Source organism: Caulobacter sp. GW821-FHT10A10 (genome assembly GCF_059415745.1).
This window is the reverse complement of sequence record NZ_JBWKNV010000004.1, coordinates 112,685-228,027: the sequence shown is the minus strand read 5'-3', so window position 1 is coordinate 228,027 and position 115,343 is coordinate 112,685. Positions and strand designations below refer to the sequence as shown.

Sequence of the window (115,343 nt, the reverse complement as noted above, 5' to 3'; positions counted from 1 at the left end):
GTTCCTTCATCCCCAGGGATCCTGCGCCGAGGCGGCGGCCTTCTTCTCCGCGCCGCCGCCTCGGTTCTTTTCGGCCTCGCTCTGCTCGGGCGCCGCCGAATAGTGTGAGAACGACATGATGCACGGCTTCCGCGGCGCTGCGGCCCTGATGGCGCTCCTGCTTCTGGCCCCGGTGGCGGCCGGGGCGCAGACGGCGCCCGCGCCCTCGATCGGTCATGCGCCGACCCTGCTGACGGCGGCTGTCCCGACGCCGACGGGCGCGCGCCTGACCGTTTCTTCGCCGGCCTTCGCCGATGGCGGCGACCTGCCGATCGACAACACCCAGTACGGCGCCAACCGCTTTCCGGGGCTGGCCTGGTCGGCGGGGCCAGCCGGAACGCGGTCCTATGTCGTGGTCCTGCAGGGGCAGGGCGGCAAGGCCACCTCCATCCATCTGACCCTGTTCAACATCCCCGCCGGCACGACGAGCCTGGCTCCCGGCCTGACGGATCCGCCGTCGGGCGCGATCTACGGCGTCAACGTCCATGGCGCGAACCAGCCCTATGTCGGTCCCCACACCCACGGCGCGGCCAAGGTCGCCTATCCCTTCCAGGTGTTCGCCCTGGACCGGACGTTGCCCGCCGATCCGAGCCTGAGCTTCGAGGCGCTGACCGAGGCCATGCGAGGCCACGTGCTGGCCAGTGGAACCCTGACCGCGATGTCCGCCCGCCCGCCCGGCGCGGGCGACGAGGCCGCGCGGGCGCCCATAGGGATCGAGACTGGCCTCCTGGCCGGCGTCCCTGGCCGCGATCCGACGATCACCGTCTACAAGGGCGTGCCCTATGCCGCCGCGCCCGTGGGCCCCCTGCGCTTTCGTCCGCCGGCCGCGCCAGCGGCCTGGGAGGGCGTCCGCCAGGCCGACCGCTTCGGCGCGCTCTGTCCCCAGCCGCAAGGCGGCGGACCGCCGCCGGCCGGCCCGATGGACGAGGACTGTCTGACCGCCAATGTCTGGACCGCCGCATCGGCCGGCGAGAAGCGGCCGGTCCTCGTCTGGATCTATGGCGGCGGCTTCCTCACGGGCACGGGCGCCAGCCCCGAGTTCGACGGCGAGGGTCTGGCCCGCAAGGGCGTCGTCGTCGTCACCTTCAACTATCGCCTGGGCGCGCTCGGCTTCCTGGCTACGCCAGCGCTCAGCGCCGAGGCCGAGCATGGCGCCTCGGGCAACTACGGCCTGCTCGACGACATCGCCCTGCTCAAGTGGGTCCAGCGCAACATCGCGGCCTTTGGCGGCGATCCCGACCAGGTGACCATCGCCGGCCAGTCGGCGGGCGCCGGATCGGTCGGTTTCCTTTCGATGTCGCCCCTGGCCAAGGGACTCTTTAAGCGGGCCATCGCCCAGAGCCATTCGCGCTATCCCCGCGACCCGGACCTGCGCTTCCTGTCGGTGTCCTATCGCACCCGCCCCGCGGCCGAGCAGGCGGGGCAGGCCTACGCCCAGGCCCATGGCGCGACCACCGTGGAGGCCCTTCGCGCCATGCCCTGGCGCGACCTGATCGAGGGCAGCGACGCGGTCGAGGCCGGCGTCGAGACCGGCTCGACCGGAAAGCCGCCCCTGTTCCGGCCTGTGCTGGACGGCTGGGTGATCCCCTCCACCTACGAGGTCGCCCTGGCCAAGGGCGCGTTCAACGACGTGGTCGTGGTGACCGGCAACAATCGGGACGAGACCGGCGCCGTCCCGGTCACCGCCTTCGCGGCCCTGCGCGCGCGCTCGGGGCCGCCCAGGGCGGGGGCGCCGCAGGTCAGCGTCACCCTGGCGGCCTATGTCCAGGCCGCGCGCGCCAAGTACGGCGCCATGGCCGATGCGTTCCTGCGGCTCTACCCCGCGACCAACGACGACGAGGCGGCCCTGGCCAGCAACGCCGCCGCCTACGACAACAACCGGGTCTCCACCTACCTCTGGGCGGCCGAGCGCGCCAAGGGGACCTCGCGGCCGATCTTCACCTACTGGTGGACCCACGCGCCGCCCGGCGCCGGCCACGACCTGCGCGGCGCCTACCATGGCTCGGAGATCACCTACGCCTTCGGCAATCTCGACGCCAACGACCCTCCCTGGGCGGCCGAGGACCGGGCCATCGCCGAGCGGATGTCGTCCTACTGGGCCAACATCATCAAGACCGGTGATCCGAACGGGGAGGGGCTGCCGGCCTGGGCGCCGTTCGACGCCAAGGCTCGCTCGGTGATGATGCTGGGCGACCAATGGGGCGCGACGCCCGTCGCCGCCAGCGCCGCGAAACTCGAGTTCTGGCGCCGCTTCTACGCGACCCAGGCCGCGTGGTGAGCACGACCATGCGCCTGGCCGCACGGGCTCTTTCGGCGGCGATGCTCCTCGCTGCGAGCGGAGCCATTGCCGCGCCGCGGGACCAGATCCCCTATATCGACGCCCATTCGCACTTGCTGACGGTGATCTCGCCGGACGAGGAGATCGCCCTGTTCCGCGAGGCCGGCCTGGCGGGCGTGGTGATCATGTATCCCGACATCGAGGCGCTGGAGCGCGTCGCTGCGCGTAATCCCGGCTATGTGATCCCGTCGGCCAGCGTGGCTCGTACGGCCGAGGCCGCCGGCCTGCGTCTTGGCCCCAAGACGGCGACCGTCCTTGGGCGGTTGCAAGGGCAGGGGGCGATCTGCGGGTTCGGAGAACTGCCCACCCGCTTCGCGCCCAATCCCTATCCCAGCGACGCGGCCTCGCTCACCGCCCCCGAGCGTCGGGCGATCTACGTCCTGGCTGCGGCGCGCGGCGTGCCGGTGTCCGCCCATGTCAGCCTGGAGGCGCCCGAGACCATCGCCGCCGTCGAGGCCATGGCCGATGCCTATCCCGGCATGCCGCTGATCCTCGCCCACGCTGGATGGGGCGCCGACGCCGCGTTGATCGGACGGCTGATGGCGGCGCACCCCAATCTCTACGCCGACCTTTCGATCCGGCTCGATCCGGCGCGCGCCGACAATCCCAATCTGGCGCTCTCGATCCTGACGCCGGACGGCGCGCTCGAGCCCGCGTGGCGGGCCGTGATCGAGCGCTTTCCCGGCCGCTTTCTGTTCGCCATGGACATCACCGAAAGCCAGCGCCACGGGCGCATGTCCGAACTTCTGGCCGCCGCCCGCACGGCCTTCGCGCCGCTCGCCCCGGAGGTCGAAGCCGCCGTGGCCCACGACAACATCCAGCGCCTGATGCGCGGGTGTCCGGCGGGCCCGTCCACCCGTCCATGATCCGGAGATTCTCAATGCTGAAAGCGTTCTCGCTGGCCAGCCAGCTGGCCGTCGTCTCCCTGCTGGTCTCGACGGCGGGGCAGGCGCAGCCCGTCGAGCATCCGATCGGCCGCGCCGGCGCCCTGGTGAGCTATTCCGACGCCGACGTCACCCTGAGGGACAAGGAAGGCAAGGACCTCGTCGTGGCGATGACCCCGGGGTGGACGGTGGTCACCGCGCGCAAGGTCGCGCCGGACACGATCAAGGCCGGCGACTTCGTCGCCACCATCAATACCGACCTCGGACCCGACGCGGGCCGGGCGACGGAGCTGCGCCTGTTCGAGCCCGGCTACCGCCCTGAACTGGGCACGCACGCCATGCCGCAGCCGGCGACGTCGATCACCCACGGGACGGTGACCCTCGTCCGCAAGACCGACGCCGGGCTGGAGCTGGAGGTCGGTTATCCTGGCGGCGCCCGCCGCATCGAGGTTCCGGCGGCGATCGCGCCGATCGCCTACGAGGTCCACGACCGTCTGTTCGCCCAGCCCGGAATGCAGGCGACGGCCGTCACCCGACGAGACGCCGACGGCGTATGGCGCGCGGGCCGCATCATGCTCGAGCCGTAGGGGCGTTGGTGACGGTCAATTCCGGCGTTGACGATACTGTTTGTCAGGCATACGAATTGATCAACCAATGAACGCGCCAGGGAGCGAAGCGTGGAAGAGATCGAGGCGTTCGGCGCCTTGGGCGAACGCCTGGGCCTTCAGCTCCACTATGCCGACGTTCGCGCCATGGCGGCCCTGGCCGAGCGCCTGGCTCCGCTGGGCGTGACGCCGGCCCGGGCGACCGCCGTCGTCTACATCGCCCTGCACGAAGGCTGCGATCAGATCACCCTGGGCCGCGCGCTCGGGGTCAATCGGGCCAGCACCATGAAGGCGGTCGACGAGCTCGAGGCGCTGGGCGTGCTCGAACGCCGGCCCGGCCGCGACCGCCGCACCAACGCCCTGCACCTGACGCCGGCCGGCGCGGTCCTGCGCCACCAGGTCGAGGCCGTGACCCGCGAGCACGACATCGCCGCCTTCGCGCCGCTCGACCCGGCCGAGCGCGCCGAATTGAGCCGCCTGCTGGCCAAGCTCCGCCTCAACGACGACGTCGCCGATCAGGGCGACGCCGCGATCGCCGCCTCCAAGGAAGGATGACCATGAGCACGACGTTCGAACGCCGCGATCCGGTGACCGGCGCGGTCGCCAGCACCTCCGAGGCGATGACCGTGGCGCAGGCTCAGGCCGCCGCCGGCGCCGCCCAGGCCGCCTTCGCCGGCTGGAGCGCCCTGGGTCCCAACGCCCGCCGCGCCCTGCTGTCCAAGGCCGCCGACGCGCTGGAGGCCAAGGCCGGCGCCTTCGTCGAGGCGATGATGGGCGAGATCGGCGCCACCGAGGGCTGGGCGCGGTTCAACCTGATGCTGGCCGTCGGCATCGTCCGCGAGGCCGCCGCCCTGACCACCCAGGTCGCCGGCGAGGTGATCCCGTCCGACAAGCCCGGCTGCATCTCCATGGCCGTGCGCGAGCCGGCCGGGGTGGTGCTGGGCGTGGCCCCCTGGAACGCCCCGATCATCCTGGGCGTGCGGGCCATCGCCACGCCCCTGGCCTGCGGCAACACCGTGGTGCTCAAGGCCTCCGAGACCTGTCCGCGCACCCACAGCCTGATCATCGAGGCCTTCGCCGAGGCCGGTCTGCCTGCCGGCGTGGTCAATGTGGTGACCAACGCACCCGCCGACGCCGGCGAGATCGTCGGCGCCCTGATCGACCATCCGGCCGTGCGCCGCGTCAACTTCACCGGCTCGACCGCGGTCGGCAAGATCATCGCCAGGCGCTGCGCCGAGCACCTGAAGCCGGCCTTGCTGGAGCTGGGCGGCAAGGCCCCGCTGATCGTGCTCGACGACGCCGACCTGGACGAAGCGGTCAAGGCCGCCGCCTTCGGGGCCTTCATGAACCAGGGCCAGATCTGCATGTCGACCGAGCGGATCATCGTGGTCGACGCTGTCGCCGACACCTTCGTCGAGAAGTTCCAGGCCAAGGTCGCCACCCTGACGGCCGGCGATCCGCGCGCCGGCAAGACGCCCTTGGGCGCGGTCGTGGACCTGAAGACCGTCGCCCATGTCGAAGGCCTGGTGGCCGACGCGGTCGGCGCCGGCGCGGTGCGGGTCAACGGCGGCGGGGCCGACGGCGTGCTGATGCCGGCGACCGTGGTCGACAAGGTCACCCCCGACATGAAGCTGTTCCGCGAGGAGAGCTTCGGTCCGGTGGTCGGGATCATCCGCGCCCGCGACGAGGTCCACGCCATCGAACTGGCCAACGACACCGAATACGGCCTGTCGGCGGCGGTCTTCACCCGCGATACGGCCCGCGGCCTGCGCGTGGCCCGCCAGATCAAGTCCGGCATCTGCCACGTCAACGGCCCCACCGTGCACGACGAGGCCCAGATGCCGTTCGGCGGGGTCAAGGCCAGCGGCTACGGCCGGTTCGGCGGCAAGGCCGGGATCGAGGCCTTCACCGACCTGCGCTGGATCACCATCGAGACCCAGCCTGGCCATTTCCCAATCTGACGCGCCGCGCGTCGTCCCAAGTTTCAAGGATCAGTCATGACCGAGGTCAACGACACCGCCACCTTCACGGTCGAGAACCGCATCGCCTGGGTGAAGTTCAACCGCCCCGAAAAGCGCAACTGCATGAGCCCGACTCTGAATCGTCGGATGATGGAGGTGCTGGACGAACTGGAATATCGCGACGACGTCGGGGTGGTGGTGCTGACCGGCGAGGGCTCGGCCTGGTCGGCGGGCATGGACCTGAAGGAGTATTTCCGCGAGACCGAGGCCAAGGGTCTGGGCGCGGTGCGCCAGGCCCAGCGCGAGTCCTACGGCTGGTGGCGGCGCCTGCGCTGGTACAACAAGCCGACCATCGCCATGGTCAACGGCTGGTGCTTCGGCGGCGGCTACGGCCCGCTCTATTCCTGCGACCTGGCGATCGCCGCCGACGAGGCCCAGTTCGCCCTGTCGGAGATCAACTGGGGCATCCTGCCGGGCGGTGGAGCCACCAAGGTCGTCGTCGACCTGATCCCGATGCGCGACGCCATGTACCACGCCCTGACCGGCGAGCTGATCGACGGCCGGAAGGCCGCGCAGTGGCGGCTGGTCAACGAAAGCGTGCCGCTGGCCCAGCTGGAGGCGCGGGTTCGCGAGCTCGCGCAGGTGCTGCTCAAGAAGAACCCCGTGGCCCTGAAGGCGACCAAGGACGCCGTCCGCAGGGTCAAGGAAATGACCTACGACAACGCCGAGGACTATCTGGTCAGGGCTCAGGAGGCGGCCAACTCTTTCGACAACGACGGTCGCAAGGAGGGGATCAAGCAGTTCATCGACGACAAGACCTACAAACCCGGACTGGGCGCCTACGATCTGGCCAAGCAGAGCTGAGACGGGGCGGGGAGGAAACGGCGAAAAGGGGAGGGTTCCATGAGCGGCCCCATCGACCATGTCGGCCTGCAGGCCAGGCTCCAGCCCATGCGCCTGGCGGCCGTCGATCTGGCCAGCGAGCGGCGCTGGACCTACGCCCAGCTCGACGCCGACGTCGCCGCCTGCGCCCGGGTGCTGGTCGAGCGCGGCGTGGCGCTGGGCGAGCGGGTCGTCAGCCTGGCCCGCAACCGGGTCGCGCTGGCAGTCCTGCACCTGGCCTGCGCCCGGATCGGCGCGGTCTATGCGCCTCTGAACTGGCGCCTTAGCCCGGCCGAGATCCTGGCCCTGGTCGAGGACGCCGATCCCAGGCTGGTGGTCGGCGACCAGGAGCTCGACCGCGTCGGGCTGGAGGGGGTGTCCCCCGACCGCCTGGCCGCCGAGATCGCCACCGCCGAGCCGCTTGCAGCCTTGCCGTTCGATCGCGGCCGGCCGTCGCTGATCCTCTACACCTCGGGCACCTCCGGCCGTCCCAAGGGCGTCGTTTTGTCCGAGCGCAACCTCGACCACACTGCCGTCAATTTCGGCCGGCTGGGACAGGTGACGCACCAGAGCGCCTTCCTGATCGACGCGCCGATGTTCCACGTCCTGGGCCTGGTCACCACGGTGCGCCCGCCCTTGCTGCACGGCGGGACGATCCTGGTCTCGGATGGGTTCGAGCCGGCCCGCACCCTGGCGCGGCTGTCCGATCCGGACTTGAGCGTCAGCCACTATTTCTGCGTGCCGCAGATGGCCCAGGCCCTGCGCCATCACCCGGACCTGGCGCCCGAGCGCCTGGCCGGCCTGACCGCGATCTTCACCGGCGGGGCGCCGCACGCGGCCGCCGACATCCGCGCCTGGCTGGCGATCGGGGTGCCGGTGGTCGATGGCTTCGGCATGAGCGAGACCGGCACGGTGTTCGGCATGCCGGTCGATCCGGCGCTGATCGACGCCCGCGCCGGCTCGGTGGGCGTGGCCCTGCCGGGCGTGCGCAGCCGCATCGTCGACGCCGCTGGCCGCGACTGCCCGGACGACCAGCCCGGCGAGCTGCTGCTCAAGGGCGACAACGTCTTTTCCGGCTACTGGCGGCGCCCGGACGACACCGCCGCGGCCTTCACCGCCGACGGCTGGTTCCGCACCGGCGACATCGCCCGCGCCGACGCAGACGGCTTCCACTGGCTGGTCGATCGCAAGAAGGACATGTTCATCTCGGGCGGCGAGAACGTCTATCCGGCCGAGATCGAGGCGGCCCTGGCCGACCATCCGGGCGTCGCCGAATGCGCGGTGCTGGGCCTGCCCGATCCCCGCTGGGGCGAGGTCGGGCATCTGATTCTCGTGCCCAGGCCAGGCGCGGTCGTCAGCCATGCCGGCGTCGTCGCGCACCTGGAGGCGCGCCTGGCCCGCTACAAGCTGCCCAAGGCCACGACCATCGTCGACAGCCTGCCGCGCACGGGCTCGGGCAAGATCCAGAAGGCGATCCTCAAGGCCCTGATCCTGGAAAGGACCCCCGCATGAACCCTCCGCCCATCAGTCGACGCGGGCTGGGTCTCGGCGTCGCCGCGGCCGGCCTGGCGGGGACGACACAAGCTGTCGCGGCGAACCCGCCGCCGACCCTCGCGCACGTCTTCGACCTCGCCGTCGAGGTCGGCCCGGCCCAGGAACTGGGCGAGGTCGGCGGCGGCCGGCGGCGGGTGATCCCGATCACCGGCGGCAGCCTTACGGGTCCGTGCCTGTCGGGCGAGGTGCTGCCCGGCGGCGCCGACTGGCAGACGATCCGGCCTGACGGCGTCACCCTGCTGCAGGCCCGCTACACCGTGCGGATGAGCGACGGGGCGACGATCGGGATCATCAACACCGGCGTGCGCCGGGCTGACGCCGACGTCGTGCGCCGCCTGACGGCCGGCGAGGACGTCGATCCGGCGCTCTACTATTTCCGCGCCACGCCGATCTTCGAGGTCGGGCCGGGGCCGTATCTGTGGCTGACCGAAAGCGTCTTCGTCAGCGCCGGCGCGCGGCGGCCGCGCCGGGTGGAACTGGGCGTCTTCAAGGTCGCCTGACGGGCCTGGGAAACAACAAGCGCCCGCGAAGGGCCGGGAGGAAACGATGACCACGGGATCAGAGCCTGCGCGCCGGCCGGCCATGGAAAGCGGGGCGATCACCGTCCTGCTGTGCTTCCTCGTCGCCGTGCTCGAAGGCTTCGACATCCAGGCCATGGGCGTGGCCGCGCCGAAGCTGGGACCGGAGCTGCACCTGGCCAAGGCGGTGCTGGGCGAGGCCCTGGCGGCCAGCAACATCGGCCTGGTGCTGGGCGCGGTGCTCGGCGGCTGGCTGGCCGACCGCCTGGGGCGCAAGGCGGTGCTGATGGGGGCGGTGCTCGGCTTCGGCGGTTTCACCCTGCTGACCATGTTCGCCCACGACTTCTCGATGCTGTTCGCCGCGCGGCTGGGCGCGGGCCTGGGCTTCGGCGCGGCCCTGCCCAATCTGATGGCCCTTGCCGCCGAGGTGGCCCCGGCCGGCAAGCGCGGCTCGACCGGCACGATGATGTTTTGCGGCATGCCGCTGGGCGGCGGGCTGGTGGCCCTGGTCAGCTGGCTGAACCCCCACCTCGACTGGCGGCATCTGTTCCTGATCGGCGGCCTGGCGCCGCTGCTGCTGGCCCCTCTGATCCTGGTGCTGATGAAGGAGACCGCGCGGCCCGCGCCTTCGCTCTCCGGCGGCGCGGCCTGGACGTGGCTGGGCCTGATCCCGCTCTACGGCCTGTCCTATCTGGCCCTGACAGGGCTCGGCGGTCTTCCCGGCCTGGGATCGCTGCGCGGCCTGGCGCCGTGGCTCGCGACGCTGCCGACGGTGATCATCGCCTACATGGTCGTGAACCGCGCCGCCCTGTTCGGCGAGCGGCGGGCCTTGCCCTCGCTGCTGCTGTGGGCCGTGTTCTTTCCGACCCTGCTGATCCTCTACCTGGTGCTCAACTGGCTGCCGACCCTGGTCATCGCCAAGGGCTTCGCGCCCCAGGCCAGCCTGGCCTCGGCCTGCTTCAACTTCGCCAGCGTAATCGGCGCCCTGATCCTGGGACGGCTGGTCGACCGCTTCGGCCTGCGCTGGCCGATGATCGCCGGCTATGTCGGCCTGACCGCGAGCCTGATGCTGCTGGCCCGGGCCGACGGCCTGGCGGCGGTGCTGGTCCTCAGCGGGGCGGTCGGCTTCTTCGTGCTCGGCGCCAACTACGCCCTCTACGGCGCGGCGGCCTCCTACTATCCGGCGTCGGCGCGGGGCAGGGGATCGGGCGCAGCGGTCGCCTGGGGGCGCCTCGGGGCCGTCGTCGGACCCCTGGTCGGCGGGCAGTTGCTGCAGGCGGGCGACAGCGCCGGATCGGTCGTCGCGGCCATGACGCCGCAGGCCCTGACGGCGCTGGTCGGGATCGTGCTGCTGACGCTTCTCGAGCCGCCAAGGCATTAGAGGCGCTCCAGGCCCAGGGATGGGAGCGAGCGAGGGGCGCGGCGGATGGTCCGGTGAAAGCCTGTGCGGCGAGCCGCGATTTTCGGCATGTTTTGCGCACGAAAATCCGCTAAGCCCTTGAAATCACTCTCCATCGCCTCGGCTCACATGAGTTGATCCTGGCGAAGAATATGATTTAAAATCAAACGCTTATGACGAAATTCTCCGTTGCCCCGATGATGGATTGGAGCGACCGCCACTGTCGGTCGCTGCACCGCGTGCTGTCGTCGCAGGCGCTGCTCTATTCGGAGATGGTCACCACTGGCGCGGTGCTGCACGGCGATCGTGAGCGGCTGCTGGGCTATACGCCCGATCAGCATCCGGTGGCCCTGCAACTGGGCGGCTCCGAGCCCGCCGACCTGGCCGCCGCCGCGCGCATCGGCGAGGACTACGGCTACGACGAGATCAATCTCAATGTCGGCTGCCCCTCCGATCGCGTGCAGAGCGGCCGGTTCGGCGCCTGCCTGATGCGCGAGCCCGACCTGGTGGCCGAGTGCATGGCCGCCATGGCCGACGCGGTGAAGGTCCCGGTGACGGTCAAGTGCCGCATCGGCGTCGATGACCAGGATCCGGAAGAGGCGCTGTTCACCCTGGTGGACAAATGCGTCGCCGCCGGCGTCACCAGCTTCATCGTCCATGCCCGCAAGGCCTGGCTGCAGGGCCTGTCGCCCAAGGAAAACCGCGACGTCCCGCCGCTCGACTACCCGCTGGTCTATCGGCTCAAGCGCGAGCGCCCGGACCTGTTCATCGCCATCAACGGCGGCGTGCCCGATGTCGATGCGGCGCTGGAGCACCTGAAGCACGTCGACAGCGTCATGCTGGGCCGCGCGGCCTATCACGAGGCGGGCCTGCTGGGCGAAGTCGACCGCCGCGTCTATGGCCTGGACGTTCCCGACGTCTCGCCCTTCGAAGCCGTCGAGCGCTATCGCCCCTATATCGAGCGCAGCCTGGCCGAGGGCTGGCGCCTGGCCGGGATCACCCGCCACATGCTGGGCCTGTTCCACGGCCTGCCCGGCGCTCGCGCCTGGCGGCGGATCCTCACCGTCGAGGGCGTGGTCGAGGGCGCGGGGATCGCGGTCGTCGACAAGGCCCTGGAAGCCGTCCGCCGCGCGGTCGAGGAGCGCGAGGCGAGGGGGCTGGAGCCCGCCGCAGGCTGAGCCTTAGGAACTCTTGCCGTCTTTCAAGGGTTTGCCGCCCGAACAAGACTTCAAGGGACGTCCTGAAATGAAGATTCGATTTTTCGTGGCGGGTGTCGGCGCGGCGCTGCTGGCGGCCGCCGGTTCTCAGGCCCTGGCCCAGGACGGCGGAAACTTCGCCGTCGGCGGCAACATCGGCACGCCCGGCGTCGGGCTCGAGGCCCAGTATCGCCTGAACGACAGCTTCGTGGTCCGCGGCGGCGGCGACTGGCTCGACTTCGACCGCGACGAGACCTATGGCGACGTCGCCTACAGCGGCAAGGTCAAGTCCAAGACCGCCGGCCTGTTCCTCGACTGGCACCCGATGCAGGGCGGGTTCTTCGTCTCGGGCGGCAGCTATTTCGGCAAGCGCAAGCTGAACCTCTCCGGAACCCCGACCCGCAACACCGAGATCGGCGGCGTCACCTTCACGCCCGAGCAGATCGGCACCATCACCGGCGACGTCGAGCTTTCCGACGCCCAGCCGTTCCTGGGCCTGGGCTGGGACAACACCTTCAGCGACGAGGGCGGCTGGGGCTTCCGCGTGCTCGGCGGCGTGTCGTTCAGCGACAGTCCCAAGGTTGACCTGACGGCCTCGGGCGGCACGCTGTCCAACGACCCGACCTTCCAGCAGCGCCTGCGCGAGGAAGAGGCCGAGGTCCGCGACGACGCCAAGGACTTCAAGTACTTCCCGGTGGCCCAGATCGGGCTGACGTACCGGTTCTAAGCCACCAGCGCCGCCCGGATCGCGCCCGCCGCGGCCTGGGCGTCCGCCGGCGCCAGCAGCACCTGCAAGCCCCGCTGGCCGCCGTTGATGAACACCCGCTGCAGCACGAAGGCTTCGTCCTCGATGGCGGTGGGGACCTTCTTGCGCTGGCCGAAAGGGCTGACCCCGCCCACCTTGAAGCCGGTCAGGCGCTCGGCGTCGGCCGGCTTCATCATCGCCGCCGCCTTGCCGCCGAAGGCCGCCGCCAGTTTCTTCATGCTGACCTCGCGGTCGGACGGCACGATCACGCACACCGGCTTGCCGTCGACCTGGGCCATCAGGGTCTTGAGCACCTGGCCGGGCTCCACGCCCAGGGCCTCGGCCGCCTGCAGCCCCACGCGTTCGGCATTGGGGTCGTAGTCGTAGGTCGCCACCTCGAAGGCGACGCCGGCCTTGGAAAGCGCCAGGGTCGCGGGCGTGCTCTTGGACATCGGTCATCCCCCTTCAACTGTCGCGGTTGATGGCGCAAACCGCAAAACCCGTCTAGCAGTCGGCCTCTGTTTTCCGACGGACCGCCTGCCGATGACCCGCGCCGAGATCGAACCCTTCCACGCCATCGGCATCAGCCGCCTGGCGCACCAGCTGAAGGGGGAGGGGGCGTCGATCATCCACATGGAGTTCGGCCAGCCCTCGACCGGCGCGCCCGCGCCCGCCATCGCCCGCGCCCACCAGGTGCTCGACAGCGACGGCATGGGCTATTGGGAGAGCCCGGCGCTCAAGGCCCGCATCGCCCGCCACTATCAGGAGACCTACGGCGTCACGATTGAGGCCGAGCAGGTCATCCTGACCTGCGGCGCCTCGCCGGCCCTGGTGCTGGCCCTGTCCAGCGCCTTCTCGCCCGGCGACCGGGTAGCCCTGGCGCGGCCCGGCTACGTCGCCTATCGCAACAGCCTGAAAGCCCTGCACCTGACTCCGGTCGAGATCGCTTGCGGGCCGGAGAGCCGCTACCAGCTGACCGCCGCCGCCCTGGCCGCGCTGGAGCCTGCGCCGGCCGGCGTCATCATCGCCAGCCCCGCCAATCCCACCGGCACCATCATCCCGCCGGAGGAACTGAAGGCCATAGCGGAGGTCTGCCGCGAACGCGGGATCCGCATCGTCTCCGACGAGATCTATCACGGCCTCTCTTACGTCGGCCCCACGCACTCGATGCTGGAGTTCGAGCCGACGGCCCTGATCGTCAACAGCTTCTCCAAGTACTTCAGCATGGTCGGCTGGCGGCTGGGCTGGCTGGTCGCGCCGGCCGATCTGACGGCCCGGGCCCGAGCCTTCGTCGGCAACCTGTTCCTGACCGCGCCGTCGCTCAGCCAGCACGCGGGCCTGGCCGCCATGGACGCCCGCGACGAGCTGGAGGGCCACGTCGCCGTCTATCGCGCCAACCGCCAGCTGCTGCTCGACGCCCTGCCGGCGCTGGGTCTGACCGCCATCGCCCCGGCGGACGGCGCCTTCTACATCTGGGCCGACATCGGCCACCTGACCAACGACAGCCTGGCCTTCTGCGAGCGCCTGCTGCGCGAAACCGGCGTGGCCACGGCCCCCGGCCTCGATTTCGACCCGGTCGAGGGGCGACACTTCATCCGCTTCAGCTTCGCGGTCTCGACGCCGCTGGTGAAGGAGGCGCTGGAGCGCATCACGCCCTGGTTCGCGGCTCAAACAGCATATTCCAAATAATGCATTGACTATCCATTATGTGAGAATAAACCTGCGCTCGTTCCGGTGTTGAATGGGCGGGTAGTCTTCCGTCTGCGCGGCGTCTCGACCGCCCCGGTACGGGAGGGCGCACCGCCATGGATCCTTTCAATCGTCGCGATTTCCTGCGTACGGCCGCCGTGGCCGGGGCCATGGTCCCCGTCGCCGCCCAGGCCGCTCAGGCCGCCGCACCGGCCCCTGTCGCCCTGGACGCTGACGGCGTCCGCTGGCTCGACGGCGCGCCGCCCGCCGCCCACGAGGGCCAGACCTTCGGCCTGCCCTGGCCGCGGGGAGCCCAGAAGGCCAAGACGACCTTCACGATCGCCGGTTCCGACGGTCAGGCCGTGCCCGTCCAGACCTGGCCGCTGGCCTACTGGCCCGACGGTTCGCTGAAGTGGACCGGCCACGCCGTGCCGGCCGGCGCGGGCCTCGGCGCCGTCGCCCTCAAGGTCCAGCCCGGCAAGCCGGTCGCGCCCGCCTCGGGCGTTTCCGTGCGCGAGACCGCCGACGCGGTCGAGATCGTCAGCGGCGAGCAGTCCTGGCTGATCCCCCGCAAGGGTCCCAACGTCATCGCCCGCGCCACGGTGGCCGGCCGCGAGACCCTGCGCGACGTGCGCCTGGTGGCCCTGACCCAGGACAAGCCCGACTTCGACGACGGCCCCGTCGCCCAGACCCGCTTCGAGGGCGAGGTAACCGCCGTGACCGTCGAGCAGAAGGGTCCCGTCCGCGCCGTCGTGAAGCTGGAAGGCCAGCACCGCCAGGGCGACCGCGCCTGGCTGCCCTTCACCCTGCGCCTCTACGTTTATGCCGGCGCCCGCTCGCTGCGGATCATGCACAGCTTCATCTTCGACGGCGACGAGAACCGCGACTTCCTGCGCGGCCTCGGCCTTGTCGGCACGGCCCCGCTGACCGATCCGCTCTACGACCGCCACGTCCGCTTCTCGGGCGAGGGCGACGGGGTGTGGGGCGAGGGCGTGCGGCCGCTGACCGGCCTGCGCCGCGATCCCGGCAAGGCCTGGCGCGACGCCCAGGTGGCCGGCCAGAAGACCCCGGGGCTCGAGGGCATGGCCCCGACCGTCTCCAAGCGCCTGGACCTGATCCCGGCCTGGGGCGACTTCACGCTGAGCCAGCCCAATTCCGACGGCTTCAGCATCAAGAAGCGCACCAAGGCCGGTCACGGCTGGATCGACGCCGTCACCAGCGGCCGGGCCACGGGCCTGGGCTATATCGGCGGGGCCAGCGGCGGCGTCGCCTTCGCCCTGACCGACTTCTGGAAGCGCTGCCCCACGCGCCTGGACATCCGCGACGCCCACACCGACGCGGCGCAGTTCACCATCTGGCTGTGGTCGCCCGACGCCCCGGCCATGGACCTGCGCTTCTATCACGACGGCCTGGGCCAGACCGATCATGCCGCCGAGCGCGAAGGCCTGGAGATCACCTACGAGGACTACGAAAAGGGCTGGGGCCGCCCGCTGGGCATCGCCCGCACCAACGAGATCACCCTCTGGGCCCTGCCGACCACCCCCTCGCGGGATGAGTTCGCGGCCATGGCCGGCCGCCTGCGCGCCGCCCCGCGCCTGGTCGCCACGCCGGCCCGCCTGAAGGCGGCGCAGGTGTTCGGCGACTGGAGCCTGGTCGACCGCTCCACCCCGACCCGCCGGGTCATCGAGGACCAGAACGACGGCCTGCTCGACTTCTACATGAAGGACGTCGAACAGCGCCGCTGGTACGGCTTCTGGAACCACGGCGACGTCATGCACACCTATGACAGCGACCGTCACGTCTGGCGCTACGACATCGGCGGCTTCGCCTGGGCCAATTCCGAGCTGTCGCCGGACCTGTGGCTGTGGCTGTCGTTCGTGCGTTCGGGCCGCGCCGACGTCTTCCGCTTCGCCGAGGCCATGACCCGTCACACCGGCGAGGTCGATGTCTGCCACCTTGGCCCCTATCGCGGCTTCGGCACGCGCCACGGCGTCCAGCACTGGGCCGACAGCTCCAAGCAGCCGCGCGTCTCCAACGCCGCCTATCGCCGCTACTACTACTACCTGACCGCCGACGAGCGGGTCGGCGACCTGATGCACGACCTGATCGGCTCGGACGAGACTCTCAGCCGCGTCGATATCAGCCGCAAGCTGCCGAACGGCCCCGCCTCGCACCCGCCGGGCGTCGTCGACATGGGCTTCGGCACCAGCTGGAGCGCCTTCGCCGCCGCCTGGCTCACCGAGTGGGAGCGCACCGGCGACAAGCGCTGGCGTGACCGCCTGCTGGCCGGTATGGACAGCATCGCCGGCTTCAAGCAGCAATGGTTCGCTGGCGGCGCCGACTTCGACCTCAAGACCGGCCGCTTCCTGGGCGCGGGCGACAAGGTCAGCGTCTCGCACCTCAACGCGGTGTTCGGCGCCGTCGAGGTCCATTCCGAGCTGTTCCAGCTGATCGACGACCCGGCCTACAAGAACGCCTGGCTCGACTACTGCCAGTACTACAACGCCTCCGACGCCGAGTTCCGGGCCAAGACCGGCGCGCCGGCCAAGGGGCGCAACCTCAAGGAAGGCCATTCGCGCCTGACCGCCTACGCCGCCTTCCAGCGCAAGGATTCGGCACTGGCCGAACGCGCCTGGATGGAGTTCTTCAGCGGCGACGCGGGCCTGGGCATCGGCGCCGTGGCCACCGAGCGCCGCATCGAAGGCCCGGCCGTCATCGAGCCGATCGTCGAGATCCCCCGCGTCTCTACCAACGCCTCGTCCCAGTGGGGCTTGGCGGCCATCCAGAACCTCGCCCTGGTCGGCGACGCCCTGGAATCCGCCCGCGCCAAACTCCCCACCGCCCCCCGCCGCTCCAACGGCGGCGACGCCGGCAAGGACGCGTTCTGAACCTGCTCCTCCCCCGTGCAATCCCCGCGAACGCGCAGCCGCCTGATCCCTCTCCCCTTGCGGGATAGGGTGGCCTCCCGGAGGGAGGTCGGGTGAGGGGTCTCTTAGACCTCGAAGCTGCGTGCGTCGGTCAGGCCGGGTGATGCGTCTCAAGTTTGAGAGACCCCTCATCCGTCGGCCTTCGGCCGCCACCTTCTCCCGCAAGGGGAGAAGGATCGCGGACGGGGATAGAGCGCTGCCAATCCTCGTCACGCCCGGACCAAACCCCAACCAATCCAGCCCCTTGCAACTTTCTCAGCGCCCTGGATCAGACGCGCTCAAACCCGCTGCATAATCACTGGGTCTCGCCGCACCGAAGGGGCGCGCGGCCAGCGACCATGCGGCGGCGGGATGCGATCGAGCGGGACTGGGGCGGATTGGGAAGATCCGTCGCGTCCGGGGACCTGGCGCTGGCCAGGCCCGCCCGCCGTCGGCTTGGGCGAGGATTACAGAGCACACCCCCTCTCCTCGCCGCCGCCCGACAGGGAAACCTCGAAGGCGGTCCTGGTAAGGCGTTAAGAGCGCCGCCGCCCGGGAAGCCGGCAGCCAAACGACCGCGCGGAGCGCACGGGCTTCGTCGAAACGGTATCTGTCTACACACCTCCGGGCGTCGCCCGGGCGCTCCGCTCCCTTTCGATCAACTCAGCGGTTCACCGCGTGAGATCGAGAGGCCGTGCGTCCAGGAACCTCCCCCTGTGGGGGAGGTTCCTCGCAAGCCGCCGCCACCTTCTCCCGCAAGGGGAGAAGGATCACTCCGCCGCGATCGGCAGGGGCGGTTCGGTCTGAGTCCCGCCGCGCTGGGCGGCCAACGGCAGGCGGACCTGGGCCATCAGGCCGCCTTCGACGTTCTCCAGACGGATGTCGCCGCCATGAGCCCGGACGGTCGAGCGCGAGGTGGCCAAGCCAAGCCCGACGCCCTGCTTGGTCGAGGTGCGGGCCGCGACGCTGCGGTAGAACGGGGTGAAGACGCGCTTGAGCTCGTCCTCGCTCATGCCCGGACCCTTGTCGCGGATCTCGGCCACGGCCTCGTCGCCGTCGACATAGAGGCTGACCCGGGCGCTGTCGCCGTACTTGACGGCGTTGTCCACGAGGTTGGTGAACACCCGCTGCAGGCCCAGCACGTCGATCTCGACCTGCGGGGTCTGGCCCGGCTCCAGGGCCACGTCGCCGCCGGTGACCTCGGCGTCGTCGACCACGCATTCGAGCAGCGAGCGCAGGTCCACGTGCTGGCGGGCGCCGGCCTCGGCGTTCTCGCGCATGAAGGCCAGCACCGAATTGATCATGGCCTCCATCTGGTCGATGTCCTGGCCGATCTCGCGGCGCAGGGACGGCGAGGCCCGCTCGAGGCGGAAGCGCATGCGGGTCAGGGGCGTGCGCAGATCGTGCGAGATCGCCCCGATCATCGCCGTGCGGTCGTTGATGAACCGGGTCAGGCGGGCCTGCATCTGGTTGAAGGCGCGGGCGGCGCGGCCCACCTCGGCCGGACCGTCGGCCGCCATGACCGGCGAGGACGGGTCGCGGCCCAGGGCCTCGGCGGCGTCGGCGAAGCCGGCCAGCGGCGCGACCAGGCGACGGGCGAAGACGTAGCCGATCGGGCCGACGATGGCGAACGAGACCAGGAACCACAGCAGCACGCGGCGCTGCCAGCTGTTGGGGAAGCCCTCGGGCTTGGGTTGCAAGGTCACCCAGCGACCGTCGGAGACGCGCATGGCGGCCACGAAGTCGCCCTCGATATAGGGCGCGGGGGCCAGGCCGAAGAGGCCGCGGGCCACGGGCGCGGCCAGCGGGCGGCCTTGCGGCTGCGGCTTGGCCGCGGGCTTGGCCGGCGCGGCCGAGGCCAGGCGCGGCGCGGCGCCGATAGCCTCGCTGGCCGGCTTGGCGCGGGCGGTCAGGGCGGGGGCGACGGCGACCGTGTGGCTGGTCACCGGCGCGTCGTCGTCGCTGATGTCTGGCGGTGGCAGGGCCTCGATCGGATCGACCGCCTGCGGGGCGCCGATCGTGAAGCTCGACGAGCGGAACGGGGCGGTGAACAGCGGGTCGGTGGCGAAGCGCGGTTGCAGGCGCTGGCCGACGCGCGGCGGGGCGCCGCCGCCGATGATCCCGCCGGGCGGAACGCCGCCGGCGCTGGTCCCGGGAAAGCGCTGCTGGCCGTAGCGCGAAGGCGTCCCGCCGGGGCGGTAGTCGGAACGGGCGCCGCCGTTGCTGCCAGCCAGGGCCGCGCGGGCGGCGCGCCACATGGCGGGATTGTTCTGGGCGGCGCTGACCGGGAAGCCGACCGAGCCGGGGCCGACCGACGGCTGGGCCATCATGCCGCCGCCGGGGCCGGCCATGCGGCCGCCGGGAGCCGGACCCTGGGCGTAGGCGCTGGAGCCCAGCACGGCGGTGAAGGGCAGGGCGGCGGCGTCGGCCCGGCGGCTGGCCGCGCCCGCGCCGGCGAAGGGCGGCGGCGCGTAGAACAGCAGGCGCACGTCGTCGGGATCGGCGTTCAGCAGGCGGGCGAGATCGGCGCTCGACTTTTCGGACGCCACCCAGCCGGGGCTCGACAGTGACGGCGGCTCCTTCTCGACCGTGCGCACCAGCGGACGGGTCTCGCTGGCGTCGATCGGTCCCCCCTTCAGGCCGGCGGCGATGTCGGCGAGGCTGTGCTGGGCCGGCGGCTTGGGCGGCAGAAGCAGGGTCAGGGCCAGGGTCGCCAGCTGCGCCACGACCAGGCTGGCCAGCAGCAGGGCGACGATCTGCAGGGCGATCGGGGCGCTGGGACGGCGCAAGGAGGCGGCCAGCGACTTCATTCGACCACCACCTTGGCGTCCAGCACGTAGCCGACGCCGCGATAGGTCTTGATCAGTTCCTGGTCGCACTGGGCCTCGATCTTGCGGCGCAGGCGGCTGATGTGCAGGTCCACGCCCCGGCCGACGGTCTCGGCGGCCTCGCCGCGGATCACGGTCAGCAGGTCCTCGCGCGACACCACCGAGCGGGCGTTGTCGAGCAGCAGCGACAGGATGGCCAGCTCGCCCCGCGTCAGCAGCAGCAGCGTGCCGCCGGGCGCGGTCAGCTGGCGGGCGGCGAGGTCCAGGCGGAAGCCGGCGAAGGCGTAGGTGTTGCGCTTGGGGTTCTTCCCCTGGGGACCGGCGGCGCTGCGACGGCGCAGCAGGGCCTTGACCCGGGCCAGCAGCTCGCGTGGCGGGATCGGCTTGACCACGTAGTCGTCGGCGCCCAGCTCCAGGCCCAGGATCCGGTCGACCGGCTCGCCCATGGCGCTGAGCATCAGGATGGCGGGGCCATCGCCTCGCGCCAGCTGGCGGCACAGCGACAGGCCGTCCTCGCCAGGCAGGTTGACGTCGAGCACCACCACGTCGACGGCGCGGGCGTCCAGCACCTCGCGCGCCGCGCCGACCGTCGAGGCCTGGCGCACCGCGTAGCCCTGGGCGCCGAGGTAGCCGGCCATCTCGCGGCGGAGGACGTCGTCGTCTTCCACCAGGAGGACGGTCGCGGTCTCGGTGATCGAGGCGTCGGGGGTCATCGCGTCTGGACTATGACACACCAAAAGGCTCCGAGTCATAGGGGGAGGGCCTGCAAGCGGGCCTCTATGCGCGTCACGACGTCGCGCGGGGGTGGTATTTGCGACCGAGGCGGGAAACCCGATCATCGTTCCGCTCCGCAGTTGAGCGTCAGGATGTCGAGAATCCGTCGTTCGCCGCCGATTCGGCCAAGTTGCACGACGACGTCGACCATGGTCGACACGTAGTCGATGGTCTCGCGCCGCGAGAGCGCCAGGCCCGCCTGCATCGTCATGAGGGCGATCTGCTCCAGGGCGCCGCGCGGCGTGCTGGCGTGCACCGTGCTCAGCGACCCTGGGTGGCCGGTGTTGATCGCCCGCAAGAACGTGGCCGCCTCGCGGCCGCGCATTTCGCCCAGGATGATCCGATCGGGACGCAGCCGCAGGGCGGCCTGCAGCAGGTCGTCGACATCGACCCTGGCCTCGCCCTCGTCGCCCTTCACGGCCACCAGGCCAAGGGCGTTGGGCTGGGAGAGGGCCAGTTCCGGCGCGTCCTCGACCAGCACGATGCGGTCGTCGGCCGGGGCGGTGCGCAGCAGGGCGTTGAGAAAGGTGGTCTTGCCCGACGATGTGCCGCCGGAGATCAGGATCGTCTTCCTCGCCGCGACGGCGTCTTGCAGGAAGCCGATCGGATCCTGCCGCGCGGCCTCGTCCAGAGCCTGGGGCGAGGGAGGGGCGACGGGCGGCGGCAGCGGGCCCTTGCGGAAGGCCTCGAGGGTCAGGTCGGCCAGGCGATGGCGGCGGATGGCCAGGGCCCAGCCGGCGCGGGTGGCCGGCGGTCCGACCATCTGCAGGCGCTCGCCGCCGGGCAGGGTGGCGGCCAGCAGCGGGCTCTGGCGATTGACGCCCTGGAAGGTCCAGCGCGCCACCTGGGTGGCCAGCCGCTCCAGCAGGCGGTCGTCGATGGCGGGGACGAGCACGCGCTGCATGCTCCGCGCGCCGGCGGTCTCGATCCACACCTCGCCTGGCCGGTTGACCAGGATCTCCGAGACGTCGGCGCGCTCCAGCCAAGGCGCGAACGGCGCCAGGTAGGTGCGCAGATAGACGTCCTGCGGGGGAAAGGCCGCCGGGGCGTTCACCGGCCGAACTCCAGGTCGCGGGCGACGAACACCTGCACCGGCGTACCTTGAGCCACGCGGATGGTCGGCGAGATCTTGCCGTCGGTCTGCAAGGCCTGGCTGGCGGCGCTGGAGGCGTCGCCGCTGGAGCCGATCACCACGGTGCTCGACGAGCCGTTCCCCAGCGACGAGGCCGCGCCCGAGACCACCGACAGCAGGATCGCCGCGCCGAACCGCTGGGCGAAGTGGCGATCCACCTTGCCGCCGACCCCGGCCTGGCCGCTCTCGTCGGTGACGGGCGAGGCCAGTTGCACCGAGACGCCGTCGGGGCGGATCAGGCGGGTCCAGACCACGAAGGCGCGGCTCTGGCCGGTCGCGACGCCGCTCTTGTATTGGCCGATCAGCCGGCTGCCGCGCGGGATCAGCACCCGCGAGCCGTCGAAGCCGCGCACGTCGCGGCTGACGATGGCGCGGGCGTAGCCGGGCAGGTCGGAGTTCAGCGCCGTCTCCAGCACCGCCGGGATGATCGCGCCCTGCACGACCGTCCCAGCCGGGTCGGAAAGACTGGACGCGCGGGCGCTGGGCGGGGCGTCGGCGCCGGCCCGCAGCGCGAACTGCTCGTCGGCGCTGAGCTGGCCCTGCGGCGCGGCCGAGGTCGCCGGACCGCCCGAGACGCGCGGCGCCGAGGCCTCGATATTGGTGTTGTCGATCACCATCGGCCCGGCCCGCGACTGGTTCGGATCCACCCCGACGAGCGGCGGCGGTCCGGGCGCGACTTGAGGCGCTGCGGCGGGCGGCGGCGCGGCGGCCAGGACCACCGGCGCGGGCGGGGCCGGCGTTGCGGGGACGGTGGCCACCGGCGCGGCTTCCAGCTTGGCGGCCGGCGGCGCGGTGCGCTTGGCGTTCAGGGTCAGCATGGTGATCCCGCCCAGCGCCACGGCCGCGACCACGCCCGCCGCCAGGCCTAGGCCGTCGGCGGCGGAAGGCGGCCGGGCGACGTCCGGCGCGGCGGTCGTCGAGGCCAGCCGCAGGTCGTCGGCCGAAAGCCGGCGGCGCGGGTCGTGTCCGGAGCGGTCGGCTTCAGCGAACATCGGACTTGCCCTTGCTGGAGGAGAACAGCGCCAGGCGCGAGCGCTTGGCGGGCGGCTCGGGGCGCGGCTGCGGCGAGGCGGCGTCGAGCGCCGGGGTCTGGTAGGAATCGTTGTGCAGCACGGCCACGGCGTTGCCCCGCCGCAGCACGAAGGCCGGCGCCACCTGGCTGGCCACCAGCCAGTCGCCCTGCGAGGTGAAGCTGACCAGGCTCTCGGACTTGTCGGCGGCCACGGCGTAGACGGCCGGCGTGGTCGTGCCTTCGGACCAACGGAAATAGGTCGCCTTGCCGTTGTCGAACACGCGCATCGGCACGGTGTCGGCCGCGCCGGTGAAGGTGTAGGCGAGGTTGCGCTGTTCGGGCGGCGGAACCTCCGGCTCGGCGGGCGCGGTCGGAACGGGCGCGGCGCCGGCCAGTTCGGCGACGGGCTCGTGCGGATAGCGGAAGCGCAGGTCGTAGACGACCTGGCCCTTGGCGCAGGCCGCCGTCGGCCTGGCGACCAGCTCGAAGCTGTAGCGCCGCCTGTCGGTCGAGACGGTCATGTTGCTGTGGCTGGTCTTGTAGGCCGGCTTCACGAACAGCATGTCGGCGCGCTTGTTGGGCGCGACCAGCCATTGGGCGGCGTCGCCCAGGCCGACGTTCTCGATCCGCTCGCCGGGGGCGAACTCGATCATCGTCTGGAAGCCGAAGCAGCCGTCGACCCGCACCACGACGGCGTCGTCGTAGTCGACCATCCGGATGCGGCCGTCCGAGGCTTTAGCGGCCAGGGGAAGGGCGAGGGCGGCGAGCGCCGGCAGGAGCAGGGCGTGTCTCATGATCCAGGGTTCGCGGTCAGGGGGGAGGCGGCGGGCTGGGGGCGATGACGCTGGCCCAGGCCTTCGGTGCGGGGACGGGCGGCGGCGCGACGCGGGGACGGCGCGGCCGAGTACGCGGCGGTCGGTTGTGGGACGATTTCCACGCGGCGATCGGCGGGAGCGTCGCGTCGTGTCGCCGGCTGAGCGGAGACGGCGGCGACCACGGCGGCCGTGCGGGCGTCGACCGGCGAGCGTCCGTCGACGCCGACGGTCCCGGCGGCGGCGTGCATGGTCCGCGCCGGTTCGACGGGCGCTGGCGCGGCGTCGCTCGCAACACCGAACGGCCGCCAGCCGCGGGTGATGTTCCAGGCCGCCCAGGCCAGCGCCAGCAGCAGCATCACGTAGATGACCGAGCCCAGGAACAGGGTCAGGATCGGGCGGGTCTCGGCCACGGCGGCGGCCGGGTCGTCGCCGATGGCCGCGATCACCGGTCCCAGCGCCGCCAGCACGCCGGCGCCACCCAGGGTCAGCAGCATCGGGGTGAAGGCCAGGGCGCTGGCGGTCTTGATCCAGCCTTCGAACAGGCCGCGGGTGCGGGGAAAAAGCGCCAGCACGACGAACACGGGGCCGACCGCCAGCAGCACGGCCAGCACGATGCGGGCGACGATCAGCAGGCCCGCCGTGCTGATCAACAGCATCAGGGCGCTGGCCCAGGTCAGCTTGACGGCCGTCTGCACCTGCGGGTCGTTGGCCGGCCCGGCCTGGCCGAGGTCCTTGGCCAGATCCGCCACCTGCTCGAACACCACGTCCAGCCGTGCGGCGAAGGCCCGGGCCGCGCCGTGCGGCGCGCCCAGCAGGGCCGAGGCGATCTGGTCGGGTCCGCCGGTCAGCAGGCCGTAGACCACGGCCTGATAGGCTGGCCAGGCCGTGGCGAAGGTCAGGACGAGGCCCAGCACCACCATGCGCGGCGTCAGGCTCGACAGGCCCAGCCGGGTGCGGCCGGTGATCAGGCCGTAGGCGACGAAGGCGACATAGATGGTCAGCAGCCCGGTCAGGGTCGCGCCAAACACGCCGCCCATGCCGAACAGTCGGCCGTAGCCGGCGCTGACCGCCAGGTTCAGCTGGCAGTCCAGCGCCGCCATGCCATCGGCCAAGCCGCCGTCGGCGCTCAGCAGGGCGGGGCAGGCGCTCACGAGACCGCGCTCCGCAGCGGGATGACGTCCTCGCTGGCGGCGGCGATGACGGCCACGGGCGTCGGGCCGGGATAGGGCGTCCCGGTCAGTTCCTGCCACCAGAAGGCCGGGTGATCGCCCAGCCGGCGACGCAGTTCGTCCAGACGGCGCACCGTGGTCTCGCGGCCCGACAGCACCGTGACGATCTCGGGCATGTCCGACAGGTCCAGCCGCGCCACCACGCTGTGGGCGCCGTGCTTGACCAGGAAGCAGCGGGCATGGGCGGGCAGGGCGCGCACCAGGTCCAGCTCGTGCTCGGTCAGGCCGAAGCCGTCGGCGTAGTCTTCCGCCTGGGCCCGAGGATTGGGCATGAAGATCTGGGTGGCGGCCTGCTCGATGATCGCCGTCGAGACCTGGCTTTTCAGCGCGTCGCGGGCGCTCTGGGTGCCAAAGCCCAGGATGGCGTTGCGCTTGCGCAGGGTCTTCATCCAGTCGCGGATGCGGGCGGCGAACACCGGATCGTCCAGGGCCTTCCAGCCCTCGTCGATCAGGATCATGGTCGGCTCGCCGTCCAGCCGCTCCTCGACGCGATGGAACAGGTACATCATCGCCGGCGTGCGCAGGACGGGAGAGTCCAGCAGCTGGGTCATGTCGAAGCCCAGCACCTTGGCGTCGAGGTCCAGGCGGTCGGTCTCGTTGTCGAACAGCCAGGCGTGCGGACCATCGCCGCACCAGGGCGCCAGCCGCGCGGCCAGATCGCCCGGCGCGGGACGGCGACGGCCGCCCAGCAGTTCGCGGAAATAGCGCAGGCGGCGGAAGGCCGGATCCTGGTCGTAGTTGGCGTCGACCGCCCCGGCGACCAGCACCGCCTCGTCCGGCGTCAGGGCCTCGCCCGGACCGCAGGCCAGGCGGGCGATCCAGTCGCGCAGGAAGGCGCGGTTGACCGGGCTGTCGGGCAGTTGCAGCGGGTTGAAGCCGGTCGGCTCGCCCGGCCGCAGCACCGAATAGCCGCCGCCGATGGCCCGCACGAAGATCTCGGCCCCACGGTCCTTGTCGAAGATCACGGTGCGCGGGCGGGCCTTCTGGGCCTGGGCGGCCAGGAAGTTCATCACCACCGTCTTGCCCGAGCCGGACGGGCCGATGATCGTGAAGTTGCCCAGGTCGGCGGCGTGGAAGTTGAAGAAATAGGGCGTGGCCGAGGTGGTCTCGAGCACGGTGATCGCCTGGCCCCAGTGCACGCCCTTGGCGCGGCCGGTCGGGAAGCTGTGCAGCGAGGCCAGGCTGGCGAAGGCGCCGGTCGAGATCAGGGCCCGGCGCGCGCCATAGGCCTCGTTGCCGGGGAACTGCGCCCAGAAGGCCGGCTCCAGGCCGATGTCCTCGCGCACGGCGACGGCGCCCAGATCGGCCAGGGTCGACAGGCAGGCGGCCGCCGCGCCGTCCAGGCTGGCCAGGTCCGGCGCGCGGACCAGCAGGCTCATCTGGTGCTCGCCCAGCACCGAGCGGCCGGACGACAGGTCGTCCTTGGCCTCGACCAGGCCTTGGCGCAGGCTCGCGCCATCGTCATCGGCCGCGCGGAAGCGGCGCAGGGCGGTGTCGACCCGCTCCAGCCCGATCTGTCGATCGACGAAGGCGAAGCTCTCCGACAGGGTCATCTCGAAGGGCAGGCGCAGCAGGGCGTCCAGCATCCCCGGCGCGGCCGAGGGCGGATAGTCTTTCAGCGACAGGATCGCCGCGTAGTCCTTGCCCTGGCCGAGGTCCGACCGTTCCAGGGCGTCGAGGCCGAAGCTGACCCGGCGATAGGGCAGGTGCTGGCCGACGTCTCCGGCCGGCCACAGCATCGGCCGCAGCTCGCCGTTGAACAGGGCCGACAGGAACTCCAGCGGCTCGGCGCAGCGGCCGGCGGGGGTCTCGTAGCTGGCCAGTACGCGGGGGCCATAGGCCTGCAGGGCGGCGCTCAGGGCCTCGCGGGCGGCGTCCAGCTCGCGCAGGTCGCGGGCCTCCTGCGCCTGGCGGGCGGTCTCGCCCATGCCGGCGTTCAGCAGGCGGGCGGCGCGGTCCACCAGGCCCGCCTTGCCGCGCGCCGGGCGGTGCAGGATGGTCAGGAACAGGTCGTTGACGAACAGGCTGCGGCCGGCCATCCGCGCCTGCCAGCGCTGGTCGATCATCCGGCAGACCGGGTCGGAGAAGCTGGCCGTCAGCCCCGCCTGCACGCGCCGGCGCAGGATGTGGTGGCGAACCACGAAGCGCGAGCCGCCGATCGCCCGCAGCGCTGCCTCGCGCAGGGCCTGGCGGTGGTTCAGCTCCTCGGTGTCGGCGGTCTCGAAGGCGAAGCCTTCCAGGTGCAGCACCTGCATCAGCGAGCCGTCGCGCAGGCGCACCGTGCGTTCGTCGATCAGGCCCTCGTAGGGTAGGCGGTCGCCGGCGCGCTGCTCGCCTTGCGTCCAGGCGGCGAAACCGGTCCAGCGGGGCTTTTCGCGGGTCATGGCCATGCTCTCAGGGGGCGTAGCTGTTGCAGCGCCAGCGGCGCCAGTTTCCGACACGGGGGCACCTGCTCACCCGGGTCAGCCACAGGTCGAAGATCCGCGGCTCCTTCAGGCAGGCGAAGTAGCCGATCGCGTGCACCACGACCGCGACGATCAGCGCCCAGAACGAGCGGGTCACCAGGAAGGCTTCCGTCGTCACGATCCCGTTGATCACGAAGAAGCTGTAGGTGACGCCGGCGAACATCTGCGGCTGGGTCAGGGCGCGGAAGATCGGGGTGCGGACGAGGTCGGCCATGACCGGTCAGCCCGCCGCGGCGCGGATGCCCGCGACGATGGTGCCGGCCCCGAACAGGATGAAGCAGCCCAGCACCACCGTGGCGCCGAACCGCCAGTTCATCCGGCCGGTCAGCATCAGGAAGCCGACCATGGCCACGGCGATCACCGCCACGGCCGTGGCGACGTTGCCCAGCAGCGTGCCCTGCACCCAGGCCACGGCGTTGGCGATCGGCTGGGCGCCCTGCGGGCTGGCGAAGGCCGGGGCCGAGATGGCCAGGGAGGCTGCCAGTACGGGAGTGAACAGGCGAGCGGTCATGGGGCGTCTCCAGAGAAGGGGGAAGCGGCCTGACTGGCTTTGGCCAGTCGGTCGAGATTGGTCGCCACGTAGGCGCGGGTTTCCTTGAAGGGCGGCACGCCGCCGTACTGCGCCACGCGACCGCCGCCGGCGTTGTAGGCGGCCAGGGCCAGGTCCACGGCGCCGTCGAAGCGGTCGAGCTGGGCGCGCAGGTGGGCCGCGCCGCCCATGATGTTCTGCGCCGCATCGGTCGGGTCGACGCCCAGCGCGCGGGCGGTGGCGGGCATCAGCTGCATCACGCCGATCGCGCCGGCCGGCGACACGGCCTTGGCGTCGTAGCCCGACTCCGAGCGAGCGACGGCGTCGATCAGGGCGGGGCTGAGGTCATAGCGCGCGGCCGCAGCCAGCACGGCGTCGCGATAGGGCGCGGGGATGTTAGCCGTTTCGGCGCGTGGGGCAGGGGCGGTTTCGACGGCCTGGGGCCAGCCGCCGCCGACCTGGCGCACCGCGCCGTCGTCTTCGATCTGCAACACCTGCGCGTGGGCCGCGCCGGTCGCCGCCAGCGCCAAGCCGCAGGCGGCCGCCAGCTTTCGCGATTGCTGCTGAAAAGTACGGAATCTTTGCGGTTCCCAACCCATGCAGCCAGTATTGGGAGGTCAAGTCGTCCGCAATTTGTCGTTATGTATTGGTTTTGTATCGCCTTTCGGGGTGCTGATACGCCCGAAATACCCATCCGGCATATTTCCAGCGAATTACACTGTTTCAAAAGCAGGACGCCGAAGCGCCGGCCCGAGCAACGCGGGCGGCAGCTCCGGACGCACGCACGGAGGAACAGCGACATCATGCACGACGACCACCCCATCGAAGAGCACGATCTGGGCCTGCAGCATGACCTGGTGATCATGAACGCTCGCATCGTCGAGCGTCGCCGCATGCTGGCCTGGCTCGCCACGGGCGGCACGGCCGCCCTGGTCGCCGCCTGCGGCGGGGGCGGCGGCTCCAGCTCGGGCGGTTCGACCTCGTCTTCCTCGTCGAGCAGCAGCTCCAGCTCGTCCAGTTCCTCGAGCTCCAGTTCCAGCAGCAGCTCGTCGAGTTCGTCCTCGGTCAGCAGCTGTATCGCCGACCCGACCGAGACCAACGGACCCTATCCCAGCGACGGCTCCAACAGCGTCAACGGCACGGTGTCGAACATCCTGGCCGTCAGCGGCGTGGTGCGCAGCGACATCCGGTCCAGCTTCGGCAGCTCGACGACCACGGCGCCGGGCGTGCAATTGACCCTGACCATTACCCTGGTCAACACCAACAACAGCTGCGCGGCGCTGTCGGGCTACGCCATCTACATCTGGCACTGCACGCGCGACGGCAACTACTCGCTCTATTCCAGCGGCATCCAGAGCGAGAACTACCTGCGCGGCGTGCAGGTGACCGACAGCAACGGCCAGGTGACCTTCACCACCATCTATCCGGGCTGTTATTCGGGCCGCTGGCCGCACATCCACTTCGAGGTCTATCCCAGCCTCGCCACGGCCACGGGCTACGCCAATCGGGTGCTGGTCTCGCAGTTCGCCATGCCCAGCGCGATCAGCGACACGGTCTACGCCGGGGCCACCGGCTACAGCGCCAGCGTCACCAACAAGGCGGCGATCACCATCGCCAGCGACAACGTCTTCGGCGACAACACCAGCGCCCAGATCGCCGCCCAGACGCCCAGCCTCAGCGGCAGCGTGTCGGCAGGCTACACCGGCACGGTCGTGGTCGGCCTGGCGGTCTGACGCATGACCGTGGGGGCGGGAGCAGCGACGGCGAAGGAGCGATGGCTGGCGACCCTGCTGGTCGCCGTGCTGTCGGCGCTCGTCCTCGTCCCGCGCCTGGGGGCTCCCGCCCAGCCGACCTGGGACGAGGCCTACTACCTGACCTCGACCCAGCGCTATCTGGAGCGCACGGCCCAGTTCGCCTCGCACCCGCCGCTTGGCCTTATGCTGATCGCGGCGGGCGCCCTGGTGGTGAACGACAATCAGAACCTGCCGGTGCACCGCCTGGCCGAGACCAAGTCGGTCAAGGGCGAGGACGTCCCCGTCGGCTACAGCTACTGGGGCGTTCGCGCCGCCTCGGCGCTGTTCGGCGTTCTTGGGGCGGCGCTGTTCTTCCGGCTGGCTCTGGTGCTGGCCGGCGGCCGCCTGGGCGCGGCCCTGGCCTTCACCAACCTCTACATCTTCGACAACGCCCTGGCCGTGCAGTTCCGGGCCGGACATCTGGACGCCTTCCAGTCGGCCTTCGTGCTGGCGGCGCTGCTGGTCCTGGCCATCGCCGCGCGACGGGGGCGACCCAGGCTCGTCGAGGCCCTGGCCTTCGGCGGCCTGATTGGCCTGGCGGCGATGGTGCGGCTGAACGCGCTCGTCCTGGCGCCGATCGGCCTGCTGCTGCCAGCGCTCGCTTTGCGCGGACCGCGCCCGTGGCGAACAGCGACCGTTCACGCCGGCGCCCTAGCGGTCGGCGGCTTGGTGGCGGTCGTAGCGACGATGGTCGTCCACTTGGCGGTCGCGCCGCTGCCGCCGATGCGCGGCGAGCCGGCCGGCGCGCGCGACGCGGCCTTCGTCTCGCCGACCTACCAAGCCTACCTCGAAGGGCGCCGCTCGCTGTCGCCGGCGGTGGTCTGGGCGGCGGGCGTGGACTATCGGCGCTACATCGCCGCCGACTTCACCGGCACGCCCAAGGCCGACCCGAACGGCTCCTCGCCCCTGGCCTGGCCGGTGATGGGCGGAGCGATCAACTACCGCTGGGACAGCGACGGCCGCACGACCAGCTACCTGCAACTGGCCGGCAATCCGGCGGGCTGGACGATCGGGCTGCTGGGCGTGCTCGGCGCGGCGGCTCTGCTGGTCCTGCGCGGGGCGCGAGATGACGAGTCGGCCACGCGTCGCCGCCTGATGCTGACCCTGCTGGCGGGGTGGGTGATCTTCATGGCCGCGCACCTGATGCTGGCCCAGCAGAGGGTCCTGTACCTCTACCACTACTTCCCCGGACTGCTGCTTAGCTGGGCCCTGGCGGTCCTGGCCTTCGAGGAGGCCTGCGCCAACTGGCCTGCCTTCGCGCGCTGGCGCGGCCTGCTGCTGGCGGGTGGGGCGGGCGCGGTGCTGCTGGGCTTCCTGTTCTACGCGCCCTTGACCTATCACCGGCCCATGACCCACGCGGCCTGCGCCGCCCGGACCCTGCTGGATCCCCGCGTCGTCGATTGCCGTTAGGGCAGGGCTTGCGAGGTGATCGCGTCGCCCGCTACCACAGGCGTTCGCGGTCGTCCGCGAAGGGCCGAGCGGGACGCATGAGCGACATCACCATCGTCGATATCGCCAAGCAGGCGGGCGTCTCGATCAAGACCGTCTCGCGGGTGATCAATCGCGAGGAGGGCGTCGGTCCCGAGACCCGCGCCAGGGTCGAGGACCTGATCACCAAGCTGGGCTACCGTCCCAACGTCTCGGCCCGCTCGCTGTCCAGCCGCCGCAGCTACCTGATCGGTGTCGTGTTCATGCGGGTCGGCGCCTACCACTATGTCGGCGAGGTCCAGGTCGGGGCCATGCGCGCCTGTCGCCGGGCCGGCTATCACTTGGTAATCGAGCAGGTCGACGACCTGGGGCAGGGCAGGGGTCCCACCTTCGCCGAGGCGCTGAAGGCTGGCCGGTTCGACGGTCTCGTCCTGACGCCGCCGATCTGCGACGACCCCGAGATCCTGGCGACGATCGAGGCCCAGGGACTGGCCTATGTGCGCGTCGCGCCCGGCCGCGACTTTGGCCGCTCGCCCTACGTGTTCATGGACGATCAGCAGGCCGCCCATGACATGACCGCCCGCCTGTGGGATCTCGGGCATCGGCGGATCGCCTTCATCGACGGCCCCGCCGACCACGGCTCGGCTCGTCGTCGGCGCGAGGGCTACATGACCGCCATGGCCGAGCGTGGCGCGCGCGTACGGCCCGAATGGGTGGCTAACGGAGACTTCATGCCGCTGTCGGGGCTGGAGGCCGGCGACCAGCTACTGTCGGCGTCCGAACCGCCGACGGCGATCTTCGCGGCCAACGACGCCATGGCCCTGGGCGTGATCTCGGCGGCCTCCAAGCGCGGTCTTTCCCTGCCGCAGGATCTCACCGTGGTCGGCTTCGACGATGGTCCGCTGGCGGAATCGTCCTGGCCCAGCCTCACCACCGTGCACCAGCCGATCGCCGAAATGGCCGAGGCGGCGGCGCAGATGCTGATCGAAGGATTCGGCGACCCCCGTTTCCGCAACCGCACGGCCGCCAGGCAGCTCGACTATCACCTCGTGGAACGCGGCTCATCGGCGGCTCCGAAGCCCTAGGCTCCCGGAGTGGTTGAGGTCGATTGTGATCGATTATTCGAAGAAATTGGGATTCTGAATTCCCAAATTTCCGCAATTTAGCGATCAAAATTCCAGACAGCGGTGTCTTTTGAAAATGGCATAGACAACGTTGTCGTATCGTGGTGTCAATTTACGACAACGTTGTCGTCGTCGGGACATCCCGCCAGCGCAGCGTCGGCTCAAGCCCCGGGACAAGGGGCGGAGGAAACATATCCCGGACGTCAAAACGGCGCCGGGAACCGGCTGGAACCGGCGACGCGAAAGCGTCGATCCGTCGTCCGGTCCGCGCAGGAAAGGGGACAGACATGCGCACCATGCTCTTCGCTTCGGCCGCCCTGGCGGTCGTCTGCTTCAACGCGCCCGCCGCCTTCGCCCAAGAGGGCGAGGCCGTGCAGCTCGACGAGGTCGTCATCACCGCTCAGCGGCGTAGTGAAAACCTGCAGAAGACCCCGCTGACCGTCTCGGCGGTCACCGGCGACAAGCTGGAATCCCAAGGGGTCAAGACCGTGGTCGACCTGGCCAGCCAGGTGCCGGCCCTCCAGATCACCAACAGCGGCGCCGGCACGGCCCAGGTCTTCCTGCGCGGCATCGGCAGCACCAACACCACCGAGGTCGGCGACCCGGCCGTGGCCTACCACATCGATGGCATCTACCAGGCCCGCGCCACCTCGCTGGGCGCGCTGTTCTACGACATCGATCGGGTGGAAGTGCTGCGCGGTCCGCAAGGCACGCTCTACGGCCGTAACGCCACCGCCGGCGCAATCAACGTCATCACCAAGAAGCCGGTCCTCGGCGAATACCAGGGCGCGGGCTCGCTCGACGTCGGCAACTACAGCGCCATCACCACCTCGGGCATGATCAACGTGCCGCTCGGCGAAGACCTGGCCGTCCGCGCCTCGTTCCAGCAGAGCCGCCACGACGGCTACGTCAACGCCATCAACGCCGGCCCCGGCACTGGCGGCAACGACCGCTACGACCAGGACGACAAGTCGGCCCGCGTTCGGGTGCTGTGGAAGCCCAGCGACAGCTTCTCGCTGCTGGTCAACGCCGATTATCTGCACCAGGGCGGCGCAGGCGGCGGCGACCAGACCTATGGCACCACCAAGGTCACCGGGGATCCCTGGACCTGCTACTGCGCCACCAACATCTATCGTAACAACCGCTTCTTCAGCACCGGCGCCGAAGCCAACTGGGACCTGGGCTTCGCGACCCTGACCTATCTGGTCGGCTACAACTTCTCCAAGCTCGACCGCAGCGGCGAGAACGCCAGCACGGGCGCGCCGAACTACTTCCTGGGCAAGGACTACACCTGGTCGCACGAGCTGCGCCTGGGCGGCGACACCGGAAAGCTGAAGTGGGTGGTGGGCCTCTACCGCTTCACCGAAGACAACAACGTCGACTTCCGCGTCTTCCTGGCGACCAACTCGTACCTGTCGTTCATCCAGCCCGAGATCACCGCCGAAAGCATCGCCGTCTTCGGCCAGACCACCTACGAGGTCACCGACCGGTTCCGCGTCACCGGCGGCCTGCGCTACACCGAAGACAAGAAGGGCCGCACCGGCGGCACCTACCTGACCAATTCCAGCGGGGCGATCGTCTCGACGGTGGTGGCCAACATCGCCAACGCCAAGTGGGACGCCACGAACTGGAAGATCGGCGCCGACTTCGACCTGACCTCGACCTCGATGCTCTATGCGAACATCGCCACGGGCTACAAGGCGGGCGGCTACTACGACGGCGTCACCGACAACGTCTATGCGCCGGAGAAGATCACCTCCTACGAGGCCGGCGTGAAGAACCGCTTCCTCGACAACCGCCTGCAGGTGAACGCCACGGCGTTCCTCTACGACTATCGCGACTTCCAGGTCAGCGCCCTGGGCACCATCGGCGGCCAGGACGCCACGGTCACCCTGAACGCCGACAAGGCCAAGATCTACGGCCTGGAGTTCGAGACCAACCTGGCGATCACCGAGCACGACCGCATCGACGCCACCCTGGGCTGGCTGCACGCCGAATACACCGACTTCGTGCTGCCGCGCGGGGACTCGTTCTCCAACAACAGCGCCAATGCGTCGGTGGCGGCCTGCTACACGACCAACTACTCGGCCGCCGCGCCGCGCTCGACCGACTTCTCCGGTTGCCGCATGGCCCGTACGCCCGAATGGAGCATCAACCTCGGCTACCAGCACATCTGGGAACCGAGCTTCGGCGGCACCCTGACCGGCCGCATCCAGAGCCACTACGAAAGCGCCAAGAACCTCGAGTACCACGGCTTCGCCCAGAACCGGGAAGGGGCCTTCACCAAGACCGACGTCAGCCTGACCTACGCCAGCGCCGACGATCGCTGGACCCTGCAGGGCTATGTCCGCAACCTCGAGGACGACGCGGTCCGCACCGCTTCGTCGCCCAACTCGACGACGGGCCTGGCCACCAATGGGGCAGGTGAATACTACGCCCCGCCGCGCACCTACGGCCTGCGTCTGGGCGTGACCTTCTAGCCTTCTCTACTTCCCCCTCGCGCCCGGTGGACCCTGCCCGCCGGGCGCGCTTTGTTTTTCGTGTTCGCAAGCGAGTCTAGCCGATGATCCTCGACCGCCGACTTCTGCTCCTGGCCGCCTCGGCCGCGATCCTCGGCGGTGCGGCCTCCGCCGCACCTAAGCAACCCGAACTGGGCGTCCGCGACGGCAAGGTCATCACGGTCGACGGCCTGAAGTTCCGCGACCTGGACCGCGACGGCAAGCTGGAGCCCTACGAGGACTGGCGCCTGTCTCCCGAAGTCCGCGCCGCCGACCTGACCAAGCGCATGACGCTGGACGAGAAGGCTGGTCAGATGATGCACGGCACCCTACCGGCGACCGGGCCGATGGGCGTGGCCGGCATGGGCTCGGGCTACGACATGGCCAAGGCGACGCCGCTGGTCATCGACCGCCACGTCACCACCTTCATCACTCGCCTGGCGGGCGCCCCGGCCTTCCTGGCCGAGCAGAACAACGCCATCCAGGCCGTCGCCGAGAAGGGCCGCCTGGGCGTGCCGGCGACGATCAGCACCGATCCGCGCCACCACTTCCAGTTCACGGCCGGCGCCAGCGTCGAGGCCGGCGGCTTCTCCAAGTGGCCCGAGGCCCCGGGCCTGGCCGCCATTGGCGACGCCAAGCTCGTCAAGCGCTTCGGCGACGTCGCCCGCCAGGAATATCGCGCCGTCGGCATCCACCAGGCCCTGTCGCCGATGGCCGACCTGTCGACCGAGCCGCGCTGGCCGCGCACCAACGGCACCTTCGGCGAGGACGCCGATCTCGTCGGCAAGATGACCAAGGCCTACATCCAGGGCTTCCAGGGCGGCGACACCGGCCTTGCGGGCAACGGCGTCTCGGCCGTGGTCAAGCACTGGGTCGGCTACGGCGCTTCGGCCAAGGGCTTCGACGGCCACAACAGCTACGGCCGCTACGCCGTCTTCCCCAAGGGCCAGTTCGACCTGCACGTGAAGCCGTTCGACGAGGCGTTCTCGGCCGGCGTCGTCGGCGTCATGCCGACCTACGCCATCCTGCAGGGCGTCTCCCTCGAAGGGACGGCGCTGGAGCCGGTCGCCGCCGGCTTCTCCAAGCAGCTTCTGACCGACCTGCTGCGTGGCAAGCACGGCTTCAAGGGCGTGGTGGTGTCCGACTGGGCGATCACCAACGACTGTGGCGAGACCTGCCGCAACGGCTTCCCCGCCGGCGTGCGCCCCAGCTTCGAAGGCTTCTCCACCGCCTGGGGCGTCGAGGACCTGGCAAAGGTCGACCGCTACGCCAAGGGCGTCAATGCGGGTTTGGATCAGTTCGGCGGCGTCGAGGACACGGCCGAGTTGGTGGCCGCGGTGAAGGCCGGCAAGATCACCGAAGCGCGCATCGACGAGTCCGTGAAGCGCATCCTGGTCGTGAAGTTCGAGCAGGGCCTGTTCGAGAACCCTTATGTCGATCCCAAGGCCGCCACCGCCGTGGTCGGTTCCAAGACCTTCGTCGCCGAGGGCAAGGCGGCCCAGAGCGCGGCCCTGACGGTGCTGGAGAACAAGAACGGCCTGCTGCCGCTTAAGGGTGCCGGCCGCAAGGTCTGGCTGAAGGGCGTGTCGCCCGACGTCGCCAAGGCCTACGGCCTGACGCCGGTCGATGATCTGGCCCAGGCCGACCTGGCCATCATCCGCGCGGCGACGCCGTTCGAGACCCTGCACCCGAACTACACCTTCGGCAGCTTCCAGCACGAGGGCGACCTGTCGTTCAAGGACGGCAATGCCGACTACGAGGCCATCAAGGCCGCCTCGGCCAAGGTTCCCACCATCGTTAGCGTCTATCTCGACCGCCCGGCGATCCTGACCAATGTCCGCGACAAGGCCGCCGTGCTGATCGGCGACTTCGGCGCCAGCGACGAGGCCTTCCTCGACGCCGTGACGGGCAAGGCGCACGCTCGCGGCAAGTTGCCCTTCGAGCTGCCGTCGTCGATGGCCGCCGTCGAGGCCCAGGCCGAGGACGCCCCGCACGACAGCGAAAAGCCGCTCTATCCGATCCACTACGGCCTGACCTACTGAGGACCCGCGACCATGATCCGTCTGACGACCGCCGCCAGCATCGCGGCCCTTTCGCTGGCCTCCGCCGCGTCCGCCCAAACCGCCCAGCCGTGGATGAACACCAAGCTCTCGCCCGACGAGCGCGCGGCCCTGCTGGAGAAGGAACTGACCCTCGACGAGCGCATCGGCCTCGTCCACGGCCCGATGTCGATGCCGATTTTCGGCATCAAGAAACCCGAGGGCGCGATCGGCTCGGCCGGCTACATCCCCGGCATCCCGCGCCTGGGCGTGCCGGCCCTGCAGGAAAGCGACGCCAGCCTCGGCGTCACCAACCCGCTGGGCGTGCGTCCCGGTGACGGCGCGACGGCCCTTGCCTCGGGCCTGTCGCTGGCCGCCACCTTCAATCCCAAGCTCGCCTATGACGGCGGGGCGGTGGTCGGCCGCGAAGCGCGCGCCAAGGGCTTCAACGTCCAACTGGCCGGCGGCGTGAACCTGGCCCGCGACCCGCGTAACGGCCGCAACTTCGAATATCTCGGTGAAGACCCCTGGCTGGCCGCCAACCTGGCCGCCGCCCAGATCAAGGGCATCCAGGATCAGGGGATCGTTTCGACGATCAAGCACTTCTCGCTGAACGGCCAGGAGACCAGCCGCCACTTCGCCAATTCGGTGATCGACGAGGCCGCCCATCGCGAAAGCGACCTGCTGGCCTTCCAGATCGCTATCGAAAAGGGCCAGCCCGGCTCGGTGATGTGCGCCTACAACCTCGTCAACGGCGACTACAGCTGCGGCAATCCCCACCTGCTCAACGACGTCCTGAAGGGCGACTGGGGCTACAAGGGCTGGGTGATGTCGGACTGGGGCGCGGTCCACGCCACCGACTACATCCTCAAGGGCCTGGACCAGCAGTCGGGCGAGCAGCTCGACGCCAAGATCTGGTTCGGCGAGCCGCTGAAGGCCGCCGTCGAGAAGGGCGAGGTCCCGGCCGCGCGCCTGGCCGACGCCAGCCGCCGCATCCTGCGCTCGATGTTCGCCGCCGGCCTGTTCGACAAGCCGGTGACCCCGGGCGGCGCCATCGACTATGACGCAAACGCCGAGATCGCCCGCGCCGCGGCGACCGAAGGCGTGGTGCTGCTGAAGAACCGCGAAGGCCTGCTGCCGCTGGCCAAGACCGCCAAGACCATCGCCGTGATCGGCGGGCACGCCGACGCGGGCGTGCTGTCGGGCGGCGGCTCCTCGCAGGTCGTGCCTCCGGGCGGCGCCAAGCGCGTCGTGCCGTTGGGCGGCGAGGGCATGATGGGCGCTTTCCGCAGCCAGTACTTCAACGGCTCCTCGCCGCTGGCCGCGATCCGCAAGAGCGCGCCGGACGCCAAGGTCACCTTCGACGACGGCCGCTACATCGCCTCGGCCGTCGCCGCCGCCAAGGCCGCCGACGTGGTCGTGGTGTTCGGCAACCAGTGGATGGGCGAGGGCGAGGACGCCTTCGATCTCTCCCTGCCCAACGGCCAGGACGAGCTGATCGCCGCGGTCACGGCCGCCAACCCCAACGCCATCGTCGTGCTGCAGACCGGCGGCCCGGTCTCCATGCCCTGGCTGAACGACGCCGGCGCGGTGGTCGAGGCCTGGTACTCGGGCGCCAAGGGCGGTGAAGCCATTGCCGATGTGCTGTTCGGCGCGGTCAATCCGTCGGGCCGTCTGCCGATGACCTTCCCGGCCTCGCTGAGCCAGTATCCGCGCGAAGCCCTGCCGGGGCGCGGCCTGCCCGAGAAGACCCAGTTCGACGTCAACTATACCGAGGGCGCCGACGTCGGCTACCGCCGCTTCGCCGCCACGGGCGACAAGCCGCTGTTCCCGTTCGGCTATGGCCTGTCCTACACCTCGTTCGCCTATTCGAACCTCAAGGTGGAAGGCGGGCAGACGGTCACGGTCAGCTTCGACGTCGCCAACACCGGCAAGGTCGAGGGCAAGGACGCCCCGCAGGTCTATCTGACCGGCGCGGCGGGCAAGCCGTTGCAGCGCCTGATCGGCTTCGACAAGCTGGCCCTGAAGCCCGGCGAGACCCGCCGCGTCACCCTCACCGCCGATCCGCGCCTGCTGGCCAGCTTCGATGCCAAGGGCCATCGTTGGGTCGTCACGGGCGGCGACTATCAGGTGGCCGTCGGCGCCTCGGCGACTGATCTGGCCCTGAAGGGCGGGGTCAAGGTCAAGGCGCGGACGCTGAAGCCGTAGGGAGGGCGTAGTGATGAAGTCTTTGGTTTCGGGCCTGGCGCTCGCGCTCGCCGTCGGGCTTCCCGTTCTCGCAGGCCCCGTGGTCAAGACCACGAACGGTTCGGTCGAAGGCGTCGAGACCGGTCCGGTCGCGGCTTTCAAAGGCGTGCCCTTCGCCGCGCCGCCGGTCGGCCCGCTGCGCTGGCGCGCGCCCCAGGCCCCCAAGGCCTGGACGGCTGTCCGCTCCGCCGCCGAGTACGGCCCCGACTGCGCGCAGAACCCGTTCCCGGGCGACGCCGCGCCGCTGGGGGTCAAGCCGGCCGAGGACTGCCTCTATGTGAACGTCTGGACGCCGAAGGACGCGATCAAGGCCAAGGCGAAGAAGCCGGTCATGGTCTGGATCTACGGCGGCGGCTTCGTCAACGGCGGCTCCTCGCCGGCGGTCTATTCGGGCGATCGCTTCGCCCGCGACGGGGTCGTGCTGGTCAGCTTCAACTACCGGGTCGGCCGCTTCGGCTTCTTCGCCCACCCGGCGCTGTCGGCCGAGAACGCCGACGGCGGCCTCTTAGGCAACTACGCCTTCATGGACCAGATCGCGGCCCTGAAGTGGGTCAAGGCCAACATCGCCGCCTTCGGGGGCGATCCGGACAACGTGACGATCTTCGGGGAGTCGGCCGGCGGCATGTCGGTGCACGCCCTTCTGACCACGCCGCTGGCGCAGGGCTTGTTCGACAAGGCCATCATTCAGTCGGGGGGCGGACGGCCTCGCCTGCTGCCGTCGCTGCCGATCAAGGCCGCGCCGGGCGAGCGCTCGGCCGAGAGCGTCGGCGTGGCCTTCGCCGCCAAGGCCGGCGTGACCGGGGAAGGGGCTGACGCCCTTGCCGCCCTGCGCGCCTTGCCGGCCGATGCGGTGGTCGACGGCCTGAACATGGCCACCTCCGGCGTGCCCACCTGGAACGGCGGCCCGATGGTCGACGGCAAGCTCGTCACCAAGCCGGTGCTAGACGCCTATGCGGCCGGTGAGTGGACCAAGACGCCCGTGCTGGTCGGCGCCACCGGCGCCGACGGCTTCTTCTTCGGCGGCACGCGCGACCAGGTCTTCGCCCCGTTCGGCGACAGGCGCGCCGAGGCCGAGACGCTCTACGACCCGACCGGCGACGGCGATATCAAGGTCTATGGCTGGAAGGCAGCCGGCGACCGGATGTTCATCGAGCCGGCCCGCGAGGTCGCCCGCACCCTGGCCGCCCAGGGCGCGCCGGTGTGGTCGTTCCGCTTTTCCTACGTCGCCGAAAGCCAGCGCAAGGACTGGTGGAGCGCCCCGCACGCCACCGAGATTCCGTTCGTCTTCGACACGGTCGACGCTCGCTACGGCGCGGCCCTGACCTCGGCCGACGCGGCCGCCGCTAAGGCCGCCCACGCCTACTGGATCGCTTTTGCGACCAAGGGGAAGCCCGACGCCGCCGGCCAGCCGGCCTGGCCGAAGTACGACGCGGCGAGCGACGTGATCATCGACTTCACCAATGACGGGGTGAGGGTCGGTCCGGATCCGTCGAAGGCGCGCCTCGACCTCGTCAAGGCGACCACGCCGCCGTCGGCGGGGAAGTGACATGGCCGAGCGTCTGGCCGACGCGGTGATCGACCGCGAGACTTTCCTGGCCCTGCGTCGGGTCCTGCCGGCGGCCACCAAGGCCTGCCTGCAGGACACCTTCGGCATCAGCGAGACCACCTGGGTCAAGCTGCGGGACGGCCGGCCGGTCAAGCGGGCGACGCTGGACCGGCTGCTGGAGCGCTATCGCCGGATGTGCGGCGAAACGGAGCGGCGGGCGGCTTAGATCGTCGGCAACCCATCCATGATCGCCGTCAGGGCCAGCACCGTCTGGCCCTCCATGGCGCTGTGGCCCGCGTCGGTCTTCACGTAGCTCGACGGCGGCGCGCCGACCTCGTTCAGCGCCGCGACCAGGCGCGAGGCCTGCGACAGCGGACAGACCTGGTCGAAGCGGCCGTGGACGATGTGGATGTCCAGCCCCTTCAGCGCGCCCGCGTTGCGCACGATGTAGTCCGGCTCCAGGAACAGGCCGTTGGCGAAGAAGTGAGCCTCGATCTGGGCGAAGCACAGGGCGAAGTCGGCCTCGCCGAACTTCCCGGCGTCGGCGTTGTCGGGGATCATGTTCGAGATGGTGCCTTCCCAGACCGACCAGGCCACCGCTGCTTCGAGCTGGCGCTGGCGTTCGACCTCGCTGGTGGGGACCATGTCGAAGATTTTCTTGTAGGCGCCCATGATGTCGCCGCGCTCTTCGGGGGCGATGACCTCGACGAAGGCCTGCCACTCGTCGGGATAGGCGATGTAGGCGCCGGGCTCGGTCAGGGCGTACGGGGTCTGGGTGAAGGCCGCCGCATTGCCCTGGTACATGTAGAGCAGGTCTTCGGTGGCCCCGAGGAAGATGCCGCGCAGGATCAGCGAGGCCACCTTGTCGGCGTGGCGAATGGCGTAGGTCAGGGCCAGGGTGCTGCCCCAGCTGCCGCCGAACACGTGCATGCGGCCGGTGATCCCCAGCGCGTCACGCAGCTTGTTGATGTCGTCGACCAGATGGTCGGTGGTGTTGTTGGTCAGCGCCACTTGCGGGCCGGCCGAGGCCACGGTCGGCTCGCTCTTCCCGCAGCCGCGCTGGTCGAACAGGATGACGCGATAGCGCTGCGGATCGAAGAACCGCGCCATCGGCGGGGCGCAGGCGCCGCCCGGACCGCCATGCAGGAACATCACCGGCTCGCCGTCCGGATTGCCGTATTCTTCCCAGTAGAGCTTGTGGTCGGGCGCGGTGTCGACCTGCAGCAGCCCGCTCTTGCTGGCGGTCGGCTGGCCGTACTTCCACTCGGTGGTGACCTTGCTGGTCGTGCGCAGCGTCGAGAAATTCATGACCGGTCTTCCGTAAGCGACTCCGAGACGGAGGCTTACCAGTTCGGACCGGGCGAGGCTTGCAGCAAATGGCCTCGGCCGCGCGCACTGGGGAGCGCGCGGCCTTGGCTTTCAGACACTTAGTATTTGTAGGTGAAGCCCATGAAGAAGCGGCGACCGAAGTAGCCCTGCTCGATGAGGCGGATGTCGCCGGCCGTCGAGATTTCCTCTTCCTTGGTCAGGTTCTTGCCTTCGACGAAGAGCTGCAGACCCTTCGGACCGGGCTTCCAGGTGACCTTTCCGTCCAGATAGCCGGTCGGCTCCTTGAACACCGGCTGGCCCGAGGTGTCGGCGGCCGAGGACAGGTACTTGGAGCGATAGTTGTAGGCGAGGCGGGCGTTGATCGGGCCCTTGTCGTACCAGACCGTCAGGTTGGCGCTGCTCTTGGAGAGACCCGGGAAGGGCAGCGGCGAGCCGTCGAGCGTCGAATAGAGCTCGACGTCCTTGGCTTCCTGATAGGTGTAGTTGGCGTCGACGCCGAAGCCCGACAGCGCGCCCGGCAGCCAGGTCAGGGCCGTCTTTCCGGTCAGTTCCAAGCCCGAGATCTTGGCGCCCTGGCCGTTGATGTAGGTGTTGTAGTTGTAGAGCACCCCGTCGCCGTAGACATCGACCTTGCCGATCAGCGTGCGCGAGCTGACGTAGAACGACTTGATGTCCTTGTAGAACAGACCAAGCGACAGCTGGGTGTCGCTGTTGGGGTACCATTCGAACGACAGGTCGTACTGGTTGGCGCGATAGGGCTTCAGGTTCGGATTGCCCGCCGAGCAGCTGGGCTCGTCGAATTCGCCATTGGCGTCCGGCGAGTTGTCGGTCGTGCAGCTGACCGTCGGCATCAGATAGTCCATCCGCGGACGGGCCATCAGCTGGGCGAAGCCGGCGCGAGCCGACAGCTTGTTGGGCTGCAGCCACAGGCCCACGTTGAAGCTCGGAAGCCAGACCGTGTAGTCCTTGGTCATGCTGGCGATCGAGTTGCTCAGCACGTAGGTGGTCGAGGTGCCGCCGTTGGTGGCCGCATAGGTCTCGCTACGGGTCTGCGCGCCGGTGCCGGTGGTCTTGGTGTGGACCCGGCGCCAGCCGAAGTTGCCCACGACGTCGTAGTCGAACAGCGGGAACTCGTAGTCGAACTTCAGGTACAGCGCGTCGGTCTGCTCCTGGATCTGATACGGGATCTGCTCGTAGGTCTTGCCGTCGTTGCCGGTGGTGGTCGTCAGGTTGTTCAGGTTGAAGTGCGACGTGTCGAGGTACTGGGCGACCTGGTTGAAGTTCGGGTAGAGCCAGGTCGAGGGCAGGGAGCCGCCGCCGTAGTAGAAGGCGTCGGGCAGCTGGGTCATCGCCTGCGAGAACACCGCGTTCGAGAACGCGCGCGACCAGGTCTCGGTCGTCGACCAGTAGCCGGTGGTGTAGGCGGCCGAGGCGGCGGTCGGGCTGGTCTGGTCGGCCGTCTGGGTGCTCAGGATCGTCGCCGTCGAATTGACCGCATTGGTGTAGATGACGGTGTCGTCGGCGGTGGAGTAGTCGTTGGTCCCGCCGTCGATGATGTAGCCGCCGTAGCCGTAGCCCTTGGTCGAGAAGTCGGTGCCGCGACCGCCGAACTCGATCTTCTTGATGAACGGCAGGTTGGTCTCGTAGTCGAAGTCCAGCTTGTACTGCTTCTCTTCCGAGGCCGAGTTCGACGGACGGTACTGGATCTGCCACTGGCGGATCGCCGAGGCGTCGCTGGGGCTGTAGCCGGTCGCGAAGGTGAACGACGGCGCGCCGGTGGTCGGGTCGAGGGTGACCGTCATGCCGGGGGTGTCGAAGCTGACGCTGACGTTGTTGGTCTGTGAGACGGTCGAGGTCTCGGCGCTGGAGGCCTGGAACTCAATCTGCAGGCGGTCGCCGCGGTAGTTGGCCCCGACGTTGTAGTAGTCGCTCGTGGAGTCGTAGGCGAAGTCGCGCGAACTGATGCCGAAGCCGTTGTAGCCGCCGGCGCCCGAGGTGGTGAGGCAGTTGCCCAGGGTGTACTGGATGACGTTGTGATTGGCGTCCACGACGACGGAGCTGGCCGTGGTGTTGGTCGACGAGCAGGCGGTGGCAGAGGCCGCGTTGCGCAGGCGCGTCGTCGAGGTGAAATCGGTGCCGTAGTTGATGTCGTTCAGGCGCTGCGACCGCTCATTGCGGTTGTAGCTGGCCCAGACGTCGATCTTGTCGCTCACCCGGTACTGAGCGGTGAACTCGGCCGAGAGGCGCTCGTCCTCGCGGGTCCAGACGCCGTAGCGGGCCACGCGCGGGGCGTAGTCGTACCACTGGCTCTGGCAGGCCGTGCGCAGGTTGGTGGTCGAGATCTGGGTCGAGTCCGGCGTCGTCAGGCTGGAGCAGCCGGCATAGGTCGTCACGTCGCGGGCCAGTTCGTTGATCTGGTCGCTGTAGGCCGTGGAGTAGTAGTCGACGGTCTTGTCGGCCGAGTTGTCGAAGTCGGCGAACCGGCCCCACGACGAGTTGCGGACATAGTCGCCGCGGGTGTTGACCTTGTCGTAGGTGACGTTGGCCATCAGGCCGAGGCGCCCGTCGAACAGCTGGGTGGCGGCGAACAGGTTCGTACGCGGCTTCCAGCCCTTGACGGTGTCCAGGTTCTGCAGCGAGCCGGTGAACGAGACCGTCGGCTTCTTGAAGTCGAGCGGCTTGCGGGTCGTGACGCTGACCGTGCCGCCGACGCCGCCTTCGGTCATGTCGGCGGTGAAGCCCTTGAAGACGTCGATCGACTTGACCAGTTCGGAGGCCAGTTCGCGGAAGTCGTTGGCCCGCCCGCCGCCGCCGTAGACCGCCAGGTTGCCGGCCGTCGACAGCGTGCTCATGCCGTTGATCTCGACCCGGTTGAGGTCAGGCTCGACGCCGCGGATCGACACCGCGTTGCCCTCGCCGAAATCGCGGGCTAGCTGCACGCCGGTCACCCGGCCCAGGGCCTCGCCGACGTTCTTGTCGGGGAACTGGCTGATGTCCTCGGCGACGATCGAGTCCGAGATCGTGCCCGCGCGCTTCTTGCGGCCCATGGCCGACTGCAGGCTGGCGCGGGTGCCGACGACGACGATCTCCGCGACCTTGTTCTCGACCGTGGCCTCCGGCGCGGCCTTGGCCGTTTCAGTGGTCTGGGTCGCTTGCGCCAAGGCGATCGACGAGCTCGAGCCCAGGATGGCCGCGGCCAGGCCCGCGGTCATCAGCAGCTGGGTTTCGAAGCGTGGTCTGCGGACGTTCTTCATGAGTTCCCTCCGAGAGTGCAGGCGGTGACCGCCCTTGTTCAGCGCGGCGCCCCCTCCGGTCGCCGCGGTGTGTGTTGGCCGAAATCGAGACGCGCCAGGTCGAGCCGCCGGACGCCGCTGTGGTCGCGGGCTTGGCGGTTGGATCGAAGCTGGCGTGTGGAGACACCGGGGCCTTGGCGATCGGTCGCCGACGCTTCGTTGCGTCGGGAGCAGCGCTCGCTGGCAGAACACGAGCGCCGAAGTTTCGACGTCATGCCTCGATGTGTTGGCGATCGTACGCGGGGGTTATCGCGGCGTCGCCTATGTGAGCGGTCTTCACGTTCGCTGCGGATCTTTGCGATCTCTGCAACGATTTTGGCAATCTTGTCGAAGTCGATGTTTTGTCAATTCGGAAGCGTGCGCTTCATGACTATATAACGGCGAATTTCGGCCAATCTGCATTAAGAGAAAACGAATGGAAATCTATTGGAAATCTATGTTTCAAAATTGAATTGAAATTTCATCCTTCGAGGCGTTGTCTCCCAATTTGTGAAACGCTCGGCAGGCTTGTGGGAATCAAGATCGCCGCGCCCGAGGCCTGTTCACGCCGCCAGCGGTTCGGCGAACTGCCGACGAGGGCGCGGAAGGTGCGGGACATGTGCGCCTGATCGCTGAAGCCGCAATCCATCGCGATCTGGCACAATGGCAAGCGAGTGTGCAGCATCAGGGTCTTGGCGCGCTCCAGGCGTCTGCGGATGACATATCCGCGCGGGGCGACGCCGAAGCTGCTCTTGAAGCAGCGCGAGAAGTGGCTGGGGCTGAAGCCGACGCCTTCGGCCAGTTCTCCGACGCTGATCGGCTGACCGAGGCGCTCGTCGATGTGGCGCACGACCCTGCGCTCCTGCCATGGCGCGAGCGTCAGCTCCGAACGCCGCCTTGGCGCGAGGCTGACCTCACGGACCGGCGCCAGAAGGCGCGACGCCTGGCCGATAAGGATCCTGGCCTGACGGGGATCGACCTCCACCGCCTGGTCGGCGCAATCCAGCATGTCCAGCACGGTCAGAACCATCGGATCGATCGGCGAAGCGAGCGCCAAGGCGAGGTCCGTCTTGTCCATCGAAGGGTCGCACATCGTCTTCTCCGTCGGCGACCGTCGCTTGCGTCCGCCCGGGGAGGCATTACGCACGGCCGACGAAAACCCTCATTCGGCAGCGGGGCGCACCGGGTGATCCCGCCGGCCGCGCCGGGAAATGTTTTTGATGAGGACTTTCGCCAGTGCTGCGTTCTGCCCTCTCGAAAGCCCGCGCCACATGTCGTTGGACAGGGATCGGAGTCTCTGATGGGAATGGCGCGAGGGGAGCCCATGTCCGACGCCTCCGAGGCCGCTGCGCGCGCGGACGTCTTCGCCCGCCAGGCGTCGGCGATGCGCGGACCGCTGGCCGCCTATTTCCGACGCCGGGTGCGCAACCCCGTCGAGGTCGAAGACCTGGTGCAGGAGGTGTTCCTGCGCCTGACCGTACGCGGCACGCCCTCGAACACCGATCATGCCAGCGCCTACATCTTCCAGATCGCCGCCAGCGTTCTGGCCGACCGCTATCGACGTCGGGCGGTCCGGCATGCCGACGGGCATGTGGTGCTGGACCCGAGCCTTCGCGACGAACACGACTTCGACCCTGACCGCATCTATGCCGGCAAGCAGGCGCTGAACGCCGCCGCCGCCGCCCTGATGACCATGCCGGAGCGAACGCGGACCATCTTTCTGCTCCGCCGGATCGATGGCCTGCGCCATCAGGCCATCGCCACGCGCCTTGGCCTTTCGATCAGCACGGTGGAAAAGCACATGGTTCGCGCCATCGAGCACCTGATGGCCCACGCGGGAGACGCCCGATGACCCGCGACGTCCCGACCCCCGCCCAGGCCGCGGCGCGCTGGCTGGCCCGCGACGACCTCGATCAGTCGCCTCAGCGCGAGCAGTTCGCGGCCTGGCTGGAGGAAAGCCAGGACAACCGCGACGCCTGGATCCAGGCCCACCGGGTCTGGGACGTCTTCGAGGACGCCGAGGACAGCGACCTGATCGCCGCCATGGCGCGGGCGGCGCGGCGGGCCAGGCCCGAGCCGGCCGCCAAGCCGTTCTGGCCCCAGGCGGTCGCGGCGTCGATCGCGGTCCTGGCGGTGTCAGCGACGCTGCTCGCGGGCGTTCAGCAAGGCTGGTTCGGCCGCTCAGGCGAGCCGGCCAGGGTGGCGGTCGAGGCGGGACCTTCGCTCACCGCCTTCGGCCGGGCGGACTACGTCACCGGCAAGGGCCAGAAGTCCATCGTCGACCTGCCGGACGGCACCCGGGTGACGCTGGACGTCGACAGCGGGATCGACGTGGCCTTTTCGGGCGGCCGGCGCGAGGTGCGCCTGCTGAGCGGCCGGGCGTTCTTCGACGTCGCCCACGACCGGGCCCATCCCTTCGCGGTGCGCGCCGGCGGGCGCGTGGTCACCGCGCTGGGCACCCAGTTCGACGTGCGCCTGACGCCGGGCGCCTTGCGGGTCGTTCTGGCCGAAGGCGCCGTGTCGGTGGCCCCGGTCCAGGGGAGGGCCAGCGAGCCGCCGGTCCGGCTCGCGCCCGGCCAGGCCTTCACAGCCAGGGACGGCGCGCAGGGCAGGGTGGCGCCGGTCGATCTCGACGAGGCCCTCGGCTGGAAGCAGGGCGTCCTGGAGTTTCACGACCAGCCGCTGTCCGAAGCCGTCGGCCTGTTGAACCGCTACACCCGGGCCAAGATCGTCATCCGCGACCCGAAGGTCGCGGCCCTGCGCATCACCGGCGTCTTCAGGACGGGCGACGTCAGGCGGTTCGGACGCTCTGTGTCGCAGGTGCTGCCGGTCCGGATGGTCGCCCGCGACGCCGACACCTACGAACTCGTCTCCACGCGGCGCTGAACTCTGGCTTTCGATCGAACGAAAGGGGCAAGGCGTCGGCCTTGCCCCCAGGGTCGCGGTCGTCAGGGCTTGGGCGCGTCCGCCGCCTCGACATAGTCGGTGCTGGTCGGGCCGAAGCCGGAGATGTAGACGCTGGCGCCCTCCGGTCCGGTCATGGCGAAATGCTCCACCCCGGCCGGCTCGCTGTAGAAGCTGCCCGGTGGCAGGGTCTTGACCAGGGCCTCGCCGGCCTTGCGCCCGTAGCCGAAGCGCCAGACGCCGGCGACGACCACGGCGGTGCGGTCGTCGCGGTGCCCGTGGGCGGCGATGCGGGTGTTGGGCGGCACCTGCAGCGCGATGGTGTACGGGCCGGCCTTGGTCGGGTCCCCGTACAGCACCGTCGTGCGGATGCCCGATACGCCCGAGGTGCCGGCCGTGGCGCCGCCCTTGGCCAGGCCGTCGATCTCGGTCGGCGTCAGGCGAACCTGGGCCTCCGCCGCACAACCGCCGCCCGCGATGGCGACTGTCGCCAGCAGGAGCGCAGCGCCGGCCGATATGGCAATGAGGCGGCTCACGGCTTGGCGTCCAGGAACTCGCGCACCATCGCCACGGTGGCCTTGGGGTTCTCTTCCATGATCCAGTGGCCGGAGTCAGGAACGACGCCCTCGGTGACATTGCTGGCCGCGAAGCGCATCACCGTCGCCATCATCGGTCCGAACGACTTCTCGCCGCCCAGGGCGAGCACTGGCACGGTCAGCTTGCCCTCGGCCACGAAGGCCTTGTTGTCGATGGCGTCCTGATCGAAGGCGGCGAACTGCGAGAAGCCGCCGTGCATGGCGCCCGGCTGGGCGTAGAGCTTGGCGTAGTGCTGGCGCGAAGCCTCGGTGAACCGGGCGGGATTGGCCGAGAACTCGTTCCAGAAGCGGTCGAGATAGATGCGCTCGCGGCCGGCGACCAGGCGCTCCATGTCGGGACCGCCGAACCGGAAGTGCCACAGCAGCGGGTTCTTCAGGATCTCGTCCCACGGCCCGACGCCGGGCAGCGGAGCGTCGATCAGCACGAAGCGGCCGACCCGATCGCGATGCTCGGCGGCGAAGGCGTAGCCGACCATGTTGCCGATGTCGTGGGTGACCAGATCGGCCTTGGCGATCTTCAGCGCGTCGAGCACGCCGGCCACGTCCTGGCCCTGGTTCTTCTTGTCGTAGCCGCCGGAAGCGGGTTTTGACGACAGGCCAAGGCCCCGCAGGTCGGGTACGACGACGGTGTGATCCTTGGCCAGTTCGACGGCCAGCGGCTCCCACATGTCGCCGGTCTCGCCATAGCCGTGCAGCAGCACGACAGCCGGCCCCGAACCGCCGACCCGGACGTGGATCGTCGCGCCGTTGGTGGCGATCTCCTGGGTCTTGAAGCTGGCCGGGAACGGCTTGACCTGCGCCATGGCGGGAGTCGCGAGAAGTAGGGTCGCCAAGGCGATTGGCGCGAGCTTGAACACTGCTGTCCTCCAGGAATGAGCGCGGCGCGAAGCCGCGTCTGGACGTCCGGGCGGACGCCTTCAGCGGGGGAGAACGCAAGTTTTCCAGGAACCCTCATCCGGGCCCGCCCGGCCCTAGAAACGACCGACCAGGCCGAACTCGAAGCGCCGCCCGCGCGGGTCGCCATAGGCGCTGTAGGGCAGGGAGCGGTCCGACGGGCTCGGCTGCGCGATCAGGGGCGGATCGTGATCGAAAACGTTCTGCACGCCGAAGCGCAGCTGGACGTCCCGCAGGCCGCCGGCCGCGGTTTCGAGCGCCACACGGCGGGTCGCGTAGAGATCGACATAGGCCTGCGGCGGAACCCGGCTCGCGCCCTGTTGCAACAGCTTCCTGGCCACGGTGTCAGCGCTGTCGGTGCTGTCGAACACGCGATAGCCGTCATAGAAGGAGACGTTCACGCCCAGGGTCGTGGCGCCTTTCGCCCAATCGAGGCCGCCGTTCGCGCGCCAGACCAGCGGACCGTCGGCATAACCCGCTGCTTCGACCGCCTCGCTCCGTGGATCGGCGCGTCGTCTCAGATGCGGCTGCCAGGTCGCCGCCGCTCGCAGCCTGAAGTCCCCCAGGCGCGCGGTCGGGATCAGGTAGTCGCCCTGCAGGTCGATCGCCTCGACCAGAGTTCTGCCGATGTTGAGGGCCGTGGTATCCACGGCGGTGACGACCCCTGCGGTGAAGCCCTTGGCGCGGTCGGCGTCCGTCAGGGGCGCGCGCGTCACGCGACCGGGGAACAGCGCCTCGTTGCTGAGGAAGTAGTCCACGTCATAGGCGCTGGAACTGACGATCTCCCGCCGCTTGTCGATCCGGGTGTAGTCGATGGAGAGCCGCAACCGCTCCAGCCAGGTCGGCGTCAGCACGACGCCGGCGGACAGGCTGCGCGCGCGCTCCGGCAGCAGGTTCGTCGATCCGCCCTCGACGATGTCGTAGCCGCCCGCGAGGCCCAGCGCTTCGCCGCCGCGCCTGGGGTCCTTAGGGGCGAACGAGGCCGGCAGGTAGAGATAGCGCGACGAGTTCGCGAATGTGTCGGGGTCGGAGGTGTAGGAGCCGGTCGTCGACCACAGCTGGTCGGTCCGAGGCGGCAGGAAGCCCGACGCCGCGCTGGCCCGAACCATCAGGCCGGTGACGGGAAAGACCTTGAAGCCCGCGGTGTAGACCGTCGTGGTCTGGGCGGCCTCCTTCGTGGTCGCGTAGCGGGGATCCTCGGCGGCGAGGTTGGCGGGCAGTCGTTCCCGGTTGCGTTCGCTGCTGAGGGCCAGTTGGAACTCCAGGCCCTTCAGTCCGACCGGGCCGTCGCTGCGGTCCGTCAGCGGTGCGCGGAGCTCGGCGTAGTAGTGGCGGGCCGATTGGGTCAGGCCCGGCATCGGCGCCTCGGTGGCGAGGCCGGTCAGCGGGTCCCATCGACGATAGACGGCGCTCGGGACATGGTCGCGCCGGTCCTCCGCCGTCAGCGACAGGGTCAGTGGACCGCCGCCCAGGTCGAGGATCGGTCCCGCCAGCCGGATCGACCGGTCCTCGAAGCGGTCGACCTGCGAAAACGCATAGCCGGCGTCGACGGCATGACTGGCTAGGGCGCCGAGGAACGCGTCCAGCCCGCCGAGCGGACTGAGCGGCGCGCCGCCATCGAGGCCTCGGCCCTGCATGACCGCGGTGGAGACGATCGGCTCCGGCGACCTGGCGGTCAGGGCGACGTCGATCCGCGCGCTGCCGGCGCTGTAGTCGGCGCTGAGCTTCCAGCCGCGCGACAGCTCCGCGATCACCCCGACCGTTCCTCTCGTCGTCCGACTGCGGTTGCGGACGACGGGGTCGAAGCCGGGCGCTGGAAAGGTGACGTAGATGTCCTGCTGGAACGGATTGGTCGGCGCGCCCGCGACGATGCGGACGGCTTGCGACGTGTTCCACGGGATCACCGCCTCGCCGTCGTTCTCCAGGACCAGCAGATCGGCATAGGCCTCGATCGCGTCGCCGAACCTGCGGCGGACGCTGCCGATCAGGGACGAGGTCTCGCGTTTGCTCAGGAGCGTCTGGCGCTCGCCGCTGACATCCGGCGACAGGCTGAGGTCCAGTCCTCCGGCGTTGGCGAGCAACAGGGCGCCGCCGTCGGTCGTCGCGCCGCCGTAGGACGCGGGCGCGAAGGTCGTCGCCGCGCCCAGGCTGGCGCCGCCATAGGCGGGATCGAGCACCAGGGCGGCGCCGGAGGCGCTGAAGATGTTGATCGACCGGCTGACCGGGCGGTCGGCGAGGACGGAGGCTGGATCGTTCGCGACGCGTCGCGCGCGGGCCCTGGCGCTGTAGTCGCGGTCTCCGGCGCTCAAGGCGTCGGCCCGCAACAGGCCGAACGCGATCATCACTTCCGTGCGGCCGTCGTCGGGAGAGAAGCCGACCCGTCCGTCGAGCCGGCGGGTCGCGGCGTCGCCGCCGTCGGTGATCCCGTAGGCGCCGGAGAGATCCGCCCCCTGATAGTCGCGCTTGAGCACGACGTTGATCGCGCCGGCGGTCGCTCCCGATCCGTAGACGCCGCCGGCCGTGGAATTCAGGATCTCGATCCGCTCGACCGCCGCGAACGGCAGGCCGTTGAGGTCCGATTGCAGGAGGGTCGCGGACGCGCTCGAGGGCAGGGCGGGCATCCGCCTGCCGTCCACCAGGACGAGGGTCTGGTTGGAGCCCAGGCCCCGCAGGTCGACCTCGGAGCGGTTGCTGGCGTTGCTGTCGGCCGGGGTCTGCCGGGCCGACGCGATCTGGGCGTCGGCGGTTGTCGTCATGCGCAGGAAATCGCTGATGTCGGTCGAGCCGGCCTGCTCGATGCTACGACTGGTCCAGACCCTGTAAGGCTGGATGTCGTTCTCGGTGCGCTGGATGTCGCTGTTCTGGCTGCGGGCGGTCACCAGCAGTTCGGGCAGGGCGACCGGGACATCCGACGCCGGCGGCGTAAGCCGCGGCGCGACCTCGATGATGTAGATGCCGTCGGCGGTGCGACGGTGGCCAAGGCCCGATCCCGCCAGCAGCAGCGGCAGGGCCTGGTCGAGCGTGTAGCGGCCTTTGAGGCGGGGCGCGCCCCGATCGCCGATCGTCGGCGCGGACAGCAGCAGTTCGCGTCCCGATCGTCGGGCGATGTCGGTCAGGGCCGTGGCCAGTGACTGGCCCGTCGTGTCGATCTGCACAGCACGCGCACTCTGCGCCTGCGCAGGCGACGCCGAGATAGCCGCCGCGGCGATGCCCCAGGCCAACAGCGCTGCGTACGCACCGTTCCTGCGCATTCGGGATCCCCTCACGCGCCGCCACTAGCAGGTCGAGTAACGACGATCAATCAACCGCGCCGCAAGAAGGAGCGATTACCGGATCCGCCGTCGTGGGTGCAGCAGCGTCGGTCAGCCCATCCAGCGGCTGACCGGGACGGCGGCTTCTTCCAGCGGCTGGGAGATCACGTCGATCAGGGTGGGGCCGTCGTGGGCCAGGGCGGCGCGGACCACGCCGTCCAGGTCCGCCGGATCGGTCACCGACCAGGCCTTCAGGCCGAACGCCTCGGCGATGCGGGCGTGGTCGGAACGTCCGAAATCGACCGAGAAGTAGCGCTCGCCATAGCCGCTCTTCTGGCTGGCCTTGATCCAGCCGTACGAGGAATTGGAGAACACGATCAGGGTGATCGGCAGGCGCTTGCGGACGATGGTCTCCAGCTCGCCGACGGCGAAACCGAAACTGCCGTCGCCCATCACCGCCACGACCTTGGAATTGGGCGCGCCATAGGCCGCGCCGATCGAGGCGGGCAGGGAGAAGCCCAGCGCTCCGTGGGCCCGGTTGGTGATGAAGCGCCGGCCCGTGACGTTGAAGTCGAAGTAGCCCGAGAAGTAGGGGCAGGGCGTGCCGGGGTCGGCGACGATGATCCCGTCGCGGGGCAGGGCGGACTGCAAGGCGGCCAGCACCCGCTCCGGCCGGATCGGGCGATCGGTGGAGCGGGCCAGATCTTCGAACCGGGCGCGCTTGGCCAGGCGCATGGCCTTCAGTCGGTCGGCCGCGCCGGTGTCGCGCGCCCCGCCGTCCAGCCGGCGGGCGATCGCCGCGCCCAGGGCCGCCAGGCACAGCCGCGCGTCGCCGACCAGGCCGGCCTCGACGCGATAGTTGGCCCCGACCACCATCGGATCGATGTCGATATGGACGATCGGCACGTCGCGGCCGGGGACCTCGCCATGCTCGGTGGTGGTCGAGCCGGCGCGGCAACCGACGAAGATCACCGCGTCGGCGCCGGCGACGATCTCCCGCGTCTGATCGACCCCGCCATTGGCTCCGACCACGCCGACGGCCAGCGGATGGTCGTCGGCGATCGCGCCGTGGCCGCTGACGGTCGAGGCGACCGGCGCGTCGAGCAAGGTCGCCAGGGCCGCCAGTTCGGCGCTTGCGCCGGAGATGATCACGCCGCCGCCGACCACGAACACCGGCCTCTTCGCCGCCAGGATCACCTCGGCGGCTGCCTCCACGAGATCGGGCGACGGTCCGGTCCGGAAGGCGGGGAACGATCCGTGCTCGGCCTGAGCCCACAGGTCGAAGTCCGCCGTCTGCTTCTGCAGGTCGTAGGGCAGGCCGATATGGGTCGCGCCCGGACGTCCGGTGGTCGCTGCGCGAAAGGCGGTGCGGAAGACGTGCGGGATGTGGCCGACGTGATCGACCACGGTGTTCCACTTGGTCAGCGGCCTGAAGAGGGCCTTCTGGTCCAGCTCGGTCAGGGGATAGCGGCCGCGCGCGGTCACCGGCACGTCCGAGGTGATGGAAAGCAGAGCGATCGACGACTCGTTGGCCTCGACTACGCCGGGCAGGATGTAGGTCGCGCCGCCGCCGCTGGGACCCTCGCAGACACCCACCTTGCCGGTCACCCGGGCATAGGCGTCGGCCATGTAGGCGGCGCTGCGCTCGTCGCGGGTCAACACGTGCTCCATGCCGTGGTCCAGGCGGGCGAGCGCGTCGTAGAACGGCAGGCTGGTGTCGCCGCACAGGCCGAAGATGTGTTTGACGCCGTGATGCTGCAGCATCCGCACGGCGGCTTCCGCGCCCGTGGTCATGGTCCTGGCTCCTCCCGTAGCCGTCCTTGGTACGGGGCGGCGGGATGGGCCGGCCATTCAAGACGGGCCGGTGGCTATCGGTTCTGTGCGAAGGAACGCGCCCCAAGGACGCGCCCCGCGTGACTGTTCCGTCCGGGCGGCGCTAAAGGTGCGCACCGCCGCCGTCCGATCGCGGCCAGGAGTATCCGATGGCCCAGCCGCGCCACCCCTTCGCGTTCGCCAGTTTCCGCTATTTCTGGACGGCGCGGATGTGTTCGGTGCTGGCCCAGAACATCCTGGTCATCGTCGTCGGCTGGCAGGTCTACGACTTGGCGCGCGCCACCATGGACACCAAGGACGCGGCCCTTCAGCTCGGCTTCGTGGGCCTGGCCCAGTTCGCGCCGTTGTTCGCCCTGACCTTGGTGACCGGCTGGGCGGCCGACCGCTACGACCGCCGGCTGATCGTCTGCATCACCACCAGCCTGCAACTGCTTTGCGCCGCCGCCCTGGGCTGGCTGACCTGGTCGGGCGGGGCGACCATTCCGGCCCTGCTGGTGGTGGCGGTTTTCCTTGGCGTGGCGCGGGCCTTCTCGATGCCGGCCCTCAACGCCCTGGGTCCCAATATCGTGCCGCCGGAGGTGCTGCCGCTGGCGATCGCCACCAACGCCATCGCCAGCCGGGTGGGCGCGATCCTCGGCCCGGCCGCCGGCGGCTATCTCTACGCCTGGTCGCCGCCCGTCCCCTATGTCGCCAGCGTCGGCCTGTTCGCCCTGTCGCTGGCCTGCATGCTGGCGGTGCGCCCCGCGCCGCGCACGCCGGGACCGCCGCGCAAGCCCTGGAAGCTGATGATCGAGGGTCTGTCCTACGTCCGCGCCAACAAGCTGGTGCTGGGGGCGATCTCCCTCGATCTCTTCGCCGTGCTGCTGGGGGGAGCCACGGCCATGCTGCCGATCTTCGCCCGCGACATCCTGCATGTCGGCCCCGAAGGCCTGGGCCACCTGCGCGCCGCCCCGGCGGCCGGGGCCATGGCCACCGCGCTGCTGTTCTCCTGGCGGCCGCTGAAGCACGACGTCGGCGTGAAGATGCTGGTCTCGGTCGCCGTGTTCGGCATCGCCACCGTGGTCTTCGGCCTGTCGCGCTGGCTTCCGCTGTCCCTGGCCTGCCTGGCCGTGCTGGGCGCGGCCGACATGCTGTCGGTCTATGTCCGGCAGTCGCTGATCCAGCTGTCGACGCCCGACGCGATGCGGGGGAGGGTGGCGGCGGTCTCGTCGCTGTTCATCTCGGCCTCCAACGAACTGGGCGAGGCGGAGTCCGGCTTCCTCGCCGCCGCCATCGGACCGGTGCCGGCGGTGGTGTTCGGCGGCGTCGGCGCCATCATCGTCACCGGCCTCTGGGCCTGGTGGTTCCCAGCCCTGCGCCGGGCGCGGACCTTCGAATCCGCCCAGGTCGAGGAGCCTCCGCGCCGAAATGGATAGGGCCGGACGCAAATCTGATCGACACGCCGGGGCTTCCTCCGGCTTAGCCTAGAAGAACAAGAAGACGGAGCCGACGCCGTCCGACGAACACCAAGCCGCCGCGTGACAGGCGGCGCGTACCAGGAGGAATACATGGATCGCCGACACTTCCTCGCCGCAGTCCCGGCCGCGTTCATGGCGGGCAAGGCGATGGCCGCGGCGGCCAAGACGACGAGCTCCAAGGGCGTGATGCTGATGAACCGCATCGGCCCGTCGTCGTCCGAGCTCTACATCGCCAACGCCGACGGCTCGAACGAGCGCAAGCTGCTCCAGGCTTCGGTGTTCGACTATCACGCCAGCTTCAGCGCCGACGGCAAGTCGGTGGTCTTCACCTCCGAGCGCAACGGCGACGGCCAGTCGGACCTGTTCCGCGCCAGTCTCGATGGCTCCAGCATCCAGCCCCTGGTCGTCGGTTCGGCGGTCGACGATTCCGGTGAGCTGTCGCCGGACGGTACGCGCCTGGCCTTCGTCTCGACCCGCCAGGGCTATGTCGCCAACGTCTGGATCCTGGACCTGAAGACCAAGCGCCTGACCAACCTGACCGGCGCTCCCGAGGTTCAGGGCGATCCCAGCCTGCCCAACGGCTTCTTCCGCCCCGCGTGGTCGCCGGACGGCAAATGGATCGCCTTCTCGTCCGACCGCAACACCGACTGGCGCGGACACCACGAAGGCAAAGGCTGGGAGCACACCCAGGAGCTTTCGATCTACGTCATCGGCGCCGACGGCAAGGGCTTCCGCCGCATCGCCTCCAAGCCGGGCTACTGCCTGGGCTCGCCCAAATGGTCGCCGGACGGCAAGCGCGTGGCCTTTTACGAGCTGACCACCGAAGACACCTGGTTCACCCGCCGTCCCGACACGGTCGGCGGCGTCACCTCGCAGATCGTCTCGGTCGATGTGGCCACCGGCGCGCGCACCGAGCTGACCTCGGGTCCCGGCTTCAAGCTTTTCCCGCAGTTCCTCAGCAACGACGTCGTCGCCTACCAACTGAAGGGCGGACCGGAGGAGGGGCTCTACACCACCGACGGCAAGGCGCCCGTGAAGCGCGTCGTGCGTTCGCCCGTCTGGTCGCCCGACGGCAAGAGCGTGATCTACGAGAAGGTCGGCTTCAAGGCCCGGGGGCAGTTCAAGCCGCTCTACAGCTGGGACCCGAAGTTCGACTACCTGCACACCGACGTCTTCCCGGTCGTCTCCAAGGACGGCGTCCTGGCGATCACCGAGAAGCAGCAAGGCAATTCCTCGCTGGTGACCATGAACCGCGACGGCTCGAACCGCCGCGTGGTGTTCGATGTCGAGGGCAAGGGGCTGGACCCCGTGCTGCTCAAGAAGGGCCTGGCCGGCGCCTTCATGCCGGGCTGGTCGCCCGACGGCCAGTGGCTGACCTTCGGCATGGGCGTGTGGTTCCAGGAACGCGCCAAGGGCAAGGCCACGCTGATGCGCGTGCGCGCAAACGGGACCGACTACGAGCCCCTGACCGACGGCACGGTGCATTCGGGCTTCCCCAGCTACTCGGCCGACGGCAAGGAGATCGTCTTCCGGGTCTGGGGCGAGAGCGAGAAAGGCCTGCGGGTCATCAATCTCGACACCCGCCAGATCCGGGTGCTGACCACCGGCTACGACAACCTTCCGTTCTGGTCGCCGGACGGCAAGCGCATCGTCTTCACCCGAAAGGTGGACGCGGTGAACTTCGACGTCTTCACGATCCGCCCGGACGGCTCGGACCTGCAGCGCCTGACCACCAACCGCGGCAACGACGGCCACGCCGTCTGGAGCGCCGACGGCCGCATCCTGTTCAGCACTGGGATGTACGGCTTCCGCGAGGAGGCCGCGCTCTATGACAACACCTTCCAGCCCTACGGCCAGATCATGGTCATGAACGCCGACGGCACGGGCAAGCGCCTGCTGACCGACAGCCTGTGGGAAGACTCCATGCCCATGTACCTGCCGGCCAGATAAGGGAAACGGCGTTCGGTAAAGCTATCGGGCGCTGCGGGTTTTCGATCCCTCTCTTCCGCCTTCCGCCTGATCTACTTCAACTCGGAGATCAGCGGGGGCGGGAGAGACCTCAGAGGATCGTCAGCGGAACATCGAGAGCGCGTCTCGGCGCAGGGCTCCGCATGCGATGTCGCGGCGGGCGTGCGAGGCTCCGCGTCTTGATCTCTGGCGATCCTCCGAGGGCTCGATCCCCGCGAAATTCAGGTCGACGACCGGTCGTGTGCGGGACCGTCGATCCAAGAACCAATCAACGACCCCAGTCCAAAGAGGCGGGGCGATGACATATGAGGGAGGTTACGAATGAGGGGTCAAACCATGCCCGGACGTCGCCCGCTGAAGGCCGCGCTGCTCGCCGGGGCCGGCATCGCGATCGGCTGGAGCGCCGTCGCCAACGCCCAGGCCGCCGGCCAGGCGCCGGTCGAGCCCGCCGCGCTCGAAGAGGTGGTCGTCACCGCCCAGAAGCGCAGTGAAAACGTCCAGAACATTCCGGTGGCCGTTACCGCCATCAGCGCCGACAGCCTGGAAAAGCAGGCCGCGCCGAACCTGCAGGCGCTGCAAGGCTCGGCGCCCAACGTCGAGATCAATTCCAGCAACGCCGCCACCGGCGTCGCCATCCGCGGCATCTTCAGCACCAACGACGGCCCTCAGGGCGACCCGGCCGTCGCCTATCACATCGACGGCGTCTATCTGGGCCGGCCGCAGTCGACCGGCGGGCTGATCTACGACATCCAGCAGGTCGAGGTGCTGCGCGGTCCGCAGGGCACGCTCTACGGCCGCAACGCCACCGCCGGCGCCATCAACGTCATCTCGGCCCGTCCGCGCTTCGACTTCGAGGCCGCCCTGGGCGCCGAATACGGTTCCTACAATCAGGTCGGCGTCAGCGGCATGGCCAACCTGCCGCTCAGCGACAAGGTCGCCGCCCGGGTCGCCATGCGCACCCTGAAGCGCGACGGCTACGCCGCCGACGGTAAGACCGACGACCAGGACTCGCGCGCCTTCCGCGGCCAGCTGCTGGTCAAGCCGACCGACGACCTGTCGATCCTGCTGGGCGCGGACTACGACCTGCGCAAGGGCGAGGGGCCGGCGGCCTACAAGCTGAACGTGGCGGGCGTCGATCCGCGCTCGACCAACACCACCAATCCCGGCGCCCATATCGACAACCGCAACTGGGGCGTCCACAGCGAGATCACCTGGGACTTCGGCCCGGCGACCCTGACGGTGCTGCCGGCCTATCACGAGATGAAGCTGGACAACCTCTACGCCAGCGATCGCCGCATCCAGCTGAACCAGGAAGCCAAGCAGCAATCGGTGGAAGTGCGCCTGGCCTCGCCCGGCGACCAGACCGTGTCGTGGATCCTCGGCGCCTATTACTGGGGCGAGGCCCAGAGCTCGTACCAGGTGCTGCTGGCGCCGCCGACCCAGGTCACCTTCGGCTATCCGGACATCGACGCCTTCTCGCGCGCCCTGTTCGGCCAGGCCACCTGGCACGTCACCGACAAGCTGCGCCTGACCGGCGGCCTGCGCTACACCAACGACCAGAAGAAGCAGACCGGCAGCACCCAGGTGCGCAACGCCGCGGGCGTGCTGCTGTCCAACATCACCAACACCGCCAACGCCGAGTGGAAGGCCACCAACTGGAAGGCCTCGGCCGAATACCAGCTAGCCGAACGCTCGCTGATCTATTTCACCGCCGCGACCGGCTACAAGGCCGGCGGCAACTATGACGGCCTGCCGCCCAACTCGTATGAGCCCGAGAAGGTGCTGTCGTTCGAGGCGGGGTCGAAGAACCGTCTGTTCAGCAACGCGCTGCAGCTGAACCTCACGGCCTTCCACTACGGCTACAAGAACTACCAGGCCAGCCAGCTGGGCTGCCTGAACCTGCCGTCAAACCTGGCGGCCTGCACTGCCTCGGGCCGGATCACCTACAACGCCGACAAGGCGACGGTGTACGGCCTGGAGCTGGAATCGCAGTGGGCCATCACCTCCGCCGACCGCCTCGGCGTGGTCGCGGCCCTGACCCACTCGGAGTTCAACGACTTCGTGCTGCCGGTCACGCCCTATTCGTCGGGCGGCGACTTCTCGGGCAATCCGCTGCCCAAGTCGCCGAAGTCGACGGTGACCGTGGACTACTCGCACCGTTTCGACCTGCCCAACGGCGGCAGCCTGACGGCGGCGGCCCGGGCCCGGTTCGTCAGCAAGCAGTACCTGCTGTTCGACATCCGCAGCCCGATCATCCGCCAGGACGCCTACACCACGGGCGACCTGAACCTGAGCTACGACTCGCCGGAAGGCGTGTGGTCGGTCACGGCCTACGCCAACAACATCACCGACGAGCTGGTGAAGTCCTACGCCTTCGCCACCTCGACGGCCGGCGTCTACTACGGCTCCTACCTGCCGCCCCGCACCTACGGCCTGCGGGTGGGCGCGAAGTTCTAGCGCAAGGCCTGGCCGGAGGCGCTGCAACGTCTCCGGCCGCTTTTTGCGAGAATGCAGAAAGGGCGAAGCCGCCGAGGCTTCGCCCTTTTTCGTTTGCCTCTCGACCGCCTCCCTCGCCCTTGTGGCGAGGGCCCATGCCGGCGGGTGCTCAGGCCCGGGCAGGTTCGCCAAGGTCTGAGAAGCTGAACGATGGGTCCTGGGCGCGAGGCCCAGGAAGGCGTTCTGGTTTTGCCGTTGAAAGCCGCAAAGGCGGAGACCCTAAGCCAGCACTTCGTCCGGCAGCAGCTCGGTGTCGATCTGCGCCTGGGCCTCGGCCGGGTAGCGCGGGCCGCGCACGGCGTCGCCCACGAACAGGGCGTCCACGCGGGCGACCGCATCCGCCGAAAGCTCGACCCCAGCCGCGCTCAGGTTCTCCTCCAGGTGCGCCACGCTCGTGGTGCCCGGGATCGGCAGGACGTGCTCGCCGCGCGACAGGGTCCAGGCCAGCGACAGCTGGGCCGGCGTCAGGCCTAGCTCGGCCGCCAGGGCGTCGAAAGCCCTCACGGCGACCAGGTTGTGGGCCAGGTTCGGCTCGACGAAGCGCGGCATCCAGGCGCGGATGTCGCCCTTGGCGTAGGCCGCGCTGGTCACGCCGCCAGCCAAGAGGCCGCGTGCAACGGGCGAGAAGGCCACGAAGCCGACGCCCAGTCGCCGGCAAGCCGCCAGCACCGCCACCTCGGGATTGCGAACCATCGGCGAATACTCGCTCTGCATGGCGGCGACCGGGTGGACGGCGTGGGCCCGCTCCAGCGTGGCGGCCGACATCTCCGACAGGCCGATGGCCCGGATCTTCCCCGCCTCGACGGCACGCGACAGGGCGCCGACCGAGTCCTCGATCGGCACATTCCGATCCAGGCGGTGCAGGTAGAAGAGGTCGATGTGATCGACGCCCAGCCGCTGCAGCGAGCGGTCGAGGCTGGCGGTGATCGCCTCGGGCGAGCCGTCCAGCACGCGCCGGGCGCCGTCCATGTCGAGCACGCACTTGCTGGCCAGCACGTAGTCGTCGCGGCGATGGCCGACCGCGCGGCCGACCAGCTTCTCGTTGTTCCCGCCGCCATAGAGGGCGGCGGTGTCCAGCAGGGTGACGCCGAGGTCCAGCGCCCGGTTCAGCAGCCGCTCGCCGTCCTCGGCGGGCGGCGGCGCGCCGTAGGCGTGGCTGAGGTTCATACAGCCCAGGCCGATCGGGGCGACCTCGAACGGGCCGATCTTGCGGGTAGGGGAAGCTTTCATGGGATGTCCGTCGATTGGCGCGACCTAGCGGGCGGCCAGGAACGCAAGGCTGGTGGGCTTGCCGACCGCCAGGGACTGGTCGGTGGGGGCGAGACGACCGGAGGCCGGGTCTCGCGCCAGGACGGTCACCGTATTCGAGCCCTGGTTGGCCGCCAACAGCCAGCGGCCGGTCTGGTCGATTCCGAAACTCCACGGCGTCTGGCCGCCCGAGGCGATGCGCTGGATCTCGCTCAGGGCGCCGGTGCGCGGATCGACCGCGAAGACCACGATGGCGTTCTCCACCCGCACCGAGGCGTAGACGAACCGGCCATCGCGGCTGATGGCGATCTCGGCGCCGCTGGCCTTCGGAGCCTCGGACAGCACCGGCGTCGTATGCGCCAGGGTCAGGCGGCCGGTCCTTGCGTCCCAGCCATAGGTGCGAACCTGCGGGATCAACTCGCTGACCAGGAAGACGAAACGGCCCTTGGGATGGAACACCAGATGGCGTGGGCCTGTCCCGGGCGGCAGCGTCGCGGACTGCTCGCTTGCCGGACCCAGCCGGCGCGCGGCGCGGTCATAGGGATGGACGAACAGCCGGTCGGCGCCCAGGTCGGCGGCCAGCACGAACCGGCCGGACGGATCCAGCGCCACGCCGTGGGCGTGCGGTCCCTTCTGGCGCGGCGAGGGCCCGGACCCCTGGTTGGCCTGCACCGAGGCGGCGACTTCAAGGCCGTCGTCCGCGCGGACGGGCAGGGCGGCGACATGGCCCGTGCCGTAGTTGGCGACCAGCAGGCCGCCGTCGGCGAGGCCCAGGTGGGTCGGCCCGCCGCCGCCGGAGTTCACCGTCGATATCGCCGTCAGCGCGCCCGTCCTCGGGTCGGCGCGCAGGGCGTAGACCTTGCCCTCGGTCTTGCCGTCGTTACCGGTCTCGCTGACGGCGTAGAGCACCGGATGCTTGGAATGGGCCAGCACCCAGGTCGGGCGGACGATTTCGGCGACGACGCCGATCGGGGTCAGCTTGCCGGTACGGGCGTCGAGCCTGGCCGCGACGATCCCCTGGCCGGCTTCCGTGGCCTGGGTTCCGACATAGACCAGTTGCTCGCCCTTCGGCGCGGCCTGGGCGGTTCCGGCCGCCAGCAGCGCCAGGGCGCCGGCGCCGAGCGTGCGACGGGTGAGAGCGGGGGCGGTCATCGGGCCTTTTCCTTCAGCACGCCGTCGAACAGCGGGACCAGCGTGGCCCAATGGTGCTCGGCCTCGGCGGGATCGTGCACCGGCATGTCGCTGGGCACCCAGCCATGCTTGGCGGGATAGGTCTCGACCAAGTGGTCGACGCCGGCCTCGGTCAGGGCCGCCTCAAGCCGCGCCTTCTGGGCGTCGTCGAAATTGGCGTCCTCGATCGCGCCGGCCACATAGACCCTGGCCGTGATTTTCGGGGCCAGCAGGTGCGGGCTCGACGGCGTGTCATTGGCCAGGCCGCCGCCGTGATAGGAGGCGACCACGGCGATGGCATTGGGATAGGTCCCGGCCGCGATCAGCGCCAGCCGTCCGCCCATGCAGTAGCCGACCACGCCGATCGGGCCGTCGGCCACCTCGGGCGCCTCGCGCAGGAAGGCCAGGAAGGCGACGGTGTCGGCCATCACCCGCGCCGGTGTGGCCGGGGCCATCAACGTCTCGCGATGAGCCTCGCGCAGCTTTGGATCGGTGAAGACGATCTTCGGATCGACGGGCCCGTAGGGACCGGAGCGGTAGAACAGGTCGGGCAGCAGCACGGCGTAGCCGCTGGCGGCCAGCCGCTCAGCGATCTCGTGCATCGCCGGCCGGATGCCCGGACCGTCCATGTAGAGGATCACGCCCGGCCAGGGGCCTTGGCCCTGCGGCGTGTGCAACCAGGCGAGGCAGGGGCCGTCGGCGGCCGCGATTTCCAGGGTCTTCATGCAGGGACTCGAAACAGCCGGATCGGACGGCGATGATAGCCGCCGCCCGATCCGTCGGCGCCAGGTTCGGCGCGCCGGGCGATCGAAACGCCGTCAGCCGGCGTGCCGCACCAGGGTGGGGGTCGTGGTGTCGGCGGTGTGGCGGCGCAGCAGGTCGATGAACTCCTGGTGCAGGGCCGTGGGCAGCCAGCCGGCGCGCATGGTCACCCCGATGGCCGGCGCCGGTCCGGCGGGGCCGAAGGGCAGGGCGGTCAGGTCGCTTTCGTGCATCACTTCGTACGAGGTCATCAGCGCCAGGCGGTCGCTGCGGAGCAGCAGGTGGCGGACGATCGGCAGGGCGCTGGTGGCGATCGAGGTCTTGGGACCCGGGCCGCCCTCGAACATCCGCTCGAAACAGGCCCGGCGGCTGGCGCCCGGCGTGCCCACGACCCAGTCGTATTGCAGCAGGTCCTCGAGCCGGATTTCGCCCTGCCGCGCCAGCTTGTGGCCGCGCCGGGCGACGACGGTGTAGGGCGTGCGCGCCAGGGCCTCGTTGACCAGGTCGTCGGCCGTGGTCTCCTGCACCAGGCCGATGACGAAATCGACCTCGCCGTCCCGCAGGCGCTTGAGCATCTCCGAGGCGCTTTCGTTGACGATCTTGACGTCGACCTTGGGGTTGGCCTGGACGAAGGCGTCGAGCACCGAGGCCAGCAGCATGCTGCCGCCGAACGGCATGGCGCCGATGGCGATCTGGCTGGCGACGCTGCCGCGCGCGGCCTCGATCTCCTGGATGCCCCATTCAATCTCCTGGGTGGCCAGCTTGATCCGGCGGCCGAACTCGACCCCGGCCGGCGTCACCATCACCCCGGCGGCGGTGCGGTAGTAGATCGACTTTTTGAGGTTGCCCTCCAGGTCGCGCGCCGCCCGTTGCAGCGAGGCCTGCGACAGCTCCAGCGATTGCGCCGCCTGGGCGAACGAGCCGCTTTCGACGATGGCGATCAGGCTGCGGGCCTGGGAGCGGGAGATGCGTTTGGCGATCACCGGCGCGGTGTCTTCGGGCACGCCCAGGATCGTCAGCGCCTGCTCGAACTGCTCGAACAAACGGGTGGTGCGGCGGTGGAAGATCTCGCCCAGCTCGTTGAGATAGCTGCCGCTGGCGCGGCGCTCCAGCAGGACGGCGCCGATCTGCTGCTCCAGCTTGGCCAGGGCCTGGGTCACGGCGGGCTGGGAGAGATTGCACTCCTCCGACGCCCTGCGGACGCTGCAAAGCCGCCCGACGCTTTCGAACAGCTTCAGCTGGCGAAAGCTCAGCGACGCGGCCCTGTGTTCAGGATCCATGTCGATCATTTTTCTTCCTCCGATCGCCAACGGGTAACAGGAATCAATCGGGGTGCAAGTCGGGCGGGGAGGGGGCGGATACGGTCGGTTCGGGCGTCGAACCCGTCGCGGCGGCGCCTCTGCGAGCCCGCGTCTCGTGAGTGAAAACAACGAAATCTCTCGGAGATTCCGCAGTCATTCCGGGCGCTTGGCTAGGGTGTTTGGTTGCGGCTGAAACGCGTGCATTTGCGCTTAAGTGCGACTTCAGGGTGATAAGAAACACGTCTCTAGACGCATGATCTATGAGGCCGTAAGGCGCAAAACTTATCGACTGTCGCGCCGAACCTATCGCCGCTCCCGCTCGCCGCCGATAGGAAATGGAGCGCGCCCTGAAGGTTTCGCGGCGCATCGGTTGCGATCATCCGAGCGTCAACGCCTCTGTCGGTGCGAACGGGGACGACGCTTGGTCCGATGACCGCCGGCCATTCCCCGGATACAGACAGATCCAAGGAGAGGAACTTTGGCCGGGAAGAAGGTGCCCCTTAAGATCGCCGTGGCGGAACATCCGCACACGTCGGCCATCCGCGACGGCTCGATCCCCATCGAGGGCGTCGAGGCCGAGATCATCACCGTCAAGCCGCAGATCGGGGCGTTCCGGCGGATGGTGCGCGACGTCGAGTTCGACGTCTGCGAGATCGCGCCCACGACCTACATCATCGCGCGGGCCTATGGCGCGCCGTTCAAGGCGCTGCCGATCTTCGTGGTCCGCCGCTTCCACCATTCGGGCATGCTGATCCGCCCCGACGCCGGCATCGTCACGGCCAAGGACCTGGAGGGCAAGAAGGTCGGGGTGCGCGCCTATTCCGTCACGACCGGCGTCTGGCTGCGCCAAGCCCTGATGGACGACTGCGGCCTGGACCCCTCGAAGGTCACCTGGGTGGTCGATGACGAAGAGCACGTGCAGCAACTGAAGCTGCCCGGCAACGTGATACACGCCACGCGCCCGCTGGCCGACATGATGGCCGACGGCGAACTGTCGGCCGGCGTCGAGGGCGCGGCGGGCATCGGCCGCACCGGCGCCCCAACCGGCGGCTGGCAGGAGGTCGAGGCCGACTATCCGGACCTGCTGCCCAACGCCGCCGAACTGGAAGCCGACTACTTCCGCCGCACCGGCGTCTATCCGATGCACGGCACCATCGTGGTCAAGGACTCGGTGCTTGAAGAGCATCCGTGGGTGGCCCAGTCGCTCTACAAGGCCTTCAAGCAAGCCAAGGACGAGTGGCTGGAGCGCGTGCGCGCCAACGGTCCGCAGAACGCCACCGAGAAGAAGTACGTCAAGCTGACCGAGATCGTCGGTCCCGACCCGCTGCCCTACGGCATCGAGGCCAACCGGCCGACCATCGAGGCGCTCGAGCGCACCGCCTACGCCCAGGGGTTGACCCCCAAGCGGATGAGCATCGACGACCTGTTCGTCGATCCGGACAAGCAGTGAGCGTTGGGGAAGACACGATCATGATCATCGATTGCCACGGCCACTTCACCACCGTTCCGAAGTCGTTCCGCGACTGGCGCCAGCGCCAGGTCGACGCCGCCGACAGCCCGTCCACCGCGCCGCCCGTCTCCGAGGCCCACGTCAGTGACGACGAGATCCGCGAAGGCGTCGGCAACGGCCAGCTCAAGCTCCAGCAGGAGCGGGGCAGCGACGTCACCCTGTTCTCGCCGATCGCCGGCCTGATGAGCCATCATCTCGGCAACGAGCGCACCAGCCTGCAGTGGGCCGAGGTCTCCAACAACCTGGTCAAGCGGGTGACCGAGATCTATCCGGACAACTTCGTGCCGGTTTGCCAACTGCCCCAGTCGCCCGGCGCGCCGCCGGCCAACTCGATCCCCGAGCTGCGCCGCTGCGTCGAGGAGCTGGGCTTCGTCGGCTGTAACCTCAACCCCGACCCGACCGGCGGCTACTGGACCGGCAAGCCGCTGACCGACCGCGAATGGTATCCGCTGTTCGAGGCCCTGTGCGATCTCGACGTGCCGGCCATGGTGCACGTGGCCGCCTCGTGCAATCCGAACTTCCACGGCACCGGCGCCCACTACCTGAACGCCGACACCTCGGTGTTCATGCAGATCCTGCAGAGCGACCTCTTCAAGGATTTCCCGACCCTGCGCCTCGTCATCCCGCACGGCGGCGGCGCGGTGCCCTATCACTGGGGCCGCTATCGCGGCATGTCGCTGGAGATGGCCAACCGGCCGCTGGAAGGCCTGCTGGACAACATCTTCTTCGACAGCTGCGTCTACCACCACCCGGGCGTCGACCTGCTGACCAAGGTCATCCCGTCGAAGAACGTGCTGTTCGGTTCGGAGATGATCGGCGCCGTCCGCGGCAAGGATCCCGACACCGGCTACTATTTCGACGACACCAAGCGTTACGTGGACGCGTGCGTCAGCCTTACCGAGGAAGACCGCTACAACATCTACGAAGGCAACGCCCGCCGGGTCTATCCGCGTCTCGACGCCCATCTGAAGGCGAAGGGAAAATAGGCTAGCATATCAAGGCCCTAGAAGGGCGCGGCGCGGTCGATCCGCGCCGCGCCCTTTGTCGTTCTGACCGGCTTTCGGAGCGGCCCGAAACTTATACCTCGCCGCATAGCTTCGACTGCTCCCGGCCTGCGATCTCGCGTTCCATGGCCCTCGAACAACGGCGGCGAACAACCCGCCGGAGGCCAGTCTAGGGAGCGCTTATGTCCTCGGTGATCGACATCCATCCGCACGTGATCTCGGATGACGAGGGCCGCTATCCGCCGGCGCCGCTGTTCGGCAAGCGCTCGGACTGGTCGCAGGAGCGCCCCTGTGTGGTCGAGACCCTGATCGCGGCCATGGACGAGGCGGGCGTGGCCAAGGCGGCCGTCGTGCACTCCTCCACCACCTACGGCTTCGACAACAGCTATGTCGTCGACGCCTGCAACCGCTATTCGGATCGCCTGATCGCCGTCGGCTCGGTCGATGTGCGTGCGCCCGACGCGGTCGAGACCATCAAGGCCTGGACCGACAAGGGCCTGGCCGGCCTGCGGATCTTCACCGGCGGCAGCACCAAGGACTTCGATCCCACCGAACTGGAGGACGAAAGCGCCTATCCGGCCTGGGAGCTGCTGGGGGAACTGGGCCTGACCATGTGCATCCAGACCGGCCCCGTCGGCCTGCCGCAGGTGCGGGCCCTGGCCGAGCGCTTCCCGAACGTGCCGATCATCCTCGACCACCTGGGCCGCCCGGAGGTCGCCGACGGCCCTCCCTACGCAGACGCCCAGAGCCTGTTCGACCTGGCTGACCTGCCGTCGATCTACATGAAACTGACGCCGCGGATCATGGGCGACAGCACCAAGGGCTCGGCTACGCCGGAAACCTGGTTCCCCAAGCTGGTCGAAGTGTTCGGCGCTCAGCGCCTGGCCTGGGGCTCCAATTTCCCCACTTCGCCGGGGACGCTGTCGGAGATCCTCGACACCGCCCGCCAGCGCCTGGCTACGCTTTCGCCGGCCGATCAGGAATGGGTCTTCGGCAAAACCGCCCAGACGCTGTATCCGAAGCTGGGCGCATAAGATGACAAACGCTCGGGAGGAAAACATGGCCAGCATCGATCCGGCCGCCACGGCCGCCCCTGCCGCCACCAAGGCGGTCGAGAACACCGCCTGGAAGCGGTGGGCCATTCTGGCGCTGCTGGCCGTCGGAGCGCTGATCGCCTTCGTCGACCGCACCAGCATCTCGTCGGCCTTGGCGGTGCCGTCGTTCAAGGCGCACTTCCATCTCTCCAACCTCGACCGGGGCTGGATCAACTCGGCGTTCTTCTGGTCTTACGCGGCCCTGCAGATCCCGATGGGGTGGGTGGTCGACCGCTACGGCGTCAAGGTGCCCTACACGATCTGCTTCGTGCTCTGGTGCCTCGCTTCGGCCCTGACCGGCCTGACGACCACCCTGGCGGCCCTGATCGTCATGCGCCTGATTGTCGGCGCTGCCGAGGCGGTGGTGGTGCCGGCCAGCTATCGCTGGATCCGCAACAACTTCCACGAGGGGCAGAGCGGCACGGCCGTCGGCCTCTACATGCTGGGCAACAAGTTCGGTCCCGCCATCGGCGCGCCGGTCGCGGCCTGGCTGATCGTCGCCTACGACTGGCGGGCGATGTTCGTGATCACCGGCGCGGTCGGCCTGCTGTGGCTGGTGCCGTGGCTGTTCGGGGTCAAGAACGACCTGCCGGCCAAGGGCGATATGGTCGCGGTGAAGGCCAAGGCCTCGGCCGTGCCGCTGAAGAACATCCTGGCCAGCCCCCTGGTCTGGGGCACGCTGGTGGTCAACTTCTGCTACAACTACTTCACCTTCTACTGCATGACCTGGATGCCGGCCTATCTGGTCGAGCATCGCGGTCTGACGCTGGAGAAGATGGGGCTTTACTCGTTCTTCAGCTTCGCCGGCATCGCCATCGTGGCGCTGGCCGCCGGCTGGACGGCCGACAAACTGATCGCCAGGGGCGGCGACGCCGTGGTGGTGCGCAAGAGCTTCGTGGTCGCCGGCTTCCTCGTGGCCTCGACGGTGATCCTGGGCGCCAAGACCGAGAACACGGCCCTGGCCCTGTTCTGGAACGTGTTCTCGCTGTCGGGCCTGGGCCTGGCCACCGCCAACAACCTGGCCCTCTGCCGCCTGACCCTGATCCCCAAGCCCGCCGTCGGCGTGGTCACCGGCATCCAGCAGGTGGCCGTCAGCTTGGCCGGCATGGTCGCGCCGATCCTGTCGGGCTGGCTGCTCGACGTCAGCGGCGGCTACACCGTGCCGATGTACGTGATCTTCGCCTTCCTGCTGCTGGGCGCCCTGACGACCCTGTTCGTCCTGCGCCGCGACTGGGCGCCGAAGGTGCCCGAGGGCGTGGTGGTCTGATCTGAATATCCCGGCGTGAAGCGATCACGCCGGGCCTGAAACGAATTGGCGGGGCCTGGGCGAAGTTCCTAAGGCCTCGCCGATCAAGGAGACGCGTATGGCCAAGATCGTATTTGGCATGGCTGTGCCGCACAGCGGCATGCTGGGGCAGGCGCCCGAGGACTGGCTGACCAACGGCGAGCGGGACCGCAAGAACCCCGAACTGTGGTTCCGCAACCGCACCTGGACCTATCCGGAGTTGGAGGCCCATCGCGGCGCGGCCTTCGAGCCGTTCCTGAGCATTGAGGAGCGCACCGAACGCGCCGGCCGCTGCCGCGCCGCGCTCGACAAGATGGCCGACGCCTACGCCCGGGCCAAGGTCGACGTGGCCATCGTGCTGGGCAAGGACCAGAAGGAGATCTGGCCCGACCAGTCGCCGTCGATCACCATCTACACCGGCGAGGACGTCCACAACGGCCCGCCGCAGCGCCCGGTCTACGCCCCCGACCACCACGTGGTGCACAAGGCCTATCCGGAGCTGGCGACCTATCTGATCAAGGCCTTCCAGACGGAGGGCTTCGACCTCAACGACCTGCAGGCCTGGCCCGACAACGTCTGGATGGAGCAGCGCCAGGGCATGAAGCCGGACTATCCGGTCGTGCCGCACGCCTACAGCTTCGTCTATCACCAGATCATGGGCGACCAGCCGCCGCCGCACGTGCCGGTGCTGTTCAACCTGTTCTATCCGCCGACCCAGCCGTCGATGAGCCGCTGCATCGAGTTCGGCCGCGTGCTGCGCGAGGCCATCGAGGCCTGGCCGGCCGACGTGCGCGTGGCGATCATCGCCTCGGGCGGGCTGTCGCACTTCGTCAACGACGAGGAGTTCGACCGCGACGTCATGGGCAAGCTGGCGGCCTACGACTACGACGGCCTCGCCGCGATCCCCGACGGCTACTACCAGTCGGGCACCTCCGAGGTGAAGATCTACAGCATCGTCATGATGGCTCTGCAGCATACCGGCGCCCAGATGACCCTGGTCGACTATGTGCCCTGCTGGCGCACCGCCGCAGGCACCGGCGAGGGCATGGGCTTCATGTACTGGAACCCTGAGGAGACCGCCGTCTCCGCCTGATCCTCCCGATCCTCTTCTCGAAGCGCATGAGGACGACTCGCGCGCGGGGGCTTGACCGGCTCCCGCGCGCTTTTTCTATCGGTGGGGAAGGTTCATCGATCAGGGCGAGACGGCCGCGCGGGTCTAGCTCAGTCGGACAGAAACCACGGGGAAGAACCATGACCGACACCCGCCTGAACGGCGTCATCCGCGCCTGGGAAGCCGGCAAGCCCGCCTTCACCTGCTTCGCCAAGGCCGACAAGCAGAGCGCCATCGACCTCTCGGACTCGCCCTATGATGGCCTGGTGTTCGAGATGGAGCACAATCCCTGGGACATGGCCGCCCTCGGCGATTCCCTGCAGTACCTGCTGAACCGCAAGCAGATCCATTCGGCGCCGACCTTGGCGCCGCAGGTGACGCCGATCGTCCGCGTGCCGGCCAACGGCGTCGAGATGAACCAAGCCTACGCCAAGCAGGCGCTCGACCGCGGCGTCTACGGCGTGATCTGGCCGCACATCAACGACGTGGCCCAGGCCTATAACGCCGTCGCCTCGTGCCGCTACGCCCGCCCCAAGAACGCCCCGCTTTACGAGCCGCGCGGCGTGCGCGGCGATGGTCCCGCCACCGCCGCCCGCTACTGGGGCCTGTCGATGGCCGACTACTACGCCAAGGCCGACGTCTGGCCGCTGGCCCCGCACGGCGAGCTGCTGGTCGGCCTGATGATCGAGAGCGTCAAGGGCGTCGAGAATCTCGACGAGATCCTGAAAGAGGTGCCCGGCATCGGCTTCGTGCTGATCGGGGAGGGCGATCTTTCCCAGGAGATGGGCTTCCCGCGCCAGTACGATCATCCCGACGTGCGCGATGCGATGAAGAAGGTCGCCGAGACCTGCGTGCGTCACGGCGTGCCGGTCGGCAATCCGCACACCAACGCCGGCAATCTCGAGCGCCTGCTGTCGGAGGGCTATCGCTGGCTGATGGCCGCTCCGCAGCGCTCCTACGGCGTGGTCGGCAAGGGCAAGGAACTGGCCGGCTACTGACGTCGGAAGGGCGTTTGACGCGCCCTCTCCACTACTCACCCGTCATTCCCGCCCTTGTGGCGGGAAACCCTCTATCGGCCGCAGATGCGAGTGAGGCGACGTGCTGAAACACGTCGCTTGCGCCTCACATATTAGCTGAACCAGGGGTTCCCGCCACAAGGGCAGGAATGACGGTCGAGGAGGGAGTTGGTTCAGAGAACATCCGGAAATCTATCACTTTCCGGCCCGATTGGATTGGAGGCAGCCCCCTCCGCCGTGGTCTCAACTTCCCATGATCGAACAAGACCCGGCCGCGTAATCGCCGGGGAACGGGGAGTGACCATGAACGGCGCCGAAAGCCTTGTGAACACGCTGGCCGACCAGGGCGTCGAGGTCTGCTTCGCCAATCCCGGCACCTCGGAAATGCACTTCCTGGCGGCGCTGGAAAATCCCCGTATCCGCAGCGTCCTGTGCCTGTTCGAGGGCGTGGCCACCGGCGCCGCCGACGGCTGGGCCCGGATGAAGGACAAGCCGGCCTCCACCCTGCTGCACCTGGGGCCGGGCCTGGCCAACGGCCTGGCCAACATCCACAACGCCAAGCGCGCCGGCGTCGGCATGGTCAACATCATCGGCGAGCACGCCGCCTCGCACCTGAAGTACGACGCGCCGCTGACTTCCGACATCCAGGGCCTGGCCCGGCCGCTGTGCCACTGGGTGCGCACCACCGACGGCTCGGAGTCCATCGCCGCCGACACCGCCGCCGCGGTCGCCAAGGCCAACGAAGGCCTGGTCTCGGCCCTGATCCTGCCCGGCGACGCCAGCTGGGGCGAGGCGGGCGAGGTTCCGCAGCTCCCCAAGCGCGAGCCGACCCGCCGCGCCCCGCCGGCCGACAAGGTCGAGCACATAGCCAAGGTGCTGCGGTCGGGCGAGCCGACCCTGATCATCTTCGGCGGCAAGTCCATGCGCGGCCGCTCGCTCGAGCTCGCTGGTCGCGTCGCCGCCAATACCGGCTGCCGCATCGCCACCCAGTTCTTCAGCGTCCGCATCGAGCGCGGCGCGGGCCGCACGCCGCTGGAACGCATCCCCTACGCCGTGAACCAGGCCGTGGCCTTCCTCAGCGGCTTCAAGCACATCGTCACGGTCGAGACCGGCGAGCCGATCGCCTTCTTCAGCTATCCCGACAAGCCCAGCGTGCTGAAGCCCGCCGGCTGCCAGGTGCACGAACTGGTCGCCAAGGACGAGGACAGCATCCTCGGCCTGGAGATGCTGGCGCAGGCCCTGGGCGCGCTGAAGACCGATCCAGTCCTCCAGGCGCGCTCGGAGCAGGCGGCCCCGCAGGGCGCGCTGAACCCCGTCAGCATCGCTCATGCGCTCAGCTACGCGATGCCGGAGAACTGCATCCTGGTGGACGAGTCCCTGACCACCGGCCGGGAGTCCATGGGCCTGACCGCCGGGGCGCGGCCGCACGACACCATCCAGAACATGGGCGGCTCGATCGGCTACGGCACGCCGGTGGCGACGGGCGCGGCCATGGCCTGCCCGGACCGCCGGACCTTCTGCATGGTGGGCGACGGCAGCGCCATGTACACGATCCAGTCGCTGTGGACCCAGGCCCGCGAAGGCCTGCCGGTGACGACGATCATCTTCGCCAACAACAGCTACGCCATCCTCAAGGCCGAATATTCGAACATGGGCGCGGGCGCCGCGCCGGGGCCGCGCGCCTTGTCGATGATCGACATCGGCAATCCGACCATCGACTGGGTCGCCATGGCCAAGAGCATGGGCGTGCCGGCGGTCAGCGTCGAGACGGCGGAAGACTTCACCCAGGCCATGATCAACTCCACCCGCGAGGCGGGCCCGGTGCTGATCGAAGTCAAACTCTAAAAGAACGAACCGGGAGGGACCGCGTCATGAGCGACGTTGCGACCGAAGTGCTGACCCTGAAGACCAACCTGGCCGACTATCCGGTGACCAAGGCCATGAAGGACGGCCGGGTGACGTCCGACATTGTCACCCTGGACTTCTGTGGCCCCGAACAGGCCCACAACGGCTTCAAGGACATGGTTCGCCGCAACCAGTACGACGCCGGCGAACTGGCGATCGTCACCTATCTGCAGGCCAAGTGCTACGGAAAGCCCTATGTGCTGCTGCCGGCCCCGATCTCGGGTCGCTTCCAGCACCATTGCGCCGGCTTCAACAAGGAACTCGGCCACCTCGACCCCAAGGACATCGAGGGCAGGGAAGTGGGGGTGCGCACCTACGCCCAGACCACCGGCCTGTGGATCCGCGGCGTGCTGCGCCACGAGTACGGCGTCGATCTGGACAAGGTCACCTGGCGCACCACCGGCGACGGGCACCTGGAGGAATACTCCGATCCGGCCAACTGCGTGCGCCTGCCCAAGGGCTCGGACATCGGCCAGATGATGCTGGACGGCGAACTGGCCGCCACCCTGCAGGGCGTCGACCTGCCCAAGGATCCGCGCGTGCAGTACCTGGTGCCGGACCCGTTCAACGCCGCCAAGGCCTGGTTCGAGCGCGAGCAGGTCGTGCCGATCAACCACATCTTCGTGGTCCATGAGGATGTCGCCAAGCAGCGCCCGGACGTGGTCCGCGAGATCTACCGGATGATCGTCGAGAGCCGCGCCCTGACCGAGGGCGGCCCGCCCGCCGTCTATCCGCCGTTCGGCCTGGAGGCCAACCGCAAGGGCCTGCAGCTGGCCATCGACTGGGCCTTCGACCAGAAGATCATCCCGCGCAAGCTGTCGGTCGATGAGCTCTTCGACGACCTCACGGCCAGCCTCGGCGCCTGATCCAGATTATCTCGGTTTCTTCGACGCCGGCGCGCCCGGACCTCGCGGTCCGGACGCGCCGGCGTTCGTCGTTGTGAAGTCGTCACAGAATATTTCTTGAGATTCCGGCCGGTCTCGGCGGCGAAAAATGAATAGGCCTGCCCGGTAAAGCAATCATCGAGCGAGCCGAAGGCGCGTCATCCTCCTGACGCTGCGTCAATGAACGCGGCGAACCATAAGAACAGGCCGACCGGACAGCGGATACGGCGTGGAGGGAACGATGAAGAACCTCGGAAGGACCGCCGTCTTTCTGGCCGGAGTCAGCGCGCTCGCGCTCGCCACCTCGGCCTTCGCCCAGACCAATCCGCCTGAAACCCCGCCCGCCGGCGACACCGTCGAGACCACCGTCGACGCCGTGGTCGTCACCGGCTCGCGCGTCATCCGCAACGGCGACGCCAGCCCGTCACCGGTCACCGTCGTCCAGGCCGACGACGTGCTGCGCGCGGCCCCTGGCAACCTAGCCGAGGCCCTCAATGTCCTGCCGGTGTTCGCCGGCTCCCGCGGGGCGGGGGTCAATCCCACTTCCACCGGCAGCGTCGGGGCCGGCAACGCCTCGGCCAACCAGCTGAACCTGCGCAACATCGGCGCCAACCGCACCCTGATCCTGCTGGACGGCCTGCGTGTGCCGCCGACCCTGCTGAACGGCGTCGTCGACGTTGATTTGATCCCGCAGATGCTGGTCCAGCGGGTCGACACCGTCACCGGCGGCGTCTCGGCCGTCTATGGCTCGGACGCGGTCACCGGCGTGGTGAACTACATCGTCGACAAGAAGTTCGAGGGCCTGAAGATGCTGGCCCAGGCCGGCGTCTCCCAGCAGGGCGACGGCGAAAAGATCGATGTCGGCCTCGCCGCCGGAACCCGCTTCGCCGGCGGCCGCGGCCATGTCGAGGCCAGCTACGAATATCGCGACGAGAAGGGCATCGCCTACCGCTCCGACCGCGACTGGATGAACGTCTGGGGCGTGGCCGGGGCCGGCACGGCGGCCAACCCCTATGTGCTCTACAGCGACCTGCGCCAGGCCGGCTTTCCGTTCGGCGGCCTGATCACCAGCGGCGTGCTGTCGGGCCAGACCTTCGCGAGCAACGGGACCCTGCGGGCCTTCGTTCCGGGCACGGCAACCGGTTCGGCGGCCCTCCAGGTCGGCGGCGACGGCGGCTATTATGACTCCTCGCTGCTGGCGCCGATGAAGGGCCACCAGTTGTTTGGTCGCGTCGATTACGACCTCACCGACAACGTCCACGGCTACCTGCAGGTCGGCGGCAACCTCAAGACCAACGCCAACTATTCCGACTATGTCCGGCTGACCAACATCACGCTCAGCTCGACCAACGCCTTCCTGTCTCCGACCTACCAGGCGCAGCTGGCCGGGGCGAACCAGTCGACCTTCCGCCTCAGCGAGCTGATGAGCAGCGGCGGCCGGCTGGAGGCGCGGTCGAAGTCCCGCCAGTGGATCTACATGGGCGGGCTGAACGGTTCGCTCGGCGACTACAAGTGGGGCCTGGACTTCACCCGCGGCCAGACGCGCCTGGGCACGACCCTGGCCAACAACCTCAACAACCAGCGCCTGGCCGCCGCCCTCGACGCCGTCGTCGATCCGTCCAGCGGCAAGATCGTCTGCAACGTCACCCTGACCAATCCGAGCCTGGCCCAGGGCTGCGCGCCGCTGAACGTCTTCGGCCCCACAGCCGCCAGCGCGGAGGCCATCGACTACGTCTTCCAGGAAACCCACTACACCGCGCGAACGGTGATGGACTCGGTGTCGGGCCACATCGACGGCTCGCCGTTCAGCACCTGGGCCGGCCCGGTCGGGATGGCGCTGTCGGGCGAGTGGCGCAAGCTGAGCTTCGAATCCGCGAGCGACGCGGGTCCGGCCGACGTCGTGAACTGCACGGGCATCCGCTACAACTGCAGCGCCGGTTCAGCCCTGTGGGCCCAGACCTTCGCCGGCAGCCCCAAGGTCAGCCAGACCGTCAAGGAGGCCGCGCTGGAGGCCGACGTGCCCCTGGCCGAGAACCTGCCGCTGATCCGCTCGCTCAGCATCAACGGCGCGGCCCGCTTCACCAGCTACGACACCAGCGGCGACTACTGGACCTGGAAGCTGGGCCTCGACTGGCGACTGAACGACACCGTGCGCCTGCGCGGCACCCGCTCGCGCGACATCCGCGCGCCGACGCTCTACGAGCTGTTCGCCCCGGTCAATTCGGTGCCGGTCAGCACCCAGGACCTGCTGACGGGGCTCAGCCCGACGGTGGCCTCGGTCGATCTGTCCAACCCCGACCTCAAGGCCGAGATCGGCGACACCGCCACCTTCGGCGTGGTCTGGAGCCCGATCCCGCGCTTTTCGGTGGCGCTGGACGCCTACCACATCACCGTCAAGGACGCGGTCACCCAAGTGAACGGCGCCACGGCCGCCTACCAGCGGGCCTGCTACGACAGCGGCGGGACCTCGCCGTTCTGCGCCTTGCAGGACCGCCTCAACGGCTATGCCGACAAGAGCGCCTCCAACGTCGTGCAGCGCTGGTACACCAAGTACTACAACATCGCCCAGGTCGAGACCTGGGGCGCGGACCTGGAGGTCAACTACGCCACGACGGCCTTCGACCGGCCCGCCTCGCTGCGCTTCCTGGCGGCCTTCCAGCCGCACGTCTACTACCGCCAGCCCGGGGTCACGACCACCGACCAGGGCGGGGTCGCCTTCGGTCCGCTGGGCGCGGCCGCCGGTCCATCGCTGCGCCTGACGGCGCTGGCCCGTTTCCAGCCGCTGGAGAACCTGACGGTCGACGTCATGCAGCGCTGGCGCGACGACATGAAGCTGGGCGGCGACCCGTCGCAGATCTGGGCGAACAACAAGATCGACGCCTTCGCCACCACCAGCCTGACCCTGACCTACCAGGCCGACACCCGGGCGGGGCGGACGGACTTCTTCCTGAATATCCAGAACCTGTTCGACGCCGATCCGCCGCCAGGGGCCTACGCCCTCAACGGCACGCGGGCGGGCCTGCGCGACGGCTACGCCATCGGCGACGACGTCATGGGGCGCTACTTCACGATCGGCGCGCGGCTGAAGATGTAGAGACGAACGAAAACGGCCGGAGAGCGTCTCCGGCCGTTTCACGTCATGAGAAATAGGAGGGGTCAGCCGACGGGGTGACCCTCGAACCAGAAGGCGGCCGAGGCCAGCATGAGCGTCCAGGCGGAGGCCGGGCGCGCGACTTGCGGGCGAGGGGGCTTCTGCGCCGGCGAACGCATGGAAATCGAGGCGCGGGGCGCCGTCGTGGCAATTGTCCTGGACACTTCCAACCCTCGTATTTTTCGCAAGTAGGCGCGGAAGGCGCGGGCGAAGCAACGGGGCGGGCCGGCGAGGGCCGTGGCCGTGCGCGAAACTTATCGCGCTGAACGACAAACTAATAGGTTGGCCGCATCATTGCGCGATCGGCGCCTCTCCATGCGAGAGCGCGGCCTGGACGCTGTCCTCGGGTTCCGTTCAACGCACAGGCGGCGGAAGCGTTGAAACCGTGTGGAACATCTTGCGCAGGGTCGGTCGAACGCCAGACCGGCGTTCTCTATCTTATTGAATTTAAAGAAGGAAAATGGTGGATGCTGCAGGGATTGAACCTGCGCCCCCCTCGGTGTGAACGAGTTCCACGCGGGCGGAAAATCGTTATATTTTATAGGGTCTTATGGGGTTTCGTGACGAACTTTTCGATCTGATTTTAGCTCATTCTGGCAAGTAACTGGCAAGCAGGGGCGCGTTAGGGAGGCGCCACAGGCACCGTCTTGGGGGGGCGTCCGTACCTGACTCATCAGAGAAGTTGCGAACGTCCGCATTCGGCGAGCGATGTTCGATCAAGCCGATGCTCCAGTAGTGTTGCATGAGGCCGCGAAGGTGACCGTCGGTTGGTCACGGGATCATCCTCCGTGGCTGACGATGACTCCTCGGCGACGCTGTTGGGTCGATCTGCGCCGGTGCGAATTATCTTTTGCCCGCGAGGGCCATGAGCCTCGCTAAAGTCGCGCCTGTGGCATGTGCGTTCCGGTTGCCGTGGATCGTCGTCACCTCATATAGTTGGGGAGTCGTCGCTCGGGGCGTGCAGGCGAGAAGAACAAGAGCATGAAGTTTGTCATCCTGCGCGTGCTCACCCACAGCGAGCTCGGCATGTTCCACGAATATCGCCGGCAAGGTAAGGAGGGCTCGAAGCAGCGCGCCATCAACTTCGACAGCGACGTCGTCGATCGCGTGTTCCCGACCGCGCTCGACAGTGATCGCATCCCCTTAAGCTTGGTCTACGACACCGACACGGGACCGCAGACCAAAGCCCATTGGCTGGCTCGCCAGGGTAAGAACTGGCGGCTCGAGGGCAACTGTCCCCAGGACCGGCTCTACGCCTTCGTGGAGAAGGGGTGTCTGTTCGCCATGGAGGTGGACGCGAGCCGGGCGGTGGCCACAGGCGCGTGGGTGGTCCTCCCCAAGGACGACCCCGCCACCCGTCTGGTGCTGGCCAACGGCGCGACTTCGCGCCTGACCACCGCCGGCATGATCGCCCTTCATGGAGAGGAGGGTGATCGCGTGCGCGAGGCCCTTGGTGAGCTGCGCCCCGACATGTTCACACCGCCGGACCACAAGACACCGATCACGGCCGCGCCCGCCGCGCCCGGTCCGGGCGGAAAGCACCTGCCGCCCAGGCCCCAGCGCCTTGCCGAGATCATCGGTGGCACGGGGCACACGCTCTCCAGCGCCGTGGCGGATATCGTCGACAACTCCATCGGCGCCGAGGCCACCGAGATCGACATCACGTTCTCCGAGCCCAACGGCGGCCACGGACGGTGGCTGAGCGTTGTCGACAACGGCTGGGGGATGACTGAGGCTGAGCTCGACGAGGCCATGACGCTCGGCAGCGAGGTCTCCTACGACGAGAACAGTCTGGGCAAGTTCGGCTACGGTTTGAAGGGCGCCTCCTGGTCCCAGGCCCGCGTGTTCACCGTCGTCTCGCGCAAGCGGGACGGGTTGATCTCCCATCTGACCTGGGACAAGAACAATCTGGGCGACTGGCTCGCCACCAACGAACCTCTAGAGGCATGGCAGGCCGACGCCACGCGTCTGAGCGAACAAGGCACCGCGGTTCTCTGGAAGGACATGAAACCGCCGATGACCGGTCCAGCCGTGCCCGGAACCTCCCCGTATTCCGCGGAGATCATCGACCTGGACAGGCACTTGTCGCTCGTCTTCCACCGGTTCCTCGAGGGCCGGGTCGTGGGACGTCGGAAGGTGACGATCCGCATCAATGGCAAGGCCGTGGAACCCAACAACCCCGTCGGGCATCGACTGGTCGATCCCTACGACACCAAGTCCATCCGTGTGCCGACGACCACCACTGACGAGATCGTCACTGTCCAGCCGTTCGTGATGCCGTCCGAGGACGAGATCCGCCAGCATCACCGGCAGCAAGGGCCCGAGGCGGTCAACGACGCCCTGGCGCGCACCGGTCTCTATGGCAAGCGCAATGAGTCCCAGGGTCTCTTCGTTTATCGCAACGACCGCCTCATCAAATGGGGCGGGTGGCATCAGATGTGGTCGACCAACGACGAGAAGACCAAGCTGGCGCGCGTCGTCGTCTCGTTCGGTAGCAAGCTCGACACGCTGTTCGACATCAACATCACCAAGCGGTCCGTCAACCTGCCGTCGTTTCTGCAGGAGGAGATCAAGAAGCTGGCGGCTCCCGCGCGCAAGGCCAGCCAAGCCAAGTACAGCCGCAAGAACGTTCCAGCCCCCGCGCCGCCGTCAGGTCCCTCGGTCAAGCAACCGCCTGGACCCGCAGCGCCGCAAGACGGTGCGAGCGCACCCTCGGCCACCGATGGGAGCGTTGGGGAGGGGAGCGCGCCGATCTGGGCGCCGTTCCCGTCACCATCGCCCGTTCCGGTCGCCGGACATGTCGGTACTGCGTCGCCGCCCAGTTCGTCGCCACCGAGGCCCGCGGTGACGCTCAAGCCAGTCACCACCTCGCTCTTCGCCTGGAAGAACGCGCAGAATCTCACGGGCGGTCGCGATCTGCAGATCAGTGGCCAGCTGCCGGAGCTCCAGGCCCTGGCCGGACGTGTGGCCGGTGATCCCGAGGGGGTGGCCGATCTGGCGGCTTTCCTCGCCCTGCTCGACGCGCGGGGTCTGCAGGAGCACCTCTTACGCGGCGACGAAGAGGGCTGATGTCCCAGCTTCGCATCCTGGCCACTCGCCCCTCGGCGCCGGTCTGGACCGATCGGCTCGGGGAGGGGGACTGGCTCGCCTGGAGGCGTCTGGAACGCCGGCTGCAGGACGGTGGTCGCTGGAAGTCCGAGCAGATCGCCTCTCTCGCCGCGGAGTCGCTGCGTGTCACACGTCATCTACGCGACCCGATGACAAACGCGCCCTTCAGCGGGCGTGGCCTCGTGGTAGGCTACGTCCAGAGCGGCAAGACGGCCAACTACACCGCCGTGGCGGCGCGCGCCGTCGATGCCGGCTATCGTCTCGTCATCGTCCTTTCGGGGATCCACGACGCCCTGCGCAACCAGACCCAGACTCGCTTGGAACGCGAACTGGTCGGTCTGGAGCCTGGAGGAGACCCCGCGGCGTTGGGGTGGACGCTTCTGACCAGCACCGATGAGGACTTCAAGGGCGGGGACGCCGGAGCCCTGGCCGGGCCGGGCACTTTCCTGATGGTGATCAAGAAGAACACCCACGTCCTGCGTAAGCTCAACGCCTTTCTCGCTCAGGGCGAGCCTTGGCTCGAGGGCATGGCCGCGCTGGTCATCGACGACGAGGCCGACCAAGCCTCGATCAACACCCGCGGAAACCGCCCTGCCGATCCCAGCTTGGACGAAGGCGTGGCCGAGGACGGCGCGTCTGCGCCGTCTCCGACTAACAGGCTGATGCGCGAAGCGCTGAGGTTGCTACCCCGCGCGAGCTACGTCGCCTACACCGCCACCCCGTTCGCCAACGTCTTCATCGATCCCCAGGCTCTGGACCGGGAGGTCGGCGAGGACCTGTTCCCACGGGACTTCGCCCTCCAGCTGCCGCGTCCCGAAGGCTACACAGGCACCGAGGAGCTGTTCGGCGTCTCGGCGCAGGGGCGCGACGTGCTCAGACCCGTCGCGGACGAGGACGTGGGCCTGTTGAAGTCCACCCGCGCCAGGAGGAGCGCCGGCCTCACGGTCGGGCCGGCCCTGGCACTGATCCCGGACTCCCTCTCCGACGCCTTTCTGACGTTCTGTCTGGCCGGGGCGATCCGCGAGCTGCGCGGAGACCTCTCCGGTCAGTCCCACACCATGCTTGTGCACGTCAGCTCGCGCACGAGCGACCAAGCCAAAATCGCGGGCGCCTTGTTGGAGCAGCGCGACGTCTGGCGCGAGGCGCTGCGCCACGGCCAGGACCTTGGCGATCTCTTCAGCGACATCCTTCGGAGACATCTGGCCGGCGTGGACCTTCCCGCCGACGAGCCCGTCGTGATCGCCCGCGCCGAAGGAGTTCTCGCCGAACTCGACGTCATCGAGCTCAATAGCGTGGCCGGCGAGGACCTCGATTATGGTCGCCGCGTGGCCCGCCACTTGGTCGCTGTCGGAGGCAACCGGCTCTCGCGGGGACTGACGCTGGAAGGGCTGACGGTCTCCTACTTCCTACGCACCACCAACATGGCCGACACGCTCCTGCAGATGGCGCGCTGGTACGGCTTCCGGACCGGCTACGAGGACCTCATCAGGATCTGGACGACCGACGGCATCGCCCACTGGTTCACGGAGCTGGCCCTGGTCGAGCAGTCGTTGCGCGACGCGCTGCGGGCCCTGGCCCGCGCAGGCCGCCGGCCCGACGAGATGGCGATCCGGCTCAGGGCGCACAGCAGCCTGCTGTTGACGGCGCGAAACAAGGCCGGCCAATCCACCGAGGTGCGTGAGTCCTGGTCGGGCGAGCACCCGCAGACGGTGATCCTGCCCCTCGGCGACAGCGGTCGCATGGCCGCCAACCGGTTGCTGACCGAACGCTTCGTCCTGGGGCTGGGACGCGCCCGTCAGGTGTCCGGCGGCTGGCTCGTGCAAGACGTGCCGCCTGAGATCGTCTGCGACTACCTACGCCTCTACCGCACCCATGATGACGTCGTCGTGTTCCGTGGTGACGCGATAGCGGACTGGATCATGGAACGTGTCGCCGCCGGCGAGCTCCTCACCTGGTCGGTGTTCGTCGCCGGCTCCCGGGAGGGCGCGCAGACTAGCGTCGGCGGTCTCGCCACCGGGGTCGTCAGCCGCAGCAGAACGAGCTCGGAAAGCATCGGCATCCTGATCGATCCCCGTCACGAGGGCGTCGACCTCCCCGGCGGGGCCGAGGCGTTCCGTCGCAAGAACGGCAACTACGACGCCGAGGCCATGCGCGCGGCGCGCGCGGCCACGCAGGGCCTGTTGATCGTCTATCCGCTCGATCCAGGGCCGCTCGGGGTCAGCGGTCAGGACGCGGTCGTCGCGCTGGCGCTCAGCCTTCCGCGCACGGCCGACGACGCGCGCAGCAGCATCGTCAACCGCGGGGTCGCCGGTGGTTGACGAACCCACGTCCGAGATCTGGGCCGAGCTGCGCGCCGCAAGGCCCGTGGTCGACGGAGAGTTCGTCACCCGGCCGGTCCAGGTAGATGGCGTCGAGACTGCGCTGCTGCTCGGCATGGACCCCGATGGCGATCTCCATCTCCTCTTTCCCCTCGAGAGCGGGCCTTCCGGGCAGGAGATCCCCGACCTAAACGGACTGCGGGTCCGTCATCGCGTCACCGCGATGGGTGATCTCCTGGACGTCACGGCCACCGCGCCGCACGAGCGCGTGTTCACTCCCGTTTGCAGGGACCTCGTCCAGGCCCTGCACGTCGAGGGGCGCGAGCCCTGGTCGGCGGTTGCTTCCATCATCCGCCAGTGGCAGTCCGCCTGGAAACCGACCCGGCTGCAGATGAGCCGCGCCGTGCAGGTGGGTCTTGTGGGCGAACTGATCGTGCTGTTGCGCGTGCTCCTTCCGGCTCTAGGCCCGGACGCCGTCCTGCGGTGGAGCGGGCCGGAGAGCGAGCGCCATGACTTCGTCGTCGAGCGCGTGCACATTGAGGTCAAGACTACGCGGGCCAGTCGTCACGAACACGAGATCTCACGCCTGGACCAGCTCTGGCCGTCTGCCGGCGGGCGTCTGTTCCTGGTCTCCGTGCAGCTCGAGCAGACGATCGGCGGAGCCGTAACGCTGGCCACGCTGATCGACGAGGTGATCGATTCCATCCGACACGATCCGGGTGCCGTCGACGACTTTCTGATCAAGCTCTCCCGTCTGGACTGGTCGGACGAGATGCGGCGTTCGGGCGAGCTAGTGAGGTTCGAGCTGCGAGAGGCCTCGCTGCACGAGGTGGATGACCACTTCCCGCGACTGCCCGAGACCTTCCGTCCTCCGAACGGTGTGATCGCCGTGCGCTACACGGTCAGTCTCGCCAACCTGCCGGCCGTCGGCCTCGACGAGATCATCGAGGCGGTCAAGGACGCCGCCGCGTCCTAGCGCGGTGCCGCGACGAGCGGCGCAGCGACGGCGGCCGCCTCGAGATCCTCCCGGATCACCTGGGCGAGCGCGAATGACATCAACGGTGGGACCGCGTTGCCGATCTGCCGGAACGCCGGGTTCATGGTGCCGCTGAAGGCGAAGCCGTCGGGGAACGACTGCAGTCGCGCGGCTTCTCGCACCGAGATCGTGCGAGCCTGCGCCGCGTCGTAGTGGATGTGCGAATAGGTGTCCTTGCCCAGGTGGGCCATCAGCGTGCGGACCGGGAAGTCCGGCCGCAGCTTCCACCAGCGATTGGGGAACTTGGTCACGTCGTACGGTGGCACGATCCGCGCCTTGAACGCCTCGTATTCCGGCGTGTCGGTCGACAGGCCCCGTTCGCGCGCCATGCGCTCGGCCACCTTTACGGCGGTGGCGTGGGCCTCAGGATACTCCGCACCGGGCCGCATCTCGGCGAAGGTATGGTGATCGCGGGGAAGGGCGCGGATCACGTGGTCCCATACGCCGTCCGGGGATGAGAAGCCCTTCCAGGTCCGCATCGTGGCCGCGTAGCCCGAAGGCGCCACGTCCGACTTGTATTCCGACAGTTCGTTGAACCGGCGTGTGCCACGCGACACCGAGCGGCCGTCTATCGTCGGCAGGTCGCCCAGCGCCTCGCTCGCCGTTACCGGTTGGGGCAGGCCGTCGTGTCCGAGATCCGGAGGCGCGTAGCCGGCCGCGCCCAGACGGTCGACATAGCGCAGAGCTACGGCCCGTGTGCCCTGGTAGCCGGGCGGCAGCTGGAAGTGATGGGTGGCGGCGGGGAACCTGACGGTACGATCGAGTTCCTTGCGGTAGGCGATCAGATAGACCCGGTCGCGCATCTGCGGCACGCCGTGGAAGGCCGAGTTGATCAGCGAGTAGCGCGCCGTGTAGCCGAGCGCGTCGAGCGCCTCGACGATCTCCTCGGCGATGTTGTGGTGGCCGTAGTGCAGGATGTCCGGGACGTTCTCGATGAGCAATGCAAGCGGTCGGAAGGCCCGCACGTAGGCGAGATAGCGCAGATAAAGGTTGCCGCGCGGATCGACCTTGAAGGCTTCGGGATGGGCGGCGACCTCCCGGAGCTTGGCGCGACCGACCCGTGCATAGGCCTGACAGGGCGGTCCGCCGACCAGGACGTCGATAGCGTTCGGAACAGGGCCCAGACCGAGTTCTGCGACGAGATCGGCCGGCTCCATCCGGGTCATGTCGCGTGGACGAGCGTGAGCCTCGAACGCCTCGTCGGACAGGTGGCCGTGAAAGTTGGTCGCATGCGTCAAGGCCGCGAGCGGATCGATCTCGAGCGCGCCCTCGATGCTGAACCCGGCGCGGTGGAACCCCAGACTGATACCGCCGGCACCGGCGAACAGGTCCAACACGCGCGGTGCCGCGCCGGCGCGCAGGCGCTCGAGCTTGGCCGCCAGGATGGTATCGTCGGTGCTGAAGTTCGACATTGCGTTCATGGGTCTTCGACTCTCCGTCCTCCGACGGTTTGTGGCGACTCGGCGGCTCTCTGCGAATGACTACCACACACGGAGAGGGAGGGGGCTCCCCCTACGCGCGGGGCGGGCGACAGGCTGCCGCGGCCGGTCGTGTCACGGTACGGTCGCCTGCGATTGCGTCTCGCATCAGTCTACACCTAACAGTTGCGTCAAGCGACAGAGAGACGTTGAAATGGGCCCCTCGAGTCGGGGGACGCGCCATGATGCTTTTCGACCGTCGGCGAACGCCCTCGCCGGCCTTTCTTCGTGGTTCCGAGGCCCGGGCGGCCCGCGTCGCGTTCCAGGCGTGGCTCGCCGTTGCTCCTGAGATCCGCGCACAGACCCCGTCCCCCGCCGGCGGCCTGTCACTGGCGAGGCCCGACGTCGAGGGGGCGCTGTCCCGCCTGTTCCATGGCAAGTGCGCGTTCTGCGAGGCGATGGATACAACCCGACCGCACCGTTTCCGGCCTCCCACCGAAGCCTCCCCGGTCCTCGGCCGCGGTGAAAGCCACCTGTACTACGGATGGCTGGCCGAGGCGTGGGAGAACGTTCTGCCGGTCTGCGAAGCCTGTTACCCCCGCGATCCCACCCGCTTTCCGGTGCGCGGCTCTCGGGCCAACGTGCCGGACGAACGGACGATGTCGGCCTACATTGAGCGAGGGGGCGGCTCGTGGGGTCTGGCGATCGAAGAGGAGCCACTGTTGCTCGATCCCTGCGGGGACAGAGATCCTGCGGTGCATATCCAGTTCCGCATGGATGGCGGCGTCGCCGGCCACACGATGTCCGGCGACGAGACTATCAGGCAGTTCCGTCTGGCTCGCAAGGATCTGAGGGGGCGACGTCGCGGCGCCTTCCAGGCCTAAAGCGCCGATCTGCTGCGCAAGCTCGACGAGCCCGACGCCGACCTGGAGATGCTGTCGTTCGAGACCATCGAGTTCGGCGGGGCGTGGTCCAATCTCCTGCGGCAGATCCTGGCCCCCATAGGTGGCGATCACGCAGACCCGGACAGGCTGCGCCGCTTCGTGATGGAGCTGCGGCAGACTCCGGGCGCCAGGACGCGCCTGCTCCAACTGATCCGCGAAGTGCAGGCCGCGCAGAAGGCCACCAAGGAAGTCGACGGGGCTGAGGGGCGTCGGGCGGCGTCGCAAGCGCGACGCGAGCGCCGCACGACAGCCGACGAGCGGTTGCTGGTGAGTTTCCGACTGTATCGCTTCAAGGGGGTGGAGGAGCTCTTTATCGAGATGCCTCGAGGTGTGCCTCCCGCAGCCATAGAGGGCGAGAGCGACGGCTGGCTCCCGGTGAAGCCGTCGCTGCTGGTCCTGGGCGAGAACGCGGTGGGCAAGAGCTCCGTCCTTGAGGCCCTGGCGCTGGGCTTTGCCGAGCGCCCCATGATCGACGATCTCACGCGCCGTTTCGGGGTCGATCCCCGAGGGCTCGTGATGGATCCAGTCCAGGTCGCCGACGGACCTCGTCGCGTGGTCCGCGAGGCGCAGATCGAGTTGAACTTCGACGACGGGGATACTCGTATCGTCACCGTGGGCCGGGAAGGCTTCAAGACCTACGGACGCGAGGACCTGCCGCCGGTCTTCGCCTACGGCGCGTTCCGACAGTTTCTGGTCGGGCAGGGCGAATGGACGCGAGCCAGCCCCGTCGCCACTCTGTTCCAGACCGATCATCTCCTGCCCGACCCGGAGGCTTGGCGGGTCAGCCTTCGCGCGGACCGCTTCAACCTGGTCATCCGAGCGCTCCACGACATCCTCAGCTATCATGGTCCGTTTGACGTCGTGCAGAGGCGCGGCGGGCGGGTCTTCGTCGTGACCAGCGAGCCCGGACCCGATGGCGAGGAGGTGGCGCGTCGCACGCCGCTGTCCGTGGTCTCCTCAGGGTTTCGTTCGGTCCTCGCCATGGTCTGCGACGTGATGCGGGGTCTCATGGACGACGAGGTCTTCGACACTTTCACCAACGCCAGAGCCATCGTGTTGATCGACGAGGTCGAGGCCCATCTGCATCCGCGCTGGAAGATCCGGATCATGAGAGGGCTCAGGAGAGCGCTGCCTCAGGTCACCTTCATCGTCACCACTCACGATCCGCTCTGTCTGCGCGGGATGGAGAGGGGCGAGGTGGTGGCGCTGCGCCGCGGAGCCGATCCGACGGTCTCGCAGCTTGGACTGCCGGCGTATGTCGAAGCTCTGACGGACCTGCCTTCCCTGGACTATCTCACCGTCGAGCAACTGCTGACGTCGGACCTGTTCAGTCTCCATTCGACCGACCGGCCCATCGCCGAGTTCAACTTCGCCCGGATCGGAAGGCTGCTGAGTGGGGCGGGAGACCCTCCGGCGGAGGCGGCACGCTCGATCGCCTGGTTCCAGCGGGAGATCGCCGAGGCGCTGCCGGTTGGCAGCTCCGAGGTACAGCGGCTCAGGGGGAAGCCGTGGCCGACTATCTTCGTGAGCGGCGGGTGGTGCGTGCAGAGCGGCTCAAGGAGCTGCGCCAGGGGACACGCGCTCGGATCGTCGAGGCGCTGAAGCGAGTGGCGGGATGATCAAGGCCGCACGCACCCAGCCGCCACCCTCGGCGCTGTCGGCCATGGACAAGAATGGCCTGACCGAGCTCGGGCGCGCGAGTGCCCACTACGCGACCGCTCCGCCGCCCAAGGTCGCCTACAAGTTCAAGGTCTACAAGCACGACGACGTCCGGCGACGTCTCGAGGCGATGTTCCATGGCAAATGTGCTTACTGTGAGAGCCACTACCGCTCCACCGCACCGATTGACGTCGAACACCACCGCCCCAAGGCGAGTCCAGAGGGGGATCCCGCCCATCCTGGCTACTGGTGGCTGGCCGCAGACTGGGACAACCTGCTGCCTAGCTGTATCCACTGCAACCGCCGCAGCTACCAGCGGATCGTCGGCGTGCGCGACAGCCTCGCCGCACAGGACGAGTCCGCGCTTCAGACGGCGCTCTGTGGCAAGGAGAGCGCGTTCCCGGTGGACAAAGTGCGCGCGACGCAGGCGGCGCCCGACTTGGCGGCGGAGGAGGCTCTCTTGCTGGACCCTTGTCGCGACGAGCCGGATGAGCATCTCATCTTCATGACCGGGCAGGGCGGACCGATCTCGTTGGTCGTGCCGGCCGGGATCGTCGATGAGGTGGGTGTGGTGCGACCCAGCCGACGTGGCGCGGCGTCGATCCAGGTCTACGGCCTCAACAGGCTGGGCTTAGTGCAGGAACGCACGCGGGTGCTGCGGCGCCTGGAGTTCCTGTCGGACCTAGTGCTCGAGCTGGAGGCTCTGTTGGGGGACATCGCCGCAGGCGACCCTGAGCTGGCTAAGCGTGTGACACCACGCCTGGACCTCCTGATCGACGCGATCCTACAGGAGATGAGTGCGATGGGCCGGCCCTCCGAACCTTTCTCGGCGATGGCGCGCCACTGGCTGGACAATTTCGTGAACAGCGCGGCTGTGGCGTGAACACGCAGCCCATGACGGCCTCGTCGGCCCCGCGAGACCACTCGAGCTTGGCGCTCACGGGGGGCTAAGTCTCCTGCTGCGAGCCGCGCGAATGGCCCGGGCCTCGTCCCGACTGCCGTCGCTCGCGGTCGTGCCGGTAGTGCTCGGCCAGAAGAGCCAACCGCTCGAGCACGATCTCGGGTTTCCTCGTCTCGCACTCCCAGATGACGACGGTGCGCCAGCCTCGCGCCTTGAGGGCGGCAGCCTTGGCGGCGTCCCGCTCGACGTTGCGAGCGAACTTCCCTTGCCAGAAGTCGGCGTTCGAGCGCGGAGTAGTGGCGAAGCGGCACCCCTCGTGGCGGTGCCAGAAGCACCCGTGGACGAAGAGCGCGGTCTTCGCGCCGAGGAACGCCAGATCAGGCCGGCCGGGGAGGGTTCGCGGCGCGATGCGATAGCGTAGCCCAAGCAATGTAGCCGCCTTGCGGACCCTCAGCTCCGGTTTGGTGCCGGTCTGCGGGATCGCGGCCATGACGGCGGACCGCTTTTCTGGCGAGAACACGTCCATGCTTCCAATCTAGGGATCGCGGACACCCGCGTCGACACAGCTGCGCGCTCGCGCCGCACGCAGGTCCGACGGTGTCGGTCCGACGCCAGCCAGCCTTTCCACGCCAGCTCGCTCTCAGTCGAGGAATTAGCATGGGCGCTCGGCAGCTCGACGTCGCGGCCTCTGACGCGCTGAATGTTAGGTAGCTGATGCATCAACGGCAGCTAATGGCGCTTGTCCGCCATTCAGAACGCCCTGCTGGCGACGCCCTGAAAATCTGATCGATGGTGAGCGTAGTGGCGCTCGAGCGTGATGGCGCTCATGCCGAGGTACGAAGCCGCCAGCCAGATGTCGACATTGGCCTCCATGAGCAGGGTGGCGACCGTGTGGCGTAGCCAGTGGGGTGTGACGGCCTCTGGCAGCCCCGCATCGGCGGCGCAGGCCGAAAAGCCCTTCCTCACGCCGACGATGCCTTGATCGCCGCGGTGGATCACCTTGTCGACGTCCTCGCCGTACAGTGCGACGTCGCGCCTATGCCAGCGCTGCATGTGGGCCAAGAGCCGTACGGGCAGTTTCGCTGGTGGGCGTGACTTGTTGGCGAAGTCCTGCTCGGCGGTTCCTCGCCGATAGATGAGACCTCTGGAGAGGTCGACCCAGGCGCAGGTCGTGCTCCTGTTCCAACTCAGACCTGTGATCACCGAGGTCCGAGAGCCCGTGTAGAGGGCGATGAGCAAGAAGCGGCGCAGATGGGCGCGGTTGACGATGGCTGAGGCGCCCAGGCGTGTCCAGCGACCGTCTGGCTCGCATCGCCAGCCCATGGTCGCCTTCAGTAGGGCTGCGACCTCGGTGCGGCTCAAGGCGTTTCGACGGGTTTCCGCCTTGGGCGGCAACCAGACCAACGGGCGATAGAGGAGCCTGTCTTCAGCGTCCCAGTATCTGGTCGGACACGTGCCGCGTGGTCCGGCGTCCGCCGATGAGCGCCGTTTCCTGCGTCCGGTCGGCGACATAGGCCTTGCAGGTCGAACGCCTGACTTGGTCCAAGGTGCGGTCGCCCCACCAGGCGCTGAGGTGGCTGATCCACCCGTCCATCGAGGCTTGGTCGGCCGCCAGTTCCGGTGCGCGTTCGGCGGCGTACAGCGAGAGAACCTCACGCACCAAGATGCGGGTCGGATCTTGGCGCCGGTCTGGATCGGCCGGCGGCAGGGCCAGCTTGGCGGCGACATGGCTGGCCAGCTCCCGTTCAGCCTGCTTTTGCTGATCAGGCCCGCAACCAGTGCTGATTTCCGAGCGTCCATCCCGAATGACGTAGCAGGGCGTCGCCCGTCGATGTTTGGCGGCTGAGCGGAGGTAGAGGCGTGGGCCTTTGGTCGGACGAGGCATGGCGGAACTCGCAAGTAAAGCCGGCGTGCGCTGGCGTGTAGGCGATGTTCAACCTAGGTGAGGAGCGGTAGGTGCCATAGATGCCCAAGGCGGGGCGGAAACTCCGGGAATTAGAAAGAAGCTACGGACCCCGGCTGCGGTGAGAAACGCAAGAGGTGTGGTTCTTCTGAGAGGGAGAACGCCTCGGGCGTGCCGATCTGACCTCAGCTTTGAAAACCCAGTACTCGCAAGTCTTCAGTCTGCGGCTGGCAGGTTTGAAACTGGGGCTTCTGGGGAGATTTGCGCAACGCTTAGCTCGCTGCTGGCGAGTTAAGTGTCTGATATTTAAGGGAAAAATGGTGGATGCTGCAGGGATTGAACCTGCGACCCCCTCGGTGTGAACGAGGTGCTCTCCCGCTGAGCTAAGCATCCGCCGGGTGGGCCGGGCCTTCCGAAGAAGTCCCCGCCGCGAGAGGAAGGGGGCTATAGACCGCTCTTTTCCGCGCCGCAAGAGCCCAAAAGCGAGATTGCGGCCTCAGGGACCTCGGAAAAGCGATCTATCAACAGATCTCCGCCGAGGGACTCGACCGGGGCCTCGGTGTAGCCGAACGAGACCAGCAGGGCCGGCACGTTGGCGGCCTTGGCGCTCAGGACGTCGTTGATGCTGTCGCCGACCATGACCGCGCGGGCCGGATCGCCGCCCACGGCGGCGATGGCCGCCAGCACGTGGCGCGGGTCGGGCTTGGGCGCGGGGGCGTCGTCGGCGCCGACCACGGCGTCGAAGAATCGGGTCAGGTCGACGGCGTCCAGCAGGGCCACCGACAGGTGGGTCAGCTTGTTGGTGCAGACCACCAGGCGCGCGCCGGCGGCCTTCAGGTCGGCGAGCACCTCGACCACGCCCTCGAACGGCGCGCTCTCGTGGGCGATGCGGCCCAGATAGATGGCGATGAAGCGCTCGACCAGCCGGGGGGCGCGTTCGGCGTCCAGCGGCGCGCCGGCGGCGGCGAAACCGCGTTCCAGCAGCGCCTTGGCCCCGCGTCCGACCATCTTGCGCACGTCGTCGAAGGGCAGGGCGGGCAGGCCCTCCTCGGCGAGGATGGTGTTCAGCGCGCCCACAAGGTCCGGCGCGGTGTCGACCAGGGTGCCGTCGAGGTCGAAGGCGATCGTCGTATCTTTGAGGGCGTGCGGAAGAGACATGCTCTGGCCTTTCGGCTAAAGGCGCGGCTAATGCAACTTTGGTTCGCTTCGGAGTCGCTCTGGTCATGACTACGACCGCCCCCTCTCGCCCCCGCGCCGCCGTGATCCTGGCCGCCGGCCAGGGCACGCGGATGAAGTCGCCGACGCCTAAGGTGCTGCACAAGGTCGGCGGTCGGCCGATGCTCGATCACGCCATCGACGCGGCGCAGGCCCTGGGCTGCGAGCGCATCGTGGTGGTGGTCGGCGCCCACAGCCCGCAGGTCGGCGAGCATGCTCGCAAGCGCCTGGGTCCGAACGCCACCGTTGTGCAGGATCCGCCGCTGGGCACCGGCCACGCCGTGCTGGCCGCCAAGGACGCCCTGGCCGACTTCGACGGCGACGTGGTCGTCACCTATGCCGATTGCCCGCTGCTGAACGCCCCGGTGATCGCGCCGCTGTTCGACCTGCGCGCCGCCGGGACCGACGTCGCCGTGCTGGGCTTCGAGGCCGCCGACCCCGGCGCCTACGGCCGCCTGGTGCTGGCGCCCGGCCACGTGCTGCTGCGCATCGTCGAGGCCAAGGACGCCGAGCCGGCCGTCCTGGCCCTCAAGCACTGCAATTCCGGCGTCCTGGCCGCCGACCGCGCCCAGCTGTTCGACCTGCTGGCCGCTGTCGGCAACGACAACGCCAAGGGCGAGTACTATCTGACCGACATCGTCGGCATCGCCCACGACCGCAAGCTGGCGACCCGCGCGGCCTTCGCGCCCGAGGCCGCCGTGCAGGGCGTCAATTCCCAGGCCGAGCTGGCCGCCGCCGAAGCCGTCTGGCAGGCCGGCCGCCGCGCCGTGCTGATGGCCGAAGGCGTGACCATGCCCGCGCCCGAGACCGTCCACCTGTCGTGGGACACCACGATCGCCGCCGGCGTCACGGTCGAGCAGTTCGTGGTGTTCGGCGCCGGCGTCAGCGTCGCTTCGGGTGCGGTGATCAAGGCCTTCAGCCATCTGGAAGGCGCGTCGGTCGGGGAGGGGGCGCTGATCGGCCCCTACGCCCGCCTGCGTCCGGGCGCCGAGATCGGCGCCGAGGCGCACATCGGCAACTTCGTCGAGGTCAAGAAGGTCAAGGTCGGGGCCGGCGCAAAGGCCAACCACCTGACCTATCTGGGCGACGGCTCGGTCGGCCCGAAGGCCAACATCGGGGCCGGCACGATCTTCTGTAACTACGACGGCTTCGAGAAGTTCGAGACCCATGTCGGCGCCGGCGCCTTCATCGGCTCCAACTCGGCCCTGGTCGCTCCCGTGCGGATCGGCGACGGGGCCATGACCGGCTCGGGCTCGGTGATCACCGCCGACGTTCCCGCCGGCGACCTGGCGCTGAGCCGCGCCCCGCAAGCCAACAAGACCGGGTGGGCGGCCAAGTTCCGCGCCCTCAAGCAGGCGAAGAAGGACAAGAAGGCATGAGCGCCGACGACCAGAAGAGAATTTCGGGCGAAGCGGCCGCGCAGCTCGTCGAATCCGGCATGGTCGTGGGCCTGGGCACCGGCTCGACCGCCGCCTGGTTCGTGAAGGCCCTGGCCGCCCGCAAGCTCGACATCCGCGGCGTGCCGACCTCGGAAGCCACCGCCAGCCTTGCCCGCGAACTCGGCATCACCCTGGTGGCGCTGGACGACGTCAAGACGATCGACCTGACCGTCGACGGCGCCGACGAGATCGGCCCGGGCCTGTCCCTGATCAAGGGCGGCGGCGCGGCCCTGCTGCGCGAGAAGCTGGTCTGGGAAGCCTCCAGCCGCTGTGTCGTCATCGCCGACGCCGCCAAGCACGTGAAGGTGCTGGGCAAGTTCCCGCTGCCGATCGAGGTGGTGCGCTTCGGCCATCCCCATACCGGCTATCGCCTGGCCGACATCGCGGCCGAGTTCGACCTGCCGCCGCCGCGCCTGCGCATGGCCGACCGCGGCGTCGTCGCCACCGACGGCGGCAATGTGATCTACGACATGGCCTCGGGCGCGATCCCCGACCCGGCGGCCCTGGCGGCGGCGCTGAAGACCGTCACCGGCGTCGTTGACCACGGCCTGTTCCTCGACCTCGCTGACGAGGCCCTGATCGGGACGGACGATGGGGTGGTCAAGCTTCTGCCTTGATCCCATATCCCGATCCCGCTGTTTCCAGTTCGCTTTGATCCGGAGCCGATGATGGCTGAGTACGACTTCGACCTCTTCGTCATCGGCGCCGGCTCGGGCGGCGTACGCGCCGCGCGGCTGGCGGCCCTGTCGGGCGCCAAGGTGGCCGTGGCCGAGGAATATCGGGTCGGCGGCACCTGTGTGGTGCGCGGCTGCGTGCCCAAGAAGTTCATGGTCTACGCCAGCGAGGTCTCCAGCCAGCTGAAGACCGCCAAGGGCTACGGCTGGACGATCGGGCAGGCCAGCTTCGACTGGAAGACCTTCCTGCACGACAAGGACGTCGAGATCGCGCGGTTGTCGGGCATCTACGTCACCAACCTGCGCAAGGCCGGCGCCCATCTGCTGCACGGCAAGGCCCGCATCCTCGACGCCCACACCGTCGAGGTGCTGCCCAAGGAAGGCTCCGAAGGCGACGCCGGCCGCTACACCGCCAAGCGGATCCTGGTGGCCACGGGCGGTCGTCCGGTGCGCCCCGACTTCGAGGGCGCCGAGCATGGCGTCACCTCGGACGAGGCCTTTCACCTGCCGACCCTGCCCAAGCGGGTTCTGGTGGTCGGCGGCGGCTACATCGCCGTCGAGTTCGCCGGCATCTATGCCGGCCTCGGCGTCGAGACCACGCTCTGCTACCGCGGCTCCAACATCCTGCGCGGCTTCGACGACGACGTCCGCGCCCATCTCGCCGACGAGATGGAGAAGCGCGGCGTCAAGGTGGTGCTGGGCTGCTCGCACAAGTCGATCGAGAAGACCGACACGGGCCTCGTCAGCACCTTCAACAACAACCTTACCTTCGAGAGCGACGTCGTCCTCTTCGCCACCGGCCGCGACCCATACGTCGAGGGGCTGGGCCTGGAGAACGCCGGGGTGAAGCTGAACGACAAGGGCGCGATCGCCGTCGATGCGCACTCCAAGACCAATGTCGACAGCATCTGGGCCGTCGGCGACGTCACCGACCGCATCAACCTGACGCCGGTGGCTATCCGTGAGGGCGCGGCCTTCGCCCAGACCGAGTTCTACGGCAATCCCACCACATTCGATCACGACCTGGTCGCTTCGGCCGTGTTCTCGCAGCCGCCGATCGGCGCGGTCGGCATGAGCGAGGCCGAGGCTCGCCACGCCTTCGGCAAGGTCGACATCTACCGCGCCGTGTTCCGGCCGATGAAGCTGACCTTCTATGGCGGCCAGGAGCGCTGCCTGATGAAGCTGGTCGTCCGCCAGGACAACGAACAGGTCGTCGGCGTGCACGTGGTCGGTCCCGACGCGCCCGAGATCATCCAGATGGCCGCCATCGCGGTGAAGATGGGCGTGACCAAGCCGCAGTGGGACAGCACCTGCGCGGTCCACCCGACCCTGGCCGAGGAACTGGTGACCATGCGCGAGAAGTACGTTCCGGCCGAGGTGGGCGGCGTATGAACCAGACGGCCGTGACCGAGAAGCCGACGCCGTGGCTGGGCGGCGTCATGATCTTCCTCTTCGTGATGACGCCGCTGCTGGGCTATCTCGCCCAGCTTGGTTTCGCGCCCCTGCTGTCCCTTGTCGGGCTGCTGGCCTTGCCGGTGATCGGCCGCCCGCGCGCACCGATCGCGCCGGCGCTGATCCTGCTGCTGCTGGCCCTGTGGGGCGTGTGGAGCATGGCCTGGAGCCCGGCCGCGCCGCCGCCCGGCTCGCTGAAGGCCTATGACGACATCGAGAAACTGACGGCGGCCAAGCTGGTCCTGCAACTCCTGCTGTACGGCGCCGCGGTCGCCGCGGCGTTCCGCCTGTCGGCCCGTGCGGCCGACCGGGCCACGACGGTCATGGGGTTCGGTGTCTTGGCCCTGGCGGTCGTCGTCGGCCTGGACGCCATGGCCGGCGCCTCGATCTTCCAGCAATTTCGTGAGCTGACCGGCGATCCGGTGCGGCCCGACATAGCCAAGGTGAAGATCAGCATCGGCTGCTACGTGCTGGCGGTGATGTTCTGGCCGGCCGCAGCCGCGCTGGCGCGGCGGAGCAAGGCGGGGGCCGTGCTGCCGCTGTTGGCCGGGACGATCATCACCTCGGTCCTGTCGAGCGCCGACTCCTGTCTGGTCGCGCTCGCGGCCGGACTGCTGGCCTGGGTGCTGATCAAGTTCGGCGGCAAGATCGGCGGCCGGGTGCTGACCGTAATCGTGGCCTTGCCGTTCATCGTCGCGCCCATCGCCGTGCTCTGGGCCATCCAGAGCGGCTTCTGGGCCTGGCTGCACGCCCTGGTGCCGCCGTCCTGGGACGCGCGTCTGAACATCTGGGCCTTCGCGGCCGACCACGTGCAGGCCCATCCGTTCCGGGGCTGGGGTCTGGACGCCAGCCGCACCTTCGGCGACGCGATCCCGCTGCACACCCACAACGCCCAGCTTCAGCTGTGGCTCGAGCTCGGCGCGATCGGCGCGGCCCTGGCCGGCGCCTTCTTCTGCTGGCTGGCCTATGGCGTGGCCCGCACGGCCGAGACCGACCGCGGCGCGGCGGCCACGGCGGGCGCGGCCCTGGTCAGCTACCTGGTCATCGGCGCGCTCAGCTTCGGGGTCTGGCAGGAGTGGTGGATCGCCGTCGGCGCCCTGGCGATCATCGCCTGTGTCGCCCTGCGTCGTTCGAGCAGCGAATACAGCGACGGGTTGGTTGAAATTTCCCCGCTGGGCTAAAATATACAGCTTCGCCGCACGATTTTTGCTTTTACCCTCGGGGTGCGCTATCAGCGCTCCCCTTTAGAACGTTCGAGAACATCATGACCGCCCGGTGGACCCCCGCGACCTGGAGAGCCAAACCCGCCAAGCACGTGCCGACGGATTATCCGGACGCCGGCGCTGTCGAGCGGGTCGAGCAGACCCTCCGTCAGATGCCGCCGCTGGTCTTCGCCGGCGAGGCGCGCCGTCTGAAGAGCCTGCTGGGCGACGTGGCCGAAGGCCGGGCCTTCCTGCTGCAGGGCGGCGACTGCGCCGAGAGCTTCAAGGAATTCCACGCCGACAATATCCGCGACACCTTCCGCCTGATCCTGCAGATGGCGGTGGTGCTGACCTTCGCCGGCGGCAAGCCGGTGGTGAAGGTGGGCCGCATCGCCGGCCAGTTCGCCAAGCCGCGCTCCGAGCCGATCGAGACCATCGGCGAGACGACCCTGCCGTCCTATCGTGGCGACATCATCAACGGCATGGACTTCAACGAGGCCGAGCGCGTTCCCGACCCGGACCGTCTGCTGAAGGCCTACGGCCAGTCGGCCGCGACGCTCAACCTGCTGCGCGCCTTCGCCAGCGGCGGTTATGCCGACCTCTACAACATCCACCGCTGGACCCTGGGCTTCGTCGGCGACAGTCCGCAGGGCGCGCGCTACCGCGAACTGTCGGAGAAGATTTCCGAGGCCCTGACCTTCATGTCGGCCGTCGGCGTCACGCCCGACACCCAGCCGGACCTGAAGCGCGTGGAGTTCTTCACCAGCCACGAGGCCCTGCTGCTGGGCTTCGAGGAAGCCATGACTCGCGTCGATAGCACCTCGGGCGACTGGTACGACACCAGCGCCCACCTGCTGTGGATTGGCGAGCGCACTCGCCAGCTGGACGGCGCCCACATCGAGTTCATGCGCGGCGTGAAGAACCCGATCGGCCTGAAGTGCGGTCCGACCATGGAGGGCGACGACCTCCTGCGGCTGATCGACGTGCTGAACCCCAACAACGAGCCGGGCCGTCTGACCCTCTACGGCCGCTTCGGCTCGGACAAGATCGCCGACCGCCTGCCGCGCCTGATGAAGGCCACCAAGGCCGACGGCCGCGCGGTGGTCTGGGCCACCGACCCGATGCACGGCAACACGCTGAAGGCCTCGACCGGCTACAAGACCCGTCCGTTCGACCGCATCCTCTCCGAGGTGAAGAGCTTCGTGGAAGTGGCCCATTCGGAAGGCGTCCACCCCGGCGGCGTGCACCTGGAGATGACCGGCCAGAACGTTACCGAATGCCTGGGCGGCGCCCGCGCCGTGTCGGAGACCGATCTCGCCGACCGCTACCACACCCACTGCGACCCGCGCCTGAACGGCGAGCAGGCCCTGGAGCTGGCGTTCCTGGTGGCCGAGAAGCTGAAGGCCGCCCGCGACGATCAGCGCAAGGCCGCCAACGGCTAAGCACAGTTCAAGCTGACCTTAAGGGAAAGCTCGAATCCGAGACCAAAGGGGCCGCGTGGATCAGTTCCACGTTGCCCTTTCAATAGTGCCCTTACGGCATGCGAGACGATTTCGCCCCTGCGAGCGATTGCGTTTCGCAGATGCACACGCAAGACCTTCCAACGACTTGACCGCTAGCCCGGCGCTCTCCAATGGTTGTTTGAAGGGAGTGAATATATGCGTCTGCAGGCCAAGTTGAAGCGGGAGTGGCGGTTCCTCAAGGGGCTGACTCGCACTCTGAAGCGCGTGAACTCGATAGCGCCGGACAGCGACAACCTGATCTGCGACGACCTCGAGGCCGCCGTCGACAAGTGGAAGTCGAGCCCCGCGATCACCTTCGAGGGCAAGACCATCACCTATGGCGAGCTCGACGCCATCGCCAACCGCTACGCCCATTGGGCGAAGGGGCAGGGGATCACCCGGGGCCAGACCGTGGCCCTCTTCATGCCCAACCGCATCGAGTACCTGGCGATCTGGTACGGCCTTTCGAAGGTCGGCGTCGCCACCGCTCTCATCAATAACCAACTGACGGGCGCCGCCCTGGCGCACTGCCTCAACATCTCCCAGGCGCTGCACTGCATCGTCGACCCGGAAACCTCGCCCTGCTTCGAGCAGGTGAAGGACCAGCTGGGCCGTCATATCCAGCAGTGGGTTTTGGGCCCCGTCCACGGCGACCAGCGCGACCTCGTCAACGCGCTCAAGAGCTGCAGCCAACTGCGCCCCGACCGCGAGACCGCTCGCGGCGGCCTGACCGCCAAGGACACCGCACTCTACATCTTCACCAGCGGCACCACCGGCCTGCCCAAGGCCGCGCGCATCACCCACATGCGCGCCCAACTCTACATGCGCGGCTTCGCCGGCTCGACGGACTCGCGGGCCAGCGACCGCATCTACGTCACCCTGCCGCTCTATCACGCGACCGGCGGCCTCTGCGCCATGGGCGCGGGCCTGCTGAACGGCGGCAGCATCGTGCTGCGCAAGAAGTTCTCGGCCACCCACTTCTGGAGCGACATCGTCGCCGAGAAGTGCACCATGTTCGTCTATATCGGCGAGCTGTGCCGTTACCTCGCCAACCAGCCCGAGAACGAGTACGAGCGCGCCCACAAGATCCGCCTGATCTTCGGCAACGGCCTGCGCCCCGACGTCTGGGACGACATGCTCGACCGCTTCAAGGTCGGCGGCGTGCTGGAGTTCTACGGCGCGACCGAAGGCAACGTCTCGCTGTTCAACTTCGACGGCCGTCGCGGCGCCATCGGCCGGGTGCCGGGCTATCTGCGCAAGAAGTTCAACATCCGCATCGTCAAGTTCGACGTCGAGACCGAGACCCCGGTGCGCGGCCCCAACGGCTGCTGCGTCGAGGTCAAGCCCGGCGAGATCGGCGAGTGCATCGGCCACATCGCCAGCGACGCCCGCTCCAACTTCACCGGCTACGCCGACAAGGCGGCCACCGAGAAGAAGGTGCTGCACGACGTCTTCGAAAAGGGCGACGCCTGGTTCCGTACCGGCGACCTGATGCGCCAGGACAGCGACGGCTACATCTACTTCGTCGACCGCATCGGCGACACCTTCCGCTGGAAGGGCGAGAACGTCGCCACCAGCGAGGTCTCCGAGCGCCTGGCCGGATTCCCGGGCGTCAAGGAGATCAACGTCTACGGCGTGCCCGTGGGCGACCTCGACGGCAAGGCCGGCATGGCCTCGCTGGTCGTCGGTCCCGAGTTCGAGATCGACAACCTGGCCGAATATGTCGACCGCGAGATGCCGGCCTACGCCCGTCCCGTGTTCGTGCGCCTGCAGCCCGAGATCGAGACCACCGGCACCTTCAAGTACCGCAAGATCGATCTGGTCCAGGAAGGCTTCGACCCGGCCAAGATCAAGGATCCGCTGTACTTCCGCGAGCCCGGCAAGGGCTATGTGAAGATCACCAAGGCGGTGCACACGAAGATCCTGGCCGGCGGGTTCAAGCTCTGAGCCTGTTGCTGGCGGCCTTCGCCGCCCTGACGCCCAAGGACCCCGCGCGCCGCCTGGCGCGCGGGGTTTCCTATGGGGCCAACCCGCGCCAGCGCCTCGACGTCTACGCCTCGTTGGGCGGGGCGAAGGACGCGCCGGTGCTGCTGTTCTTCTATGGCGGGGCCTGGAATTCGGGACGGCGGGCCGACTACGGCTGGGCCGCCCGGGCCCTGGCAGCCCAGGGCTTCCTGGTCGTCGTGCCCGACTACCGGCTGCACCCCGAGGTGCGCTATCCCTGCTTCCTGGAAGACGCGGCCCTGGCGACGCGCTGGGCGGCTGATCACGCCGAAGCCCTGGGCGGCGATCCGTCCCGGCTGCTGACGGCGGGGCATTCGGCCGGCGCCTATATCGCCGCCATGCTGGCCCTGGACGGCCGATACCTCCAGGCCGCCGGCGTCGATCCCGGCGCGGTTAAGGCCTTCGCGGGCCTTTCCGGACCCTACGCCTTCTTGCCGCTGGACGGGGCGATCTCGACCCGCACCTTCGGCCATGTCGAAGACCTGCCGGCCACCCAGCCGATCAGCTTCGTCCGCGCCGACGCCCCGGCCGCCTTCCTGGCCACCGGCGAGGCCGACACCACCGTCCGGCCGCGCAACACCCGCAAGCTGGCCAAGGCTCTGCGCGAGGCCGGCGCCGTCGTGGAAGAGCAGGTCTATCCCGGCCTTGACCACGCCGCTCCGCTGTTGGCCCTGTCGCGGCCGCTGCGGAACAGGGCGCCGGTGCTGGCGGAAATTGCGGCGTTCCTGAAGGCCGCGGCGGCTTGATCGGCGGTAGCCATCCACCGCGCCGTGCTGCGCTGCGATTGAACGGGAGCCCCTTCCTGTCTATATGGCCGTGACTGAACGCGGGTCATGTGTGTGGCGACCTCGCGAAATCCCAGTGACTCAAAGAGATAAGAAGGGGCGTCGCGATGCTTCTGACCATGATGAAGGCCAAGCTGCACCGCGCCACGGTGACCCAGGCCGACCTCGACTACGAAGGCTCGATCGCCATCGACCGCGACCTGCTGGACGCCTCGGGCATCCTGCCGAACGAACAGGTCGACGTGCTCAACATCACCACCGGCGCGCGTTTCACCACCTACGCCATCGAGGCCCCGCGCGGCTCGAAGGTGATCGGCGTCAACGGCGCCGCCGCCCGCCTGGTGCAGAAGAACGACACCGTCATCGTCGTCACCTACTGCCAGATGCCGGCCGAGGAGGCGCGCAACTACGCCCCGACCGTCGTGCTGCTCGACGAAGGCAACCTGATCAAGAAGGCCGCCTGATGCGGTCCGGCGCCGTCCTGGTTCTCCTGGCCGGCGCCATCGCGCTGGCCGGCTGCGCTCCCAAGCTGCCCAAGGGCGTCGACGAGGACGCCCTGACCCAGTACGTCGGCCGCGCCATCGGCTCGGCCTCGACCTGCGTGCTGGTCGCCGACGCCAAGGGCAAGACCGTCTGGACCGGCGGCGGCTACGTCACCTGCGCCCGCAACCTGCCGACCTGCGAAGGCAAGGTGACGACGGCGCAAGAGGTGTTGAAGGCCAATCTGTCGGGCGAGGCCCGCTTCCTTAGCTGTGACAGCGCCGGCGCCAACACCGTCGGCTGGGCCATGGGCCCGGTCCCGGCCGGCAAGGGCCGCCAGCCCTCCGGCCTGCGCTATCTCGCCGTCATGGAGGGCGAGCGCGCCCTGCCGGGCATCGAGATCCAGGACCGCGTCGAGCGGGCCTTCGTCCGCGCCGGGTTCTAAACCGGCGCGGACTTCGCATTCGCTTACTGGCGCGCCTCGTAGGTCGCGCTGACCTCGATCCGCACCTTCAGTTCGCCGCCCGAGATCGCCGTCGAGTCGGCCATCTCGCGCTTGGCCATGGCGAACATCGGCACGGGCTGCGGGGAGGGGGTGTAGCCGCCGGCCTCGTTCAGACTGACTAGGCGCACCACCTTGTAGCCGGTGGCCCGGGCGTAGAGGTCGGACTTGGCCTTCAGGGCCTCCACCGCCTTCATGCGCGCGGCGTCCTCGGCCTTCTGCGGGTCCTGCAGGCCAAAGCTGATCCCGCCCACCGTGTTGGCCCCGGCCGAGGCGGCCGCGTCGACCGTCTGGCCGAGCTTGGAAAGGTCGCGCGCCAGGATCGTCACCTGGTTGCTGGCCTGGTAGCCGGTCAGGCGCGGCGGTTGGTTCTGCTCGTAGACGTACTGCGGATTGACGTTGAGGTTCGAGGTCTGGATGTCGCGCTCGGCGACGCCCGCCTTCTTCAGCGCCGCGAGCACCTTGTTCATCGCCGTCCCGTTGGCCGACAGGGCCGCCTGGGCGCTGGCGCCTTCGGTCTGCACGCCCAGGGTGATGGTCGCCATGTCCGGCGCGATCACCGTCTCGCCCGTGGCCGACAGGTTGAAGGTGGTGGCGCGGAACGCCGCGTCATTGACGCTCTGGGCGCTCGCAGGCAGGGCCGACAGGGCCAAAGCAGCGGCGCCGAAAGAGGCGATCGCCAGGGCGGTCGTGCGGGTGCGGGTCATGCTCGTTCTCCAGCGAAGGGCAGGACGCCACAGTGCGTCGCCCCTCGGTTGGTTCCCGTGTCGCAAACTCAACCTGAACCGCACCTTTAAGCCGCGTGCAGCCCATGCTAATCGACCCGTCCTCGCCCGCGCCGACTCTACTGTTCCGCGCGGTCCCTGGGGGCCTGTAGCTCAATGGTTAGAGCCGACCGCTCATAACGGTCTGGTTGGGGGTTCGAGTCCCTCCAGGCCTACCAATTTCCTCAGCTGTGGCTGCCCAGGTACTTCCGCACCTCCTCGGCCGACACGCCGGCGTGCTCCACGGCCGTGTGCAGTTGTTCCTCGCTGACGCCCAGGGTCTCGGTCCAGTAGCGGACGGTGCGGGTCTCGGCGAGGTCGATGGCGTCGTCGCGCGGGTCGGAGAAATCCGGCTTGCGAGCGAGAGGGATGGTGCGGGTCGGATCGGCGTCGGGCATGGCGGGCCTCCTATGGTCTAGGAAGCCGCAGCGGAGCCGGACGTTCCCGTCGCCCCTGCGGCCGCCGCCTCGCCTCCGGGGGCGGGGAGGGGACGAGGCGGCGGTCGGGCGGCCGTCTTGGGGGGAGAGGCGAGGCCGCGAGAGGTGGTCGGCGCCGCGGTGAAGGGCCCGACCAACGCCGTCATGTTGCCGCTCGAGCTGCGCCCAGGATTGGAGATCGTCTCCGGCTTTTGTCGAAAGCTGGCGCATCCGGCGTCGGGAAAGGCCGAGACCCTGGTTTTTCCCTCGTCTTCGGGGTGCGACATGTTGCCTCTGCGCCGAGTCCGGACTTTGCGGAAAAGAGCGAAATTCCGTTGCCATGGCTCAGCTTGTGTAACGACGGTCGGAAATCGACGTTTTCCTTACTGACTCAATCTTTCCGGGTCCCGAAAGTGGACTGACCGCCACTTTCGATAGAGGGATGTATCGAAATTCCCCGCTCAGGCGAGTGAACCTGTGTGGCAGGCCGTCGCGGCCCACCCCTAATACACGTTAATCACTCGGCAAGGGCGAGCGCAGCAAGTCTTACGCGAGTGAAAACCTGTTCGAATTTCCAGAAGGGGCGGCCGGACATGAAAAAAATAGCGACTTCAGTTTTCGTCATTGGAACCCTGGCGGTCATGGCGATGTCTGGTTCGGCGACGGCTGCGACGGCGTCGAGTTCCTTTCAGGTCAACTTGACCATCCAGGGCGAATGCAAGGTGCAGTCGGCCTCTAACCTGAGTTTCGGGTCGCGCGGCGTCATCGACGCCAATATCGACACTACGAGCACCATCGGCGTGCAGTGCACGAACTCGACGCCTTATACCGTCGCCCTGAGCGCCGGGGCGGGGACGGGGGCCACCGTGGCCGCGCGCAAGATGACCAGCGCCGCCAACGACACGGTCAGCTACGCCCTCTACCGCGACGCGAGCCGCACCCAGATCTGGGGCGTCACCCAGAACGTCGACACCCAGGCCGGCACCGGCAACGGCGCCGTGCAGTCGTACACCGCCTATGGCCGCGTCGCGGCTCAGTCCACCCCGGCCGAGGGCGCCTACAGCGACCTCGTCGCGGTGACGATCACCTACTGACATGCGCGCGGTCGCTCTCCTGGCCGGTCTGGCCCTGGCCGCGCTCGGCGGCGCGCAAGCGACCGCCGCGTCGCTGCGCGTCAGCCCGGTGAGCCTGGACCTGCCTGCCGGCCAGAACGCGACCACCCTGACGCTGCAAAACGACGACACGGCGGCGCTGAACGTCCAGATCCGCGTCTTCCGCTGGACCCAGGCCAACGGCCGCGACGTGCTGGTGCCCGCCACCGGCGTCGTCGTCAGTCCGCCGATCGCCAAGGTCGATCCGGGCGCCAGCCGTACGGTGCGGGTGGTGCGGCTCGATGGCCGCCCGCCGGAAGGCGAGGAGTCCTATCGCCTCATCGTCGATGAACTGCCGCCGCCGCTCAGCGAGACCGGCCGGCAGGTGACGCTGCTGATGCGCCATTCCATCCCTCTCTTCTTCGGTTCCGGTCGCGAGCGGCCCAAGATCGAGTGGCGTCTGCGGCCGTCCGAGGACGGCGGCGCGGCTCTCGTCGGGCGCAACACCGGAACCCGTCGCCTGCGCCTGGCCAACCTGCGTATCGGCGACGCCAGCGGCGCGGTCCTTGCCGAACGCAAGGGCCTTGTGGGTTATGTCCTGCCCGGAGCGGAAGTCTCCTGGCCCGCGGGGGCGTTCCAGCCCGCCGCCGGCGTGCGGCTGATCGCCGACACCGACACCGGGCCAATCGATGCGCCGCTCAAGAGCGACTGAAGCGGTCGCCCTCAGTCTCGCCTTCGCCGCCTTGGGAACCTCGGCTTCCGCTCAGGACCTGCCGCTGCCGGATCTGAAGGCGATCGAGACGATGCGTGAAGACCTTCAGCTGGAAGTCTGGATCAACGGACGCAACACCGGTCTGGTGGCCGCGGTCGCGCGCGAGGCCGACGGCCGCCTGCAGATGCCCGCCGACGAGATGCGCGCCGTCGGCCTGACCGCCAGCGGCGCGGGGCTGGTGGATCTGTCCGCCCTCCGCGGGCTGTCGGCGGCCTATGACGACCTCGGCCAGCGGCTGATGGTCAATGCCGACATCGACCTGCTCGCCATCCAGCGCTTCAACCTGGCCGCCCACCGCGATGCGGCCGGGACGCCGCGCCAGGACCTGGGCGCGGTGCTCAACTACGTGTTCTCAGCCGACGGCGGCCAGGTCGACGAGAGCGACGGCCTGGGTGTGGAGTCGCTGGGCCTGGCGCTCGACGGCCGCGTCTTCGGCCGCTTCGGAACCCTCTCCAGCAGCGTGGCGGCCAGCCGCGTCGGCGACACAGGACGGATCGTGCGGCTCGACACGACCTGGTCCTGGTTCGAGCCCCGGCGGATGATGGGCTTGAAGGCGGGCGACTACATCAACGGCGGCTTCGCCTGGACCCGGCCGATCCGCATGGCCGGCTTCCAGCTGCGGCGCGACTTCGCCATCCGCCCCGACATCGTCACCATGCCGTCGCCGCGCCTGGCCACAACCGCCGCCGCGCCCTCGACGCTGGAGCTCTACGTCAACGACACCCGGATCCTCAGCCGGCCGGTCGGCGCTGGTCCGATCGAGATCGACGGCCTGCCGCCGGGCCAGGGCTACAGCGACGTGCGCCTGGTCCTGAACGACGCCGCCGGGCGGCAAGTGGCCGTCAGCGCGCCGTTCTTCGCCACGCCCCTGCTGCTGCGCAAGGGCCTGGCCGACTTCTCGGCCGAGGCCGGCTTCGCGCGTCGGGGCTTCGGCGTCGAGTCGGCCGACTACGCAGGCTCGCCCATCGCCTCGGCCAGCCTTCGCTATGGCGTGCTCGACGCCCTAACGGTGGAGGGCCATGTCGAGGCCGGCGCGGGCCTGATCCAGGGCGGCGGCGGCCTGACGGCCCAGGTCGGCGGCCTGGGCGTGGTGTCGGGCTCGTTCGCGGCCAGCCGGACCGACGACGAGAGCGGCGCGCTGGCGGCCGTGGTCTTCGACAGCCGCTTCGCCGGCTTCTACCTGTCGGGCATGAGCATGCGCGCCACGGAGGGGTACCGCGACCTGGCCGCCGTGACCTCGCGCCCCTCGTTCTATCGCAACTGGAAGATGGGCGGCGACGAGCCGCCGCGCGCCATCGACCAGCTCACCGTCTCGACGCCTCTGCGGCTGGCCCTGCTGATGCGCAAGGGCGAAGCGCCGGTGGCCAGCGCCTCCTACAGCGCCCAGACCGCCGCTGCCGGCCCGCGCCGCCAGGTCTGGAGCGGCTCCCTGCGCCACACCTTCGGCGAGCGCCTGACGGCCTACCTCACCGGCTATGTCAGCCGGGGAGAACAGCGCGACACCGGCGCCTTCCTGGGCCTGTCGGTGCCTTTGGGCTCGCGCAGCTCTTCGTCGGCCGGCGTGCAGGTACAGGGCGGCGACACCACCGCCTTCGTCGAGGCCAGCCGGGCCGAGACCCAGGCCGACGGGACCTATGGCTGGCGGGCTCGCATCGAGCAGGGCGCTCACCAGGGCTTCGAGGGGCAGGCGGCCTATCGCGGCCGCAACGCCCGCGTCTCGGCGGCCGCCCAGTACGCCGACGGCGCGGTGCGCGGCCAACTGCAGGTCGATGGCGCGGTGGCCTGGCTCGGCGGCGTCGCGGCGACCACCAACCGTCTCGAAGGTTCGTTCGCCCTGGTCGAGGTCGGCGCCCCCGACGTGCCGGTGCTCTACCAGAACCAGAAGGTCGGCCGCAGCGACCGCAACGGCCGCCTGCTGGTGCGCAATCTCGAGGCCTTCGACGTCAACCGCCTGTCGATCGACAGCCAGGACCTGCCGCTGGAGCTGGAAGCCGCCCAGACCGAGCGCAGCGTGGTCCCGATGGCCAACGGCGGCGCCATCGTCCGCTTCGGCGTGGGCAAGAGCCCGCCGGCCGTGCTGCTGACCCTGCGCCGTCCGGACGGAAGCTTCGTGCCGCCCGGCGCCGAGGTGATCCGCGCCGGCGTCGCCGAGCGGGTCATCGTCGGCTATGACGGCCAGGCGTTCCTGACCGGGGTGGGCGAAGACGCCGACCTGCGCGTTGTCGTCGAGGATGGAAACGAATGCTTCGCGCGCCTGGTGATCGGCGCCGCCAGCGAGGGAGGCCGGCATGTGGTCGACGCCGTCTGTCGTTAGGATCTGGCGGGCGCGTCTCGTCGCCCTGACCGGCCTGCTGGTCGCCGCCTTCGTCTGGTTCGGCGCGCCGTCCTCGGCCCAGGCCGCGGCCAGCTGCACGGCCTCGGTCACCAGCGTCAATCTGGGCTCGACCCTCAGCCCGCTGACGGCGGGGACCGTGGACGCCACGGCCAACCTGAACTTCAGCTGCACCGGGCTGGGCTCGCTGCTCTCCTACACCCTGTGCCCCAATCTCGATGCGGGTTCGGGCGGCTCGAACGGCTCGGGCGGACGCTATCTGGTCGGTCCCGGCGGGGCGACCGTGGCGTTCCAGATTTATCAGGACGCCGGCCGCACCCAGCCCTGGGGATCTTCGTCCCTGCTGGTGTTCGGCACGGTGCCGACCATCACCGCCAGTCCCGGCACAGGCACCTCGATCAACGTCAACCAGACCGTCTATCTGCGGCTGACGACCACGGCCACGACCGTTCCCGGCGCCTATTCGACCAGCTTCACGGGCCAGAACTTCTTCTGGGGCCTGAACCTGCTGACCTGCGCCGGCGTCACCATCGGCTATGCGGTCGTGCCGGCGACCTTCACCTACAGCGCCACCCTGATCCCGGACTGCACGATCTCGACCGGCAATCTCGCCTTTGGAAACGCCGGCGTGCTCAGCGCCGCCAAGGACGCCCAGAGCGCGATGTCGGTGACCTGCACCAAGGACACGCCCTACGCCATCGGCCTCGACAACGGCCAGCAGGGAACCTCGGCCACGGCGCGGCGGATGAAGGCCGGGACCGAGTACGTCACCTACGGCATCTACCAGGACAATGCGCGGGGCTCGCCGTGGGGATCTACGGCCGGCCAGACGGTGGGAGGAACCGGCACGGGCGGCGCCCAGTCCCTGACCCTCTACGGGCGCGTGCCGGCCCAGACCACACCGGCGCCCGCGACCTACGGCGACCAGGTGGTGGCAACGGTCACCTACTGATCAGGCTCTCAGCCAGATCCCACGCGAAAGCCTCGCCCTCGAAGCAGTCGGCGCCGCGTCCGATCGCCTCGATCGCCGCTGACATCCGTCCCGCCCGTCCCAGGGCCGCGTCGGCCAGGGCGACCATCAGAGCGTTGGGCGTAGCCGAAAGCGACAGGCTCCGCAGCACCTGGGCCAGATCCGTCTCGTCGCGGTCGGGACGGCGGACGCAGGCCAGGATGTAGGCCGCCGCCGTCGAACGGCTGACCCCGGCATAGCAGTGTAGCAGCAGGGAGCGCTCGCCGGTCCATCCGTCGGCGAAGGCCAGCAGGTCGGCGATCATGGCTGCGTCCGGCGTCACGAGATCGGGGCGCGGCTCGGTGATGTCGTGGAAGCTCAGGTGAAGGCGTTCGACGCCTTCGACCGCCGGCGGCGTCGCGGCGGGCGACAGCAGGCTGACGAGGTGCGAAGGCCGATGCGCCGCCAGGTGCTGGTCCAGCCGGCTCAGCGGACAGACCGCCAGGATCACGTCAGCACCGCCGCCAGGCCCAGCAGCGCGCCCAGCTCGGCGACCTGCTCGATCCCGCCCAGCACGTCGCCGACATAGCCGCCGATCAGCCGGCGGGCCACTAGGGCCAGGGCGATGGCGAGGACGGCGGCCAGCGACAGGCTGACCAGGGCGGCGGTCGGCGGAACCAGCAACAGCGGCCAGACGCCCAGCAGGGCGGCGATCAGCACCTCGGCCGGCTTCACCCCGTCGGGCGCGGGCTTGTACTTGGCGTCGGTCCGGTCGCTGACGTGGGGCAAGGCGGCCATGGCGGCGACCGCGGCGACGCGTCCGACGCCGTGCGCGGCCAGCAGGGCGAGGGCGGCGTTCAGGGGCGTCAGCGTCGCCAGGGTCGCGGTCTTGGCCCCCAGCACGACCAGCAGGGCCAGGACGCCGTAGGTCCCGACCCGGCTGTCCTTCATGATCTCCAGCCGCCGCTCGCGGGTCTGGCCGCCGCCCAGGCCGTCGGCGGTGTCGGCCAGGCCGTCCTCGTGGAAACCGCCGGTCAGCAGGAAGCCCGCGCCCAGCGCCAGGATCGCCGGAACCCAGCCGTCCCACACCTGGCTCGCGCCCAGCAGCACCAGCGCGCAGAGCCCGCCGACCAGCAGGCCGACCAGCGGGAAGTAGCGGGCCGAGCGGGTGATCCAGTCGGGCTCGAAGCCGCGCAGGGCAGGGGTCGGCAGGCGGGTCAGGAACTGCACCGCGCAGAGCAGCAGCTGGACCTGCCGGCCGATCATCCCAGCACGTCGGCGAGGTCGGCGACCTCGGTCAGCAGGTTGGCGGCCGCCGCCAGCAGGGGGGCGGCCAGCGCCGCGCCGGTGCCTTCGCCCAGCCGCAGGCCAAGGTCGAGCAGAGGCTCGGCGCCCAGGGCGGCCAGCATCGCGGCGTGGCCCTTCTCGGCCGAACCGTGGGCGAAGACGCAGTAGTCCAGGGCCTCGGGGACGAGACGCACGGCCGCCAGGGCCGCGGCGGTGGCGATGAAGCCGTCCACCAGCACCGGCCGTCGGCGCGCGGCCGCGCCCAGCACCGCGCCGGCCATCATGGCGATCTCGCAACCGCCGAACTCTCCCAGCACGGCGAAGGGCTCGGTCGCGTCGCTGCGGGCGGCGGCGCGGCCGATGGCGGCGGCCTTCTTGGCCAGACCAGCCTCGTCGTGCCCCGTCCCCTGGCCGACGCAGGCCTCCAGCGGCGCCGGCGCCAGGCGGTGCATGACCAGCGCCGCGGCCGAGCTGTTGCCGATGCCCATCTCGCCGATGGCCAGCACATCGGCCGCTTCGAGGGCGCGACCCGCGATCTCGATCCCGCGCGTCAGGGCCAGCGCCGTCTCTTCCGGCGTCAGCGCGGCTTCGCGGGCGGCGTTGCGGGCGCCCTGACGCACCTTGGCGTCGATCAGGTCCGGATGGGCCGGCAGTTCTGCGGCGACGCCGGCGTCCACCACCTTCACCGACACGCCGGTGGCCTTGGCGAAGGCGCTGACGCTGGAGCGGCCGCTCAGGAACAGGCCGACCATCGCGACGGTGACGCTGGACGGATAACTGGAGACGCCTTCCTCGGTCAGCCCATGATCGCCGGCGAACACCAGCAGGGCGGCGCGGGCGGCGCGGGGCGAGAGGCTCCCCTCGATCAGGCCCAGCTGGACGGCCAGGTCCTCGACCCGGCCCAGCGACCCCGGCGGCTTGGCCTTGCCGTCGAGCTTGGCGCGCAAGCTCGCTTCCAGGGCGCGGTCGACGGCGGCGATGGCGGGGGGCGTGAAGGTCATTGCACAAGTCTCCAGCCGGCGGCGCAGGCCAGGGCCACCAGCAGCCACAGCAGGGCGCAGGACCGGCGGTAGATCCGCAGGCCCCGGCGCAGGTCGGTCAGGTCGGGCGCGCGGCCGTCGCCGAAGCTCGGACGCTCCGTGGCCTCGCCGTCATAGCGGGCCGGGCCGCCCAGCTTGACGCCGAGGGATCCAGCCATGGCGGCCTCCGGCCAGCCGGCGTTGGGCGAGGCGTGCTTGCGGGCGTCGCGGCGCATGATCGCCCAGCCGCCGCGCGCACCCGAGGCCAGGCAGATCAAGGCCCCCGCCAGTCGCGCGGGGACGAAGTTCATCACGTCGTCGGTCCGGGCCGCCGCCCAGCCGAACGATCGCCAGCGCGGCTCCATGTGGCCGATCTGGCTGTCGGCGGTGTTCACCGCCTTGTAGGCGAAGAGGCCGGGCAGGCCGAACAGGGTCAGCCACGAGGCCGGGGCCACGACCCCGTCGTTGAAGCTCTCGGCCAGGCTCTCCAGCGCCGCCGCCGTGATCCCGTGCAGGTCCAGCTCCTCGACGTCGCGCCCGACGATCTTGCCGACCGCGATACGGGCGGCGGGCAGGTCGCCGGCCTCCAGCGGGTCGAGCACGGCCATCACGTGCTGGTGCAGGCTGCGTTGGGCCAGGCCCAGGGTGGCGATCAGCGCAATCGCCAGGGTCGCCAGTAGGCCGCTGTCGAACATCGACTCCAGCGCGCCGCCGATCAGCACCGCGCCGAGGATCAGCAGCGCCACGGTGACGACGCCCAGCTCTCGCCGCCGCAGCTCCGAGGTCTCCGGCCGGTTCCAGCGCCGCTCCAGGGCGTCGATGGCCTTGCCGACCCAGGTGACCGGATGGGGGATGGCCGCGTGCAGGCTCGCCGGATAGCCGACCAGGGCCTCGATCACGAGGGCCAGCGGAGGGGCGAGCAGCAGCGGTTCAGCCATGGCGTCCGACCAGTTCGATCAGCGGGCCGGTCTGGCCCTCCACCACCCTTGCCGTGACTCCGTAGGCCCTGGCCAGGACATCCGGGGTCAGGGCCTCGCGCGGCGGGCCGTCGGCGATCAGCTTGCCGTCCACCAGCACCAGCACCCGGTCGGCCAGGCGCGCGGCCACGGCCAGGTCGTGCAGGGTCATGACCACGCCCTGGCCGTCCTTGGCGGCGAAGTCGCGCATCAGGTCCACGGCGTCGAGCTGATGGCCGGGATCCAGCCCCGCCAGCGGCTCGTCGGCCAGCAGCCACGACGGCTCGCCGGCCAGCACCCGGGCGAACAGGGCCCGGCCGCGCTCGCCGCCCGACAAGCTCTTGACCTCGCGCAGGGCCAGGTCTTCGAGATGGGTCTGCTTCAGGGCCTTGGCCACGGCCAGGTGGTCGGCTTCGGAGAGACCGCGCGCGCCGCTGTGCGGCGTGCGGCCAAGGCCCACCAGGGTCTCGACATCGACAGCCCAGGCCACCTCCGGCGTCTGCGGCAGGAAGCCGATGCGCCGCGCCCGCTCGCGATGCGCCAGCGAGGCCAGGGGCGCGCCGCCCAGGATCACACTACCGGCGTCTGGCTTGCGCAGGCCCGCCAGGCAGGCCAGCAGGGTGGACTTGCCCGCGCCGTTGGGGCCGACCACGGCGGTCACCTCGCCGGGATGGAACTCTGCGCTGACGCCCTGCAGTACCGGGCGGCCGCCCAAGGCGACGCTCAGATTCTGGGCTGAAAGCAGTGCGGCGCTCATGCAAGCCTCCGGCGCATGGTGATCAGGAGGGCCAGGAAGAACGGCCCGCCGACGGCGGCCGTGGCCACGCCCAGCCGCATCTCGGCGGCCGACGGGGTCAGGCGCACCATGATGTCGGCCGCCAGCACCAGGGCCGAGCCGACCAGGGCCGAGGGGATGAGCAGGGCGCCTGGCCGGTGCCCGACCAGCGGCCGCACCAGGTGCGGGGCGATCAGGCCGACGAAGCCGATCAGGCCTGTGACGGCGACGCTGGCGCCCGAGGCGACGCCGACGCCGACGGCCAGCAGCACCCGCACCGCAGACAGGTTGACGCCGAGGGCCGCCGCGCCAGTTTCGCCCAGGGTCAGGGCGTCCAGCGAGCGCGGCAGGGTCAGCAGCACAGCAAGGCCGGCCACGATCAGCGGCACGGCCAGCCGCACCTCGTCGACGCTGCGGTCGGCCAGCGAGCCCAGGAGCCAGCTGATGATCTCCTGCGCCGCCCATGGATTGGGGGCCAGCGACAGGGCGAGCGCGACGCCGGCGCTGGCCACGGTGTTCAGGATCACCCCGGCCAGCAGGAAAGTCACCGTGCCGCCGGTCGTGCCGGCCAGGGCCAGCATCAGTCCGACCCCCACGGCCGCGCCGAGGATGGCGCAGGCCGGCAGCAGCCAGGTCGCGGTGAAGGCCAGGCCCAGATAGAGGCTCATCACCGCCCCCAGCGCCGCCATCGACGACACGCCCAGCACGCCCGGATCGGCCAGCGGGTTGCGGGTGTAGCCCTGCATGGCCGCGCCCGACATGCCCAGCGCCGCGCCGATGGCCACGGCCAGCACGGTGCGCGGCAGGCGCAGTTCGAAGATGATCGCCCAGCGCGGGTCGGATCGATCGACCCAGGCGCTCCACGGCGCCCAGACGCGGCCGCTCATCAGCGACAGCCCGAAGAGGACCGTCACGGCCAGCAGCAGGCCCGCGATCAGCAGCCAGGTTCGGCGATTATGGCTCATGCGCGGGCCTTCAGGGCGTTGCGGCGGGCGGCCGCCAGGGTGGCGGCGGTGTGGATCAGGGTCGGGCCGCCGCAATAGAGCAGCCGCTCGGGGAAGGTCTCGCGGGTCATGCGATGGCTGACCTTGGCCAGGGCGGGGTGGTTGAGCATCCGCTCGGCCCAGGTCGGGGCGTCCGGACGGGCCTGTCCGGCCAGCAGCACCTGCGGCGGATCGGCCAGCAGCCGCTCCAGAGAGACGTTGCCCCACTTCTTGAGGCCGTAGCGGCTGGCGACGTTCTTGAAGCCCGTGCGGGTCAACATCTCGTCCACCAGCGTGCCTTCGCCGGCCGCGAAGCCGTTGGGCTGGAAGACCAGCGCCTCCAGCGGCCTGGATCCCGGCGACGGGGCGGCGGCGGCCAGGGCTTGGTCGATGCGGGCGATCAGCGCCTCGCCGCGCTCCGGATGACCGGCCGCCTCGGCGATGCGGCGGATGTCTTCCTGGTTCTCGGCCCAGCTGTTGGGCACCTTGAAGAGCTCTGCCCGCACGCCCAGGCGCTTCAGCGCCGCGCGGGTGGCCGGCGAGGAGTGGGCCGCGCTCAGCACCACATGGGGGCGCAGGGCAATCACCTCCTCGGCGCTCTCGTAGGTGATCGGATAGGATTTGGCCCGCTGCGCGATGCTCGATTGCTGCGGATCGCGGGCGTAGTGGCTCAGCGCCGCGATCTGGTCGCGATCGGCGACCTCGACCAGCACGCCGTCCAGGCACGGATTGAGCGAAACGAGGCGCGGCTTCTTGACCGGCGCCCAGGGCGCGGACGCTCCAAGGCCGACGACAAGGCCCGCGCCGAGCGCGACACGCCTGCCGAGGTCAGTCAAAACTCCACCCCGCGCTGGGCCTTGAAGCCCTGCTCGAAGGGATGCTTGATCAGGGTCATCTCGGTGACCAGATCGGCGATCTCCAGCAGCTGCGGCTTGGCGTTGCGGCCGGTCAGGCAGACATGCTTGTCGTTGGGGCGGGCCTTCAGCACCTCCACCACCTCGTCGATGTCGAGATAGTCGTAGCGCAGGGCGATGTTGATCTCGTCCAGCAGCACGAAGTCGAGCGTCGGATCAGCGATCATCGCCTTGCTCTCCTCCCACGCCGCCTTGGCCGCGGCGACGTCGCGCTCGCGGTCCTGGGTGTCCCAGGTGAAGCCTTCGCCCATGACGCGGTAGCGCACCTGGTCGGGAAAGCGGCTGAAGAACAGGCGCTCGCCGGTCTTCCACTTGCCCTTGATGAACTGCACCACGCCCACCTGCATGCCCCATCCCAGCGAGCGGGCGACCATGCCGAAGCCGGCCGAGGACTTGCCCTTGCCGTCGCCGGTGTGAACCAGCAGCAGACCCTTCTCCAGGGTCTTGGTCTTCATCAGCTCTTCGCGCTCGGCCTTCAGGGCGCGCATGGCCTCGGCGTGCTGCTCGTTGGCGTCGCCAATATCGGAGGGGCTCATCGCGGTATCTCCAGGGCGGCCGCCAGGCGCGACCAGTCGGCGTCGAATCCGGGCAGGCCGAAGCGTAGCAGGCTCGGGTCGTGATCGAAGGGCCGCGTCAGGATCCCGGCGCGCGCCAGGGCCTCGAAGCGGGCCGGGGCGTCGGCAGCGCGGGCCAGGCGGAACAGGCTTGTCCCGCCGACCACCTCGAAACCGGCGCCGACAAGCAGGGCGTCCAGCCGCGCGGCGTCGTCGGCCAGGCTGGCGCGCGCGGCGTTCGCCCAGGCGGTGTCGGGATAGGCCGCTAGGCCCGCCGCAAGGGCGGGGGCGGAGAGGGGCCATTCGCCCAGCGTCTCGCGCAGGCGGCGGGCGAGGGCGGGTCGGGCGATCACGAAGCCCAGTCGCAGGCCCG

The 115,343-nt window shown here is 69.2% G+C and carries 92 protein-coding genes and 2 tRNA genes (1 of these 94 cut by a window edge); 55 read left to right on the top strand and 39 right to left on the bottom strand.

Going from position 1 to position 115,343, the window contains the following annotated elements:
* Positions 1 to 115 precede the first annotated feature (115 nt).
* From AC07NS_RS13155 to AC07NS_RS13105, 11 genes are all read left to right on the top strand, one after another.
* Positions 116 to 2,317: a carboxylesterase family protein gene (locus AC07NS_RS13155; RefSeq protein WP_494603843.1), complete on the top strand. Its 2,202-nt coding sequence runs from the start codon at positions 116 to 118 to the stop codon at positions 2,315 to 2,317.
* 8 nt (positions 2,318 to 2,325) lie between these two features.
* A complete protein-coding gene (locus AC07NS_RS13150; protein ID WP_494603841.1) occupies positions 2,326 to 3,243 on the top strand; it encodes an amidohydrolase family protein in 918 nt (305 codons plus the stop codon).
* 14 nt (positions 3,244 to 3,257) lie between these two features.
* A complete protein-coding gene (locus tag AC07NS_RS13145) occupies positions 3,258 to 3,848 on the top strand; it encodes a hypothetical protein (protein ID WP_494603840.1) in 591 nt (196 codons plus the stop codon).
* A gap of 90 nt (positions 3,849 to 3,938) precedes the next feature.
* Positions 3,939 to 4,421, top strand: a complete 483-nt coding sequence (locus AC07NS_RS13140) for a MarR family winged helix-turn-helix transcriptional regulator (protein WP_494603838.1) — start codon at positions 3,939 to 3,941, stop codon at positions 4,419 to 4,421.
* A gap of 2 nt (positions 4,422 to 4,423) precedes the next feature.
* Positions 4,424 to 5,827: an aldehyde dehydrogenase gene (locus tag AC07NS_RS13135; protein ID WP_494603837.1), complete on the top strand. Its 1,404-nt coding sequence runs from the start codon at positions 4,424 to 4,426 to the stop codon at positions 5,825 to 5,827.
* A gap of 36 nt (positions 5,828 to 5,863) precedes the next feature.
* Positions 5,864 to 6,691 (top strand): p-hydroxycinnamoyl CoA hydratase/lyase, encoded by an 828-nt coding sequence (locus AC07NS_RS13130; protein ID WP_494603836.1) that lies wholly within the window; start codon positions 5,864 to 5,866, stop codon positions 6,689 to 6,691.
* 39 nt (positions 6,692 to 6,730) lie between these two features.
* The gene (locus tag AC07NS_RS13125) at positions 6,731 to 8,221 is read left to right on the top strand and encodes an AMP-binding protein (RefSeq protein WP_494603834.1); all 1,491 of its coding nucleotides are present in this window, start codon (positions 6,731 to 6,733) and stop codon (positions 8,219 to 8,221) included.
* Entirely contained in the window at positions 8,218 to 8,763 is a 546-nt protein-coding gene (locus tag AC07NS_RS13120; RefSeq protein ID WP_494603832.1) for a DUF3237 domain-containing protein, read from the top strand. The genes AC07NS_RS13125 and AC07NS_RS13120 overlap by 4 nt, the downstream gene beginning before the upstream one ends.
* Before the next feature lie 46 nt (positions 8,764 to 8,809).
* Entirely contained in the window at positions 8,810 to 10,162 is a 1,353-nt protein-coding gene (locus AC07NS_RS13115) for an MFS transporter (protein WP_494603830.1), read from the top strand.
* A gap of 191 nt (positions 10,163 to 10,353) precedes the next feature.
* Positions 10,354 to 11,358 (top strand): tRNA dihydrouridine(20/20a) synthase DusA, encoded by a 1,005-nt coding sequence (dusA, locus tag AC07NS_RS13110; protein ID WP_494603828.1) that lies wholly within the window; start codon positions 10,354 to 10,356, stop codon positions 11,356 to 11,358.
* A 67-nt stretch (positions 11,359 to 11,425) separates the two neighbouring features.
* Positions 11,426 to 12,103: a hypothetical protein gene (locus tag AC07NS_RS13105; RefSeq protein WP_494603827.1), complete on the top strand. Its 678-nt coding sequence runs from the start codon at positions 11,426 to 11,428 to the stop codon at positions 12,101 to 12,103.
* Here the strand turns inward: AC07NS_RS13105 and ybaK are convergent.
* Positions 12,100 to 12,573, bottom strand: a complete 474-nt coding sequence (gene ybaK / locus AC07NS_RS13100) for a Cys-tRNA(Pro) deacylase (RefSeq protein ID WP_494603825.1) — start codon at positions 12,571 to 12,573, stop codon at positions 12,100 to 12,102. The two genes, AC07NS_RS13105 and ybaK, sit on opposite strands and share 4 nt — an antisense overlap.
* Positions 12,574 to 12,664: 91 nt before the next feature.
* On the opposite strand from ybaK, the gene AC07NS_RS13095 reads away from it, so the two are divergent.
* Together AC07NS_RS13095 and AC07NS_RS13090 are read left to right on the top strand one after the other, a co-directional pair.
* Positions 12,665 to 13,810, top strand: a complete 1,146-nt coding sequence (locus AC07NS_RS13095) for a pyridoxal phosphate-dependent aminotransferase (protein ID WP_494603823.1) — start codon at positions 12,665 to 12,667, stop codon at positions 13,808 to 13,810.
* 116 nt (positions 13,811 to 13,926) lie between these two features.
* Positions 13,927 to 16,698: an exo-rhamnogalacturonan lyase family protein gene (locus tag AC07NS_RS13090; protein WP_494603821.1), complete on the top strand. Its 2,772-nt coding sequence runs from the start codon at positions 13,927 to 13,929 to the stop codon at positions 16,696 to 16,698.
* Between the two features lie 788 nt (positions 16,699 to 17,486).
* Here AC07NS_RS13090 and AC07NS_RS13085 read toward each other — a convergent pair.
* The 10 genes from AC07NS_RS13085 to AC07NS_RS13040 form a co-directional block, all read right to left on the bottom strand.
* Positions 17,487 to 19,526, bottom strand: a complete 2,040-nt coding sequence (locus AC07NS_RS13085) for an ATP-binding protein (RefSeq protein WP_494603820.1) — start codon at positions 19,524 to 19,526, stop codon at positions 17,487 to 17,489.
* Positions 19,523 to 20,257, bottom strand: coding sequence for a response regulator (locus tag AC07NS_RS13080; RefSeq protein WP_494603818.1), 735 nt, complete (start codon positions 20,255 to 20,257; stop codon positions 19,523 to 19,525). Before AC07NS_RS13080 ends, AC07NS_RS13085 begins: the two co-directional genes overlap by 4 nt.
* 122 nt (positions 20,258 to 20,379) lie before the next feature.
* Positions 20,380 to 21,372 (bottom strand): P-type DNA transfer ATPase VirB11, encoded by a 993-nt coding sequence (gene virB11 / locus AC07NS_RS13075; RefSeq protein WP_494603816.1) that lies wholly within the window; start codon positions 21,370 to 21,372, stop codon positions 20,380 to 20,382.
* Positions 21,369 to 22,442 (bottom strand): TrbI/VirB10 family protein, encoded by a 1,074-nt coding sequence (locus AC07NS_RS13070; RefSeq protein ID WP_494603814.1) that lies wholly within the window; start codon positions 22,440 to 22,442, stop codon positions 21,369 to 21,371. Before AC07NS_RS13070 ends, virB11 begins: the two co-directional genes overlap by 4 nt.
* Entirely contained in the window at positions 22,432 to 23,256 is an 825-nt protein-coding gene (locus AC07NS_RS13065) for a TrbG/VirB9 family P-type conjugative transfer protein (RefSeq protein ID WP_494603812.1), read from the bottom strand. Before AC07NS_RS13065 ends, AC07NS_RS13070 begins: the two co-directional genes overlap by 11 nt.
* Positions 23,253 to 24,428: a TrbL/VirB6 family protein gene (locus tag AC07NS_RS13060; RefSeq protein ID WP_494603810.1), complete on the bottom strand. Its 1,176-nt coding sequence runs from the start codon at positions 24,426 to 24,428 to the stop codon at positions 23,253 to 23,255. The genes AC07NS_RS13065 and AC07NS_RS13060 overlap by 4 nt, the downstream gene beginning before the upstream one ends.
* Positions 24,425 to 26,890, bottom strand: a complete 2,466-nt coding sequence (locus tag AC07NS_RS13055; protein ID WP_494603808.1) for a VirB4 family type IV secretion/conjugal transfer ATPase — start codon at positions 26,888 to 26,890, stop codon at positions 24,425 to 24,427. The genes AC07NS_RS13060 and AC07NS_RS13055 overlap by 4 nt, the downstream gene beginning before the upstream one ends.
* 10 nt (positions 26,891 to 26,900) lie before the next feature.
* Complete coding sequence (locus AC07NS_RS13050) at positions 26,901 to 27,185, bottom strand: VirB3 family type IV secretion system protein (RefSeq protein ID WP_494603806.1); 285 nt, start codon at positions 27,183 to 27,185, stop codon at positions 26,901 to 26,903.
* Positions 27,186 to 27,191: 6 nt separating this feature from the next.
* The gene (locus tag AC07NS_RS13045; RefSeq protein ID WP_494603804.1) at positions 27,192 to 27,482 is read right to left on the bottom strand and encodes a TrbC/VirB2 family protein; all 291 of its coding nucleotides are present in this window, start codon (positions 27,480 to 27,482) and stop codon (positions 27,192 to 27,194) included.
* On the bottom strand, positions 27,479 to 28,030 hold the full coding sequence (locus AC07NS_RS13040; RefSeq protein ID WP_494603802.1) for a lytic transglycosylase domain-containing protein: 552 nt from the start codon (positions 28,028 to 28,030) through the stop codon (positions 27,479 to 27,481). Before AC07NS_RS13040 ends, AC07NS_RS13045 begins: the two co-directional genes overlap by 4 nt.
* Positions 28,031 to 28,303: 273 nt before the next feature.
* Between AC07NS_RS13040 and AC07NS_RS13035 the strand changes: the two genes are divergently transcribed.
* The 8 genes from AC07NS_RS13035 (at position 28,304) to AC07NS_RS13000 (ending at position 40,401) form a co-directional block, all read left to right on the top strand.
* Positions 28,304 to 29,233, top strand: a complete 930-nt coding sequence (locus AC07NS_RS13035) for an intradiol ring-cleavage dioxygenase (RefSeq protein ID WP_494603800.1) — start codon at positions 28,304 to 28,306, stop codon at positions 29,231 to 29,233.
* A gap of 3 nt (positions 29,234 to 29,236) precedes the next feature.
* Positions 29,237 to 30,703, top strand: coding sequence for a phospholipid carrier-dependent glycosyltransferase (locus tag AC07NS_RS13030; RefSeq protein WP_494603798.1), 1,467 nt, complete (start codon positions 29,237 to 29,239; stop codon positions 30,701 to 30,703).
* A gap of 77 nt (positions 30,704 to 30,780) precedes the next feature.
* Positions 30,781 to 31,806, top strand: coding sequence for a LacI family DNA-binding transcriptional regulator (locus AC07NS_RS13025; protein WP_494603796.1), 1,026 nt, complete (start codon positions 30,781 to 30,783; stop codon positions 31,804 to 31,806).
* 326 nt (positions 31,807 to 32,132) lie between these two features.
* Positions 32,133 to 34,325 (top strand): TonB-dependent receptor, encoded by a 2,193-nt coding sequence (locus tag AC07NS_RS13020; protein ID WP_494603794.1) that lies wholly within the window; start codon positions 32,133 to 32,135, stop codon positions 34,323 to 34,325.
* 83 nt (positions 34,326 to 34,408) lie between these two features.
* Complete coding sequence (locus AC07NS_RS13015; RefSeq protein ID WP_494603792.1) at positions 34,409 to 36,385, top strand: glycoside hydrolase family 3 protein; 1,977 nt, start codon at positions 34,409 to 34,411, stop codon at positions 36,383 to 36,385.
* Between the two features lie 12 nt (positions 36,386 to 36,397).
* Entirely contained in the window at positions 36,398 to 38,590 is a 2,193-nt protein-coding gene (locus AC07NS_RS13010; protein WP_494603790.1) for a beta-glucosidase family protein, read from the top strand.
* A gap of 13 nt (positions 38,591 to 38,603) precedes the next feature.
* On the top strand, positions 38,604 to 40,175 hold the full coding sequence (locus AC07NS_RS13005) for a carboxylesterase/lipase family protein (RefSeq protein WP_494603788.1): 1,572 nt from the start codon (positions 38,604 to 38,606) through the stop codon (positions 40,173 to 40,175).
* 1 nt (position 40,176) lies between these two features.
* Positions 40,177 to 40,401: a hypothetical protein gene (locus AC07NS_RS13000; RefSeq protein WP_494603786.1), complete on the top strand. Its 225-nt coding sequence runs from the start codon at positions 40,177 to 40,179 to the stop codon at positions 40,399 to 40,401.
* On the opposite strand, the gene pip is transcribed toward AC07NS_RS13000, so the two are convergent.
* The 3 genes from pip to AC07NS_RS12985 form a co-directional block, all read right to left on the bottom strand.
* The gene (pip, locus tag AC07NS_RS12995; protein ID WP_494603784.1) at positions 40,398 to 41,483 is read right to left on the bottom strand and encodes a prolyl aminopeptidase; all 1,086 of its coding nucleotides are present in this window, start codon (positions 41,481 to 41,483) and stop codon (positions 40,398 to 40,400) included. The genes AC07NS_RS13000 and pip overlap by 4 nt on opposite strands.
* Before the next feature lie 119 nt (positions 41,484 to 41,602).
* Positions 41,603 to 44,758: a TonB-dependent receptor gene (locus tag AC07NS_RS12990; protein WP_494603782.1), complete on the bottom strand. Its 3,156-nt coding sequence runs from the start codon at positions 44,756 to 44,758 to the stop codon at positions 41,603 to 41,605.
* 499 nt (positions 44,759 to 45,257) lie between these two features.
* On the bottom strand, positions 45,258 to 45,854 hold the full coding sequence (locus AC07NS_RS12985) for a helix-turn-helix domain-containing protein (RefSeq protein WP_494603780.1): 597 nt from the start codon (positions 45,852 to 45,854) through the stop codon (positions 45,258 to 45,260).
* A gap of 246 nt (positions 45,855 to 46,100) precedes the next feature.
* Here AC07NS_RS12985 and AC07NS_RS12980 point away from each other — a divergent pair, with 246 nt between their 5' ends.
* A complete protein-coding gene (locus AC07NS_RS12980) occupies positions 46,101 to 46,628 on the top strand; it encodes an RNA polymerase sigma factor (protein WP_492854728.1) in 528 nt (175 codons plus the stop codon).
* Positions 46,625 to 47,662, top strand: a complete 1,038-nt coding sequence (locus AC07NS_RS12975) for a FecR family protein (RefSeq protein ID WP_494603777.1) — start codon at positions 46,625 to 46,627, stop codon at positions 47,660 to 47,662. Before AC07NS_RS12980 ends, AC07NS_RS12975 begins: the two co-directional genes overlap by 4 nt.
* A 62-nt stretch (positions 47,663 to 47,724) precedes the next feature.
* On the opposite strand, the gene AC07NS_RS12970 is transcribed toward AC07NS_RS12975, so the two are convergent.
* The 4 genes from AC07NS_RS12970 to AC07NS_RS12955 form a co-directional block, all read right to left on the bottom strand.
* Positions 47,725 to 48,216 (bottom strand): cupin domain-containing protein, encoded by a 492-nt coding sequence (locus tag AC07NS_RS12970; protein ID WP_494603775.1) that lies wholly within the window; start codon positions 48,214 to 48,216, stop codon positions 47,725 to 47,727.
* The gene (locus tag AC07NS_RS12965) at positions 48,213 to 49,079 is read right to left on the bottom strand and encodes an alpha/beta fold hydrolase (protein WP_494603773.1); all 867 of its coding nucleotides are present in this window, start codon (positions 49,077 to 49,079) and stop codon (positions 48,213 to 48,215) included. Before AC07NS_RS12965 ends, AC07NS_RS12970 begins: the two co-directional genes overlap by 4 nt.
* Before the next feature lie 168 nt (positions 49,080 to 49,247).
* Positions 49,248 to 52,325: a TonB-dependent receptor plug domain-containing protein gene (locus AC07NS_RS12960; RefSeq protein ID WP_494603771.1), complete on the bottom strand. Its 3,078-nt coding sequence runs from the start codon at positions 52,323 to 52,325 to the stop codon at positions 49,248 to 49,250.
* A 207-nt stretch (positions 52,326 to 52,532) separates the two neighbouring features.
* Entirely contained in the window at positions 52,533 to 54,215 is a 1,683-nt protein-coding gene (locus AC07NS_RS12955; protein ID WP_494603769.1) for a thiamine pyrophosphate-binding protein, read from the bottom strand.
* Between the two features lie 188 nt (positions 54,216 to 54,403).
* Between AC07NS_RS12955 and AC07NS_RS12950 the strand changes: the two genes are divergently transcribed.
* The 3 genes from AC07NS_RS12950 (at position 54,404) to AC07NS_RS12940 (ending at position 60,136) form a co-directional block, all read left to right on the top strand.
* Entirely contained in the window at positions 54,404 to 55,669 is a 1,266-nt protein-coding gene (locus AC07NS_RS12950; RefSeq protein ID WP_494603767.1) for an MFS transporter, read from the top strand.
* 132 nt (positions 55,670 to 55,801) lie between these two features.
* Positions 55,802 to 57,661 carry a hypothetical protein gene (locus tag AC07NS_RS12945; protein WP_494603765.1) on the top strand — a complete coding sequence of 620 codons (1,860 nt, stop codon included), beginning with the start codon at positions 55,802 to 55,804 and terminating at the stop codon, positions 57,659 to 57,661.
* A 354-nt stretch (positions 57,662 to 58,015) separates the two neighbouring features.
* Positions 58,016 to 60,136 carry a TonB-dependent receptor gene (locus tag AC07NS_RS12940; protein ID WP_494603763.1) on the top strand — a complete coding sequence of 707 codons (2,121 nt, stop codon included), beginning with the start codon at positions 58,016 to 58,018 and terminating at the stop codon, positions 60,134 to 60,136.
* Positions 60,137 to 60,394: 258 nt separating this feature from the next.
* Here AC07NS_RS12940 and AC07NS_RS12935 read toward each other — a convergent pair whose 3' ends face one another.
* The 4 genes from AC07NS_RS12935 to AC07NS_RS12920 all read right to left on the bottom strand — a co-directional run bounded on the left by AC07NS_RS12935 (position 60,395) and on the right by AC07NS_RS12920 (position 64,644).
* Positions 60,395 to 61,405, bottom strand: coding sequence for an aldo/keto reductase (locus tag AC07NS_RS12935; RefSeq protein ID WP_494603761.1), 1,011 nt, complete (start codon positions 61,403 to 61,405; stop codon positions 60,395 to 60,397).
* 24 nt (positions 61,406 to 61,429) lie between these two features.
* Positions 61,430 to 62,575, bottom strand: a complete 1,146-nt coding sequence (locus AC07NS_RS12930; RefSeq protein WP_494603759.1) for a lactonase family protein — start codon at positions 62,573 to 62,575, stop codon at positions 61,430 to 61,432.
* Positions 62,572 to 63,318, bottom strand: a complete 747-nt coding sequence (locus tag AC07NS_RS12925) for a dienelactone hydrolase family protein (RefSeq protein ID WP_494603757.1) — start codon at positions 63,316 to 63,318, stop codon at positions 62,572 to 62,574. Before AC07NS_RS12925 ends, AC07NS_RS12930 begins: the two co-directional genes overlap by 4 nt.
* Positions 63,319 to 63,411: 93 nt before the next feature.
* Complete coding sequence (locus tag AC07NS_RS12920; protein ID WP_494603755.1) at positions 63,412 to 64,644, bottom strand: LysR family transcriptional regulator; 1,233 nt, start codon at positions 64,642 to 64,644, stop codon at positions 63,412 to 63,414.
* 490 nt (positions 64,645 to 65,134) lie between these two features.
* On the opposite strand from AC07NS_RS12920, the gene AC07NS_RS12915 reads away from it, so the two are divergent.
* The 12 genes from AC07NS_RS12915 (at position 65,135) to AC07NS_RS12860 (ending at position 84,018) form a co-directional block, all read left to right on the top strand.
* On the top strand, positions 65,135 to 66,106 hold the full coding sequence (locus tag AC07NS_RS12915) for an ABC transporter substrate-binding protein (protein ID WP_494603753.1): 972 nt from the start codon (positions 65,135 to 65,137) through the stop codon (positions 66,104 to 66,106).
* A 20-nt stretch (positions 66,107 to 66,126) separates the two neighbouring features.
* Positions 66,127 to 67,152: an amidohydrolase family protein gene (locus AC07NS_RS12910; RefSeq protein ID WP_494603751.1), complete on the top strand. Its 1,026-nt coding sequence runs from the start codon at positions 66,127 to 66,129 to the stop codon at positions 67,150 to 67,152.
* A 200-nt stretch (positions 67,153 to 67,352) separates the two neighbouring features.
* Positions 67,353 to 68,204 carry an amidohydrolase family protein gene (locus AC07NS_RS12905; protein ID WP_494603747.1) on the top strand — a complete coding sequence of 284 codons (852 nt, stop codon included), beginning with the start codon at positions 67,353 to 67,355 and terminating at the stop codon, positions 68,202 to 68,204.
* A 25-nt stretch (positions 68,205 to 68,229) separates the two neighbouring features.
* The gene (locus AC07NS_RS12900) at positions 68,230 to 69,531 is read left to right on the top strand and encodes an MFS transporter (protein WP_494603745.1); all 1,302 of its coding nucleotides are present in this window, start codon (positions 68,230 to 68,232) and stop codon (positions 69,529 to 69,531) included.
* 97 nt (positions 69,532 to 69,628) lie between these two features.
* Complete coding sequence (locus AC07NS_RS12895; RefSeq protein WP_494603743.1) at positions 69,629 to 70,642, top strand: DODA-type extradiol aromatic ring-opening family dioxygenase; 1,014 nt, start codon at positions 69,629 to 69,631, stop codon at positions 70,640 to 70,642.
* A 158-nt stretch (positions 70,643 to 70,800) separates the two neighbouring features.
* Positions 70,801 to 71,658, top strand: coding sequence for an HpcH/HpaI aldolase family protein (locus AC07NS_RS12890; RefSeq protein WP_494603741.1), 858 nt, complete (start codon positions 70,801 to 70,803; stop codon positions 71,656 to 71,658).
* A gap of 321 nt (positions 71,659 to 71,979) precedes the next feature.
* Positions 71,980 to 73,521, top strand: coding sequence for an acetolactate synthase large subunit (locus AC07NS_RS12885; RefSeq protein ID WP_494603739.1), 1,542 nt, complete (start codon positions 71,980 to 71,982; stop codon positions 73,519 to 73,521).
* Positions 73,522 to 73,547: 26 nt separating this feature from the next.
* Positions 73,548 to 74,447, top strand: a complete 900-nt coding sequence (locus AC07NS_RS12880) for a substrate-binding domain-containing protein (RefSeq protein WP_494603738.1) — start codon at positions 73,548 to 73,550, stop codon at positions 74,445 to 74,447.
* A 259-nt stretch (positions 74,448 to 74,706) separates the two neighbouring features.
* Positions 74,707 to 77,559, top strand: coding sequence for a TonB-dependent receptor plug domain-containing protein (locus AC07NS_RS12875; protein ID WP_494603736.1), 2,853 nt, complete (start codon positions 74,707 to 74,709; stop codon positions 77,557 to 77,559).
* A gap of 1,038 nt (positions 77,560 to 78,597) precedes the next feature.
* Positions 78,598 to 80,685, top strand: coding sequence for an ATP-binding protein (locus AC07NS_RS12870; protein ID WP_494603734.1), 2,088 nt, complete (start codon positions 78,598 to 78,600; stop codon positions 80,683 to 80,685).
* A complete protein-coding gene (locus AC07NS_RS12865) occupies positions 80,685 to 83,042 on the top strand; it encodes a Z1 domain-containing protein (RefSeq protein ID WP_494603732.1) in 2,358 nt (785 codons plus the stop codon). Before AC07NS_RS12870 ends, AC07NS_RS12865 begins: the two co-directional genes overlap by 1 nt.
* Positions 83,035 to 84,018 (top strand): PD-(D/E)XK motif protein, encoded by a 984-nt coding sequence (locus AC07NS_RS12860; protein ID WP_494603730.1) that lies wholly within the window; start codon positions 83,035 to 83,037, stop codon positions 84,016 to 84,018. The genes AC07NS_RS12865 and AC07NS_RS12860 overlap by 8 nt, the downstream gene beginning before the upstream one ends.
* On the opposite strand, the gene AC07NS_RS12855 is transcribed toward AC07NS_RS12860, so the two are convergent.
* Complete coding sequence (locus AC07NS_RS12855) at positions 84,015 to 85,499, bottom strand: DNA cytosine methyltransferase (protein WP_494603728.1); 1,485 nt, start codon at positions 85,497 to 85,499, stop codon at positions 84,015 to 84,017. The genes AC07NS_RS12860 and AC07NS_RS12855 overlap by 4 nt on opposite strands.
* Positions 85,500 to 85,738: 239 nt before the next feature.
* Here AC07NS_RS12855 and AC07NS_RS12850 point away from each other — a divergent pair, with 239 nt between their 5' ends.
* The 3 genes from AC07NS_RS12850 to AC07NS_RS12840 are packed head-to-tail and all read left to right on the top strand — an operon-like array spanning position 85,739 to position 88,982.
* Positions 85,739 to 86,380, top strand: a complete 642-nt coding sequence (locus AC07NS_RS12850) for a hypothetical protein (protein ID WP_494603726.1) — start codon at positions 85,739 to 85,741, stop codon at positions 86,378 to 86,380.
* Positions 86,381 to 86,428: 48 nt separating this feature from the next.
* A complete protein-coding gene (locus AC07NS_RS12845) occupies positions 86,429 to 88,042 on the top strand; it encodes an AAA family ATPase (protein WP_494603724.1) in 1,614 nt (537 codons plus the stop codon).
* A 13-nt stretch (positions 88,043 to 88,055) separates the two neighbouring features.
* Complete coding sequence (locus AC07NS_RS12840) at positions 88,056 to 88,982, top strand: HNH endonuclease family protein (protein ID WP_494603722.1); 927 nt, start codon at positions 88,056 to 88,058, stop codon at positions 88,980 to 88,982.
* Positions 88,983 to 89,046: 64 nt separating this feature from the next.
* On the opposite strand, the gene AC07NS_RS12835 is transcribed toward AC07NS_RS12840, so the two are convergent.
* From AC07NS_RS12835 to gph, 5 genes are all read right to left on the bottom strand, one after another.
* Positions 89,047 to 89,526, bottom strand: a complete 480-nt coding sequence (locus tag AC07NS_RS12835; RefSeq protein ID WP_494603720.1) for a very short patch repair endonuclease — start codon at positions 89,524 to 89,526, stop codon at positions 89,047 to 89,049.
* Between the two features lie 224 nt (positions 89,527 to 89,750).
* Entirely contained in the window at positions 89,751 to 90,362 is a 612-nt protein-coding gene (locus AC07NS_RS12830; RefSeq protein ID WP_494603718.1) for a tyrosine-type recombinase/integrase, read from the bottom strand.
* 64 nt (positions 90,363 to 90,426) lie between these two features.
* Positions 90,427 to 90,885, bottom strand: coding sequence for a hypothetical protein (locus AC07NS_RS12825; protein WP_494603716.1), 459 nt, complete (start codon positions 90,883 to 90,885; stop codon positions 90,427 to 90,429).
* Between the two features lie 336 nt (positions 90,886 to 91,221).
* A tRNA-Val gene (locus AC07NS_RS12820) sits at positions 91,222 to 91,296 on the bottom strand.
* 51 nt (positions 91,297 to 91,347) lie between these two features.
* A complete protein-coding gene (gph, locus tag AC07NS_RS12815) occupies positions 91,348 to 92,061 on the bottom strand; it encodes a phosphoglycolate phosphatase (protein ID WP_494603714.1) in 714 nt (237 codons plus the stop codon).
* 65 nt (positions 92,062 to 92,126) lie between these two features.
* On the opposite strand from gph, the gene glmU reads away from it, so the two are divergent.
* The 9 genes from glmU (at position 92,127) to AC07NS_RS12770 (ending at position 102,101) form a co-directional block, all read left to right on the top strand.
* A complete protein-coding gene (gene glmU, locus AC07NS_RS12810) occupies positions 92,127 to 93,497 on the top strand; it encodes a bifunctional UDP-N-acetylglucosamine diphosphorylase/glucosamine-1-phosphate N-acetyltransferase GlmU (RefSeq protein WP_494603712.1) in 1,371 nt (456 codons plus the stop codon).
* On the top strand, positions 93,494 to 94,174 hold the full coding sequence (gene rpiA / locus AC07NS_RS12805; RefSeq protein ID WP_494603710.1) for a ribose-5-phosphate isomerase RpiA: 681 nt from the start codon (positions 93,494 to 93,496) through the stop codon (positions 94,172 to 94,174). The genes glmU and rpiA overlap by 4 nt, the downstream gene beginning before the upstream one ends.
* 51 nt (positions 94,175 to 94,225) lie before the next feature.
* Positions 94,226 to 95,623, top strand: coding sequence for a glutathione-disulfide reductase (gor, locus tag AC07NS_RS12800; protein WP_494603708.1), 1,398 nt, complete (start codon positions 94,226 to 94,228; stop codon positions 95,621 to 95,623).
* Positions 95,620 to 96,864: an O-antigen ligase family protein gene (locus tag AC07NS_RS12795; RefSeq protein ID WP_494603706.1), complete on the top strand. Its 1,245-nt coding sequence runs from the start codon at positions 95,620 to 95,622 to the stop codon at positions 96,862 to 96,864. The genes gor and AC07NS_RS12795 overlap by 4 nt, the downstream gene beginning before the upstream one ends.
* Positions 96,865 to 96,947: 83 nt before the next feature.
* Positions 96,948 to 98,327 (top strand): class II 3-deoxy-7-phosphoheptulonate synthase, encoded by a 1,380-nt coding sequence (locus AC07NS_RS12790; protein ID WP_494603704.1) that lies wholly within the window; start codon positions 96,948 to 96,950, stop codon positions 98,325 to 98,327.
* Positions 98,328 to 98,543: 216 nt separating this feature from the next.
* A complete protein-coding gene (locus AC07NS_RS12785; protein WP_494603702.1) occupies positions 98,544 to 100,334 on the top strand; it encodes a long-chain-acyl-CoA synthetase in 1,791 nt (596 codons plus the stop codon).
* A 5-nt stretch (positions 100,335 to 100,339) separates the two neighbouring features.
* Positions 100,340 to 101,137 (top strand): alpha/beta hydrolase, encoded by a 798-nt coding sequence (locus AC07NS_RS12780; protein WP_494603700.1) that lies wholly within the window; start codon positions 100,340 to 100,342, stop codon positions 101,135 to 101,137.
* A 146-nt stretch (positions 101,138 to 101,283) separates the two neighbouring features.
* A complete protein-coding gene (gene panD / locus AC07NS_RS12775; protein ID WP_110118544.1) occupies positions 101,284 to 101,640 on the top strand; it encodes an aspartate 1-decarboxylase in 357 nt (118 codons plus the stop codon).
* Positions 101,640 to 102,101: a hypothetical protein gene (locus AC07NS_RS12770; RefSeq protein WP_494603699.1), complete on the top strand. Its 462-nt coding sequence runs from the start codon at positions 101,640 to 101,642 to the stop codon at positions 102,099 to 102,101. The genes panD and AC07NS_RS12770 overlap by 1 nt, the downstream gene beginning before the upstream one ends.
* 23 nt (positions 102,102 to 102,124) lie before the next feature.
* On the opposite strand, the gene AC07NS_RS12765 is transcribed toward AC07NS_RS12770, so the two are convergent.
* On the bottom strand, positions 102,125 to 102,865 hold the full coding sequence (locus AC07NS_RS12765; protein WP_494603697.1) for an SIMPL domain-containing protein: 741 nt from the start codon (positions 102,863 to 102,865) through the stop codon (positions 102,125 to 102,127).
* A gap of 160 nt (positions 102,866 to 103,025) precedes the next feature.
* Between AC07NS_RS12765 and AC07NS_RS12760 the strand changes: the two genes are divergently transcribed.
* A tRNA-Ile gene (locus AC07NS_RS12760) sits at positions 103,026 to 103,101 on the top strand.
* Positions 103,102 to 103,107: 6 nt separating this feature from the next.
* Here AC07NS_RS12760 and AC07NS_RS12755 read toward each other — a convergent pair.
* Positions 103,108 to 103,320 (bottom strand): DUF3606 domain-containing protein, encoded by a 213-nt coding sequence (locus AC07NS_RS12755; protein WP_494603695.1) that lies wholly within the window; start codon positions 103,318 to 103,320, stop codon positions 103,108 to 103,110.
* Positions 103,321 to 103,931: 611 nt separating this feature from the next.
* On the opposite strand from AC07NS_RS12755, the gene AC07NS_RS12750 reads away from it, so the two are divergent.
* From AC07NS_RS12750 to AC07NS_RS12735, 4 genes are read left to right on the top strand one after another with little or no spacing between them, the layout of a single operon-like run.
* Positions 103,932 to 104,432, top strand: a complete 501-nt coding sequence (locus tag AC07NS_RS12750; protein ID WP_494603693.1) for a Csu type fimbrial protein — start codon at positions 103,932 to 103,934, stop codon at positions 104,430 to 104,432.
* A 1-nt stretch (position 104,433) separates the two neighbouring features.
* Positions 104,434 to 105,141: a fimbrial biogenesis chaperone gene (locus tag AC07NS_RS12745; RefSeq protein ID WP_494603691.1), complete on the top strand. Its 708-nt coding sequence runs from the start codon at positions 104,434 to 104,436 to the stop codon at positions 105,139 to 105,141.
* Positions 105,119 to 107,515 (top strand): fimbria/pilus outer membrane usher protein, encoded by a 2,397-nt coding sequence (locus AC07NS_RS12740; RefSeq protein WP_494603690.1) that lies wholly within the window; start codon positions 105,119 to 105,121, stop codon positions 107,513 to 107,515. Before AC07NS_RS12745 ends, AC07NS_RS12740 begins: the two co-directional genes overlap by 23 nt.
* Entirely contained in the window at positions 107,490 to 108,485 is a 996-nt protein-coding gene (locus tag AC07NS_RS12735) for a Csu type fimbrial protein (RefSeq protein ID WP_494603688.1), read from the top strand. The genes AC07NS_RS12740 and AC07NS_RS12735 overlap by 26 nt, the downstream gene beginning before the upstream one ends.
* Here the strand turns inward: AC07NS_RS12735 and AC07NS_RS12730 are convergent.
* The 9 genes in view from AC07NS_RS12730 to cobD are tightly spaced (each overlapping or abutting the next) and all read right to left on the bottom strand, a layout consistent with a single transcriptional unit that may run on beyond the window.
* Positions 108,475 to 108,993 (bottom strand): tyrosine phosphatase family protein, encoded by a 519-nt coding sequence (locus AC07NS_RS12730; protein WP_494603686.1) that lies wholly within the window; start codon positions 108,991 to 108,993, stop codon positions 108,475 to 108,477. The genes AC07NS_RS12735 and AC07NS_RS12730 overlap by 11 nt on opposite strands.
* Positions 108,990 to 109,748, bottom strand: coding sequence for an adenosylcobinamide-GDP ribazoletransferase (gene cobS, locus AC07NS_RS12725; RefSeq protein WP_494603684.1), 759 nt, complete (start codon positions 109,746 to 109,748; stop codon positions 108,990 to 108,992). Before cobS ends, AC07NS_RS12730 begins: the two co-directional genes overlap by 4 nt.
* Positions 109,745 to 110,770, bottom strand: a complete 1,026-nt coding sequence (cobT, locus tag AC07NS_RS12720; protein WP_494603682.1) for a nicotinate-nucleotide--dimethylbenzimidazole phosphoribosyltransferase — start codon at positions 110,768 to 110,770, stop codon at positions 109,745 to 109,747. The genes cobS and cobT overlap by 4 nt, the downstream gene beginning before the upstream one ends.
* Positions 110,767 to 111,726 carry an adenosylcobinamide-phosphate synthase CbiB gene (gene cbiB, locus AC07NS_RS12715; protein WP_494603680.1) on the bottom strand — a complete coding sequence of 320 codons (960 nt, stop codon included), beginning with the start codon at positions 111,724 to 111,726 and terminating at the stop codon, positions 110,767 to 110,769. The genes cobT and cbiB overlap by 4 nt, the downstream gene beginning before the upstream one ends.
* Positions 111,719 to 112,501, bottom strand: coding sequence for an ABC transporter ATP-binding protein (locus AC07NS_RS12710; RefSeq protein WP_494603678.1), 783 nt, complete (start codon positions 112,499 to 112,501; stop codon positions 111,719 to 111,721). The genes cbiB and AC07NS_RS12710 overlap by 8 nt, the downstream gene beginning before the upstream one ends.
* On the bottom strand, positions 112,498 to 113,484 hold the full coding sequence (locus AC07NS_RS12705) for a FecCD family ABC transporter permease (protein WP_494603676.1): 987 nt from the start codon (positions 113,482 to 113,484) through the stop codon (positions 112,498 to 112,500). The genes AC07NS_RS12710 and AC07NS_RS12705 overlap by 4 nt, the downstream gene beginning before the upstream one ends.
* Positions 113,481 to 114,338, bottom strand: a complete 858-nt coding sequence (locus AC07NS_RS12700) for an ABC transporter substrate-binding protein (RefSeq protein ID WP_494603674.1) — start codon at positions 114,336 to 114,338, stop codon at positions 113,481 to 113,483. Before AC07NS_RS12700 ends, AC07NS_RS12705 begins: the two co-directional genes overlap by 4 nt.
* Complete coding sequence (gene cobO, locus AC07NS_RS12695; RefSeq protein WP_494603673.1) at positions 114,335 to 114,952, bottom strand: cob(I)yrinic acid a,c-diamide adenosyltransferase; 618 nt, start codon at positions 114,950 to 114,952, stop codon at positions 114,335 to 114,337. The genes AC07NS_RS12700 and cobO overlap by 4 nt, the downstream gene beginning before the upstream one ends.
* A protein-coding gene (gene cobD, locus AC07NS_RS12690; RefSeq protein WP_494603671.1) for a threonine-phosphate decarboxylase CobD crosses the window boundary here: on the bottom strand, positions 114,949 to 115,343 show its 3' end. The gene runs 592 nt beyond the window's last position; only the last 395 of its 987 coding nucleotides appear in the window; its start codon lies off the right edge, out of view; the stop codon is at positions 114,949 to 114,951. Before cobD ends, cobO begins: the two co-directional genes overlap by 4 nt.

Excerpts from the sequence above, each read along its gene's own strand:
- AC07NS_RS12870 (WP_494603734.1), top strand. The coding sequence starts at position 78,598 with ATGAAGTTTGTCATCCTGCGCGTGCTCACCCACAGCGAGCTCGGCATG.
- AC07NS_RS13095 (WP_494603823.1), top strand. The coding sequence starts at position 12,665 with ATGACCCGCGCCGAGATCGAACCCTTCCACGCCATCGGCATCAGCCGC.
- AC07NS_RS12750 (WP_494603693.1), top strand. The coding sequence starts at position 103,932 with ATGAAAAAAATAGCGACTTCAGTTTTCGTCATTGGAACCCTGGCGGTC.
- AC07NS_RS12910 (WP_494603751.1), top strand. The coding sequence starts at position 66,127 with ATGATCATCGATTGCCACGGCCACTTCACCACCGTTCCGAAGTCGTTC.
- AC07NS_RS12845 (WP_494603724.1), top strand. The coding sequence starts at position 86,429 with ATGCTGTCGTTCGAGACCATCGAGTTCGGCGGGGCGTGGTCCAATCTC.
- AC07NS_RS12950 (WP_494603767.1), top strand. The coding sequence starts at position 54,404 with ATGGCCCAGCCGCGCCACCCCTTCGCGTTCGCCAGTTTCCGCTATTTC.
- AC07NS_RS13135 (WP_494603837.1), top strand. The coding sequence starts at position 4,424 with ATGAGCACGACGTTCGAACGCCGCGATCCGGTGACCGGCGCGGTCGCC.
- AC07NS_RS12755 (WP_494603695.1), bottom strand. The coding sequence starts at position 103,320 with ATGCCCGACGCCGATCCGACCCGCACCATCCCTCTCGCTCGCAAGCCG.
- cobO (WP_494603673.1), bottom strand. The coding sequence starts at position 114,952 with ATGAGCCCCTCCGATATTGGCGACGCCAACGAGCAGCACGCCGAGGCC.
- AC07NS_RS12785 (WP_494603702.1), top strand. The coding sequence starts at position 98,544 with ATGCGTCTGCAGGCCAAGTTGAAGCGGGAGTGGCGGTTCCTCAAGGGG.
- AC07NS_RS12710 (WP_494603678.1), bottom strand. The coding sequence starts at position 112,501 with ATGAGCGCCGCACTGCTTTCAGCCCAGAATCTGAGCGTCGCCTTGGGC.
- cobT (WP_494603682.1), bottom strand. The coding sequence starts at position 110,770 with ATGACCTTCACGCCCCCCGCCATCGCCGCCGTCGACCGCGCCCTGGAA.
- AC07NS_RS12975 (WP_494603777.1), top strand. The coding sequence starts at position 46,625 with ATGACCCGCGACGTCCCGACCCCCGCCCAGGCCGCGGCGCGCTGGCTG.
- AC07NS_RS12965 (WP_494603773.1), bottom strand. The coding sequence starts at position 49,079 with ATGGCGCAGGTCAAGCCGTTCCCGGCCAGCTTCAAGACCCAGGAGATC.
- AC07NS_RS13065 (WP_494603812.1), bottom strand. The coding sequence starts at position 23,256 with ATGAGACACGCCCTGCTCCTGCCGGCGCTCGCCGCCCTCGCCCTTCCC.
- AC07NS_RS12895 (WP_494603743.1), top strand. The coding sequence starts at position 69,629 with ATGGCCAAGATCGTATTTGGCATGGCTGTGCCGCACAGCGGCATGCTG.
- AC07NS_RS13150 (WP_494603841.1), top strand. The coding sequence starts at position 2,326 with ATGCGCCTGGCCGCACGGGCTCTTTCGGCGGCGATGCTCCTCGCTGCG.
- AC07NS_RS13045 (WP_494603804.1), bottom strand. The coding sequence starts at position 27,482 with ATGACCGCTCGCCTGTTCACTCCCGTACTGGCAGCCTCCCTGGCCATC.
- AC07NS_RS13005 (WP_494603788.1), top strand. The coding sequence starts at position 38,604 with ATGAAGTCTTTGGTTTCGGGCCTGGCGCTCGCGCTCGCCGTCGGGCTT.
- rpiA (WP_494603710.1), top strand. The coding sequence starts at position 93,494 with ATGAGCGCCGACGACCAGAAGAGAATTTCGGGCGAAGCGGCCGCGCAG.
- AC07NS_RS12980 (WP_492854728.1), top strand. The coding sequence starts at position 46,101 with ATGTCCGACGCCTCCGAGGCCGCTGCGCGCGCGGACGTCTTCGCCCGC.
- AC07NS_RS13130 (WP_494603836.1), top strand. The coding sequence starts at position 5,864 with ATGACCGAGGTCAACGACACCGCCACCTTCACGGTCGAGAACCGCATC.
- AC07NS_RS12795 (WP_494603706.1), top strand. The coding sequence starts at position 95,620 with ATGAACCAGACGGCCGTGACCGAGAAGCCGACGCCGTGGCTGGGCGGC.
- AC07NS_RS12790 (WP_494603704.1), top strand. The coding sequence starts at position 96,948 with ATGACCGCCCGGTGGACCCCCGCGACCTGGAGAGCCAAACCCGCCAAG.
- AC07NS_RS12905 (WP_494603747.1), top strand. The coding sequence starts at position 67,353 with ATGTCCTCGGTGATCGACATCCATCCGCACGTGATCTCGGATGACGAG.
- AC07NS_RS13070 (WP_494603814.1), bottom strand. The coding sequence starts at position 22,442 with ATGTTCGCTGAAGCCGACCGCTCCGGACACGACCCGCGCCGCCGGCTT.
- dusA (WP_494603828.1), top strand. The coding sequence starts at position 10,354 with ATGACGAAATTCTCCGTTGCCCCGATGATGGATTGGAGCGACCGCCAC.
- AC07NS_RS13035 (WP_494603800.1), top strand. The coding sequence starts at position 28,304 with ATGCACGACGACCACCCCATCGAAGAGCACGATCTGGGCCTGCAGCAT.
- AC07NS_RS13000 (WP_494603786.1), top strand. The coding sequence starts at position 40,177 with ATGGCCGAGCGTCTGGCCGACGCGGTGATCGACCGCGAGACTTTCCTG.
- AC07NS_RS13010 (WP_494603790.1), top strand. The coding sequence starts at position 36,398 with ATGATCCGTCTGACGACCGCCGCCAGCATCGCGGCCCTTTCGCTGGCC.
- panD (WP_110118544.1), top strand. The coding sequence starts at position 101,284 with ATGCTTCTGACCATGATGAAGGCCAAGCTGCACCGCGCCACGGTGACC.
- AC07NS_RS12735 (WP_494603688.1), top strand. The coding sequence starts at position 107,490 with ATGTGGTCGACGCCGTCTGTCGTTAGGATCTGGCGGGCGCGTCTCGTC.
- AC07NS_RS13155 (WP_494603843.1), top strand. The coding sequence starts at position 116 with ATGATGCACGGCTTCCGCGGCGCTGCGGCCCTGATGGCGCTCCTGCTT.
- AC07NS_RS12875 (WP_494603736.1), top strand. The coding sequence starts at position 74,707 with ATGAAGAACCTCGGAAGGACCGCCGTCTTTCTGGCCGGAGTCAGCGCG.
- pip (WP_494603784.1), bottom strand. The coding sequence starts at position 41,483 with ATGAATTTCTCGACGCTGCGCACGACCAGCAAGGTCACCACCGAGTGG.
- AC07NS_RS12740 (WP_494603690.1), top strand. The coding sequence starts at position 105,119 with ATGCGCCGCTCAAGAGCGACTGAAGCGGTCGCCCTCAGTCTCGCCTTC.
- AC07NS_RS13055 (WP_494603808.1), bottom strand. The coding sequence starts at position 26,890 with ATGACCCGCGAAAAGCCCCGCTGGACCGGTTTCGCCGCCTGGACGCAA.
- gor (WP_494603708.1), top strand. The coding sequence starts at position 94,226 with ATGGCTGAGTACGACTTCGACCTCTTCGTCATCGGCGCCGGCTCGGGC.
- AC07NS_RS12835 (WP_494603720.1), bottom strand. The coding sequence starts at position 89,526 with ATGGACGTGTTCTCGCCAGAAAAGCGGTCCGCCGTCATGGCCGCGATC.
- AC07NS_RS13025 (WP_494603796.1), top strand. The coding sequence starts at position 30,781 with ATGAGCGACATCACCATCGTCGATATCGCCAAGCAGGCGGGCGTCTCG.
- cbiB (WP_494603680.1), bottom strand. The coding sequence starts at position 111,726 with ATGGCTGAACCGCTGCTGCTCGCCCCTCCGCTGGCCCTCGTGATCGAG.
- AC07NS_RS12850 (WP_494603726.1), top strand. The coding sequence starts at position 85,739 with ATGATGCTTTTCGACCGTCGGCGAACGCCCTCGCCGGCCTTTCTTCGT.
- AC07NS_RS12920 (WP_494603755.1), bottom strand. The coding sequence starts at position 64,644 with ATGATCGACATGGATCCTGAACACAGGGCCGCGTCGCTGAGCTTTCGC.
- AC07NS_RS12935 (WP_494603761.1), bottom strand. The coding sequence starts at position 61,405 with ATGAAAGCTTCCCCTACCCGCAAGATCGGCCCGTTCGAGGTCGCCCCG.
- AC07NS_RS12745 (WP_494603691.1), top strand. The coding sequence starts at position 104,434 with ATGCGCGCGGTCGCTCTCCTGGCCGGTCTGGCCCTGGCCGCGCTCGGC.
- AC07NS_RS13115 (WP_494603830.1), top strand. The coding sequence starts at position 8,810 with ATGACCACGGGATCAGAGCCTGCGCGCCGGCCGGCCATGGAAAGCGGG.
- AC07NS_RS12855 (WP_494603728.1), bottom strand. The coding sequence starts at position 85,499 with ATGAACGCAATGTCGAACTTCAGCACCGACGATACCATCCTGGCGGCC.
- AC07NS_RS13085 (WP_494603820.1), bottom strand. The coding sequence starts at position 19,526 with ATGAAGTCGCTGGCCGCCTCCTTGCGCCGTCCCAGCGCCCCGATCGCC.
- AC07NS_RS13120 (WP_494603832.1), top strand. The coding sequence starts at position 8,218 with ATGAACCCTCCGCCCATCAGTCGACGCGGGCTGGGTCTCGGCGTCGCC.
- AC07NS_RS12930 (WP_494603759.1), bottom strand. The coding sequence starts at position 62,575 with ATGACCGCCCCCGCTCTCACCCGTCGCACGCTCGGCGCCGGCGCCCTG.
- AC07NS_RS12885 (WP_494603739.1), top strand. The coding sequence starts at position 71,980 with ATGAACGGCGCCGAAAGCCTTGTGAACACGCTGGCCGACCAGGGCGTC.
- AC07NS_RS12940 (WP_494603763.1), top strand. The coding sequence starts at position 58,016 with ATGCCCGGACGTCGCCCGCTGAAGGCCGCGCTGCTCGCCGGGGCCGGC.
- cobS (WP_494603684.1), bottom strand. The coding sequence starts at position 109,748 with ATGATCGGCCGGCAGGTCCAGCTGCTGCTCTGCGCGGTGCAGTTCCTG.
- AC07NS_RS12925 (WP_494603757.1), bottom strand. The coding sequence starts at position 63,318 with ATGAAGACCCTGGAAATCGCGGCCGCCGACGGCCCCTGCCTCGCCTGG.
- AC07NS_RS12955 (WP_494603769.1), bottom strand. The coding sequence starts at position 54,215 with ATGACCACGGGCGCGGAAGCCGCCGTGCGGATGCTGCAGCATCACGGC.
- AC07NS_RS12840 (WP_494603722.1), top strand. The coding sequence starts at position 88,056 with ATGATCAAGGCCGCACGCACCCAGCCGCCACCCTCGGCGCTGTCGGCC.
- AC07NS_RS12705 (WP_494603676.1), bottom strand. The coding sequence starts at position 113,484 with ATGAGCCATAATCGCCGAACCTGGCTGCTGATCGCGGGCCTGCTGCTG.
- AC07NS_RS13050 (WP_494603806.1), bottom strand. The coding sequence starts at position 27,185 with ATGGCCGACCTCGTCCGCACCCCGATCTTCCGCGCCCTGACCCAGCCG.
- AC07NS_RS12770 (WP_494603699.1), top strand. The coding sequence starts at position 101,640 with ATGCGGTCCGGCGCCGTCCTGGTTCTCCTGGCCGGCGCCATCGCGCTG.
- AC07NS_RS12865 (WP_494603732.1), top strand. The coding sequence starts at position 80,685 with ATGTCCCAGCTTCGCATCCTGGCCACTCGCCCCTCGGCGCCGGTCTGG.
- ybaK (WP_494603825.1), bottom strand. The coding sequence starts at position 12,573 with ATGTCCAAGAGCACGCCCGCGACCCTGGCGCTTTCCAAGGCCGGCGTC.
- gph (WP_494603714.1), bottom strand. The coding sequence starts at position 92,061 with ATGTCTCTTCCGCACGCCCTCAAAGATACGACGATCGCCTTCGACCTC.
- glmU (WP_494603712.1), top strand. The coding sequence starts at position 92,127 with ATGACTACGACCGCCCCCTCTCGCCCCCGCGCCGCCGTGATCCTGGCC.
- AC07NS_RS12825 (WP_494603716.1), bottom strand. The coding sequence starts at position 90,885 with ATGCCTCGTCCGACCAAAGGCCCACGCCTCTACCTCCGCTCAGCCGCC.
- AC07NS_RS13030 (WP_494603798.1), top strand. The coding sequence starts at position 29,237 with ATGACCGTGGGGGCGGGAGCAGCGACGGCGAAGGAGCGATGGCTGGCG.
- AC07NS_RS13105 (WP_494603827.1), top strand. The coding sequence starts at position 11,426 with ATGAAGATTCGATTTTTCGTGGCGGGTGTCGGCGCGGCGCTGCTGGCG.
- AC07NS_RS13015 (WP_494603792.1), top strand. The coding sequence starts at position 34,409 with ATGATCCTCGACCGCCGACTTCTGCTCCTGGCCGCCTCGGCCGCGATC.
- AC07NS_RS12945 (WP_494603765.1), top strand. The coding sequence starts at position 55,802 with ATGGATCGCCGACACTTCCTCGCCGCAGTCCCGGCCGCGTTCATGGCG.
- AC07NS_RS13020 (WP_494603794.1), top strand. The coding sequence starts at position 32,133 with ATGCGCACCATGCTCTTCGCTTCGGCCGCCCTGGCGGTCGTCTGCTTC.
- AC07NS_RS13125 (WP_494603834.1), top strand. The coding sequence starts at position 6,731 with ATGAGCGGCCCCATCGACCATGTCGGCCTGCAGGCCAGGCTCCAGCCC.
- AC07NS_RS12990 (WP_494603782.1), bottom strand. The coding sequence starts at position 44,758 with ATGAAGAACGTCCGCAGACCACGCTTCGAAACCCAGCTGCTGATGACC.
- AC07NS_RS12765 (WP_494603697.1), bottom strand. The coding sequence starts at position 102,865 with ATGACCCGCACCCGCACGACCGCCCTGGCGATCGCCTCTTTCGGCGCC.
- AC07NS_RS13090 (WP_494603821.1), top strand. The coding sequence starts at position 13,927 with ATGGATCCTTTCAATCGTCGCGATTTCCTGCGTACGGCCGCCGTGGCC.
- AC07NS_RS12880 (WP_494603738.1), top strand. The coding sequence starts at position 73,548 with ATGAGCGACGTTGCGACCGAAGTGCTGACCCTGAAGACCAACCTGGCC.
- AC07NS_RS12890 (WP_494603741.1), top strand. The coding sequence starts at position 70,801 with ATGACCGACACCCGCCTGAACGGCGTCATCCGCGCCTGGGAAGCCGGC.
- AC07NS_RS12985 (WP_494603780.1), bottom strand. The coding sequence starts at position 45,854 with ATGGACAAGACGGACCTCGCCTTGGCGCTCGCTTCGCCGATCGATCCG.
- AC07NS_RS12900 (WP_494603745.1), top strand. The coding sequence starts at position 68,230 with ATGGCCAGCATCGATCCGGCCGCCACGGCCGCCCCTGCCGCCACCAAG.
- AC07NS_RS13145 (WP_494603840.1), top strand. The coding sequence starts at position 3,258 with ATGCTGAAAGCGTTCTCGCTGGCCAGCCAGCTGGCCGTCGTCTCCCTG.
- AC07NS_RS13080 (WP_494603818.1), bottom strand. The coding sequence starts at position 20,257 with ATGACCCCCGACGCCTCGATCACCGAGACCGCGACCGTCCTCCTGGTG.